Origin of the sequence: Pseudomonas sp. S12(2018), from assembly GCF_024355235.1 — a bacterium.
Taxonomy (GTDB): Bacteria; Pseudomonadota; Gammaproteobacteria; order Pseudomonadales; family Pseudomonadaceae; genus Aquipseudomonas; species Aquipseudomonas palmensis.
This window is the reverse complement of record NZ_QLAD01000003.1, coordinates 228,587-343,929: the sequence shown is the minus strand read 5'-3', so window position 1 is coordinate 343,929 and position 115,343 is coordinate 228,587. Positions and strand designations below refer to the sequence as shown.

99 protein-coding genes, 1 tRNA gene and 1 riboswitch (1 of these 101 cut by a window edge) are annotated in these 115,343 nt (G+C 65.8%); of the genes, 55 read left to right on the top strand and 45 right to left on the bottom strand.

What is annotated here, in order from left to right:
* Window positions 1-159: 159 nt before the first annotated feature.
* Both DN388_RS08735 and DN388_RS08730 read right to left on the bottom strand, forming a co-directional pair.
* The gene (locus DN388_RS08735) at window positions 160-348 is read right to left on the bottom strand and encodes a hypothetical protein (RefSeq protein WP_043859776.1); all 189 of its coding nucleotides are present in this window, start codon (window positions 346-348) and stop codon (window positions 160-162) included.
* 138 nt (window positions 349-486) lie between these two features.
* A complete protein-coding gene (locus tag DN388_RS08730; protein ID WP_043859777.1) occupies window positions 487-807 on the bottom strand; it encodes a YbjQ family protein in 321 nt (106 codons plus the stop codon).
* A 159-nt stretch (window positions 808-966) separates the two neighbouring features.
* Between DN388_RS08730 and DN388_RS08725 the strand changes: the two genes are divergently transcribed.
* The 21 genes from DN388_RS08725 to DN388_RS08625 all read left to right on the top strand — a co-directional run bounded on the left by DN388_RS08725 (window position 967) and on the right by DN388_RS08625 (window position 24,277).
* Window positions 967-1,368 carry a hypothetical protein gene (locus DN388_RS08725; protein ID WP_043859778.1) on the top strand — a complete coding sequence of 134 codons (402 nt, stop codon included), beginning with the start codon at window positions 967-969 and terminating at the stop codon, window positions 1,366-1,368.
* A gap of 120 nt (window positions 1,369-1,488) precedes the next feature.
* Complete coding sequence (locus DN388_RS08720; RefSeq protein WP_058541250.1) at window positions 1,489-2,277, top strand: hypothetical protein; 789 nt, start codon at window positions 1,489-1,491, stop codon at window positions 2,275-2,277.
* Window positions 2,278-2,340: 63 nt separating this feature from the next.
* Window positions 2,341-3,246 (top strand): transporter, encoded by a 906-nt coding sequence (locus DN388_RS08715; RefSeq protein WP_043859780.1) that lies wholly within the window; start codon window positions 2,341-2,343, stop codon window positions 3,244-3,246.
* A gap of 14 nt (window positions 3,247-3,260) precedes the next feature.
* Window positions 3,261-4,007 (top strand): DUF2092 domain-containing protein, encoded by a 747-nt coding sequence (locus tag DN388_RS08710; protein WP_043859781.1) that lies wholly within the window; start codon window positions 3,261-3,263, stop codon window positions 4,005-4,007.
* Entirely contained in the window at window positions 4,004-4,567 is a 564-nt protein-coding gene (locus tag DN388_RS08705; RefSeq protein ID WP_254998803.1) for a hypothetical protein, read from the top strand. Before DN388_RS08710 ends, DN388_RS08705 begins: the two co-directional genes overlap by 4 nt.
* Window positions 4,568-4,592: 25 nt before the next feature.
* A complete protein-coding gene (locus DN388_RS08700; protein WP_104572646.1) occupies window positions 4,593-5,570 on the top strand; it encodes a MoxR family ATPase in 978 nt (325 codons plus the stop codon).
* Between the two features lie 9 nt (window positions 5,571-5,579).
* Window positions 5,580-6,530 (top strand): DUF58 domain-containing protein, encoded by a 951-nt coding sequence (locus tag DN388_RS08695; protein WP_254998800.1) that lies wholly within the window; start codon window positions 5,580-5,582, stop codon window positions 6,528-6,530.
* On the top strand, window positions 6,527-7,018 hold the full coding sequence (locus DN388_RS08690; RefSeq protein ID WP_043859763.1) for a DUF4381 domain-containing protein: 492 nt from the start codon (window positions 6,527-6,529) through the stop codon (window positions 7,016-7,018). The genes DN388_RS08695 and DN388_RS08690 overlap by 4 nt, the downstream gene beginning before the upstream one ends.
* Window positions 7,005-8,009 carry a VWA domain-containing protein gene (locus DN388_RS08685; RefSeq protein ID WP_058541253.1) on the top strand — a complete coding sequence of 335 codons (1,005 nt, stop codon included), beginning with the start codon at window positions 7,005-7,007 and terminating at the stop codon, window positions 8,007-8,009. The genes DN388_RS08690 and DN388_RS08685 overlap by 14 nt, the downstream gene beginning before the upstream one ends.
* Window positions 7,999-9,570, top strand: coding sequence for a VWA domain-containing protein (locus tag DN388_RS08680; RefSeq protein WP_254998796.1), 1,572 nt, complete (start codon window positions 7,999-8,001; stop codon window positions 9,568-9,570). Before DN388_RS08685 ends, DN388_RS08680 begins: the two co-directional genes overlap by 11 nt.
* Complete coding sequence (locus DN388_RS08675) at window positions 9,567-10,892, top strand: BatD family protein (RefSeq protein ID WP_078481932.1); 1,326 nt, start codon at window positions 9,567-9,569, stop codon at window positions 10,890-10,892. Before DN388_RS08680 ends, DN388_RS08675 begins: the two co-directional genes overlap by 4 nt.
* A complete protein-coding gene (locus DN388_RS08670; RefSeq protein WP_043859767.1) occupies window positions 10,889-11,905 on the top strand; it encodes an HAD family phosphatase in 1,017 nt (338 codons plus the stop codon). The genes DN388_RS08675 and DN388_RS08670 overlap by 4 nt, the downstream gene beginning before the upstream one ends.
* Before the next feature lie 78 nt (window positions 11,906-11,983).
* Entirely contained in the window at window positions 11,984-13,573 is a 1,590-nt protein-coding gene (locus tag DN388_RS08665; protein ID WP_043859768.1) for an arylsulfatase, read from the top strand.
* 153 nt (window positions 13,574-13,726) lie between these two features.
* A complete protein-coding gene (locus tag DN388_RS08660; RefSeq protein WP_254998792.1) occupies window positions 13,727-16,345 on the top strand; it encodes a fused MFS/spermidine synthase in 2,619 nt (872 codons plus the stop codon).
* A gap of 51 nt (window positions 16,346-16,396) precedes the next feature.
* Entirely contained in the window at window positions 16,397-18,754 is a 2,358-nt protein-coding gene (locus DN388_RS08655; RefSeq protein WP_254998791.1) for a cytochrome c3 family protein, read from the top strand.
* A gap of 101 nt (window positions 18,755-18,855) precedes the next feature.
* Window positions 18,856-19,707, top strand: coding sequence for an STAS domain-containing protein (locus tag DN388_RS08650; RefSeq protein ID WP_054915144.1), 852 nt, complete (start codon window positions 18,856-18,858; stop codon window positions 19,705-19,707).
* Window positions 19,708-19,711: 4 nt separating this feature from the next.
* Window positions 19,712-20,074, top strand: a complete 363-nt coding sequence (locus tag DN388_RS08645; protein ID WP_043861203.1) for an STAS domain-containing protein — start codon at window positions 19,712-19,714, stop codon at window positions 20,072-20,074.
* Window positions 20,071-20,475 (top strand): anti-sigma regulatory factor, encoded by a 405-nt coding sequence (locus tag DN388_RS08640; protein ID WP_043861202.1) that lies wholly within the window; start codon window positions 20,071-20,073, stop codon window positions 20,473-20,475. The genes DN388_RS08645 and DN388_RS08640 overlap by 4 nt, the downstream gene beginning before the upstream one ends.
* A complete protein-coding gene (locus DN388_RS08635) occupies window positions 20,466-21,476 on the top strand; it encodes an ATP-binding protein (protein ID WP_254998786.1) in 1,011 nt (336 codons plus the stop codon). Before DN388_RS08640 ends, DN388_RS08635 begins: the two co-directional genes overlap by 10 nt.
* On the top strand, window positions 21,469-22,344 hold the full coding sequence (locus tag DN388_RS08630) for a sensor histidine kinase KdpD (protein WP_043861201.1): 876 nt from the start codon (window positions 21,469-21,471) through the stop codon (window positions 22,342-22,344). Before DN388_RS08635 ends, DN388_RS08630 begins: the two co-directional genes overlap by 8 nt.
* Window positions 22,334-24,277, top strand: coding sequence for a response regulator (locus DN388_RS08625; protein ID WP_254998782.1), 1,944 nt, complete (start codon window positions 22,334-22,336; stop codon window positions 24,275-24,277). The genes DN388_RS08630 and DN388_RS08625 overlap by 11 nt, the downstream gene beginning before the upstream one ends.
* A gap of 6 nt (window positions 24,278-24,283) precedes the next feature.
* On the opposite strand, the gene DN388_RS08620 is transcribed toward DN388_RS08625, so the two are convergent.
* A complete protein-coding gene (locus DN388_RS08620) occupies window positions 24,284-26,923 on the bottom strand; it encodes an excinuclease ABC subunit UvrA (protein ID WP_254998775.1) in 2,640 nt (879 codons plus the stop codon).
* A gap of 76 nt (window positions 26,924-26,999) precedes the next feature.
* Window positions 27,000-27,884, bottom strand: coding sequence for an EamA family transporter (locus DN388_RS08615; protein ID WP_054915147.1), 885 nt, complete (start codon window positions 27,882-27,884; stop codon window positions 27,000-27,002).
* A 198-nt stretch (window positions 27,885-28,082) separates the two neighbouring features.
* On the opposite strand from DN388_RS08615, the gene DN388_RS08610 reads away from it, so the two are divergent.
* Window positions 28,083-28,505 carry an NUDIX hydrolase gene (locus tag DN388_RS08610; protein WP_043861197.1) on the top strand — a complete coding sequence of 141 codons (423 nt, stop codon included), beginning with the start codon at window positions 28,083-28,085 and terminating at the stop codon, window positions 28,503-28,505.
* A 68-nt stretch (window positions 28,506-28,573) separates the two neighbouring features.
* Here DN388_RS08610 and DN388_RS08605 read toward each other — a convergent pair whose 3' ends face one another.
* Both DN388_RS08605 and DN388_RS08600 read right to left on the bottom strand, forming a co-directional pair.
* The gene (locus DN388_RS08605; RefSeq protein ID WP_043861196.1) at window positions 28,574-29,068 is read right to left on the bottom strand and encodes a copper chaperone PCu(A)C; all 495 of its coding nucleotides are present in this window, start codon (window positions 29,066-29,068) and stop codon (window positions 28,574-28,576) included.
* Entirely contained in the window at window positions 29,068-29,673 is a 606-nt protein-coding gene (locus tag DN388_RS08600; protein ID WP_054915148.1) for an SCO family protein, read from the bottom strand. Before DN388_RS08600 ends, DN388_RS08605 begins: the two co-directional genes overlap by 1 nt.
* A gap of 228 nt (window positions 29,674-29,901) precedes the next feature.
* Between DN388_RS08600 and DN388_RS08595 the strand changes: the two genes are divergently transcribed.
* From DN388_RS08595 to DN388_RS08570, 6 genes are all read left to right on the top strand, one after another.
* Window positions 29,902-31,074 carry a DUF1624 domain-containing protein gene (locus DN388_RS08595; RefSeq protein ID WP_254998762.1) on the top strand — a complete coding sequence of 391 codons (1,173 nt, stop codon included), beginning with the start codon at window positions 29,902-29,904 and terminating at the stop codon, window positions 31,072-31,074.
* Window positions 31,075-31,113: 39 nt separating this feature from the next.
* Window positions 31,114-31,310: riboswitch (cobalamin riboswitch) on the top strand.
* A gap of 145 nt (window positions 31,311-31,455) precedes the next feature.
* Window positions 31,456-32,469: an ABC transporter substrate-binding protein gene (locus tag DN388_RS08590; protein ID WP_058541263.1), complete on the top strand. Its 1,014-nt coding sequence runs from the start codon at window positions 31,456-31,458 to the stop codon at window positions 32,467-32,469.
* A complete protein-coding gene (locus DN388_RS08585) occupies window positions 32,466-33,482 on the top strand; it encodes an iron ABC transporter permease (protein WP_254998759.1) in 1,017 nt (338 codons plus the stop codon). The genes DN388_RS08590 and DN388_RS08585 overlap by 4 nt, the downstream gene beginning before the upstream one ends.
* Window positions 33,479-34,270, top strand: a complete 792-nt coding sequence (locus DN388_RS08580) for an ABC transporter ATP-binding protein (protein ID WP_254998757.1) — start codon at window positions 33,479-33,481, stop codon at window positions 34,268-34,270. The genes DN388_RS08585 and DN388_RS08580 overlap by 4 nt, the downstream gene beginning before the upstream one ends.
* A gap of 21 nt (window positions 34,271-34,291) precedes the next feature.
* Complete coding sequence (locus tag DN388_RS08575; protein WP_058541265.1) at window positions 34,292-34,729, top strand: pseudoazurin; 438 nt, start codon at window positions 34,292-34,294, stop codon at window positions 34,727-34,729.
* Window positions 34,726-36,075: an OprD family porin gene (locus DN388_RS08570; RefSeq protein ID WP_104572659.1), complete on the top strand. Its 1,350-nt coding sequence runs from the start codon at window positions 34,726-34,728 to the stop codon at window positions 36,073-36,075. The genes DN388_RS08575 and DN388_RS08570 overlap by 4 nt, the downstream gene beginning before the upstream one ends.
* A 3-nt stretch (window positions 36,076-36,078) precedes the next feature.
* Here DN388_RS08570 and DN388_RS08565 read toward each other — a convergent pair whose 3' ends face one another.
* The 4 genes from DN388_RS08565 to glcC all read right to left on the bottom strand — a co-directional run bounded on the left by DN388_RS08565 (window position 36,079) and on the right by glcC (window position 40,199).
* The gene (locus DN388_RS08565) at window positions 36,079-36,588 is read right to left on the bottom strand and encodes a GNAT family N-acetyltransferase (RefSeq protein ID WP_043861188.1); all 510 of its coding nucleotides are present in this window, start codon (window positions 36,586-36,588) and stop codon (window positions 36,079-36,081) included.
* Window positions 36,578-37,039 carry an Lrp/AsnC family transcriptional regulator gene (locus DN388_RS08560; RefSeq protein ID WP_043861187.1) on the bottom strand — a complete coding sequence of 154 codons (462 nt, stop codon included), beginning with the start codon at window positions 37,037-37,039 and terminating at the stop codon, window positions 36,578-36,580. The genes DN388_RS08565 and DN388_RS08560 overlap by 11 nt, the downstream gene beginning before the upstream one ends.
* A gap of 187 nt (window positions 37,040-37,226) precedes the next feature.
* Window positions 37,227-39,293: a maltose alpha-D-glucosyltransferase gene (gene treS / locus DN388_RS08555; RefSeq protein WP_043861177.1), complete on the bottom strand. Its 2,067-nt coding sequence runs from the start codon at window positions 39,291-39,293 to the stop codon at window positions 37,227-37,229.
* A 147-nt stretch (window positions 39,294-39,440) separates the two neighbouring features.
* Window positions 39,441-40,199: a transcriptional regulator GlcC gene (gene glcC / locus DN388_RS08550; protein WP_043861171.1), complete on the bottom strand. Its 759-nt coding sequence runs from the start codon at window positions 40,197-40,199 to the stop codon at window positions 39,441-39,443.
* Between the two features lie 233 nt (window positions 40,200-40,432).
* On the opposite strand from glcC, the gene glcD reads away from it, so the two are divergent.
* Genes glcD through DN388_RS08525 form a run of 5 tightly spaced genes read left to right on the top strand, consistent with a single transcriptional unit; the run spans window position 40,433 to window position 46,857 of the window.
* Window positions 40,433-41,932, top strand: coding sequence for a glycolate oxidase subunit GlcD (gene glcD, locus DN388_RS08545; RefSeq protein WP_043861170.1), 1,500 nt, complete (start codon window positions 40,433-40,435; stop codon window positions 41,930-41,932).
* Complete coding sequence (gene glcE, locus DN388_RS08540) at window positions 41,932-43,011, top strand: glycolate oxidase subunit GlcE (RefSeq protein WP_054915154.1); 1,080 nt, start codon at window positions 41,932-41,934, stop codon at window positions 43,009-43,011. The genes glcD and glcE overlap by 1 nt, the downstream gene beginning before the upstream one ends.
* Window positions 43,012-43,024: 13 nt before the next feature.
* The gene (gene glcF, locus DN388_RS08535; protein ID WP_043861168.1) at window positions 43,025-44,251 is read left to right on the top strand and encodes a glycolate oxidase subunit GlcF; all 1,227 of its coding nucleotides are present in this window, start codon (window positions 43,025-43,027) and stop codon (window positions 44,249-44,251) included.
* 4 nt (window positions 44,252-44,255) lie between these two features.
* Complete coding sequence (locus tag DN388_RS08530) at window positions 44,256-44,663, top strand: heme-binding protein (protein ID WP_043861167.1); 408 nt, start codon at window positions 44,256-44,258, stop codon at window positions 44,661-44,663.
* A gap of 16 nt (window positions 44,664-44,679) precedes the next feature.
* Window positions 44,680-46,857, top strand: coding sequence for a malate synthase G (locus DN388_RS08525; RefSeq protein ID WP_254998738.1), 2,178 nt, complete (start codon window positions 44,680-44,682; stop codon window positions 46,855-46,857).
* A 65-nt stretch (window positions 46,858-46,922) separates the two neighbouring features.
* Here the strand turns inward: DN388_RS08525 and DN388_RS08520 are convergent, their stop codons facing one another.
* Together DN388_RS08520 and DN388_RS08515 are read right to left on the bottom strand one after the other, a co-directional pair.
* Complete coding sequence (locus tag DN388_RS08520) at window positions 46,923-47,609, bottom strand: 1-acyl-sn-glycerol-3-phosphate acyltransferase (RefSeq protein ID WP_210015277.1); 687 nt, start codon at window positions 47,607-47,609, stop codon at window positions 46,923-46,925.
* Window positions 47,610-47,654: 45 nt separating this feature from the next.
* Entirely contained in the window at window positions 47,655-48,239 is a 585-nt protein-coding gene (locus tag DN388_RS08515) for an acyl-homoserine-lactone synthase (RefSeq protein ID WP_043861164.1), read from the bottom strand.
* Between the two features lie 222 nt (window positions 48,240-48,461).
* Between DN388_RS08515 and DN388_RS08510 the strand changes: the two genes are divergently transcribed.
* A complete protein-coding gene (locus DN388_RS08510; protein ID WP_254998712.1) occupies window positions 48,462-49,175 on the top strand; it encodes a LuxR family transcriptional regulator in 714 nt (237 codons plus the stop codon).
* Between the two features lie 136 nt (window positions 49,176-49,311).
* Window positions 49,312-51,207 (top strand): sigma-54-dependent Fis family transcriptional regulator, encoded by a 1,896-nt coding sequence (locus DN388_RS08505; protein ID WP_054915157.1) that lies wholly within the window; start codon window positions 49,312-49,314, stop codon window positions 51,205-51,207.
* A 101-nt stretch (window positions 51,208-51,308) separates the two neighbouring features.
* Here DN388_RS08505 and aldA read toward each other — a convergent pair whose 3' ends face one another.
* Window positions 51,309-52,742, bottom strand: coding sequence for an aldehyde dehydrogenase (aldA, locus tag DN388_RS08500; protein WP_043861161.1), 1,434 nt, complete (start codon window positions 52,740-52,742; stop codon window positions 51,309-51,311).
* Window positions 52,743-52,759: 17 nt separating this feature from the next.
* On the bottom strand, window positions 52,760-54,916 hold the full coding sequence (locus DN388_RS08495; protein ID WP_054915158.1) for a PQQ-dependent dehydrogenase, methanol/ethanol family: 2,157 nt from the start codon (window positions 54,914-54,916) through the stop codon (window positions 52,760-52,762).
* A gap of 364 nt (window positions 54,917-55,280) precedes the next feature.
* Here DN388_RS08495 and DN388_RS08490 point away from each other — a divergent pair, with 364 nt between their 5' ends.
* A complete protein-coding gene (locus DN388_RS08490) occupies window positions 55,281-56,117 on the top strand; it encodes a bifunctional allantoicase/(S)-ureidoglycine aminohydrolase (protein WP_043861160.1) in 837 nt (278 codons plus the stop codon).
* A 66-nt stretch (window positions 56,118-56,183) separates the two neighbouring features.
* Here the strand turns inward: DN388_RS08490 and DN388_RS08485 are convergent, their stop codons facing one another.
* The 8 genes from DN388_RS08485 to DN388_RS08450 all read right to left on the bottom strand — a co-directional run bounded on the left by DN388_RS08485 (window position 56,184) and on the right by DN388_RS08450 (window position 64,537).
* Window positions 56,184-57,065: a LysR substrate-binding domain-containing protein gene (locus tag DN388_RS08485; RefSeq protein WP_254998704.1), complete on the bottom strand. Its 882-nt coding sequence runs from the start codon at window positions 57,063-57,065 to the stop codon at window positions 56,184-56,186.
* A 106-nt stretch (window positions 57,066-57,171) separates the two neighbouring features.
* Window positions 57,172-57,990, bottom strand: a complete 819-nt coding sequence (locus DN388_RS08480; protein ID WP_231390634.1) for a sulfite exporter TauE/SafE family protein — start codon at window positions 57,988-57,990, stop codon at window positions 57,172-57,174.
* 22 nt (window positions 57,991-58,012) lie between these two features.
* Window positions 58,013-58,336 (bottom strand): DUF3325 domain-containing protein, encoded by a 324-nt coding sequence (locus DN388_RS08475; protein WP_254998694.1) that lies wholly within the window; start codon window positions 58,334-58,336, stop codon window positions 58,013-58,015.
* A gap of 1 nt (window position 58,337) precedes the next feature.
* Window positions 58,338-59,861, bottom strand: coding sequence for a PepSY domain-containing protein (locus DN388_RS08470; RefSeq protein WP_104572666.1), 1,524 nt, complete (start codon window positions 59,859-59,861; stop codon window positions 58,338-58,340).
* A gap of 1 nt (window position 59,862) precedes the next feature.
* Window positions 59,863-60,147 carry a hypothetical protein gene (locus tag DN388_RS08465; RefSeq protein ID WP_043861156.1) on the bottom strand — a complete coding sequence of 95 codons (285 nt, stop codon included), beginning with the start codon at window positions 60,145-60,147 and terminating at the stop codon, window positions 59,863-59,865.
* The gene (locus tag DN388_RS08460) at window positions 60,147-61,508 is read right to left on the bottom strand and encodes a sensor histidine kinase (RefSeq protein WP_054915162.1); all 1,362 of its coding nucleotides are present in this window, start codon (window positions 61,506-61,508) and stop codon (window positions 60,147-60,149) included. Before DN388_RS08460 ends, DN388_RS08465 begins: the two co-directional genes overlap by 1 nt.
* Complete coding sequence (locus DN388_RS08455; RefSeq protein ID WP_054915163.1) at window positions 61,505-62,215, bottom strand: response regulator transcription factor; 711 nt, start codon at window positions 62,213-62,215, stop codon at window positions 61,505-61,507. Before DN388_RS08455 ends, DN388_RS08460 begins: the two co-directional genes overlap by 4 nt.
* A 105-nt stretch (window positions 62,216-62,320) precedes the next feature.
* The gene (locus tag DN388_RS08450) at window positions 62,321-64,537 is read right to left on the bottom strand and encodes a TonB-dependent siderophore receptor (RefSeq protein WP_254998687.1); all 2,217 of its coding nucleotides are present in this window, start codon (window positions 64,535-64,537) and stop codon (window positions 62,321-62,323) included.
* A 396-nt stretch (window positions 64,538-64,933) separates the two neighbouring features.
* Between DN388_RS08450 and DN388_RS08445 the strand changes: the two genes are divergently transcribed.
* Together DN388_RS08445 and DN388_RS08440 are read left to right on the top strand one after the other, a co-directional pair.
* Window positions 64,934-67,060, top strand: coding sequence for a methyl-accepting chemotaxis protein (locus DN388_RS08445; protein WP_088515201.1), 2,127 nt, complete (start codon window positions 64,934-64,936; stop codon window positions 67,058-67,060).
* A gap of 198 nt (window positions 67,061-67,258) precedes the next feature.
* On the top strand, window positions 67,259-68,410 hold the full coding sequence (locus DN388_RS08440; protein ID WP_100633310.1) for a cysteine desulfurase family protein: 1,152 nt from the start codon (window positions 67,259-67,261) through the stop codon (window positions 68,408-68,410).
* Window positions 68,411-68,516: 106 nt separating this feature from the next.
* On the opposite strand, the gene DN388_RS08435 is transcribed toward DN388_RS08440, so the two are convergent.
* On the bottom strand, window positions 68,517-69,896 hold the full coding sequence (locus tag DN388_RS08435; RefSeq protein WP_043861150.1) for an amino acid permease: 1,380 nt from the start codon (window positions 69,894-69,896) through the stop codon (window positions 68,517-68,519).
* Between the two features lie 531 nt (window positions 69,897-70,427).
* Here DN388_RS08435 and DN388_RS08430 point away from each other — a divergent pair.
* The 10 genes from DN388_RS08430 (at window position 70,428) to DN388_RS08385 (ending at window position 91,133) form a co-directional block, all read left to right on the top strand.
* Window positions 70,428-70,832, top strand: coding sequence for a hypothetical protein (locus DN388_RS08430; protein WP_043861149.1), 405 nt, complete (start codon window positions 70,428-70,430; stop codon window positions 70,830-70,832).
* Between the two features lie 93 nt (window positions 70,833-70,925).
* Window positions 70,926-77,507 (top strand): SDR family NAD(P)-dependent oxidoreductase, encoded by a 6,582-nt coding sequence (locus DN388_RS08425; RefSeq protein WP_254998662.1) that lies wholly within the window; start codon window positions 70,926-70,928, stop codon window positions 77,505-77,507.
* Window positions 77,508-77,541: 34 nt separating this feature from the next.
* Window positions 77,542-78,858, top strand: coding sequence for an NAD(P)/FAD-dependent oxidoreductase (locus tag DN388_RS08420; RefSeq protein WP_043860791.1), 1,317 nt, complete (start codon window positions 77,542-77,544; stop codon window positions 78,856-78,858).
* Between the two features lie 28 nt (window positions 78,859-78,886).
* A complete protein-coding gene (locus DN388_RS08415) occupies window positions 78,887-82,423 on the top strand; it encodes an alpha/beta fold hydrolase (protein WP_254998659.1) in 3,537 nt (1,178 codons plus the stop codon).
* On the top strand, window positions 82,420-83,910 hold the full coding sequence (locus DN388_RS08410; RefSeq protein ID WP_078481915.1) for an NAD(P)/FAD-dependent oxidoreductase: 1,491 nt from the start codon (window positions 82,420-82,422) through the stop codon (window positions 83,908-83,910). Before DN388_RS08415 ends, DN388_RS08410 begins: the two co-directional genes overlap by 4 nt.
* The gene (locus DN388_RS08405) at window positions 83,898-86,552 is read left to right on the top strand and encodes a beta-ketoacyl synthase N-terminal-like domain-containing protein (protein WP_254998655.1); all 2,655 of its coding nucleotides are present in this window, start codon (window positions 83,898-83,900) and stop codon (window positions 86,550-86,552) included. The genes DN388_RS08410 and DN388_RS08405 overlap by 13 nt, the downstream gene beginning before the upstream one ends.
* Window positions 86,549-88,366: an ACP S-malonyltransferase gene (gene fabD / locus DN388_RS08400; protein WP_254998653.1), complete on the top strand. Its 1,818-nt coding sequence runs from the start codon at window positions 86,549-86,551 to the stop codon at window positions 88,364-88,366. The genes DN388_RS08405 and fabD overlap by 4 nt, the downstream gene beginning before the upstream one ends.
* Complete coding sequence (locus DN388_RS08395) at window positions 88,363-88,626, top strand: acyl carrier protein (RefSeq protein WP_043860793.1); 264 nt, start codon at window positions 88,363-88,365, stop codon at window positions 88,624-88,626. Before fabD ends, DN388_RS08395 begins: the two co-directional genes overlap by 4 nt.
* On the top strand, window positions 88,619-90,349 hold the full coding sequence (locus DN388_RS08390; RefSeq protein WP_254998650.1) for a fatty acyl-AMP ligase: 1,731 nt from the start codon (window positions 88,619-88,621) through the stop codon (window positions 90,347-90,349). The genes DN388_RS08395 and DN388_RS08390 overlap by 8 nt, the downstream gene beginning before the upstream one ends.
* Window positions 90,336-91,133, top strand: coding sequence for a thioesterase II family protein (locus tag DN388_RS08385; protein WP_254998648.1), 798 nt, complete (start codon window positions 90,336-90,338; stop codon window positions 91,131-91,133). The genes DN388_RS08390 and DN388_RS08385 overlap by 14 nt, the downstream gene beginning before the upstream one ends.
* On the opposite strand, the gene DN388_RS08380 is transcribed toward DN388_RS08385, so the two are convergent.
* The 3 genes from DN388_RS08380 to DN388_RS25405 form a co-directional block, all read right to left on the bottom strand.
* Complete coding sequence (locus DN388_RS08380) at window positions 91,130-91,420, bottom strand: DUF3077 domain-containing protein (RefSeq protein ID WP_052504224.1); 291 nt, start codon at window positions 91,418-91,420, stop codon at window positions 91,130-91,132. The genes DN388_RS08385 and DN388_RS08380 overlap by 4 nt on opposite strands.
* Window positions 91,421-91,619: 199 nt before the next feature.
* Window positions 91,620-91,847, bottom strand: coding sequence for a hypothetical protein (locus tag DN388_RS08375; protein ID WP_058541294.1), 228 nt, complete (start codon window positions 91,845-91,847; stop codon window positions 91,620-91,622).
* A 646-nt stretch (window positions 91,848-92,493) separates the two neighbouring features.
* Complete coding sequence (locus DN388_RS25405) at window positions 92,494-92,859, bottom strand: DUF2388 domain-containing protein (protein WP_254998643.1); 366 nt, start codon at window positions 92,857-92,859, stop codon at window positions 92,494-92,496.
* 483 nt (window positions 92,860-93,342) lie between these two features.
* Here DN388_RS25405 and DN388_RS08365 point away from each other — a divergent pair, with 483 nt between their 5' ends.
* A complete protein-coding gene (locus DN388_RS08365; RefSeq protein WP_254998641.1) occupies window positions 93,343-94,455 on the top strand; it encodes an HNH endonuclease in 1,113 nt (370 codons plus the stop codon).
* A gap of 364 nt (window positions 94,456-94,819) precedes the next feature.
* On the opposite strand, the gene DN388_RS08360 is transcribed toward DN388_RS08365, so the two are convergent.
* From DN388_RS08360 to thrS, 9 genes are all read right to left on the bottom strand, one after another.
* A tRNA-Pro gene (locus tag DN388_RS08360) sits at window positions 94,820-94,896 on the bottom strand.
* A 106-nt stretch (window positions 94,897-95,002) separates the two neighbouring features.
* On the bottom strand, window positions 95,003-95,359 hold the full coding sequence (locus DN388_RS08355) for a MerR family transcriptional regulator (protein ID WP_043860798.1): 357 nt from the start codon (window positions 95,357-95,359) through the stop codon (window positions 95,003-95,005).
* The gene (gene ihfA, locus DN388_RS08350) at window positions 95,340-95,642 is read right to left on the bottom strand and encodes an integration host factor subunit alpha (protein WP_002553164.1); all 303 of its coding nucleotides are present in this window, start codon (window positions 95,640-95,642) and stop codon (window positions 95,340-95,342) included. The genes DN388_RS08355 and ihfA overlap by 20 nt, the downstream gene beginning before the upstream one ends.
* Window positions 95,643-95,645: 3 nt before the next feature.
* Complete coding sequence (pheT, locus tag DN388_RS08345; protein WP_254998638.1) at window positions 95,646-98,021, bottom strand: phenylalanine--tRNA ligase subunit beta; 2,376 nt, start codon at window positions 98,019-98,021, stop codon at window positions 95,646-95,648.
* 35 nt (window positions 98,022-98,056) lie between these two features.
* Window positions 98,057-99,073: a phenylalanine--tRNA ligase subunit alpha gene (pheS, locus tag DN388_RS08340; protein ID WP_054915262.1), complete on the bottom strand. Its 1,017-nt coding sequence runs from the start codon at window positions 99,071-99,073 to the stop codon at window positions 98,057-98,059.
* Window positions 99,074-99,180: 107 nt separating this feature from the next.
* Complete coding sequence (gene rplT / locus DN388_RS08335; protein WP_043860801.1) at window positions 99,181-99,537, bottom strand: 50S ribosomal protein L20; 357 nt, start codon at window positions 99,535-99,537, stop codon at window positions 99,181-99,183.
* A gap of 29 nt (window positions 99,538-99,566) precedes the next feature.
* Window positions 99,567-99,761 (bottom strand): 50S ribosomal protein L35, encoded by a 195-nt coding sequence (gene rpmI, locus DN388_RS08330; RefSeq protein WP_027620572.1) that lies wholly within the window; start codon window positions 99,759-99,761, stop codon window positions 99,567-99,569.
* Between the two features lie 60 nt (window positions 99,762-99,821).
* Window positions 99,822-100,373, bottom strand: a complete 552-nt coding sequence (gene infC, locus DN388_RS08325; protein ID WP_173925091.1) for a translation initiation factor IF-3 — start codon at window positions 100,371-100,373, stop codon at window positions 99,822-99,824.
* Entirely contained in the window at window positions 100,373-102,295 is a 1,923-nt protein-coding gene (gene thrS / locus DN388_RS08320; protein WP_043860803.1) for a threonine--tRNA ligase, read from the bottom strand. The genes infC and thrS overlap by 1 nt, the downstream gene beginning before the upstream one ends.
* A 370-nt stretch (window positions 102,296-102,665) precedes the next feature.
* On the opposite strand from thrS, the gene DN388_RS08315 reads away from it, so the two are divergent.
* Window positions 102,666-102,962: a hypothetical protein gene (locus DN388_RS08315; protein ID WP_054915263.1), complete on the top strand. Its 297-nt coding sequence runs from the start codon at window positions 102,666-102,668 to the stop codon at window positions 102,960-102,962.
* Window positions 102,963-103,125: 163 nt separating this feature from the next.
* Window positions 103,126-103,338, top strand: coding sequence for a cold-shock protein (locus DN388_RS08310; protein WP_003179963.1), 213 nt, complete (start codon window positions 103,126-103,128; stop codon window positions 103,336-103,338).
* Between the two features lie 81 nt (window positions 103,339-103,419).
* Here the strand turns inward: DN388_RS08310 and DN388_RS08305 are convergent, their stop codons facing one another.
* Together DN388_RS08305 and DN388_RS08300 are read right to left on the bottom strand one after the other, a co-directional pair.
* Complete coding sequence (locus DN388_RS08305; protein ID WP_043860805.1) at window positions 103,420-103,740, bottom strand: I78 family peptidase inhibitor; 321 nt, start codon at window positions 103,738-103,740, stop codon at window positions 103,420-103,422.
* Window positions 103,741-103,880: 140 nt separating this feature from the next.
* Entirely contained in the window at window positions 103,881-104,183 is a 303-nt protein-coding gene (locus DN388_RS08300) for a hypothetical protein (protein WP_054915264.1), read from the bottom strand.
* A gap of 324 nt (window positions 104,184-104,507) precedes the next feature.
* Here DN388_RS08300 and DN388_RS08295 point away from each other — a divergent pair, with 324 nt between their 5' ends.
* Complete coding sequence (locus DN388_RS08295) at window positions 104,508-104,738, top strand: hypothetical protein (RefSeq protein WP_043860807.1); 231 nt, start codon at window positions 104,508-104,510, stop codon at window positions 104,736-104,738.
* Here DN388_RS08295 and DN388_RS08290 read toward each other — a convergent pair.
* The 7 genes from DN388_RS08290 to DN388_RS08260 are packed head-to-tail and all read right to left on the bottom strand — an operon-like array spanning window position 104,710 to window position 111,668.
* A complete protein-coding gene (locus tag DN388_RS08290) occupies window positions 104,710-105,735 on the bottom strand; it encodes a nucleoside hydrolase (protein ID WP_254998625.1) in 1,026 nt (341 codons plus the stop codon). The genes DN388_RS08295 and DN388_RS08290 overlap by 29 nt on opposite strands.
* 30 nt (window positions 105,736-105,765) lie before the next feature.
* Window positions 105,766-106,170: a D-ribose pyranase gene (gene rbsD / locus DN388_RS08285; RefSeq protein ID WP_043860809.1), complete on the bottom strand. Its 405-nt coding sequence runs from the start codon at window positions 106,168-106,170 to the stop codon at window positions 105,766-105,768.
* Entirely contained in the window at window positions 106,167-107,084 is a 918-nt protein-coding gene (gene rbsK, locus DN388_RS08280) for a ribokinase (RefSeq protein ID WP_043860810.1), read from the bottom strand. Before rbsK ends, rbsD begins: the two co-directional genes overlap by 4 nt.
* Before the next feature lie 12 nt (window positions 107,085-107,096).
* A complete protein-coding gene (locus tag DN388_RS08275; protein ID WP_043860811.1) occupies window positions 107,097-108,119 on the bottom strand; it encodes a LacI family DNA-binding transcriptional regulator in 1,023 nt (340 codons plus the stop codon).
* Window positions 108,120-108,122: 3 nt separating this feature from the next.
* Window positions 108,123-109,118, bottom strand: coding sequence for an ABC transporter permease (locus DN388_RS08270; protein ID WP_054915267.1), 996 nt, complete (start codon window positions 109,116-109,118; stop codon window positions 108,123-108,125).
* Entirely contained in the window at window positions 109,115-110,665 is a 1,551-nt protein-coding gene (locus tag DN388_RS08265; protein ID WP_058541298.1) for a sugar ABC transporter ATP-binding protein, read from the bottom strand. Before DN388_RS08265 ends, DN388_RS08270 begins: the two co-directional genes overlap by 4 nt.
* Window positions 110,666-110,711: 46 nt before the next feature.
* Entirely contained in the window at window positions 110,712-111,668 is a 957-nt protein-coding gene (locus DN388_RS08260; RefSeq protein ID WP_210015103.1) for a sugar ABC transporter substrate-binding protein, read from the bottom strand.
* A gap of 335 nt (window positions 111,669-112,003) precedes the next feature.
* Between DN388_RS08260 and DN388_RS08255 the strand changes: the two genes are divergently transcribed.
* From DN388_RS08255 to DN388_RS08245, 3 genes are all read left to right on the top strand, one after another.
* Entirely contained in the window at window positions 112,004-113,092 is a 1,089-nt protein-coding gene (locus DN388_RS08255; RefSeq protein WP_043860815.1) for an asparaginase, read from the top strand.
* Between the two features lie 197 nt (window positions 113,093-113,289).
* Complete coding sequence (locus tag DN388_RS08250) at window positions 113,290-113,535, top strand: DUF1654 domain-containing protein (RefSeq protein ID WP_043860816.1); 246 nt, start codon at window positions 113,290-113,292, stop codon at window positions 113,533-113,535.
* A gap of 87 nt (window positions 113,536-113,622) precedes the next feature.
* Window positions 113,623-114,690: an endonuclease/exonuclease/phosphatase family protein gene (locus tag DN388_RS08245; RefSeq protein ID WP_054915269.1), complete on the top strand. Its 1,068-nt coding sequence runs from the start codon at window positions 113,623-113,625 to the stop codon at window positions 114,688-114,690.
* 43 nt (window positions 114,691-114,733) lie between these two features.
* Here the strand turns inward: DN388_RS08245 and DN388_RS08240 are convergent, their stop codons facing one another.
* Window positions 114,734-115,343, bottom strand: the 3' portion of a protein-coding gene (locus DN388_RS08240; RefSeq protein ID WP_078479643.1) for a DUF559 domain-containing protein. 356 nt of this gene lie beyond the right edge of the window; 610 of the gene's 966 nt are visible here — the last part of the coding sequence; its start codon lies beyond the right edge, outside the window; its stop codon occupies window positions 114,734-114,736.

Sequence of the window (115,343 nt, the reverse complement as noted above, 5' to 3'; positions counted from 1 at the left end):
AGCGACAGCCGTCGCCCCATTGAGCGAGGTCAAGAAAGCCGCATAAAACGGCAGATTCAGCGTACCGGTCGTCTGTTTGCGAAATAGCCTACAACCTACATGAAAAAGCCCCACACACCGCAGCACAGGCTGGATGGCGGGGCCTCTTCGGCGTCGTGGCTACTTCTTGCGCAGGCCCGGCAGAAACCGGCGGCGCTCGCTGCGCGGTGGCACCGTGGAGCGCACACGTACCGGCGCGTCTTCCAGGGTCATGTTGGCAAACCCCAGCTGGAACGCTGCTTGCCCGCAACGCACCTGGCTGTTGATGGGAAACTCGTCACCATCGTCTTCGAAATACGATTCCTTCATACCCGGCTCCCCTGCTGTGGATCACTACCGGCACGCAGATGAATGCCTAGGAAATAGTGACCTGTTGCTTTCAGAGACTAGCCGGACATTTGAAGACTGCCTGGTCACTTATTGTCGCACCCGACCAGTGGCCTATGGCTACCTGAGTTTGACCGCGGTGCCGGTGACGAACACCACCACCATGCCGCCACGAGCCGACGGCATGCTGATTTCGTAATCCAGGCCGATCACTGCATCGGCCTGCAGGCTGCGGGCGCGCTGGCGGATTTCGTCGGTGGCCTGGATGCGCGCTTCTTTCAGGGCGCTTTCCAGGGTTTGCGAACGGCCGCCGAAAAAGTCGCGAAAGCTGGTGAAGATGTCGCGTACCACGTTGATGCCCTGCACCGATTCGGCGCTGACTACATCTAGGTAGGCCGCGACTTCGCGCCCTTCGACAGTGCCAGTGGTGGTGAGGATCATTGCGTACTCCTGAGCGTTGTCGGGGCATGCCCCGACCCAAAAGAACACGATGGTAACAAACCCGCACTTTCGCCGCCCGTCACTTGCGGCCCGCCCAAGTGCGGCTATTTTCATTGGAACGTTGTTACAGCGTATTAATACTTCGGACGGAGTCGAAGCATGTCGATACCACGTTGCATGAGCGTTCTTGCATTGGGCCTGGTGCTGGCCGGGCTGGCGGGCTGCAGCAGCATCGATGCCCGCACCACACAATACGTCGGGGCGCCCCATCCTTCGCCCACCGCTGCGGCTACGGTCGAGGTACTGCGCAGCGAACCGACCCGCCCCCATGTCCGCCTGGGCGAGATCGTGGTCGATGCCAGCGTGTCGCCGCCGCCACCGATCACCGACGTGGAGCAGAAGCTGCGCGAACAGGCCGCCAGTATCGGCGGTGACGCCGTCGTGGTGGTCTACGACCGCATCCAGCCGGTTTCGGCCTATGTCAGTGGCCCGCTCTGGGACCGCGATATCCGCTCCATCGACGGACGCAAGCTCAAGGGCATCGTCATCAAGTATCAGTGACCCTGTGGTCGCCGGTGGTGCCGGCGCCAGCCTACGCGCCCATTCGCCCCCTGGGGCCCCTGCCTCGCTGGCAAGGCCGGCCCCTGCCCAGAAGCGCAACATTGAACAGGCACCACCGTCATGCAAAGGACCACCGCCACTTGTCTCGTACTGCCCTGCGCCCTGCTGTTCCTGCAGCACGCCCTGGCGGACAACGCCGAAACCGCCAACAAGAGCAACAACCCGCTCAACCTGGCACCGGGCCTGAACCTGCAGGACTACTACACCCCCTCGGTGTACGACAGCAACGTGCACACCAATGATTTTCTGGTGCGCGGCACCCTGCCGGTCGCCCCTGGCGAACTGCTGCCGGTACCGCAACTGCTGCGCGCCACCCTGCCCATCAGCACTCGACCCGACCCCCACGGCGGCTACAGCACCGGCATCGGCGACCTCAACCTGTTCGACATCTTCCTGCTCAAGACCGAAGGCGTGCAGCTGGGCATCGGCCCGCAGCTCACCGCCCCCACTGCCGAGCACGACGAGCTGGGCACCGGCAAGTGGCAGGCGGGGCTGGCGGCGGTGGCCATCGACGCCTCGCCACGCGGGCTGCTCGGGGCGCTGGTGCAGTACCAGAGCTCGTTTGCCGGCGACCATGACCGCGCCCACGTCGAAACCGCCACCCTGCAGCCATTCATCATCCACAACCTGCCCAAGGGCTGGTACCTGCGCTCCACCGGCACCTGGACCTTCGACCTGAAGAACGACACCCACTACATCCCGCTGGGCCTGGGCGTGGGCAAGGCCTGGAAGGCCGGCAGCAACATCCTCAACGCCTTCATCGAGCCGCAGTGGACAGTGGAAAAAAAAGGTGACGGCCTGCCGCAGTTCACCGTGTTCGCCGGCCTCAACGTGACCTTCGGCAAGTAGCCAGCCCATGACCGGACCCTCCGGCAGCCAGCACCCTGTGCGTTCAATTGAAGGAGCACCACCATGCATACCCGACCTGTCCTGCGTTACCTGCCGGTGCTCGTGCTCAGTGGCGCGCCGCTGCTGGTGCAGGCCGACAACGCGCGTGACTGGCAGAACATCCCGATCGACCTGAACATGGTGTTCGGCTACTACAACCGTATCGACACCAACACCCCGATCGACACCGCCCTGCCCATCGACGGCCTGTCCCTGGATGCCGACCTCTACATCCTGCGCCTGGCGCGCTCGTTCAGCATCGACGGACGCAACAGCGCGATCCAGCTGGTGCAGCCATACGCCGACGTGTCGGCCTCGTTCGACGATGCACGTTTCTTCAATGGCACCAAGCACAACGGCGGCATGGGCGACACCCAGATCGTGTTCGCCCACAACTTCTTCGGCGGCCCGGCGCTGACCGCCGAGGAGTTCGCCAGCTGGACCCCGGAAACCTTCATGACCGGCGCCGTATGGCTCACCGTGCCCAATGGCGACTACGCCAAGAACCGCGTCATCAACATCGGCGCCAACCGCTGGGTGGTCAAACCCGAAATCGGCTTCGGCCACCCCATCGGCCCCACCTGGCTGGAGGTCAACACCTGGGTTTCGCTGTTCGGCGACAACGACGACTACCTGGGCGACAACAAGCTGGAGCAGAAACCGCTGTATGCCGTCGAAGGCCACTACAGCTACACCATCAACCGCGGCCTGTGGGCTTCCCTCGACGCCACCTACAGCTTCGGCGGCGAAACCCGCATCAACGGCGAAAACCAGGACAACAAGCAGGCCAACACCCTGGTCGGTGCCAGCCTGGGCTTCATGCTCTCGCCGCAGTTCGGTGGCCTGATCGCCTACACCGACACCGTGTCCGAACGTACCGGCTCACCCGATGTGAACACCTGGACCTTGCGCCTGAACTACGCCTGGTAGCCATGGGAGGCCTGATGAAGCGTTCGCACCGACTCACCTGCCTGGCCCTGCTGGCCCTGTTGCCGGCCCTGGCAAAGGCTGCCGACCCGCTCGACCCCAGGGCCCTGGCCGCGCTGTCGAACATGGGCAGTTACCTGCACCGCCTGCAGGCCTTCAGCCTGAGCACCCGCAGCGAAACCGACCAGCAACTCGACAGCGGCCCCACGGTGACCTTCGCCCACCACACCCAGGTGCTCGCCCGCCAGCCCGACAAGCTGTTCGTCAGCGTCGACCAGGGCTCGGCGGCGCGCCAGTTCTTCTACGACGGCAAGCAGTTCACCCTGTATGACGGTCGTCACGGCTACTACAGCAAAGGCGCGGCGCCGGCGACCATCGAGCAACTGCTCGGACAACTGAGCGAGCGCTACGCCATCACCCTGCCGCTGGCCGACCTGTTCCGCTGGAACGCCCAGACCGCGAAACAGGTCGGCATCACCCAGGCCACGCTGATCGGCAGCGAATCCCTCGACGGCCAGGCCTGTACCCACTACGTGTTCCGCCAGCCCGACATCGACTGGCAACTGTGGCTACGCGAAGGCGCGCAGCCGTTGCCGTGCAAGCTGATGATCACCCGCCGCGACGACCCCGAGCGCCCGCGCCATAGCGTGACCTTCGACTGGGACCTGAGCACGCCCATCAACCCGGCAGCCTTCGACTTCACCCCGCCGGCCAAGGCCGTGGCGGTGCCGCTGCGCGAACCGAACGAGGGCCGCCAGCCATGACGCCACTGCGTACCTGCCTGCACCTGGGCCTGAGCGCCTGCCTGCTGACACCGCTGATGGCCGACGCCTGGCAACTGCGCGGCGGCGGTGGCGGTGGCGGGCGTACCTTCGTGGTGCCCTATCACGCCGGGGGCGGCCACTTCGCCCCCCCGCCGCCGCATTACCAGCCGATGCCGCACCCGATGCCCCCGCATCCGCAGCCGATGCCGCCCCACCCGGCGCCGCCTCCGCATCCGCAGCCCGGCCCTGGGCCGCACCCACCGGGCCCGCCACCGCATCCACCGGGCCCTCACCCGCCCGGCCCCGGCCCGATGCCGCCACCACCGCCACCGCCACCGCCGCACCCGGACGACTGGTATCACCCCTGGGCCGCCGCTGCCGTGGTCGGTGCCACCACTGCCACGGCCATCGCCATCGGCACCCAGGTGGCCGAGGTACCGCCGGACTGCGTGTCGGTGGTCGCCAACGGCGTGGCCTACCAGCACTGCGGCGCCACCTGGTACCAGCCGCAATACGTCGGCAGCAACGTGCAGTTCATCGTGGTGCCTGCGCCATGGTGAACCCACCCGACCCAAAGGAATGCCCATGAGCGCCCTCACCGACATCAATGCCCTGCACGCCGCTATCGCCGCCTCGGTGCTGGGCCAGGACCAGGTGATCCGCCAGATCCTGGTGGGCCTGCTGGCCAACGGGCACGTGCTGCTCGAGAGCCTGCCGGGCCTGGCCAAGACCCGCACGGTCAAGGCCCTGGCCCGGCACCTGGATGCACGCATGAGCCGCATCCAGTTCACCCCCGACCTGCTGCCCTCCGACATCACCGGCGCCGAGGTGCTGCAACAGGTCGAGGGCCAGCACCAGGTGCGCTTCCAGCCCGGCCCGCTGTTCGGCAACCTGATCCTGGCCGACGAGATCAACCGCGCCCCGGCCAAGGTGCAGGCGGCGCTGCTCGAAGCCATGGAGGAGCGCCAGATCACCGTAGCCGGCACCAGTCACAGGCTGCCCGACCTGTTCATGGTGATCGCCACCCAGAACCCCATCGAGCAGGAAGGCACCTACCCGCTGCCCGAGGCGCAGATGGACCGCTTCCTGATGAAGGTGCTGCTGGATTACCCCGCGCCGGCCGATGAAGGCCAGGTGTTGCAACTGCTGCGCCAGGAGGAACAGCGGGCGGCGGCCAAGGCGGCCAGCGACAGCTTCAGCCTCGGCCAGGAGGTGATCTTCCAGGCCCGCCGGGAAGTGGCAGCCATTCACGTGGCCCCGGCCATCGACAGCTACCTGATCGCACTGGTCAACGCCACCCGCCACCCCGCCGACTACGACGCCGACCTGGCGCGCTGGCTGCAGCTGGGCGCCAGCCCACGCGGCGGCATCGGCCTGGACCGCTGCGCGCGCGCCGATGCCTGGTTGCAGGGCCAGGACTTCGTCTCGCCCGACAACGTGCGCGCCATGCTCCACCCGGTGCTGCGCCATCGCCTGCAACTGAGCTACGACGCGGTGGCCGACGGCGTGACCAGCAGCGAGGTACTCGACCGCCTGCTCGACAAGGTGGCCATCCCGGCCTGAGGACCGCATATGCCAGCACCGGCGCAGCAACCCGACGGGCACGTCTACGTATCGCTGGCGCAGCTGATGGCGCTGGCGTTCGATGCCCGCGGCCTGAGCTTTCTGGCGCGCCAGCCCAGGGCCAGCGTGCTGGCCGGCAGCCACGCCTCGCGCCTGCGCGGGCGCGGCCTGAACTTCGACGAGCTGCGCCGCTACCAGCCCGGCGACGACCTGCGCCATCTCGACTGCAGGGCCAGCCTGCGCACCGGCACGCCGGTGGTACGCACCTTCACCGAAGAACGCGACCGCCCGGTGCTGGTGGTGCTCGACCAGCGTATGTCGATGTTCTTCGGCTCGCAGGTCAGCTTCAAGTCGGCGCTGGCCGCGCAACTGGCCGCGCTGTGCGCGTGGATCGCGCTGGCGGCAGGCGACCGGGTCGGCGCCCTGCTGTTCGACGATACCCGCATCGAGTACCTGGCGCCGCTGCGCAGCCGCAGCCGGGTCCAGGCGATCTGCGCCAAGGCCGCACAGTTCAACCAGGCGCTGTCGGCGGATGTACCCGATGGCGATGCTGCGCACGGCCTCGACACAGTCCTGCAGCGCTGCCTGGCGCTGGCCGCGCACGACTGCCTGATCTGCTTCATCAGCGACTTCGCCGGTGCCGGCGAACGCACCCTGCATCAGTTGCGCCAGTTGCGTACCCACAACGACGTGATCGCGTTGCAGGTCTACGACCCGCTGGCCCTCGACCTGCCACGCCAGGGGCGCCTGCTGGTGACCCAGGGCCAGTTGCAGGTGGAGCTGGCGGTGGAGCGGCGTCAGGTGCACAAACCCTTGAGCGAGTTTCTCAGTGGCCGCCTGCACGACGTGGCGCAGATGCTGCGCCGCAGCCAGGTGCCGCTGCTGATGTTCAGCACCGCCCTGCCTGCCGCCCAACAGCTGCGCATGGAACTGGGCAAGCTGCGCAGGCCACCGGCATGACCGCGCCAGTGCCCAGCGTCGACCAGCTCAAGGAGCTGGCGCTGCCGCCCGCCGTCAGCTACTGGCCACAAACCTGGGGCTGGGCGCTGCTGGCGGCATTGCTGCTGGCCGGGCTGGTGCTGTGGGCGGCGCTGCGCCTGCGCCGCTGGCAGCGCGACCGCTACCGCCGCCAAGCCCTGGCACGCCTGCGCCAGCTGGAACAGGCAATGGCAGATCAGACCCGGCGCGTGCAGGCCCTGCGCGAAGTGCCCGAGCTGCTCAAGCGCGTGGCCCTGTCGATGCCCGAGGCTCCGGCCGTTGCCCCGCTGCATGCCGCCGACTGGCAGGCGTTTCTGGTGAGCCATTCACGCACCCCGCTGCCCGCCGACTTCGCCTGGCAACTGGCGCAGCTGGCCTATGCCCCCGACAGCCGCCTGCACGAAATCGATGCGTCAGCGCTGTTGGGCTACAGCCGCGCCTGGGTAGAGCATCATCATGTGGCAGCTTGATTACCCCTGGCTGTTGCTGATGCTGGCGCTGCCCTTGCTCGGCTACCGCTACCTGCCGCCCTATCAGGAAGCCCGCAGCGCCTTGCGCGTACCGTTCTTCGAGGCCATCAGCCAGGCCACCGGGCAGCGTCCGCGCCTGCCCGGCACCCGGGCCAATCGCTGGCAGCTGCTGTTGCACTGGCTGGTGTGGGCACTGCTGTGCCTGGCCGTGGCACGCCCGGTGCTGGTCGAGCCCCCCATCGAGCGCCAGGCACCGGTACGCGACCTGATGCTGGCCATCGACATCTCCCAGTCGATGCAGACCGTCGACCTCGAGAACGCCGACGGCAAACCGGTTTCGCGCATCAGCGCGGTCAAGGCGGTGGTCGCCGACTTCATCGCCAGGCGCCAGCAGGACCGTCTCGGCCTGGTGGTGTTCGGCAGCGGCGCCTACGCCCAGGCACCGCTGACCCTGGACCACGCCAGCCTGTCGATCCTGCTGCAGCAGACCGACGTCGGCATGGCCGGGCCCAACACCGCCATCGGCGATGCCATCGGCCTGAGCCTCAAGCTGCTGGAGCAGGCTCACGAGCCGCAGAAGGTGCTGATCCTGCTGACCGACGGCAACGACACCAGCAGCGCCATCACCCCCGCCCACGCCGCCCAGATCGCCGCGGCCCGCGGAGTGGTGATCCATACCATCGGTATCGGCGACCCGCAGGCCGAAGCCGAGGCCAAGGTCGACCTGCCGACCTTGCAGCAGATCGCCACCGTCACCGGCGGGCAGTTCTTCCGGGCCCAGGACCGCGATGCCCTGCAACAGGTGTACGCCACCCTCGACACGCTCACCCCGCACGCGGTGAAGACCTACAGCCACCAACCCAAGCGCGACCTGTTCTGGCTGCCGCTGGGCGCGGCCCTGTTGCTGCTGACGCTGTACCACCTGCTCGCCCTGGCGGCAGCGTGGTGGCGCAGGCGCCTGCCAGCGGAGGCGCCCGCGCATGGACATTGACCTGAGCAACCTGCATTTTCTGCGCCCGCTGTGGCTGTGGCTCTGGCTGCCCGCCGTGCTGCTGGTGCTGGCCTGGCGCCGCCAGCGCGGCCAGGCGCTGAACGTGAGTATCGCCCCGCAACTGCTGGCGCACCTGCGCATAGACGGCCACGACCGGCACCGCATTCGCCCCATACACCTGCTGGCGGCCCTGCTCGCACTCGGCGCACTGGCCGCTGCCGGCCCCACCTGGGAGCAGGACCGCCCGCAGTTTCTCGACAACCGCGCGCCGTTGATCCTGGCCCTGGACCTGTCCGGCTCGATGGACGCCAGCGACCTCTCGCCCACCCGCCTGGAGGCCGCCAAGCACAAGCTGCACAGCCTGGTGCAACGCCGCCAGGGCGCAGCCACCGGGCTGATCGCCTATGCCGGCAGCGCACACCTGGTGCTGCCCCCCACCCGCGACCCGGCGCTGCTCGACAGCTTCATCCAGGCGCTGGGCAGCGACCTGATCGAACAGCCTGGCAAGAACGTTTTGGCCGTGGTGGCGCTGGCCCGTCAACTGATCGCCGCCGAGCCCGGCCCCGCCACCCTGGTGCTGCTCACCGACGGTGCCGACACCACGCAACTGGCCCCGCTGGGCAAGGCCCTGGACGCCAGCCTGCTGCAGGTACTGGTGCTGGCGGTGGGCAGCAGCGATAGCGGCCTGGTCAGGGGCGCCGACGGTCAGCCGCGCACCGACAGCAACGGCCGGCCGCAACTGGGCCGCTTCGACAAGGCCGGCCTCGAACAGCTGGCCAGGGCGCTGGATGCACCACTGGGCAGCCTGACCCTCGACGATGACGACCTGGACTGGATCGAGGCCCATGCCCAGCAGCACTTCGCCGACGCCGACCCGGCCAGCCAGCAACTGCGCTGGAAAGACGCCGGCTACTGGCTGTGCTGGCCGCTGCTGCTGATCGCCCTGTTGTGCATCCGCCGCGGCTGGAGCCTGAACTGGAGCGCGTGCCTGCTGCTGGGCCTGGTGCTGGCCCCGGACGGGGCGCGCGCCAATGCCCTGGTGGATGCATTCATGACCCCCGACCAGCAGGGTCGCTGGGCCTTCGAACACCACCACCTGCCCGCCGCGGCGGCGCACTTTCAGGACCCTTACTGGAAGGGCATTGCCGCTTACCAAGGGGCCGACTACGACCTGGCGCTGGCCAGTTTCGCGCGCCTGCACACCGCACCGGCCTATTTCTACCTGGGCAATATCTACACCCGCCGCTTCAAGTTCGACCAGGCCATCGCCGCCTATCGCCAGGCACTGGCCCTGCAACCTGGGTTTGCCGAGGCCCAGGCCAACCTCGCCCTGGCCATCGCCCTGCAGAAGGACACCGAGTCGGCGCAGCAGAACGCCCCAGAGGTGCAGGCCGACCAGGTGGCCTTCGACAAGCCGGCCGGCAAGGGCCCGAGCAAGCAGGTGCAGACCCCGCAGGCGGCCTCGGACGCCCTGTGGCTGCAGAACCTCACCACCTCGCCCGCGCAGTTTCTCAAGCGCAAGTTCAGCCTGCAGGACCAGGCTGCCAGGGGGGCGCCATGAGGCTTGTCGGCCTGCTCCTGGCCTGGCTGCTGTGCAGCTGTGCGCTTGCCGCCGACCCGCAGTTGCGGGTGCAGGCGCAACTGCTGGGGGGCGACAGCGTGGTGGTGGGTGAAACCGTGCAGTTGCAGCTGGACGTGCTCACCGACACCTGGTTCACCGGCGCCCCGCAGTTGCCGACGCTGAGCGTGCCCGGCGCACTGGTCACCCCGCCCGGCGACCAGGCCCAGCACCTGACCCTGAACCTGGACGGCAGCACCTGGTTCGGCATGCGCTACCTGTACCCGATCACCGTGCAGCAGGCCGGCACCCTGGACATTCCCGCACTGACCGTGACGGCCCGGCCGGGCAATGCCGCGGCCGCCCTGAGCGCCACCACGGCGGCACTGCACCTGCGCGTACAACTGCCGGCCGGGGTCGAGCCGGGCCAGGCGGTGCTGGTGGCCAGCGCCCTGAGCCTGACCCAGCAGGTGAACCCGGCAAGCAGAACACTCAAGGTGGGTGACAGCCTTACCCGCAGCGTGACCCTGCAGGCCCAGGGCGCGCCGAGCCTGATGCTGCCGGTGACGGCGCTGCAGGCTGTGCCGGGCCTGAGCCTCTACCTCAAGACGCCCCAGGTGCAGGCCCTCGACGATGGCCGTGGCCACGTCGTGGGCGGCCAGCGCATCGACACCGCCAGCTACCGCATCGAGCAGCCCGGCAGCTACCAGCTGCCCGCCGTGCAGGTGCACTGGTGGAGCACCACCGACCAGGCCCTGCGTATCACAACGCTGCCCGCCGTGCCCTTCACCGCCAGCGCCGGCCCTGCCTACACCCCGGTGTTCTCGGTGGCCGACGATCTGCAGCGTCTTGGCCAGCAGGGCCGCCTGCACCTGTCGCGGCACTGGCTCGGCGCCGCTTTGGTGCTCGCGGCACTGGGCCTGGCGTGGCGGGTGTGGCGTAGCCGCGGGCCGACCTGGCTGGCCCGCTGGCGGCACTGGCAGGCCCGACGCCAGGCCCGTCGCCTCGCCTCTGCCGAGCATGCATGGCAACAGGTGCCCGTTGATCTGGCCAGGCATCCGCCGCAGCTCACTGCGCTATACCTGTGGTTCAGGCGCAGCCAGGGCAGCGTGCGCCTGGCCACGGCCGACGACACCACCCTGCTGGCGCTGCTGCGACGCTGCTACGGCGCAGACGGCGCAGACGGCGCGCCCGATACGCTGCTCGCTGCGCTCAAGGCCGAACTTGCACAGCTTCATGCACGGCATTCACCGCGCCAGCCTGCCGCGCCCGCGCGCCACGGCCTGCGCCCGCTCAATCCAATGCAGAACAGGGAGTCGCGATGAAATCCAGTCCGAGTGTTCGTGGGTGGCTGCTGCTGGTATTGCTGCTGCACTGGCCATTGTCGGCCCAGGCCGATGCGCCGCTGCCCTCATGGCATCAGGGCGCCGCCAGGGCCGCCCTTGTGCAGTTCGTCGAAAGCGTCACCCGCGAGGGCGACCCGCAGTTCGTGGCCCCCGCGCAACGCATCGCGGTGTTCGACAACGACGGCACCCTGTGGAGCGAACAGCCCGCCTACTTCCAGGTGCTGTTCGCCTTCGACGAGATCCGCCGCATGGCCCCCGAGCACCCCGAGTGGAAGACCACCCAGCCGTTCAAGGCGGTGCTGGAAAACGACCAGAAGGCCCTGGCCGCCGCCGGCATGGACGGCCTGCTGAAAATCATCGGCGTGACCCACACCGGGGTCAGCACCGAAGCCTTCATCGGCCATGCCAGGGCCTGGCTGGCCAAGGCCCGTCACCCCACCCACCAGCGCCCCTACACCGAGATGATCTACCAGCCCATGCACGAGCTGCTCGACTACCTGCGCAGCCAGGGCTTCAAGGTGTACATCGTCTCCGGGGGCGACACCGCGTTCATGCGCGCCTTCGCCGACGAGGTGTACGGCGTGCCGCCCGAGCAGGTGATCGGCTCCAGCTTCGTCACCGAATACCAGCTGGTCGACGGCGTGCCGGCCCTGCTGCGTACCGCCAGGATCGCGCACAACGACGACGGCCCGGGCAAGCCCGAAAGCATCGACGCGATCATCGGGCGTCGGCCGATCCTGGCCTTCGGCAACTCCGACGGCGACCTGCAGATGCTGCAATGGACCGCCGCCGGCAAGGGCCCGCGCTTCATGGGCCTGGTGCACCACACCGACGCGAAACGTGAGTGGGCCTACGACCGCCAGTCGCAGGTCGGACGGCTGGACAAGGCGCTGGACGAAGCGCGCCGCCAGCAATGGACAATCGTGGACATGGCGGCCGACTGGGCCCGGGTATTCCCGTTCGAGCCTGCCTCCACACCGCAATCGCAGTGACGCGGTAACGAGCAAAGCAGTGATGCAACCGACATGTCGCCTGCGGGCGGCTCGAATGGCGAAAGGGAGGCAAGTCAGATGACTCGCATACGCAGATGGGCACCGCAGCTCGCGCTGGTCGCGGCCACGGTGATGGGGCTCGCGACAGGGGCGGCAAGTGCCGCCGACAAGCCGAATATCCTGGTGATATTCGGCGACGACATCGGCCAGACCAATATCAGTGCCTACTCGATGGGGGTGGTCGGCTACCAGACCCCCAACATCGACCGCATTGCCAAGGAAGGCATGCTGTTCACCGACTACTACGCGGAAAACAGCTGCACCGCCGGCCGCTCCAGCTTCATCACCGGGCAGACGCCACTGCGCACCGGCCTGTCCAAGGTCGGCGCACCGGGGGCGCCGGTGGGCCTGCAGGACCGCGACATCACCATCGCCCAGGCACTCAAGTCGCTGGGCTACGCCACCGGGCAGTTCGGCAAGAACCACCTGGGCGACAAGGACGAGTACCTGCCGACCAAGCACGGCTTCGACGAGTTCTTCGGCAACCTCTACCACCTCAACGCCGAAGAGGAGCCCGAGCGCCCCTACTGGCCCAAGGACCCGAACGACCCCTACGTGAAGAACTTCAGCCCGCGCGGGGTGATCCACGCCTTCGCCGACGGCAAGATCGAGGACACCGGTTCGCTCAACAAGAAGCGCATGGAAACCATCGACGATGAAACCACCGGCGCGGCCGAGGAGTTCATCAAGAAGCAGGTGGCCGCCGACAAGCCGTTCTTCGTGTGGATGAACACCACGCGCATGCACGTGTACACCCATGTGCGCGACTCGATGAAGGGCCAGAGCGGCATGCCCGGCAACGAGTACGCCGACGGCATGCTCGAGCACGATGGCGACGTGGGCAAGCTGCTCAAGACCCTCGACGACCTGAAGATCGCCGACAACACCATCGTGATCTACACCACCGACAACGGGCCCAACCAGTTCTCCTGGCCGGACGCGGCGACCACGCCGTTTCGCAGCGAGAAGGACTCCAACTGGGAAGGCGCCTTCCGCGTGCCGGCGATCATCCGCTGGCCGGGCAAGATCAAGGAAGGCACGGTGTCCAACGAGATGTTCTCGGGCCTGGACTGGTTCCCCACCCTGCTGGCGGCTGCCGGTGACACCGGCGTGAAGGACAAGCTGCTCAAGGGCTGGGCACCGACTGCCGGTGGCAAGAATTTCAAGGTGCACCTGGACGGCTACAACCAGCTGCCCTACCTCACCGGCCAGCAACCCAAGGGCGCACGTGACGAGTTCTACTACTTCAACGACGACGGCGACCTGGTGGCGATGCGCTTCGGCGACTGGAAGGCGGTGTTCTGCGAACAGCGTCGCCCCGGCGGCTTCGAAGTGTGGCAGGACCCGTTCGTGTGCCTGCGCGTGCCGAAGATCTTCAACCTGCGCATGGACCCGTATGAGCGCGCCGACGTGGTCTCTGACCAGTACAACGACTGGCTGGCGAAGAACGTCTACCTGACCGGCATCGCCACCATGAAGGCCTCGGTGTTTCTCGAAACCTTCATCGACTACCCACCCAGCCAGCACCCGGCCAGCTTCAGCGTCGACCAGGTGCGCAAGCAGGTGGACGCGAAGATCGAGGAGAAGATGAAGCAAGGCAAGCAATAGGCGGCAAGCTGCACACGGATGCCTCGTCCCTGACGGGGCATTTTGCCGACTGCGATACCCGCCCAACCCGCCAATCTGCTGCTAGGCTCAAGCACTGGTTGTCCCTCCCGCGAGGGCGTGTTCCCAGCACTCACCACAAGGCCCCTTGCCCTGATGCCGGTCGCCAGCCGCTCCTCCCGACACGCCAAAGCCCCCGCCGCCTGCGCTCCACCCCGCACACTGCACCTGGCAGCGACCCTGCTGCTGGTCTCCGGCAGCGCGGCGCTGATCTATCAGGTGCTGTGGATCAAGCAGCTGTCACTGGTGGTGGGGGTGGAAGTGCATGCGATCACCACCGGCATCAGCGCATTCTTCGCCGGGCTGGCGCTGGGCGGCTGGTGGCTGGGGCGTCACGCCGATCGGCTGCGCCAGCCGCTGCGCCTGTATGCGCTGCTCGAACTGGCCGTGGCCGTGGTCGGCATCGCGGCCACCCTGGCCCTGGGCAGCAGCGCCGGGTTGTTCGCCCGCCTGCAGGGCAGCATCGGGCTGCTGGCCTGGGCGCTGCCGTTCAGCCTGGTTGCCCTGCCGGCGCTGCTGATGGGCGGCACCCTGCCGGTGCTGGTGCGTGCCGTGACCGCGCAAGGGGCAACGGCCGGACGCGCCGGCGGGCAACTGTACGCGGCCAACACGGCCGGGGCGATTGTCGGCACCCTGCTCGCAGCCTTTGTGCTGATCCCGCTGCTGGGGGTACGCGGCAGTGCCTGTGCCGCCGCCGTGCTCAACCTGCTGGCCGGGGCCGGTGCACTGTGGCTGCTGCGCCTGACACCGGACGTCGAAGCCGACACCGTGGTAACCGCCAGCGCCCCGCGCAGCCCGGCGGCGCGCCTGGCCCTGGCCCTGTACGCGGTGGCCGGGGGCATTGCGCTGGGCTATGAGGTGATCTGGTCACAGGCCCTGGTGCAGTTCATGAGCACCCGCACCTTCGCCTTTGCGGTGATGCTGGCCACCTACCTGGCCGGGCTGATGCTGGGCAGCGCACTGATTGCCCGGCGCGTGGAGCGGCTGCGCGACCCGTGGGCCACCTTTGCCGTGCTGATCGGTGCGGCGGGGCTGCTGGCGCTGCTGGAAATCGCCGGGCTGGGGCGCTGGCTGATCAGTGCGCAGACCCAGGCCGAAGCGCTGGTACTGGGCCTGGGCGGCAGCGCACTGGCGGGCATGAGTGCCCGCTTTGCGGTGGTGGCGGTGAGCGTCGTGCTGCTGCCCACCACGCTGCTGGGGGCGGCGTTTCCGGTGGCGCTGCGCCTGGCCTGCGCGCCGGGCCATGCGGGGCGCGACGTGGGCGCGGTGGTGGCGCTCAACACCCTGGGCGGGATTGCCGGGGTGATGCTGTGCGGGTTCGTGCTGGTGCCCGCGCTGGGGCTGGTGCGCAGCCTGGGGGTGCTGGCGGTGCTGGCGGCAGGGGTCGGGGTAATCGCGGTCGTGGCAGGTGCGGGCCTGGCCGCTTCGCCGGCAAGGCCAGCGCCTGCAGGTACAGGCTCAGGATCTGCTCGAACCCTGTGGGAGCGGGCTTGCCAGCGAACAGGCGCGCTCAGTCAACCCAGATTCATCGCCCTCTACGCCATTGCCCTGGCCAGCCTCCTGACCGCCCTGCTCACCCCACCCCAGCGCCTGGCCAACCTGCTGCCCGGCGCGCGCAGCGGCGAGCTGGTGTTCTATCAGGAAGGCCGTGGCGCCACGGTCGCCGTGGTCGAACAGCACAAGCCCCAGGGCAGCTTTCGTCGCCTGTACATCCAGGGCGTGTCCAACACCGGCGATGCCATGCCGTCGCTGCGCTACATGCGCCTGCAGGCCCTGCTGCCGCTGTTGATCCACAACGGCGAGCCGCGCTCGGCGCTGGTGATCGGGCTGGGCACCGGCATCACCGCCGGCGCCCTGCTGCGCTACCCGGGCCTGGAACAACGCGTGGTGGCCGAACTGCTGCCGGCGGTGGTGCACGCCTCGACGCTGTTCCAGGGCAACTACCACGCCGCCGACGATGCGCGCCTGGACATCCGCCTGCGCGACGGGCGCCGTGAACTGCTGGCCAGCCCGCAGCCCTACGACCTGATCACCCTGGAGCCACCGCCCCCCTCGGCAGCCGGCGTGGTCAACCTGTACTCGCGTGACTTCTACCAGCTGGCCGCCAGCCGCCTCAACCCCCAGGGCCTGGTCGCCCAGTGGCTGCCGCTGCCCACCCAGAACATCGACGACAGCCGTGCCCTGGTGCGCAGCTTCATCGACGTGTTCCCGCATGCCTCGCTGTGGACCACCGAGTTCCATGAAATGCTGCTGGTCGGCTCGCTGCAGCCGGTGCGCCTGGACCTACCGCGCATCAGCGCGCGCCTGGCGCAACCCCCCGTGCAACGCACCCTGGCCGAGGTGGGCGTGGACTCGCCGGCCGCACTGCTGGCCACCTGGGTCACCGACCGCGCCGGCCTGGAGCGCTTTGCCGCACAGGCCCCGGCCGTCACCGACGACCAGCCACGCATCGAGTACGCCCCCTGGGTGCGCAGCGACGAGATCACCCGGGTGTTGCCGGCCCTGCTGGCGCTGGGCAGCCCGGTGCCGCTGGAAGGCGCCGATACCCTGGCGAGCCTGCGCCTGAACGACCAGCGCCAGCGCCTGCAGCGCTTCTATCAGGTGGGCCTGAGCGCCTACCGCGGCCAGCGCGACACCTGGGCGCGACAGGTTCAGGGCGTGATGCGAGAAGATGGCAGCAACCCGTACTACCGTTGGTTCCTGGGCATGCCGTGAAGCGCGCCGCCTGATTGAAGCGCCCCTTACCCCAACAGCATGGACGTCTGCATGTCGAAAAAGCGCGCCGTTACGCCGCCCCAACAGCCCCCCGTGCGCGGCTCCAGCCTGCTCTGGCCGGTGCTGGCCGGGGCGGTCCTGCTGGCCCTGCTGGGCACCTGGTTCGCCCTCGACCGTGCCCCGGCACGCCTGCCGGTGGCCGCGCAGAGCACGCCACCAGCCCCGCCAGCGCCAAGCAGCCCCGCCCCGGTGCTGGTCGACGAAGCCACCTGCCAGGGTTGCCATGGCGAACAGGTTCGCCAGTGGCAAGGTTCCCATCACCAGCTGGCGATGCAGCCGGCCACCGCCCAGACCGTGCTGGGCAATTTCGCCGACGTGCAGTTCAAGAGCGACCGCGAGACCACGCGCTTCTTTCGCCAGGGCGACCGCTTCTGGGTCAACACCCCAGGCGCCGACGGCCGGCCCCAGGATTTCGAGGTGGCCTATGCCTTCGGCATCGAGCCTTTGCAGCAGTACCTGATCGATACCGGCGGCGGGCACCTGCAGGCGCTCGGGGTGGCCTGGGATACGCGCCAGCAGCAGTGGTTTCACCTGTACCCCGGCCAGGGCGTGGACTTCAAGAACCCGCTGCACTGGAGCAAGCCGCAGCAGAATGCCAACTTCATGTGCGTGGAGTGCCATACCACCGGCTTCAAGCGCAATTTCAACGCTGCCAGCGCCACCTTCGACAGCCACTGGAACAGCCTGGGCGTGGGGTGCCAGGCGTGCCACGGCCCGGCCTCCGGGCACCTGGCGTGGGCGGCGCAAAAGCCGGCCAGGCAGGTTGCCCATGCCGGCTTCCAGCAGAGCCTGGTGGAGGGTGGCAACCTGGCCGAAGTCGAAACCTGTGCCCGCTGCCATGCGCGCCGCGCGCCGCTGGGCGATGGCTTTCACAACGAGCGCCGCCTGATGGACGACTACCTGCCCAGCCGCCTGACCCGCGAGCTGTATGAGCTGGACGGCAAGATCAAGGACGAGGTGTTCGAGTACGGCGCCTTCACCCAGAGCAAGATGTTCGCCAAGGGCGTGCGCTGCAGCAATTGCCACGAGCCCCACAGCACCCAGCTCAAGGCACCGGGCGACGGGGTGTGCCTGCAGTGCCACAACCCTGCGGGCAAGACCGGCGTGGCCGGGGTCGACGGCGCCGGGCTCAAGGCCCGCGACTATACCGCCACCGAACACCATCACCATGCCCCTGGCAGCCCTGCGGCGCAGTGCGTCAGCTGCCACATGCCCGGCAAGTTCTACATGGTCAACGACTATCGCCACGACCACGGCTTCAGCATTCCGGCACCGGCCCAGGCACTGGCGCTGGGCACGCCGGATGCCTGCCTGGGGTGTCACAAGGGCAGTGCCGGGCAGCGCGTCAGCGAGCAGTTCGCGCTGTGGTACGCCGACCGGCCCTCCGACACACTGGCCTATGCTGCCAGCCTGGACCTGCTGCGCAGCGGCAAACCCGGTGCCGCCCAGGCGCTGCTGACGCAACTGGCCAACCGCGAACTGCCGGCAATCCGCCGCGCCACCCTGCTCGCCGAACTGCCCAACTACCCGAGCGAACGTACCCTGCAGGCGGCGCGCAGCGCCCTGGGCGACAGCGCACCGCAGCTACGCGCCGCGGCGGTGGAAGCCCTGGCCGCGCTGCTGCCCCCGCAACAGCGCAGCATGCCGCTGGCCCCCTTGCTGCGTGACCCGGTGCTGGCCGTGCGCATCGCGGCCGCCTACGCCCTGCTGCCGGCACGGGCAGCCGGGCTGGGCGCGGCGCAGGCGGCGTTCGAGCAGGCGCTGGGCGAATACGAAAGCGTGCAGCTGAGCCTGCTCGAACGCGCCGAAGCCAACCTCAACCTGGCCCTGCTGTACCAGGCCAACGGACGCACCGATGCGGTCGAGCCGTACCTGCGCAGCGCGGTGCTGCGCGACGCCGACTTCCTGCCGGCCCGTGTGGCCCTGGTGCAGTGGCTGGACAGCCATGGCCGCCAGGACGAAGCACGCACGCTGCTGGAAGACAGCCTGCGCCAGCACCCCGACTCGGCGCTGCTGCAGCAGGCCCACGGCCTGGCCCTGATTCGCCAGGGCCGTCGCGACCAAGCGCTGGTGGCGCTGCGCAAGGCCGTGCAGCTGGCCCCGCAGAACGCCGGCTACGGGTATGTGCTGGCGGTGGCCCTGCACGATCAGGGGCAGCGCGAGCCGGCAATGCAACAACTGTGGAGCAGCCTGCAACAACAACCGTTTAACCGTGATGTTCGGCTGGCCTTGATGCATTATCTGCAACAGGCCCGGCAGGTGGACACAGCCAATGCCCTGCTCGAGTCGCTGCGCCAGCTCAACCCCTACGACCCGATGCTGCAACCGCGCCCCGCCAGCGGGAGCTGAGGGCCTGCAAAAAATTTGATGAAGGCAATATCGAACTAGAATCAGGCCTGCACACTCAGATGCGCATGTGCCTTACCTACCCTGCTCAGGAGCTTGTCCAAATGGCTGCACTGCAACCTGTCACCCTCACCGCCATCCGCACCCACCAGGCCTCCCTGGTAGCCGAATGGCTGGCCGGGCTGGACGCATCGGGTGCCACGCGCAACCTCAAGGCCGACGACCTCAAGCGCCAGACCGAAGAGTTTCTCGACCTGCTGCACGCCGGCCTGCAGAACGGCGATGCCAGCAACCTCAACGCCGGTGCCTGGGACGAGGTGCGCCTGTTCCTGGAAAAGCTCTCCCATAGCCGCGCCCTGCTCGGCCAGGACTCGCAGCAGACCGCCACCTTCATCTTCTCCCTCAAGGGCCCGCTGTTCGCCCTGCTGCAGCGCGAATACAGCGAGCAGCCGGCGCAACTGGCCAACCAGCTGCTGCAGGTGTCCGAACTGCTCGATGCCCTGGGCCTGCACACCATCCGCACCTTCCAGAAATCCCGCGAGGCGGTGATCAAGCGCCAGCAGGAAGAACTGCTGGAGCTGTCCACCCCGGTGGTCAAGCTGTGGGACGGCGTACTGGCACTGCCGATGATCGGCACCCTGGACTCGCAACGCACCCAGGTGGTGATGGAATCGCTGCTGCAGCGCATCGTCGACACCGGCTCTGAAATCGCCATCATCGACATCACCGGTGTGCCCACCGTCGATACCCTGGTGGCCCAGCACCTGCTCAAGACCGTGACCGCCATCCGCCTGATGGGCGCCGACTGCATCATCAGCGGTGTACGCCCGCAGATCGCCCAGACCATCGTGCACCTGGGCCTGGACCTGCAGGGCGTGGTGACCAAGGCCAACCTGGCCGACGCCCTGAAGCTGGCCCTGCATCGCCTGGGCCTGTCCGTCGCCAAGGCGGGCTGAAGCCATGGAGCGCATCCCGATTCTGCAAATCGGCGAATTCCTGCTGGTGACCATCCAGGTCGACATGCATGACCAGCTGGCCATGACCCTGCAGGACGACCTGTCCGAGCGCATCAGCGCGACCTCGGCCAAAGGCGTGCTGATCGACATCTCGGCGCTGGACATGGTCGACTCCTTCATCGGCCGCATGATCGGCACCATCTCCGGGGTGTCGCGCATCATGGACACGCAGACCGTGCTGGTGGGCATGCAGCCGGCCGTGGCGATCACCCTGGTCGAACTGGGCCTGACCCTGCCCGGCGTGCGTACCGCGCTCAACGCCGAGCGCGGCATGCGCCTGCTCAACAACTCGGCTGCACCGCAATGAGCGCCGAGCAAAGCGGCACCCAGCCCATCCTGCTGGAGCAGGATGTGGTACGTGCACGGCAACTGGCGCGCACCCTGGCCCAGGGCTGCGGCATGAGCCTGATCAACCTGACCAAGCTGGTCACGGCGGTCAGCGAGCTGGCCCGCAACGCCGTGGTGTATGGCGGCGGTGGCCACATGGACTGGCAGGTGGTCGAGAAGGACCATCGCAAGGGCCTGCGCCTGACCTTTCGCGACGAAGGGCCGGGCATCCCCGACATCAAGCTGGCCATGACCGATGGCTGGACCAGCGGCGGCGGCCTGGGCCTGGGCCTGACCGGGGCCAAGCGCCTGGTGGACGAGTTCGAACTGGATACCGCCCCCGGGGCCGGCACGCGCGTGACGATTCTGCGATGGGCCTGAGTATCCTGGGCAGCCTGACCCAGGTGCTGCCGATAGAAGACGAGAGCCAGGTCGGTCATGCACGGCGCAGCGTGCAACGCCTGGCCGAACAGCAGGGTTTCGATGCCACCGACGCCGGGCGCGCCGCGCTGCTGGCCACCGAGCTTGCAAGCAACCTGCTCAAGCATGCCGGGCGCGGTGAACTGCACCTGCGGGTGCTGCCCAACAGCGGCTACAGCGGGCTGGAACTGATCGCCATCGACCGTGGTGCAGGCTTCGACCTGCACCACTGCCTGGCCGACGGGTTCTCCACCGGCGGTACCCAGGGCATCGGCCTGGGCGCGATCAAGCGCCTGGCCGATGTGTTCGATGTGTACGCCGACAGCCGTGGCGCCGCCGTGCTGGCGCGCCTGTACCCGCGCAGCAGCGCGGCCTGCGACCTGCGTTGGGGCGCCAGCCAGCACAGCCTGCATCACGACCCGGCCTGTGGCGATGCCTGGTACCTGGCCTACGACGGCCAGCGCATCAGTGCCCTGGTGGTCGACGGGCTGGGCCACGGCGAGCTCGCCGAACGGGCCGCCCACGCCGGCACCCAGGCCTTTGCCCAGGCCCCGTTCGCCGACCCCGCGCAGGTGCTCGAGGCAATGCACGTCAACATGCAGGGCACCCGTGGCGGCGCCGCGGCCTTCGCCCAGTACGACAACGGCGCGCTGCGTTTCAGCGGCGTCGGCAACATCGGCGCGCACCTGCTCGCACCCGGTAGCAGTCGTGGCCTGGCCTCGCACCCGGGTATCGTCGGCGGGCAATTCCGTCGCGTGCGCCCCTTTGACTATGCTGATGTGCATGCCAACCTGCTGGTGCTCTACAGCGACGGGCTGCAATCGCGCTGGGACCTGCAGCAGTATCCTGGCCTCATGCATCAGCACCCGGCACTGATCGCCGCCGTGCTGCATCGCGACTTCTGCCGAGGCCGCGATGATGTCACCGTACTGGTTGTTGCCCTGGAGACCCTAAGTGGCTGATTCCCCTACCCTTGCCGACACCGAGGCGCAGGCGCTGATCGCGCGGCTGCGTGAAGAGGGCGACGCCCTGCGCGCCGAACTCGAAGAAACCAACCAGGGCGTGCTGGCCCTGTATGCCGAGCTGGATATCCAGGCCGAGCAACTGCGCCAGGCCTCGGACCTCAAGAGCCGCTTCCTGTCGTACATGAGCCACGAGTTTCGCACGCCGCTGGGTTCGATCCTGAGCATCGCCCGCCTGCTCAGCGACGAGCTGGACGGCCCGCTGAGCCCCGAGCAGCACAAGCAGGTGACCTTCGTCAGCAATTCGGCGCGCGAACTGAGCGACATGGTCGACGACCTGCTCGACCTGGCCAAGATCGAGGCCGGGCGCATCACCATCTCGCCGGCCTGGTTCGACATGCTCGACCTGTTCGCGGCCCTGCGCGGCATGTTCCGGCCGATCGTCGATGCCTCGGCGGTCGACCTGATCTTCGAAGAGCCCCAGGGCCTGCCGCGCCTGTACAGCGACGACAAGAAGCTGGCGCAGATCCTGCGCAACTTCATTTCCAACGCGCTGAAATTCACCGCCCGCGGCGAAGTGCGGGTGTCGTCGCAACTGGAAGACGACGGCCAGATCCGCTTTGCGGTGCACGACACCGGCATCGGCATCCCGGGCGAGTTGCACGACACGCTGTTCGAGGACTTCGCACAGATCGACTCGCCGCTGCAGAAGCGCCTGCGTGGCACCGGCCTGGGCCTGTCGCTGTGCAAGCGCTTCGCGGCGCTGCTGGGTGGCCGGGTCGGGGTCGAGAGTACACCCGGGGTCGGTTCGACCTTCTACGTAGTGATCCCCTTGGCGCTGGCCCAGGAGCCTGGTGATGAAGCCTGACATCCGCCTGCTGATCGTCGACGACAACATCGTCACCCGCTATGCCCTGCGCCGGCGCCTGGAATGCCATGGCTACCGCATCGACGAGGCCGGCACCGGTGGCGAGGGCCTGGAGCTGATTGCCAGCCAGACCTACGACGCGCTGATCCTGGATGTACACCTGCCGGACATGAGCGGCTTCGATATCGTGCGCATCCTGCGCGCCACCCCGGCCACCGCGTTGCTGCCGGTGATCCACGTATCGGCGGCCGCCATCGGTACCGGCGACATCATCACCGGGCTGGACGCCGGGGCCGACGCCTACCTGATCCACCCGGTCGACCCCGAGGTGTTGCTGGCCACCCTGCGCACGCTGCTGCGGGTACGCGATACCGAGCAGGCACTGCGCGAGAGCGAGGCGCGCTTTCGCGAGATCTTCGTCAGCACTGCCGCGCCCATCGCGCTGCTGGGCACCGGGCTCAAGGTGCACGAATGCAACCAGGCGTTCGCCCAGCTGATCCAGGACAACCTGAGCCCCGACACCCTGGTCGAGTGCTTTGCCGACGACCAGCAGCCGGTGATCGACGAACTGCTGCGCAGGCTCGGCACCCGGGACCGCTGGAAGGGCCTGCTGCACATGCGCGTCAACGGCCAGCTGCGCGAGACCCAGTGGCAGGTGTCGCCCTACCGCAGCGGCGAGTCGAGCCTGATCTTCGTCGAGGACGTGACCGAACAGCGCCACCGCGAACGCACCCAGCGCGCCGAACTGGACAGCGCGACCACCCTGCTGGCCCAGGAAGTGGCCGAGCGCGCCCGTACCGAGGCGCAGTTGCTGCAAGTGCAGAAGATGGACGCACTGGGCAAGCTTACCGGCGGCATCGCCCATGACTTCAACAACATGCTCACCGGCATCATCACCAGCCTGGAGCTGATCAAGAAACGCATCGAGCAGGGCCGCGTCGACAAGGTGCAGCCCTACGCCGACGCTGCACTGGGCGCCGCCATGGGGGCCGCCACCCTGACCCACCGCCTGCTCGCCTTTGCACGCCAGCAACCGCTGGACCCCCGCCCGGCCGACATCAACCAGCACATCCGCTCGTTGGAGGAACTGCTGCGACGCACCATCGGCGAACACATCAGCCTGCACCTGAACCTGAGCGAGCACCTCAGCGTGGCCCTGGTAGACCCGATCCAGCTGGAGAACGCCGTGCTCAACCTGGTGATCAACGCGCGCGACGCGCTGCCCCAGGGTGGCAACATCTGGATCAGCACCTACGCGGCGCACACCCAGGACGACCTCAAGCTGGCCGATGGCGCCTACGTGGCATTGTCGGTGCGCGACGACGGCAGCGGCATCGCCCCCGAGGTGATCGGCAAGGTCTTCGACCCGTTCTTCACCACCAAGCCCATCGGCCAGGGCACCGGGCTGGGGCTGTCGACCATCTACGGCTTCGCCCGCCAGTCGGCCGGCGACGTGCAGATCCGCAGCACCGGCGGGCGCGGTACCGAAGTGACGCTGCTGCTGCCGGCCAGCCAGAGCCCGCTGTTGAGCATCACCGAACCCACACCCGACACCGTGATCAGTACCGCCGGCGAGCATGTGCTGGTGGTCGAGGACATGTCGGTGGTGCGCAGTTTCGTCTGCGAGGTGCTGACCGATGCCGGTTACCGCTGCACCCCGGCGCCGGACGTCGAAAGCGCCCTGCAGAAACTGCATGCCGACCCGAGCATCGCCCTGCTGCTCAGCGACGTGGGCCTGCCGCACATGAACGGGCGCGAGCTGGCCAATGTCGCGCGCATGCTGCGCCCGAGCCTGCCGGTGCTGTTCATGACCGGCTACGCCGAGAACGCCATCGACCGGCAGCATTTTCTCGGTGAGCGCATGGACATCGTCACCAAGCCGTTCCAGATCCACGAACTGCTGGACAAGGTTCGGCGCAGCCTCGACGCCTGAGCCGACTCAGCCCAGGGCCCGGGCCAGAAACGGCGCGGTACGGCTGTGGGCACTGGCCGCCACCTGCTGCGGCGTGCCACAGGCCACCAGCGTGCCGCCCTGATCTCCCGCCCCCGGGCCGATGTCGATCACCCAGTCGCTCTGGGCCACCACGCGCATGTCGTGCTCCACCACGATCACCGTATGCCCGGCATCCACCAGGCGCCCCAGTTGCAGCATCAGCCGGTCGATATCCTGCGGATGCAGGCCGTTGGTGGGTTCGTCGAGCACATACAGGGTGGCCCCGCGGGCCATGCGCTGCAGTTCGGTGGCCAGCTTGATGCGCTGCGCCTCACCGCCCGACAGCTCGGTGGCCGGCTGGCCCAGGCGCAGGTAGCCCAGCCCGATTTCGTGCAGCACCGCCAGGGCACGCTGCACCGCCGGCTGCTGCTCGAACACCGCCAGGGCCTGGGTCACCGTCAGTTGCAGCACCTGGGCGATGTTCAGGCCCTGCCAGGTGACCGCCAGGGTCTGCGGGTTGTAGCGGGCGCCATGGCAGGTGGGGCACGGTGCGTAGACGCTGGGCATGAACAGCAGCTCGACGCTGACAAAGCCTTCGCCTTCGCAGGTGTCGCAACGGCCCTTGGCCACGTTGAACGAGAAGCGCCCGGCGTCGAAGCCCTGCTCGCGGGCCGCATCGGTGGCGGCGAACAGTTTGCGCACGTGGTCGAACAGGCCGGTGTAGGTCGCAAGGTTCGAGCGCGGGGTACGGCCGATGGGCTTCTGGTCCACCTGCACCAGCCGGCGGATGTGCTCCAGGCCCGCCGTGACCTGGCCGCCGCTGGCCTGCGCCACGTCATCCTCCAGGCTCTGCTCCTGGGGCTCGCTGGGCGCAGTGGCCTGGCCCAGGTGCGCGCCCACCAGCTCCAGCAGCGCCTGGCTGACCAGGCTGGATTTGCCCGAGCCGGAAATCCCGGTGACGGCCGTGAAGCACCCAAGGGGGAAGGCCGCATCGAGGTTGTTCAGGTTGTTGCGCGTCACGCCCTCCAGGCGCAGCCAGCCGCCGGGTTCACGCGGGATGCGCGGCACGGCGGCCTGGGCGCCGAACAGGTAGTTGCGGGTCTGCGAGGCCTCGACCTCGGCCAACCCGGCCGGGGGCCCGCTGTACAGCACCTGGCCGCCCTGCTCGCCCGCCGCCGGGCCCACGTCCACCAGCCAGTCGGCGCGGCGCATGGTGTCCAGGTCGTGCTCGACCACGAACACCGAATTGCCCGCGGCCTTGAGGCGCAGCAGGGCCTCGTACAGCGCCTCGCCATCGGCCGGGTGCAGGCCGGCCGAGGGTTCGTCCAGTACATAGATCACGCCGAACAGCTGCGAGTTGAGCTGGGTGGCCAGGCGCAGGCGCTGCAGCTCGCCCGAGGACAGGGTCGGCGTGCTGCGCTCCAGGGCCAGGTAACCCAGGCCCAGGTCGATCAGGGTGGCCACCCGTTCGAGCAGGTCCTGGGCGATGCGCTGCGCGGCCAGGCGTTTTTCCAGCGAGAGGTTGGGCGTGTGGCGCACGTCCGGGCCGCCGGCATGGGCGTTGTCGCCCCTGGCCGCGCGCTGCTGGCGGGCGTCACGGGTTTGCGCGTGGGTCAGCACCGCACCCTGCTCGTCGCCATGCTCGACATAGGTGGCGCTGGCCACCGGCTTGAGCACCTCGGCCAGCTGCAGCAAGGGCAACTGCGCCAGCTCGGCAATGTCCAGCCCGGCGAAGGTCACGGTCAGGGCTTCGCGCTTGAGCCGCTTGCCCGCGCACAACGGGCAGGCGCTGGCCCGCATGAACTGGCTGACGCGCTTGCGCATCAGCGCGCTCTGCGAATGGGTGAAGGTGTGCAGCACATAGCGCCGCGCGCCGCTGAAGGTGCCCTGATAGCTGGGTTCGAGCTTGCGCTTGAGGGCGTCGCGGGTCTGGGCCGGGGTCATGCCGGCATACACCGGCACGGTGGGGGTCTCTTCGGTGAACAGGATCCAGTCGCGCTGCTCCTGGGGCAGGTCGCGCCACGGAATGTCGACGTCATAGCCCAGGGTCACGAGGATGTCGCGCTGGTTCTGGCCCTGCCACGCCAGCGGCCACGAGGCCACCGCACGCTCGCGGATGGTCAGCGACGGGTCGGGCACCATCGAGGCCTCGTCCACCTCGTAGACCCGGCCCAGGCCGTGGCACTCGGGGCATGCGCCCTGGGGCGTATTGGGCGAGAAGTCCTCGGCATACAGCATCGGCTGGCCGTCCGGGTAACTACCGGCGCGCGAATAGAGCATGCGAATCAGGCTCGACAGCGTGGTCACGCTGCCCACGGAGGAACGCGCGCTGGGGGTGCCGCGCTGCTGTTGCAGGGCCACCGCCGGCGGCAGGCCTTCGATGGCGTCCACATCCGGCACCCCGACCTGGTCGATCAGGCGTCGCGCATAGGGCGCCACCGACTCGAAATAGCGGCGCTGGGCCTCGGCATACAGGGTCGAGAACGCCAGCGACGACTTGCCCGAGCCGGACACGCCGGTGAACACCACCAGCGCATCGCGGGGGATGTCCACATCCACGTTCTTCAGGTTGTGTTCGCGCGCGCCGCGCACCTTGACCATGCCGGCCGGGCCGGCATGGGGCGTGGTGGATCGAGGTGAATTCATGGTCGGACCTTGGTCGGCGAGGGTCTGGAATTGGAGCGGCGTGCGCGGCGGAACGTTCCACCGCCGCCCAGGGGCCTCAGCTCAGCGCGGCCCGCAGGCGTTGACGCAGGCGCGAGCCGAACACGTTGATCAGCAACCCCACCATCACCAGCACCCCACCCCAGCATTGCAGGGTACTCAGGCGCTCACCCAGCAGCAACGCCGAGGAGCTCAGCCCCACCACTGGCACCAGCAGCGAAAACGGTGCGACCTTGCCCGCCGGGTAGCGCGACAGCAGGCCGCTCCACAGGCTGTAGCCGAGCATGGTGGCGATGAAGGCCAGGTACGCCAGGGCCAGGATCGAGTTCAGGCCGATGCCGCGCAGCGAGCTTTCGATCAGCGCCGGCCCTTCGAGCCACCACGACAGGGCGAAGAATGGCAACGGCGGGATCAGCGCGCCCCAGATCACCAGCGCCACCAGGTCGATGTTGCCGAAGCGGCGCGTGATGATGTTGCCCATGGCCCAGCATGCGGCGGCGCACAGGGTCAGCACCAGGGCCAAAAATGGCACGTGGCTGCCGTTCTCGCTGCCGATCAGCGCCAGGCCCCCGGCGGCCACCAGCAGCCCCAGCAGGCTGGCGGCGCGCAGCCGCTCACCGAGAAACATCGCGGCAAAGAACAGCGTGAAGAAGGCCTGCGACTGCAGCACCAGCGACGCCAGGCCCGGCGGCATGCCGTTGCCCATGGCCTCGAACAGAAAGGCGAACTGGCCCAGCGAGATGGTGGTGCCGTAGGCCAGCAACCAGCGCCACGGCAGTTGCGGGCGCTTGATGAAGAAGATCGCCGGAAACAGCACCAGCACGAAGCGCAGGCCACCCAGCAGCATGGGCGGCAGGCCGTCGAGGCCGACCTTGATCACCACGAAATTCAGGCCCCAGGCGACGATCACCACCAGCGCCAGCAACAGGTCCTTTAACGGCATTCTGCCCTCACCAATTTGTAATATTTCGAAACAGCATATCCTTATTCCCGGGTTCAGTTATACCCGTCGGCGGCGCATGCCTGTGTGACCAGCAGCTGCCCGGCAGCCCACACCACAAAAAACGCCGCGCAACCTGCAGAACCATCGTATAAATACCGGCCCGGTGCCTAGCGCCCGTCCTGCCAGAGGCCAGTCTCCATGCCCCTCAAACCCTTCTGCGGTGCCAAACTCGCCCTGCTGTTCCACGACCACCTGCTGACCTACAAGCGCGACGTGAAAAGCACCATCCCCTTCCCCGGCTGCTGGGACTTTGCCGGCGGGGGGCGCGAAGGTGATGAGACCCCGGTGGAATGCGCGCTGCGCGAGCTGGACGAAGAGTTCGCCCTGCGCCTGCCCCCCGAACGCATCGAATGGCGCCGCAACTACCCCAGCCTGGCCAGACCCGGCTGGGAGTCCTGGTTTCTGGTGGGGCACATCACGCAGGGGGAAATCGATGCCATCGAATTTGGCGACGAAGGCCAGTACTGGCAGATGATGCCGATCAGCGATTACCTGAAACACGCTGAAGGTGTGTGGTATCTGCAGGATCGGCTGCGGGACTATCTGGCGCAGGCCAGTTGAAACCGTTGGGTGGCGATCCACCCGGCAGGAACGGATTGCGCCGGCGCAAGGGCCGGCGCGGCGGGTACTTACATGTGGCTGTGGTCGTGCATCGAGTGCTCGCCGTGACCGTCGGTGGCGGTCAGCGAACGCACCGGGGCGTCGACCTTGATCGACTCCTTCTGGCCCTTGGCGTCTTCGACGATCAGGGTCAGCGGCACCGTGTCGCCTTCCTTCACCTGCTTGACCAGGCCCATCAGCATCACGTGGTAGCCATTGGTGTCGAGCACCACCGGCTTGCCGGCGGGCAGGTCCAGCGCCTTGACTTCACTCATGCTCATCACATCGTTGTGCATCTGCATCTGGTGCACTTGCACGGTCTTGGCCACCGGCGACTCGACGCCCACCAGCTTGCTGTCGGTGCTGGCAGTGAGGGTCATGAACGCACCGGTCGACTGCTGCTGCGGCACGCTGGCGCGCACCCAGGGCTCGCCCACGGTGGTCTGGGCAACGGCGGGCAGCGCCGCACCGAACAGGGACAGCAACGCCATCGCGCCAAGCGCGTGTTTCACGGGAGAACGCATTAACAAACCTCCATTACGGTAAGCAGGTCTTCGGTGCATTCCCTGGCATTGAGGGAGTGCGAGAGGCCAAGGCGCAGCACGCCACGCGAGTCGAACACGTAGCTGGTCGAGCTGTGGGAAATGGTATAGGTGTCGCCGGCCGGCACCTTCTCGTAGAACACGCCGAATTCCTTGGCCACTGCGGCCGTCTCTTCCAGGGTACCGGACAGCGCCACGAACGAGGGATCGAAGGCCTTGACGTAGGCGTCCAGCACTTCGGGGGTGTCGCGTTCGGGGTCCAGGCTGATGAACACCACCTGCAGGAAGTCGGCGTCGCGGCCCATCAGCTTCTTGATCTGCACCGCGCGGGCCAGGGTGGTGGGGCACACCGCCGGGCATTGGGTGAAGCCGAAGAACACCATCGGCATCGAGCCCTGGAAGCTCGACAGGGTCATCACGTTGCCTTGCGGGTCCTTGAGCTTGAAGGTGCGGCCGAGGATCTTGTTGCTCAGGTCCTTGCCGTATTTGAAGTCCAGCGCGCCGGAGTTGTTGCAACCTGCCAGGGCACCGAGGCCGAGCAGGCCGAGCCCGGCGATCACCGTGCGCCGGGTCAGTAAATCGTTCATGTAACCATCCTTTTGGGAAGGTGCCGGCCCCGAGAGCGGGAGCCTTGTGCAAGGGTTTTGCGAGGCGGCATTTTGTCACGCAGGGTCGACGGGTTCCAGCGCGCAGCGCCAGATGGGTGCGGTCTGATGTCGCAGCATGGCAGTCAAGATTGTAAGGAAGATTTACCGAGCAAATAGAAATGTTATACAGTAACCATTCAATTCGCCCCCTCTGCCTGCGACCTTTCCATGACTAGCGCTACTGCCCTCCCCGCCGCCAGCAAACCAAGCCAACGCCTGCTGTCCATCGATGCCCTCAGGGGCCTGGTGATCCTGTTCATGCTGCTGGACCACGTGCGCGAAACCTTCTTCCTGCACCGCCAGGTCAGCGATCCGATGGCCATCGACAGCACCGAACCTGCGCTGTTCGTCAGCCGTACGCTGGCCCACCTGTGCGCCCCGGTGTTCGTGCTGCTGACCGGTCTGTCGGCCTGGCTGTATGGCCAGAAGCACCAGGGCCGGGGCGATGTGTCGGCCTTTCTGTTCAAGCGCGGGCTGTTTCTGGTGGTGCTGGAGTTCACCTTGGTGAACATCGCCTGGACCTTCCAGCTGCCACCCAGCGTGATCTACCTGCAGGTGATCTGGGCCATCGGCATCAGCATGATCGCCCTGGCGGCCCTGGTGTGGTTGCCGCGCCCGCTGTTGCTGGTGCTGGGCGCCGCGATCGTGGCCGGTCACAACCTGCTCGACGGCCTGCACTTTGCGCAGGGCTCTGCGCTGCACGTGCCGTGGGCGATCCTGCATGACCGCGGCTGGCTCGAGTTCTCCGACAGCCTGCGCCTGCGTACCTCGTACCCGGTGCTGCCGTGGGTCGGCGTGATCGCGCTGGGCTACGGCCTGGGCCCCTGGTTCGCCCACTCGATGCCGGCCGCCACGCGCCAGCGCCGTCTGCTGCTGGCAGGCCTGGCAACCCTGATCGGCTTTGTCGCCCTGCGCCTGCTCAACGGCTACGGCGAGGCGCCATGGACGGTTCAGGCCGATACCGCGCACACCCTGATGAGCTTCTTCAACATCACCAAGTACCCGCCCTCGCTGCTGTTCCTGGCCCTGACCCTGGGGGCTGGCCTGCTGTTGCTGCTGGGCCTGGAGCGCGCCGGGCAGCGCCGGTGGATCAGCACCCTGGCGGTGTTCGGCGCCGCACCGATGTTCTTCTACCTGCTGCACCTGTATGTGCTGAAAGTGGCGTACCTGGCCTGCGTTGCACTGCTGGGCCTGAACCAGGGCAATTACTTCGGCTTCGATGGTATCTGGGCGGTGTGGCTGACCGCCGTGCTGCTGGCCGTGTCGCTGTTCCCGCCGGTGCGCTGGTTTGCCGCGTTCAAGGCCCGCCGTCGCGACATTGCCTGGCTCAAGTACCTCTGAGGCTGGCGGGGTTTTGTTTCCCTGCGGGCGGCGTGATCGACTACCATGCCGCCCGCCGGTTTCCACACGGAATCAATAGGGAATCCGAGACGCCACTGCATGGCGTCAAACGGAACTGCCCCCGCAACTGTAAGTGCCGAGCCTGCTCCTGAAATGCCACTGGGTGACCCCCGGGAAGGCCGGAGCCAGGTGACGACGCACCAGTCAGGAGACCTGCCGGCACAGCAACAATCACTAACCGGCGGGGTGTCCGGGGAGTACATCTGTGCCGCGAGCGCCCCGCGCGCCGAACGGCCTTGCCCTGCCCGCGCGGCAGCGCCTGTCGATGTGTTTCCAGGTTGTACACCCCTGCCCGTGTACGGTTCGAATGGAGATCGCATCATGCAGTTGCCCCGCCTTGTCACCCTGCTCGCGGGCCTGGGTCTGTCGACCCTGGCCCAGGCCGCCCCGACCCACTACCCGCTCACGCTGCAGAACTGCGGCATGCCGCTGACCTTCCAGCACGCGCCCGACAGCGCCGTGACCATCGGCCAGGCCGGCACCGAGATGTTCTACGCACTGGGCCTGGGCGACAGGCTGGTCGGCACCTCGCTGTGGTTCAACGATGTGCTGGCGCAGTACAAGGTGCAGAACGACAAGGTCGAGCGCCTGGCCGACAACGACCCCAGCTTCGAGGCGGTGATCGGCAAGCGCCCGCAACTGGTGGCGGTGCAGCTGGAGTGGATGGTCGGCCCGCAGGGCGTGGTCGGCACCCGCGAGCAGTTCCATGAGCTGAACATCCCCACCTACCTGATGCCGTCCGACTGCGAGGGCAAGGACAACCTGGTCGGCGCCGACGGCACCCGCCTGGAGCCGTTTCGCATCGACAGCATCTACAACAGCATCAGCCAGCTGGCCGAGATCTTCGACGTGCAGGCGCGTGGCGAGCGGTTGAACAGCGAGCTCAAGGCACGCCTGGCCAAGGCTGCCGCCACCGTGAAGGGCAAGGATCTGAAGGACACCAGCGCCCTGTTCTGGTTCTCCAGCGCAGACCTGGACATCGACCCGTACGTGGCCGGGCGCAAGGGTATCCCCGACTACATGCTGCAGACCCTGGGCGTGCGCAACGTGGTGCAGTCCGATGAGGAATGGCCGACCGTGGGCTGGGAAACCATCGCCAAGGCCAACCCCACCTTCCTGGTGATCGCGCGCATGGACCGTCGTCGCTTCCCGGCAGATGACTACCAGAAGAAACTCGAATTCCTGCGCAGCGACCCGGTCACGCGCAACATGGACGCGGTCAGACACAACCGCATCGTGATTCTCGATGCGCACGCCATGCAGGCCAGCACGCGCCTGTTCAGCGGCATGGAGACCCTGGCCTCGGCCATCAACGGCTTCGACCTGGCGCCATGACAGGCAGCGTTGTGCGCGGCCTGCTCGCGTGCCTGGCCCTGCTGCTGGCGATACTGGCAGGGGTGGCGATTGGCGAAACGCCGATCGCCCCCTCGGTGGTGCTGCAGGTGCTGGCCAACAAGCTATGGGCCGCCGGGCACCTGCTGGACCCGGTCGATGAAGGCATCGTGTGGAACTACCGCCTGACCCGTGCGCTGGTGGCCGCCGCCTGCGGCGCGGGGCTGGCCACCTGCGGGGTGGTACTGCAGTCGCTGCTGCGCAACCCGCTGGCCGACCCGTACCTGCTCGGCATCTCGGCCGGCGCCTCCACCGGCGCGGTGCTGGTGGCGCTGCTGGGGCTGGGCGCGGGGGCGATCACGCTGTCGCTGGGCGCCTTCGTCGGGGCCATCGCGGCCTTCGCGCTGGTGGCGCTGCTGGCCCGTGCCAGCGGGCCGTCCAACAGCACGGGGCAGATCATCCTCGCCGGGATCGCCGGCTCGCAGCTGTTCAACGCGCTCACCGCCTTTCTGATCACCCGGTCGGCCAGTGCCGAGCAGGCGCGCGGCATCCTGTTCTGGCTGCTGGGCAACCTCAGTGGCGTACGCTGGCCGTCGGTGTGGCTGGCGCTGCCGGTGGCGCTGGCCGGCCTTGCGGTGTGCGTATGGCATCGGCGGGCGCTGGACGCCTTCACCTTCGGCAGCGACTCGGCCGCCTCGCTGGGCATCCCGGTACGCCGCGTGCAGGTGCTGCTGATCAGCTGCGCGGCGCTGGTGACGGCAGTGATGGTGTCGATCGTGGGCGCCATCGGCTTTGTCGGGCTGGTGATTCCGCATGCGATGCGGCTGCTGTTCGGTACCCCCCATGCGCGCCTGCTGCCGGCCAGCGCGCTGGGTGGCGCGCTGTTCCTGATTGCCGCCGACGTGCTCTCGCGCACCCTGATCAAGGGCCAGGTGATTCCGGTGGGGGTGATCACGGCGCTGGTCGGCGCACCGGTGTTCGCATTGATACTGATTGGCCGCAGGAGCGCCCGATGAACGCTGTCACCCACCCGCTGGATGAAGCTGCACTGCGCTGCACCGGGCTGGGTTTGAAGGTGCGCGATGCCGTGCTGCTGGACGCGGTCGACCTTGAGGTGCGCCGTGGCGAGACCCTGGGTATCGTCGGCCCCAACGGCTCGGGCAAGTCCACCCTGCTCAAGCTGCTGGCCGGGCTGCGCACGCCCACCTGCGGCGAGGTGCAGCTGGGCAGCAACGCGCTCAGGCAGCTGCTACGCCGCGAGGTGGCGCGGCGGTTGGCAGTGGTCGAGCAACAGGCCGACACCAGCGATGCGATCAACGTGTTCGATGCCGTGGCCCTGGGCCGCACGCCGTGGTTGTCGGCGTTGCGCCCGTGGTCGGCAGACGATCACGCCATCGTGCAGCAGGCCCTGGCCGACGTGGATGCCACCCACCTGGCTACACGCAGCTGGCGCAGCCTCTCCGGTGGCGAGCGCCAGCGCGTGCACATCGCCCGGGCCCTGGCGCAACGCCCGCAACTGCTGTTGCTCGACGAGCCGACCAACCACCTCGACATCCAGCACCAGCTGGGCATTCTGCGCCTGGTTCAGGCGCTGCCGGTGACCACCCTGATCGCCCTGCACGACCTCAACCAGGCCCTCACCTGCGATCGCCTGGCCGTGCTCGAGCGCGGGCGCCTGGTGGATGTCGGCCCGCCGTTGCAGGTGCTGACCCCGCAACGCCTGCAGGCCACCTTCGGGGTGCAGGCGCACTACCTGACCGACCCCTTCGACGGCGCGCAGATCCTGCGCGTTCGTTCCCCTTGACCTGAAATGGATAGCCCGCCCATGCGCCTTGCCGCCTTGCCCCTGCTGCTCGCCAGCGCCCTGCTCGCCCCTTCGGTATCGGCCGAGGTGCACGAAGTGAAAATGCTCAACCGTGGTGCGACCGGCAGCATGGTGTACGAGCCGGACTACCTGCGCATCGCCCCCGGCGATTCGGTGAAGTTCATCGCCACCCAGAGCGGGCACAATGCCGCCTCGCTGCCCGGCCTGCTGCCCGAAGGCGCCGAGGCGTTCAAGGGCAGGATCAACCAGCAAATCGAGCAGACCTTCAACGTGCCGGGCCTGTACGGCATCCAGTGCATCCCGCACCTGTCGATGGGCATGGTGATGCTGATCCAGGTCGGTGAGCCCGCCGCCACGCCACCAAGCCTGCCGAGCACCTTGCCCAGGCGTGCAGCAGATCGTCTTGCCGCCCTGCTGCAACGCGAGGCCGCACAATGATCGCACTGCGCACCCGTTCGGCCCTGCTGCTGGCATTGGCCGGGCCGGCGCCCCTGGTGCTGGCCGAATCGGCTCAGGAGCAGGCCAACGGCCTTATCGAAGACAGCACCTGGAGCCTGCTCAACCGCAGCGTGTACGACAACCGCGAATACCGCCACGGCGCGCGCAACAGCGGCGCACGCAATGCCTACAAGCCCCGTGCCGAGCGCAACGGTTATGCCGAGGAATGGGCCTATGGCCTGATGGGCACGTTGCAGTCGGGCTTCACCCAGGGCCTGATCGGCGTGGGCGTGGATGCCCATGCCTACCTTGGCGTGCAACTGGACAGCGGCGGCGGACGCGCCGGCAAGGCGCGCCTGCTGGGGCTGGACAACCACGGTCACCCCAAGAACGAGTTCAGCCGCGGCGGCGCGGCGGTCAAGCTTCGGGCCTCCTCCACCGTGCTGTCGTATGGCGAACAGCGGGTCAAGACCCCGGTGTTCAGCTCGTCCGACAGCCGCCTGCTGCCCGAAACTGCCACCGGGGTATTTGTCACCAGCACCGAATTCGATGGGGTGAAACTGATAGGCGGGCACTTCACCGAGAGCACCGACCGCAACGCCAGCAGCCATGACCAGGGGTTCGTGGTGAACTACTCCAACGCAGCAAAGGGCGATGCCTTCGACCTGGCCGGGGTGGTCTACAGTGCAAGCCCGAGCCTCAGCGCCAGCCTGTACACCTCGCGCTACGAAGACACCTGGAACCAGCACTACCTGGGCGGCACCTTCAGCCATGCACTGGACGCCAACCGCTCGCTCACCTTCAACCTCAACCTGTACCGCACCACCGACACCGGCAAGGCGTTGTCCGGGCAGATCGACAACACCACCTGGAGCCTGCTCTCGACCTACGCCCAGGGCCCGCACAGCTTCAGCCTGGGCTACCAGAAGGTCGATGGCGACACACCGTTCGACTATGTGACCCGTGGCGCGATCTTCATCAGCAACGCCGTGCAATTGTCGGACTTCAACGCCCCCAACGAGCAGTCGTGGCAGGCCCGCTACGACCTGGCGATGACCCCGTGGGGCCTGCCCGGGCTGGTGCTGAGTGCGGCGTATGTGCGCGGCAGCCGCATCGATGGCAGCCACGTCGACCCGCGTGGCGGCTATGCGTACCTGGGCTACGGCGAAGGCGGCAAGCACTGGGAGCGCGACCTGGAGGCGCGCTACGTGGTGCAGGGCGGCGTGGCCAAGGGCACCACCGTGTCGCTGCGGCACAACGTGCACCGGGGCAACACTGCCCAGGCCGAGCTGGATGCCGACCAGATCCGCCTGGCGGTGGAATACCCGCTCAACGGGCGCTTCTGAGGTTCAGCCGGCGGGCAGGCGACATTGCATGTGGGTGGTCTGCCACACCGGGTCGGCTTCCACATCGATGATCTCGAAGCCATGTTTTTGCCAGAAACCAATGGCGCCTGGCAGAAACGGATGGGTGTGCAGGTACAGCACCTGCACCTGGTCCTGCAGCGCCAGCTCACGCAACGCGCGGTACAACTCACCGGCCAGCCCGCTGCGGCGATAGGCCGGCAACACGAACAGGCGCACCACTTCCACCACCTTCTGCCCACGGTAGTCGAGCTGGCGGAAGCGGTGGTCGTAAGGCAGGTAGCCGATGGCCGCGACGATCTGGCCATTGCAGCGGGCCAGCAGGAAACGCCCCGCGCCGTGCAGGTAGACCTGTTCGAACTGCTGCAGGTCTGCCGGCATCCCGGTGGCGGCGAGCTTGGGGAACAGCGCGGCGCGGGCCTGCATCACGAATGCTACGGCAGCCTGCCTGTCGTCGGCGCCGGCCTGGTGCAGCGTGATCGGCTCAGGGCGCATAGCGCAGCGGCAGGCGGGTGGAGTACTTGATCTGCTCCATGGAGAAGCTGGAACTGATGTCGGACAGCCCCGGAATGCGGATCAACTGCTTGTACACCGCGTCGTAGGCGGCCACGTCCGGCACCACCACGCGCAGCAGGTAGTCGGTGTCGCCGGCCATGCGGTACACCTCCAGCACTTCGTCGATACCGGCCACGGCGGCATGAAAGCCGGCCAGCCAGTCGGCGTTGTGCTGGGTGGTCTTGATCGAGACGAACACCACCACGCCGACATTGAGCTTCTTGCCGTCGAGCAGGGCCACGCGGCCGCGGATGATGCCGGCCTCTTCGAGCTTCTGGATGCGCCGCCAGCAGGCGGTGGTGCCCAGGCCGATCTGCTCGGCGATATCGCCCACCGCGCGGGTGCAGTCGGTTTGCAGAAGGTCGAGTATTGCCCGGTCCAGCTTGTCCATGCAGAAGCCTTTTGGTGGGGAGAGGCGTCGGGCATTTTCCATCAGGTGGGTGGGGTGTGTCACGGGGCAGGCAGCAGTGCGGTGACGGTGGCGGCCCCTTGCAGGAGCTGGCCTTGCCAGCGAAGGGGCCGGGGAACCGTCAGACACGAAGCCCCGGGCCTGTAAAAACGTTACCGCATGCAAACGCCTACAGCGTCGCCACACTGCTCACGATGCGCAGCGAAAGGCCCTCATAGCCATCCAGATTGATGGTCATCTCCCCCGCTTCGCTCAGCTCGCCCTCCAGCCGTTCGTTGATCATGTCCACCACCGCGCCGGGGCTTACATCCGGCAGATGCAGGGTTTCGCTCAGCGGCTCGGCACCGAAGTTGAGTGCGGTGATCTGGATGCCCTTGCCTGCCGGCAGCTCGTGCACCATCAGCAGCAAGGCCGGGTTGGCCACCTCGGGGATCAGGATCTGCCGGCTCGCCGCAATCGCATAGGCCTGGCGCACAGCGAGCATGCGTTTCAGGCTGCTGGCAAAACTGTCGGGCTGCTGCAACTGGCTGGCCAGGCTGCCATACAGCGAACGCGCACGCGGCAGGCCTTCGGCCGAGAGCTGCGCCTCCACGTCCAGGTCGGCCAGGTCATAGGCGCCGCGATGAATCCAGCGGGTGTCGCCGTCACCCATCAGCCCCTCCACCTGCTCGGGCTCCAGCGGCAAGGCGCCGACCAGGTCCCAGCCCGACAGCGCAAACACCCCCGGCTGCATGGCGTTGTACATGGCCAGCAGCAGGTGCACCTTCTGGATCAGCGCCAGCTGCTCGGCGTCGATGCTGCCCAGGTCGCGAATGCCCAGCGCGGCGGTGATGATGCTGACCGTGGTGCACGACACGCCATTGGTCACGAACTTGAGGTTGTACGGCGCGTGCTCGCCCGCCAGGCCCTCGTACATCTCGCTGCGGATATGCTCGCGCAGGATGTTGCCGGGGAAGGTCTGGCCCTTGTACAGGTAGCTGTCGTTGGCGTGCAGGGTCCAGAAATGCACCAGCTCCAGGGTCAGTTCATCGTGGTTCTGCAGGGCATGGATCAACGAGGCCGGGTCGATCTTGAACGCATGCATCTGGTGCAGCATCAGGCGCAGGAACTCGGTGTCACCGGTCAGCAGCGCGTGCTGGTAGGCCGGGCGCGTGACGAAGTCGTAGGACAGGTCGGCGCCGCCGTGGGACATGTTGGCGATGTCGTCCAGGGTCAGGTTCAGTTCCTGGAAGCTGAAACCACCGGCCTTGCGGATCATGCCGCCCAGCAACTGGTTGCCGGTGACCGACAGCGGGTGGCTCTCCGACCAGGCCGGCCCTTCGGCGCGCCGCTCCACGCCGAGAAAGCCATTGGCATCCAGACGCAGGCCACGGGCGCCGAGCACGTCGATGGCGTGCAGGGCGTCGCCGATGATCAGCTGCTGCGCGGCAAAGCTTGGGTCCAGCCAGTTCAGCGATGGCTGGCCCTCCTTGAAGTAGTGCAGGTACACCCAGCGTCGCAGCTTGCCGTCGACCCCGAGTACCGGCGGCGTGGCGCTCCAGTCGGTTTCCTTGATGCCGGGCTCGAAGAAGATCACCCGCTGCAACTGGCCAACGATGTAGTGGCGAGCCTTGAGCTCGTCGCACATGGCCGGCGTGAGGTTGGCCGCATCGCGCCCGGCCGGCACCTCGGGCAGCAGGCCCCAGTCGGCTTCGCGGATCTCGATCATGTGGTACAGCCCGGGATAGTCGCCGTAGGCCATCTCGGCCAGGCGAAAATCGGCGCCCTTGCCGGTGTGCGCCGGGATCGAGTCGTCGATGGTCACCGCGTTGTGCGCCGAGGCCACCTTGCTCAGGTGCACCAGCTCGGCCTCGCTGCCGTAGCGCGGGTCGATGTCGAAGCTGATGCGGTCGAAGTTGCCGTCCACGCTGGGGGTGAACTCGCGCTGGGTGATGCCGCCCGAGCGCTTCAACGGCCCGGTGTGCACGCCCTGGATGCCCAGCTCCGACAGCGCCTGCCACAGCTGCTCATGGGCCAGCGCCTGCAACACCGAACCGCCCTCCTCGACGATGATCGAGGCCGGGTACACCGTCAGCCACACCGAGGCGATGGCACTGGCGTCGCGGGCGCGGGCCTCGGCGTAAGGGTGCAGCCACATGCGCGCCTGCCCTGCATACAGCCGGGCGCGGTCGCGGGCGGCTTGCAGCATGGACTGGCCTTGCAGCCATTCGATGGTGTCCTGGCCTCGCTGGGTCATACGCTTGCTCCTTCGACGGGGGGCGTGGGGTCGTGCCCTCAAGGTGTGAGTGGGTTTGACTGCAATCGTTCGCATTTTTTGCTGCGACCAGCGGGCAGATGTGGCAGAGCTCCGCCGCACGGCGCGCCTACCCCGGCCCACACGCCCTCAAACCCACCCCTCCAGCCGCAACGTCGCGCGTACCAGCCGCTGCTCCTCCTCTTCGATCTCCTTGAGGTTCGCGCAGATGCCCTGGATATGCGCAATCGCCGCCTTGCGCGCCTGCTCCGGCATTCGCCCGGTCACGGCGTTGTACAGCCGCGCATGCTGGCGGTCGATCTGGCGCTTCTGCACGTCGCGGTGGTACAGGTTGTTCACCGAGGCGAACACCGAGTTCAACAGCAGGTCGGTCAGCGAGCGCAGCGTCTGCACCAGCACCGGGTTGTGCGAGGCCTCGCAGATCGCCAGGTGAAACGCATGGTCCAGGTGCGCATGCTCAGAGGCCGTCAGTGGCTGCTCATGGGCCGCCAGCAACGCCTCGTAGCTGCGCCGTATGAGCACGAAGTCCGCCTCGGTGCCGCGCAGCGCCGCCAGGCGTGCCGACTCCCCTTCCAGCAGGCTGCGCACCTCGAACAGGTCGTACAGGGTGCGCGGCTGCGAACTGAACAGGTGCATCAATGCCGAGGTGCTGCCCTGCCCCGACAACTGCGCGACATATGAACCCTTGCCATGCGCAGTCTCGATGATGCCTTTGGCGCGCAGCAGCTTGAGCCCTTCGCGCAGGGCCGTGCGCGACACGCCGAGCTTTTCGGTCAGGCGCCGCTCCGACGGCAGCGCCTGGCCGACCTTGAGCACTCCATCGACGATCAGCCGCTCGATGCGCTCGCACACCACGTCTGCCACCTGCATTGAAAGCGCTTCGCCCATCGTCCCTCCAACTGGTATGACCAGACACCATGGGCTTTATTACCCTTGCCAGATCAATACATAACTAACTGTATTTATTGAATATTCATGAAAAAGCCGGAAAAACCACAGAAACAAACTGGTTCGACCAGTGATTTGAGCGATAGACACTAAGCCGCCGCCGGCCAATGATGCAAGTGAGCCGTGGTCCATCGAGCTTCCATAACAACAAGACAAGGGTCGTTAGCCTGCCCATGAACATTCTCTACGACGAACGCGTCGATGGTGCGCTGCACAGCGTCGACCGGGCCGAGTTCCTGCACACCCTGCAGAGCCGCCTGCCCGACCTGGATATCCTGCACGCCGCCGAAGACCTCAAGCCCTACGAGTGCGACGGCCTCTCGGCCTACCGCACCACGCCGATGCTGGTGGTGCTGCCGCGCCATCTGGAAGAGGTGCAGAGCGTGTTGCGCCTGTGCCACGAGCGCAAGGTGCCGGTGGTGGCACGTGGCGCCGGCACCGGCTTGTCCGGCGGCGCGCTGCCGCTGGAAAAGGGCGTGCTGCTGGTAATGGCGCGCTTCAACAAGATTCTTGAAATCGACCCGGCCGGGCGCTTTGCCCGCGTGCAGCCCGGCGTACGCAACCTGGCGATTTCCCAGGCTGCCGCGCCGCATGGGCTGTACTACGCACCCGACCCCTCCTCGCAGATCGCCTGCTCGATCGGCGGCAACGTCGCCGAGAACGCCGGTGGCGTGCACTGCCTCAAGTACGGCCTGACCGTGCACAACGTGCTCAAGGTCGAGATGCTCAGCGTCGAGGGCGAACGCATGACCCTGGGCAGCGATGCCCTGGACGCCCCCGGCTTTGACCTGCTGGCGCTGTTCACAGGTTCCGAGGGCATGCTCGGCATCATCACCGAAGTCACCGTCAAGCTGCTGCCCAAGCCGCAGGTGGCCAAGGTGCTGCTGGCCGCCTTCGACTCGGTGGAAAAGGCCGGCCGCGCCGTGGGCGACATCATCGCCGCCGGTATCATCCCCGGCGGCCTGGAGATGATGGACAACCTGGCGATTCGCGCCGCCGAAGACTTCATCCACGCCGGTTACCCGGTAGAGGCCGAGGCCATCCTGCTGTGTGAACTGGACGGCGTCGAGGCCGACGTGCACGACGACTGCGAGCGCGTGCGCGTGCTGCTCGAACAGGCCGGTGCCACCGAAGTGCGCCTGGCCCGCGACGAAGCCGAGCGCGTGCGCTTCTGGGCCGGGCGCAAGAACGCCTTCCCCGCCGTGGGTAGGCTGTCGCCCGACTACTACTGCATGGACGGCACCATACCCCGGCGCGAACTGCCCCACGTGCTGGGGGCCATCGCCGACCTCTCGGCCGAGTACAACCTGCGCGTGGCCAACGTGTTCCATGCCGGCGACGGCAACATGCACCCGCTGATCCTGTTCGATGCCAACACCCCCGGCGAGCTGGAACGCGCCGAGGCGTTCGGCGGCAAGATCCTCGAGCTGTGCGTGAAGGTCGGCGGCAGCATCACCGGCGAGCACGGCGTAGGCCGCGAGAAGATCAACCAGATGTGCGCCCAGTTCAACAGCGACGAGCTGAGCCTGTTCCATGCGGTAAAGGCTGCGTTCGACCCGCTGGGCCTGCTCAACCCGGGCAAGAACATCCCCACCCTGCACCGCTGCGCCGAATTCGGCGCCATGCACGTGCACCACGGCCAACTGCCCTTCCCGGACCTGGAGCGCTTCTGATGAGCACCGTACTGTTCGACCCGGCCCACGGCAGCGACCGCAGCGCCGACCTGCTGGCCCGCGTGCAGCAGGCCATCGCCGAGCGCACCCCGCTGTTCATCCGCGGCGGTGCCAGCAAGACCTTCTACGGGCGCCCCGTCGACGCCCAGCCACTGGACCTCGCCGGGCACACCGGCATCGTCTCCTACGACCCCACCGAACTGGTGATCACCGCCCGCGCCGGCACGCCCCTGCGCGAGCTGCAGGCCGCGCTGGAGCGTGGCGGGCAGATGCTTGCCTGCGAAGTGCCGTGCTTTGGCGACAACGCCACGGTCGGCGGCATGCTCGCTGCCGGCCTGTCGGGCCCGCGTCGCCCATGGGCGGGTTCGGTACGCGACTTCGTACTGGGCACGCGCATGATCAGCGGCCTGGGCACGCACCTGCGCTTTGGCGGCGAGGTGATGAAGAACGTCGCCGGCTACGACCTGTCGCGCCTGCTGGCCGGCAGCCTGGGCTGCCTGGGGGTGATCACCGAAGCCTCGTTCAAGGTGCTGCCCAAGTACCGCTGCCGGGTCAGCCTGCGCCAGGCCATGCCGCTGCAGATGGCCCTGGACAAGCTCGGCGAATGGGGCCAGCAGCCGATCCCGCTGACCGCCGCCAGCCATGACGGCAGCACCCTGTACCTGCGCCTGGAAGGCAACGAGGGTTCGGTACGCGCCGCCGCCGAACGCCTGGGCGGCGATGCGCTGGATGACAGCTACTGGGACGACCTGCGCGAACAGCGCCTGGCGTTCTTCGACGACCCGCGCCCGCTGTGGCGCCTGTCGGTGCCGGCACTGACGGCGCCGCTGGCGATCGAGGGCGAGCAGTTGATCGACTGGGGCGGCGCGCAACGCTGGCTCAAGAGCAGCGCCGATGCCGACAGCATCCGTCAACTCGCCGCCGCCGCCAACGGGCACGCCACCTGCTTCACCCCGGGCGTGGTGGACAGCCCGTTCCAGCCGCTGGCCGCACCGATCCTGCGGTTTCACCAGACGCTCAAGCGCAACCTGGACCCTCAGGGCATCTTCAACCCCGGCCGCCAGTACGCCGACGTCTGACCCAGGAGCCACCATGCAGACCAACCTGAGCGAAGCGGCCAAGCGCCTGCCCCACGCCGACGAAGCCGAACGCATCCTGCGCAGTTGCGTGCACTGCGGCTTCTGCAATGCCACCTGCCCCACCTACCAGGAACTGGGCGACGAGCTGGACGGCCCGCGCGGACGCATCTACCTGATCAAGCAATTCCTCGAGCAGGACACCGTCAGCGAGAAGACCCAGCAGCACCTGGACCGCTGCCTGACCTGCCGCAACTGCGAAACCACCTGCCCGTCGGGGGTGGAGTACCACAAGCTGCTGGACATCGGTCGCGACGCCATCGAGGCCCGTGTACCCCGCCCGCTGGGCCAGCGCCTGCTGCGCAGCGGCCTGCGCGCCGTGGTGCCGCGCCCGGCCCTGTTCCAGGCGCTGGTGAGTACCGGCGAGCTGCTGCGCCCAGTGCTGCCCGAGGCATTCAGGACCCACCTGCCACGCAGCGTGGCACCGGCCCGGCAACGCCCCCAGGCCACCCATGCACGGCGCGTGCTGATGCTCGAAGGCTGCGTGCAGCGCAGCCTGTCGCCCAACACCAACGCCGCCACCGCGCGCGTGCTCGACCGCCTGGGCATCAGCATCACGCCGATTGCCCAGGCCGGCTGCTGCGGCGCGGTGGACTATCACCTCAACGCGCAGGACACCGGGCTTGAACGTGCGCGGCGCAATATCGACGCCTGGTGGCCAGCCGTGGAAGCCGGCGCCGAAGCCATCGTGCAGACCGCCAGCGGCTGCGGCGCCTTCGTCAAGGAATACGCCTACCTGCTGCGCGACGACCCGGCCTACGCGGCCAAGGCCGAGCGCATCAGCGCCCTGGCGCGGGACATCGTCGAAGTGATCCGCGCCGAACCGCTGGAGCGCTTCGAGGCCTGCTGCGACCAGACCCTGGCCTTCCACTGCCCGTGTACCCTGCAGCACGCACAAAAACTTGGCGGCGCAGTTGAAGCCGTACTCAAACGCCTGGGCTTCAACCTTACCGAGGTACCCGACAGCCACCTGTGCTGCGGTTCGGCCGGCACCTATTCGCTGACCCAGCCGGTGCTGTCCAGGCAACTGCGCGACAACAAGCTCGATGCGCTGGAAAGTGGCCACCCCGACGTGATCGCCACGGCCAACATCGGCTGCCAGACCCACCTCGACGGTGCCGGGCGAACCCCCGTGCGGCACTGGATCGAACTCGTTGACCAAGCCCTCAACCCAGGAGCCTGATTTCATGCAAAGCAAACCCGTAATGACCCTGAGCGACGTGCAGCAGATTCTCGCCGCCGCCCGTGCCGAGGCCCAGGCCAACCAGTGGGCCGTGAGCATTGCCGTGGTCGACGACGGCGGCCACCCGCTGGGCTTCGAGCGCCTGGACGGCTGCGCGCCGGTGAGTGCCTACATCGCCACCGAAAAGGCCCGCAGCGCGGCGCTGGGCCGACGTGAAACCAAGCTGTACGAAGACATGATCAATGGCGGGCGCACGGCGTTCCTGTCGGTGCCGGTGATCAGCGGCACGCTCGAAGGCGGCGTGCCGGTGATCGTCGACGGCCAGGTGGTCGGCGCGGTGGGTGTGTCGGGGGTCAAGTCCGAACAGGACGCCCAGGTGGCCAAGGCCGGCGTTGCCGCCGTTAAAGACTGATCAGGAGCAACCGAACATGAACGACCGTATTCAGCGTCAACGCCTGCAGGTCGCGAGCGCCCTGCAGCACTTCATCGAAACCGAGGCCCTGCCCGGCACCGGTGTGCCGGAGGCCAACTTCTGGCAAGGCTTCGACGCCCTGGTGCACGACCTGGCGCCGAAGAACCGCGCCCTGCTCGCCGAACGCGACCGCCTGCAGGCCGCGCTGGACAGCTGGCACCGCGCCCACCCGGGCCCGGTGGCCGACATGCCGGCCTACCGCGCCTTCCTGAGCGAGATCGGCTACCTGGTGCCGGTGCCTGAACAGGTGGCGGTGAGCACCTCCAACGTCGACAGCGAGCTGTGCGAACAGGCCGGCCCGCAGCTGGTGGTGCCGGTGATGAACGCGCGCTATGCGCTCAACGCCGCAAACGCACGCTGGGGCTCGCTGTATGACGCGCTGTATGGCACCGATGCGATCAGCGACGCCGACGGCGCCGAGGCTGGCGAGGGCTACAACCCGCGCCGTGGCCAGAAGGTCATCGCCTTTGCACGCAAGGCCCTGGACCAGGCTGCACCGCTGGCCGGCGGCTCGCACGCCGAGGCCAAGGCCTACCGCATCGAGGACGGGCAACTGCGCGTCGAGCTCATCAGCGGCATGACCACCACACTCAAAGACCCCGCCAAGTTCGTCGGTTTCCAGGGCGATGCCGCCCAGCCGAACGCGGTGCTGCTGAAGAACAACGGCCTGCACCTGGAAATCCAGATCGACCCCACCAGCGCCATCGGCCAGACCGATGCGGCCGGGGTCAAGGACGTGCTGGTCGAAGCCGCCCTGAGCACCATCCTCGACTGCGAGGACTCGGTGGCCGCGGTGGATGCCGAAGACAAGACCCTGATCTACCGCAACCTGCTGGGCCTGATGAAAGGCGACCTGAGCGAAGCGATCAGCAAGGGCGGCAAGACCCGCGTGCGCCGCCTCAACCCGGACCGCGTCTACACCGCAGCCGATGGCGCAACACTGACCCTGCATGGCCGTTCGCTGCTGTTCGTGCGCAACGTCGGCCACCTGATGACCAACCCGGCGATTCTCGATGGCGATGGCGCCGAGATTCCCGAGGGCATCATGGACGCGGTGCTCACCGGCCTGATCGCCATCCACGACCTGCAGCGGCGCGGCAACTCGCGCAGCGGCAGCGTGTACATCGTCAAGCCGAAGATGCACGGCCCTGCCGAAGTGGCGTTTGCCGCCGAACTGTTCGGGCGTGTCGAAGACCTGCTGGCGCTGCCGCGCAACACCCTGAAGATGGGCATCATGGACGAGGAGCGGCGCACCTCGGTGAACCTCAAGGCGTGCATCGGCGCAGCGCACGAGCGGGTGGTGTTCATCAACACGGGCTTTCTCGACCGTACCGGCGACGAGATGCACAGCGCCATGGAAGCCGGCCCGATGCTGCGCAAGGGCGACATGAAGTCCACGCCGTGGATCACCGCCTACGAGCGCAACAACGTGCTGGTGGGGCTGGCCTGCGGGCTCAAGGGGCGCGCGCAGATCGGCAAGGGCATGTGGGCCATGCCCGACCTGATGGCCGACATGCTGGTGCAGAAGATCGGCCACCCCAAGGCCGGTGCCACCACCGCATGGGTGCCCTCGCCCACGGCCGCCACGCTGCATGCGCTGCACTATCACCAGGTGGACGTGCAGGGGGTGCAGAGCGAATTGCAGCGCATCGACCTGGCCGGCGAGCGTGACAGCCTGCTCAACGACCTGCTGACCATTCCGGTATCGCCGCGTCCGAACTGGAGCGATGCGGAAAAACTGCAGGAGCTGGAGAACAACTGCCAGGGCATTCTCGGTTACGTGGTGCGCTGGGTGGAGCAAGGAGTCGGGTGCTCCAAGGTGCCGGACATCCACAACGTCGGCCTGATGGAAGACCGTGCGACCTTGCGTATATCCAGCCAGCACATTGCCAACTGGCTGCTGCATGGCACGGTGAGCGAGGCCAAGGTACGCGAGGTGCTCGAACGCATGGCGGTGGTGGTCGACCGGCAGAATGCCGGGGATGCGGCATACCGCCCGATGGCGCCGGACTTCGCCACCTCGATGGCGTTCCAGGCCGCCAGCGACCTGGTGTTCAAGGGGCGTGAGCAGCCGAGCGGGTATACCGAGCCGCTGCTGCATGCGTGGCGCTTGAGGTTCAAGGCGGCGAACTGACGGGCCTCTTCGCCCGCAAGGCTGGCTCCTGCAGGAACCAGCCTTGCGGGCGAAGGCCCCGGCAACTACACGATGGGCAACCCATTGTTGACCACTTCCCGCGTATACGACGCCAGCTGCTTGGCATCCATGCTGGCCACCAGGTCGGCCTCGATGGGCCGGTGCGCCACGATACTCACATCGGTGCAGCCCAGGGCGTTGTGGCGGATCCGGCGCACTGCCGGGCTGATGGTCACGGGGATGATGCCGATGCCCATTTCCTTGGCGATGCGAAATGCACCGGTCTTGAACGGCAGCACGCCCTGCCCTGTGTTGCGCGTGCCCTCGGGGAAGATCCAGAGCGATGTCTTGCTGTCGGCCACGCGGGTGGCGATGCGCCGCAAGCTGGTGATCGACGCGCGCGGGTTGCTGCGGTCGATGAACAGGCTGCCGGTCAGCCAGTACAGCTGCCCGGCCAACGGCAGCCAGCGCAACGACTGCTTGCCCACGATCACCGTGCCTGGGCGCAGCGCCTGGGCCACGACAAATGCATCGTGGTTGCTCTGGTGGTTGGCCACATAGATGTAGGAGCGGTCGGGCGCGATGGCGTCGAAACCACCGACCTCGACGCGCACGCCAAAGATCCAGTTGATGGCCCTGTAGACCTTGCAGGCCAGGTAGAGGTTGTCCTGCTTGCGCGGGTTGAGCAACAGCACCAGGCACAGGAACGGAAACGTCACCACCACGAACAGCACGACCAACAGCCAACGCACACACGCAATCATTGCTTTACCACCTTCCCTCGACATGTTCACCCGTCACGCTGCCAGTTGCAGTGCGCGGGTCGTCTGGTCATCGATTTCGATCCAGAAGGCCAGCACCGGCTTGTCGTCAATCATCTGCGGACGCGCGATTCTTCGCGTGGTCACGCCCATGCGCTTGAGCAACCGCTCGTTACCCATTGCAGTAAAGGCAATCAGCCTGCGCGCCCCCTGGGCACGGGCCACATCGATCACCTTGCCGACCATCGCCACGGTATTCTGCCAAGCCTGTTCAGCCGACAGGTATTGGCCTTTGGGCGAACTCATGGCGAAGCGCGAGAGCTCCCATATGTCCTGCTGATAGGGGAGCGGCGCATCGCCAACCAGGTGCGGAAACACTTCTGCCAGCAGGTACGGGCGATGGGTGGGGATCAGGCGGGCACAACCGAAAATATTCTGTTGCTTGTCGCATGCCAGCACATACAGCGTATCGGGGCGGTCGAACTCATCCCACTCCTGACCCTCGGGACACTGCAATGGCCAGCCCAGCTCCCTTACAAACACCTGGTAGCGGTACTCGGCCAGTGCGCTCGCCATGGTGCGCGGAAAGTCTTTGATGGTCCCGGTTACAGCAGTGAACATGAAAACGCCCCAACTCAAAGAGCTGGGAGTACAACAAACCCTCCGGAGCCTATATAGCTGCCCGAAAGGGCAGGTTTATTCGTAGGAAAAACCTGAAATGCCAGCGCACTGATGGCCATTTGCTACAGAAGTTTTCCGCGAAAACTGTACCGTACGGTATAATTCGGGCCTGTTTGCACTCTCCATTGGCCGAGCACATTCCACCCATGAAAGGCACATTGCGTGAATGACTGGCGCGAGCACTTCATTGCCGTGGTGACGGGGTGCCGCAACGAAGGCGAGCTGTTCAGCGAGCTGACCCGGCTTACCCGCGAGCTGGACTTCGAGTTCTGTTCCTATGGGCTGAAGAATCCGCTGCCGATCGCCGCCCCGCAGTTCATCCTGCGCTCCAACTACCCCAGTGCCTGGGAAGCCAGGTACGTGGCCGAGGACTATTTTTCCTGCGACCCGACGGTGGCCCACGGGCTGACCCGCACCACGCCCCTGCAGTGGGCCGCCGCGCAACAGCAGCACCAGCAGGCATTCTGGGAAGAGGCGCGGCACTACAGCCTGGACCACGGCTGGTGCCTGTCGGTGCAGGGCGACTACGGCACCATCGGCCTGCTGTCCCTGTCCCGGCCGGATGACCCGATCTCCACACTGGAACTGGACGCCAAGGAAGCCAAGCTCATCTGGCTGTCGCAACTGGCGCACAGTGCCATGACCGGCTTCTTTGCCCAGACCCACCTGCCCGAGGCCCAGAAGGCCCTGACCGCACGGGAGAAAGAAGTGCTCAAATGGACCGCCGTGGGCAAGACCTACAGCGAGATCAGCATCATCCTCACCATCGACAGCCGCACGGTGAAGTTCCACCTGGTCAACGCCATGCGCAAGCTGCAGGCCAGCAACAAGGCCGAGGCGTCGGTGAAGGCGATTCTGCTGGGGATGCTTTTCTAGGCCAGGGCTGCATCAATAGCTGAAAATTCCCGACACAGCGACTAAGGTAGGCACAGATCGGTGCCCGCCCCTGGCCCGAGACAACAAGATGACGGTGAGCCGCCCCTGCGCGCGCCACGGTCGACGGGAGCCCAGCATGCAGCATACCCAGACCAGCCCGAGCGATCTCGCGGCCTTCGTCGACGATCACTTCCCCGAGCGCGGCATCCGCCCCGACCCTGTCATTGCGCAGTCCTGGTACCGCAGCGTGGTCGAGCATCGCCTCGACCCCGGCGCCGCCGGGCGTACCCATGTGCTGGGCGCCGACGCCATCCGCCAGCATCAACAGCAGCACCAGCAATACCTGGCCATCGCCAGCCAGGGCGTCAGCGGCCTGGCCAGGCGCGTGGTGCCGGCCGGGTTCGCGGTGCTGCTCAGCGACGAACACGGCATCACCCTCGACACCCGCCTGCCCGAAGCCAGCCACATCTATACCCAGGCCGGGCTGGTGGTGGGCGCGCGCTGGGACGAGTCGATTGCCGGCACCAACGGCATCGGCACCACCCTGGCCGCCGCGCAGCCGCTGATCATCCACCGCGAAGAGCACTTTCTGGCCTCCAACTTTCGCCTGAGCTGCTCGGTGGCGCCGATCTTCGACGCCCAGGGCCTGCTGCGTGGCTGCCTGAACGCCACTTGCCTGAACAGCAACGGGCCCAAGGAGGCGCAGTACCTGACCCTGCAACTGGTGATCCTGTATGCGCGGCTGATCGAGAACGCGCACTTTCGCGAGTGCTACCGCGACCGCCTCACCCTGTCGCTCAAGCCCATCGACGACATAGCCGACCTGGCCAACGAGCAGTTGCTGGCGCTGGACGACAACGGCCGCATCATCGGCGCCAACCGCGCCACCTTCGTTGCCCACCAGCGCGATGCAGCGCCGCTGCTGGGTGCGCGCATCGACAGCCTGCTGCCAACCTCGGTGGATGAACTGCTGCACCTGACCCAGGGCGGTGCACGCGGCGTGCGCCTGCGCGGGCAGCAGGACGACGCCTTGCTGGATGTGGGCCTGCGCATACCGTCGCAACGCCACCGCCCTGCCCCGGCCAGACCGCCGGTGCGCAGCAGCCACCCCGACCTGCAGCAGCTGGCCGGCGGCGATGCGCGCCTGCAACAGGCGGTGCAGCGGGTGCGCAAGGTGCTCGACAAGGACCTGCCGATACTGATCACCGGCGAGACCGGCACCGGCAAGGAGGCATTCGCCCGCGCCATCCACCAGGCCAGTGCGCGGCGCGCCGGGCCGTTCATCGCGCTCAATTGCGCGGCGATTCCCGAGACGCTGATCGAGAGCGAGCTGTTCGGCTACCGCGGCGGCAGCTTCACCGGGGCCGACAAGAAGGGCATGAAGGGCAAGCTGGAACTGGCCGCCGGCGGCACGCTGTTTCTGGACGAGATCGGCGACATGCCGGCGCACCTGCAAACCCGTTTGCTGCGGGTGCTGGCCGAGCGCGAGATCTTCCCGATTGGCGCCCAGGCGCCGGTGGCGCTGGACGTGCAGGTGGTGTCGGCGACCCACCAGGACCTGCACGGGATGATTGGCGACAAGCGCTTTCGCGAGGACCTCTACTACCGCCTGGGCGGCATGAGCCTGGCGTTGCCGGCCTTGCGCGAACGCAGTGACCGGGGCGCGTTGATCGAGCAGTTACTGGCGGCGCAGAGCAGCGGCGTGCGGTTGACCGAACAGGCCCGCCAGTGCCTGCATGCCCATGCGTGGCCGGGCAACATTCGTCAGTTGCTCAATGCGTTGCGCTACGCGGTGGCGTTGGCCGAGGACGGGGTGATCGACGTGGATTGCCTGCCGGCGGAAGTGGTGCAGGTGGTGCGCGGCGAGCCGCTGCGCATCGACAGCCAGGACCCGGCCAGCGAGTTGCTGCAAAGGTTGCGGCGCCATCGCTGGAACATCAGTGCGGTGGCGGCTGAACTGGGGGTGGCGCGCTCGACGCTGTATCGGCAGATGAAGAAGTACGGGGTGGTGCAGCCCAATGATCGGTTGTGATGGCAGGGGTTGCTGTGCAACCCATCGCGGGTCGAGCCCGCTCCCACAGGCTGTGGGAGCGGGCTTGACCCGCGATGAGGCCCTAACAGGCTACCTGGGCCTCAGATCTGGATGTAGACCACATGGGTATGCGTGTACTCATACAACCCATGCTTGCCATCGGCCCCACCGATCCCCGACTTGCGCGTGCCGGCATGGAAGCCCTGCATGGCCTCGAAGTTCTCGCGGTTGATGTAGGTCTCGCCGAAATCCAGCGCGTTGCTGGCATGCATCGCTGCACTCAGGCTGCGCGTGTACAGCGATGAGGTCAGCCCGTATTCACTGTCGTTGGCCAGCGCAATCGCCTCGTCCAGGCTCTCCACGATCTGGATCGGCAACACCGGCCCGAAGATCTCCTTGCGCATGATCTCCATGTCGGCCGAGCAGCCGGCCAGCACCGTCGGCTGGTAGTGGAAGCCCTGCCCGCGATCGGCCACCGCGCCCCCGGTCACCAGCTGCGCGCCCTGCCCGGTGGCGGTGCGCACCATCTGTCCGACCTTGTCCAGGGCGGCCTGGTTGATCAGCGGGCCCATGTCCAGGTCCGCCTCGGCCAGCGGGTCACCATAACGGGTGGCGGCCATGGCGCTGGCCAGTTTGTCGGTGAACTCATCCGCCACCTCGCGCTGCACGTAAACCCGCTCGGCGCAGTTGCACACCTGCCCGGTGTTGATCACCCGCGACGCGGTGATCGACTTGACCGCCAGCTCCAGGTCCGCATCAGCCAGCACGATAGCCGGCGCCTTGCCGCCCAGCTCCAGGTTGAGCTTGGTGATGTTCGGCGCCGCCGCGGCCATGATCCGCGAGCCGGTGCCCACGCTGCCGGTGAAGCTGATCAGGTCGATGCCAGCGTGGCTGGTCAGGCGCTGGCCCACGGTCGCCCCGGTACCGCACACCACGTTGAACACGCCGCTGGGCAGGTCGGTCTCGGCCACCAGGCGGGCGAACTCGAAGCAGTTGATCGGTGTTTCTTCGCTGGGCTTGATCACGATGGTGTTGCCCGTGAGCAGGGCCGGCGCCATCTTGCGGGCGATCAGAAAGAACGGGAAGTTCCACGGCAGAATCCCGGCCACCACACCCAGCGGCTTGCGCAGCAGAAAGATGCTTTCACCGGCGCGGTCGCTGGTGAGCACCTCGCCTTCCAGGCGTCGCGCCCACTCGGCCATGTAGTCCAGGTAGTCGGCGGTGAAGTTGACTTCGACCAGGGCCAGGCCGAGCACCTTGCCCTGCTCGGCGGTGATGATGCGCGCCAGGCGCTCGGCGTTGTCGCGCACCTTGCTGGCGATCTTGCGCAGGTAGCCGGCGCGCTCGATGGCCGGGCGCGTGGCCCAGCTCTTCTGGGCCTTGCGCGCGGCGGCAATGGCCTGCTCCACCTGCGCGTCACTGGCCTGGGGCACGCGCCCCAGCAGTTGTCCATTGGCCGGGTTGTGCACCTCGATCTGCGCGTCGCTGTCGACGAACGCATTGGCGATGTAGTTCTGGTAGATGACGTCACTCATGGGTCAATGGCTCCTTTTCAATGGGATGACTTGGCGCTGAACTGCTTCCAGGTATCGCCTTCCTGATGAAGGTCGTGGGCGCGCTTGATCAGGTACTGGTGGATCTGGTCGACCTGCTCGGGGGTGAAGGCGTCGGCGAACGACGGCATGCCATCCGGCACGCGGCCACCGAAGAGGATGCCCAGGAACATCTGGTGCTTTTCCGGGGTGAGCTTGCGCAGGTCGGGCAGCACGCCGCCGCTGACCGCGTGGATACCGTGGCACTGCGAGCAGTAACCGTCGTACAGCTTGGCGCCCGCCTCGATCGAAGCGGTGTCGTTGCTCAACGCGGGTGGTTTGGGGGTGTCCGGGCGTGGCGCCGGCTCTTGCAGCTTGGCGGTGCCGCCCAGCTTGTAGGTCAGCACCTGGGCGTACGGCTGCACGCCGGCCCGCAGCGACAGGGCCCCGGCAAAGGTGGAGAACGCGCCGCCCCAGCCGGCCATGAAGGTCACGTACTGCTCGCCATCCACGCTGTAGGTGACGGGCGCGGCCATCACGCCGCTGGCAGCCGGTTGCTCCCAGAGTTTTTCGCCGGTGTCGGCGGCATAGGCGATCACCCGCCCGTCGGCGCTGCCCTCGAACACCAGGTTGCCCGCGGTACTCAAGGTGCCGCCGTTGAAGATGGTCACGTAGGGCACTTCCCAGGCGGCCTGCTGCTTGACCGGGTCCCAGGCGATCAGCTTGCCCGACCAGCTCTTGGCCATCTCCAGCAGGCCTTCGGCGCCTTCGGGCATCATCCCGGTGCGCAGGCCCAGCTGGTACATGCTCTTGAACGGGTTGCGCTTGGGCGCCTCGGGGATGTGCTCGTAGTAGGCCGACATGATGTGCGCCGGGATGTACACCAGCCCGGTGTCGGGGTTGTACGACATCGGCTGCCAGTCATGCGCACCCCAGAACGCCGGGGTCACCAGGTTGCGCTTGCCGTTCTTCCAGTAGGCGGCGTTCTCTTCGTCCAGGATCGGCCGCCCGGTCTTCATGTCCATGCCCTTGGTCCAGCTCTGCGGCACGATGCCCTTGGCCGACAGCAGCTCGCCGGTGGCGCGGTCGATCACATAGAAGAAGCCGTTTTTCGGCGCCTGCATCAGCACCTTGCGCGGCTTGCCGTCGATGGGCAGCTCGGCCAGGATCATGTGCTGGGTGGCGGTGTAGTCCCAGGCATCGCCCGGGGTGGTCTGGTAGTGCCACACGTATTCGCCGGTGTCGGCATTGACCGCCACGATGGACGACAGGAACAGGTTGTCGCCCTTGGCCTGGCTACGCCATTTGGGGTCCCACAGCGAGCCGTTGCCCACGCCGATGTACAGCAGGTTCAGCTCCGGGTCGTAGGCGAACGAGTCCCAGGCGGTGCCGCCACCGCCCTGCTCCACATAGGCATCGCCGAACCAGGTCTTGGCGGCGATCTCCATGCCCTTGCCCTCGGGCGGCAGCTTGGGGTCGCCCGGCACGGTGTAGAAGCGCCACGCCTCCTTGCCGGTTTCGGCGTCGTAGGCGGTGACATAGCCCCGCACGCCGAACTCGGCGCCGCCGTTGCCGATCACCACCTTGCCGTTGACCACCCGAGGGGCGCCGGTGATGGTGTAGCTGCGCTTGTGGTCGGCGCGGGTGTCGACCGACCAGGCGCGCTGGCCGGTCTTGGCGTCGATGGCCTCCAGGCGCCCGTCGAGCACGCCCACGTAGACCTTGCCCTTCCACACCGCCACGCCACGGTTGACCGCGTCGCAACAGGCTTCGCCGGCGCGGTGGCGGTCCGATTGCGGGTCGTACTTCCAGATCAGCCTGCCGTCGCGCGCATCCAGCGCGTACACCACCGAGAACGGCCCGGTGGTGTACATCACCCCGTCGACCACGATGGGTGTGGCTTCCACGCCACGGTCCAGGTCCAGCTTGTAGCTCCAGGCCAGGCCCAGCTGGCCGACGTTCTGGTCGCTGATCTGCTTGAGCGGGCTGTAGCGCTGTTCGTCGTAGGTGCGCCCGGTGCTCATCCAGTTACCGGGCTCCTTGTCGGCGGCGATGATGCGCGCGCCATCGACGTTGGCCGGGATGTCCGCAGCCAGCGCCGGTGTACCCGCCAGGCTCAGCAGCACGGCAACGGCAAGGGATTTGAGGGGAAGCGAGGCGAGGCCAGTCTGTCTCATGGGAGTGTCCTGTTCTTATTAGTGGCGCAGTCTTCGCGCTGCGCCATCAGCTCATCGCAACCGCCATGCCAGCTGTGACATGAACCGCCACAACCGCTCTGGCACGCGGCCTTGCGCGCGCCGCACCGATGCCGCCCACGCTGCAATCAACGCTACAGGTGTTGCATCACCCGCTACACAGGGCGCACACCTGTAGCGCAGTGCTGGCCCGGCGCACGCCACATTCACAAATCGAATGGCAGGGATTTCAACATTTAATTTGTGGATAGCTAAAGATGGTCATAACGTAGCGGTGCAATCCCTGAACGGGGCCGCCCGCCGCAGGCTGGCCCGGGGGACACAACAACAAACATCGAGACTGTCCATGTCCAGAACCACTTACTTCGCCCCCCACGGCGGGCACCCGGCTCAGACCGAGCTGCTGACAGACCGTGCCATGTTCACCGAAGCCTACGCGGTGATCCCCAAGGGCGTGATGCGTGACATCGTCACCAGCCACCTGCCCTTCTGGGACAAGATGCGCATGTGGGTCATCGCCCGCCCGCTGTCGGGTTTCGCCGAGACCTTCTCGCAGTACATCGTCGAAGTTGCCCCTGAAGGCGGCAGCGAGCGCCCGGAGCAGGACAAGAACGCCGAGGCGGTTCTATTCGTGGTCGAGGGTGAAGTCGACATCACCCTGCAAGGCAAGCCGTACACCCTCAAGCCAGGCGGCTACGCGTTCATTCCGCCGGGCGCCGACTGGAGCCTGCGCAACAACAGCGCGGCCAACGTGACCTTCCACTGGATCCGCAAGCACTACCAGGAAGTCGAAGGCCTGGCGCACCCGGAAGCGTTCGTCACCAACGAACAGGACGTTACCCCGATCCCGATGCCGGGCACCGATGGCGCCTGGGTCACCACCCGCTTCGTCGACATGGCCGACATGCGCCACGACATGCACGTCAACATCGTGACCTTCCAGCCGGGCGGCACCATCCCGTTCGCGGAAACCCACGTGATGGAGCACGGCCTGTACGTGCTGGAAGGCAAGGCGGTGTACCGCCTGAACCAGGACTGGGTCGAAGTGGAAGCCGGCGACTTCATGTGGCTGCGCGCCTTCTGCCCGCAGGCCTGCTACTCGGGTGGCCCTGGCCCGTTCCGCTACCTGCTGTACAAGGATGTGAACCGCAACGTGAACCTGACGCTGAACCCAAAGCGTTAAGCAGGTAGCGATGCAGAAAGCCCGCCGTGACTGGCGGGCTTTTTTGTGGGGAAGTAACCCGCAGGCTCACACCGCCTGTGCTTCGAGCAGGCCGGTCAACACGCCCGCCAGCGCTCGTACCATCGGGTCGGCCGTCTGGCGATGCAGAATCAGAATCTCGTAGCTGTCGATCACCGGCAGGCCATCCGCCTCGCCGAGCACCCGGTGCTCGGCGGTGACGGCGCGTGGCGGCAGCAGGCTGATACCCATGCCGTCGGCCACGGCGGCCTGAATGCCGCTGAGGCTGGAGCTGGTGAACGCGATGCGCCAGCGCCGGCCCAGGCTCTCTACTGCGCTGATGATTTCGTCGCGGTACAGCCCGCGTGGCGGAAAGGTCACCAGCGGGATCGGGGCCAGCGCCAGGGCCGGGTTGTGCGCGCTGTCGATCCAGCGCAATTGCTCCGGCCAGCTGGCCACCCCTTCGCGACCGTTGCGCCGCTGCTTGAGCAGCACCAGGTCGAGCTCGCCGTTGTCGTAGCTCTGGCTGAGGTCGCGGCACAGGCCGCTGGTGACTTCGAGCTTGACCTGCGGGTGCCTGCGGTTGAACGCCGACAGCGCGTTGGTGGTGCGCCCGCCAACGAAGTCTTCCGGGACGCCCAGGCGCAGGGTCACGCCGACCGTGGCGCCGGCCAGGGCTTCGAGCATCTGGTCGTTGAGGGCGAGCATGTGGCGGGCATAGCCGAGCAGGGTCTGGCCGGCGTCGGTGGGCAGCACCTCGCGATTGCCGCGCTCGAGCAGGCGGTGACCGACCATCTCCTCGAGGCGCCGGACCTTCTGGCTGATGGTCGACTGGGTGGAATGCAGGCGCGTGGCCGCTGTGGTGAAACTGCCGCAGTCGGCCACCACCACGATGGCGCGCAGCAGGTCGAGGTCGAACAGAGACCTGTTGGGTTTGAGGCTGAGGCTCATGGCGGGATTCAGGTTTTGAATGGGTAGGCGGTTTTCTAGCATGTGCCGGGGGGTTGGGCAAATGCGCGAACCTGCAGGAGCCGGCCTAGCCGGCCAAAGGGTTGGGTTACCCCAGCAGGTTCGGCACAGACGAAATCAGCAGCGAGACACCCGAGGCAGTCAGCAAGCCCAGCACGATGCGGCGAAACTGCAGGTCGCTGATGCCGATGTACAGGCGCGTACCAAGGAAGGTCGGAATCAGCATGGCCGGCGCGACGATGGCGAAGAACGGCAGCATGTCCACCGTAACGATGCCGGTGCCCAGGTAGGTGAGCATGGTCACGAACAGCATCGACAGGTTGAAGTTCTGGATGATCGAGCGCTGCAGGTCGCGCTCGTAGCCCTTGAGGGTGCACCACAGCGTCGGGACCGTGCCGGTGAAACCGCCAAGCCCACCCATAACGCCACCGATCACACCGATGACGCCATCGACCAGCCGGCCGGCCAGCGGGATTCTCGGCAATCTGCCGGCCAGCAGCATGACCGGGCACCAAGTCACCAGCAGGGCCCCGAGCAAGGTCTTGAACCAGTGCATGTCCAGGTTGGGCAACAGCGCAACACCCAGAGGAATGCCGGCCAGGCCACCGAGGATGAAAGGCAGCAGGCGTTGCAGGCTCAAGCCCCGGCGCACCGAGAACGCGGCCACCACCTGCCCGGTGAGGCCGCCGAACACCGCCAGGGTGGCGGCCAGCTTCGGGTCGAGCACCCAGGCCCAGAACGACATCGCGACCATGCTGAAGGCGAAGCCCGAAAGCCCCTGGACGAACCCCGCAACAACGGCCCCGAGAGCGACCACCAGGTAGATCGTGAGCATCTGCAAGACATCCGGGGTGACTGTGAACGAGTTAGCGATGATGCCATCGCGCAGGGGGGGCCTGTCCAGCATGTCAGCCCCCACTGCAACATCGTCACACCGCCAGCAGCACGCCCCACAACGGCAACGCTGCGGCCAGCCAAACCATTGCACGCGGCCAGTACGGCAACAGCATCGCCACCCCGAACCCCGCCAGTGAAATACCGCCAAACCAGGCTACCGGCCCCATCGCCCAGCCCCAGGCCACGCCACTGACCCACAGGCTGATGGCCAGCGCCGACCAGCCCGCCGACCGCAGGGCCACCCTCAACCAGGGTGCAGGTGCCCTGTCCCACACCTGCTTGTAGTGCCGCTCCAGCCCCAGGCACAACGCCAACATACCCACATAGGCAAACACCACCGCGCCGATCATCAGCATATCATTGCCCCTCCACCGCTACCGTCGCACGCTTGCGCGCAGGTTTTTCTTCACGCGGCGCCACGCAGCGCCATGCCGCATACGCCAGCAACCCACCCAGCACCACGCTGGTGGCCTCCAGCACGCGGTGCGCCGGGTCGTGCTGCGCGGTCAACGCGCCCAGCACCGGCAGGCCGATGCACAGTACCGCGGCCAGCCCCAGCTGCTCGGCCCAGGCGCGCTGCGCCGGGCGCAAACCGGCATGCAGCAGCGACAGCAACCACACCGCGAAGAACGCCTTGACCTCCCAGTTGGCCCGCTGCGCCAGCTCCACCGGCAGCAGGCGGTTGGCCCACAGCAAGCCTGCGCAGGCCAGCATCAGGCCGGCGACGAACGCCACGTTGAAGCTCTCGGCCACCTTGTACCAACGCTGCGCCGACACCGAGGCACTGGCGTACTTGCGCCGGCGCTTGACGCAGAACAGCACCAGCCCGGTGCCGATCATCGCGGTGCTGACCAACGCACACACGAAGTACAGCCAGCGCATCGGATAGCCGCCGAACTGCGCGAAGTGCAGCCCCGCCATCACCCGCTGGGTGAGCACGGCAGGCCGCATGTCGGGCACATCGCGCAGCAGCTCGCCGCTGACGCCGTCGAACACCATGGCCTGCCCCTTGCTCAGGGCGATGCGATACCCCAGGGTCGGGCGCACCTCGATCCGCGCGGCGGCCGTACCGGGGTTGGAGATACCGATGCTGCTGATTGCGCCCAGCCGCTCTTGCGCGCTGGCCAGTACCGGGGCCAGGTCGACCAGCGCGGCTGGCTGCTTGAGCGCCGCGCGCGGCGTGGGCAGACGCTGCTCGCCCTGGGCCTTGTAGTACGCCTGGTTGTCACCCTCGAACAGCGCATCCACCGCCGCCGGCATGTAGATCAGCAAAAAGATCACCAGCCCGGTGTAGGTGATCATCAGGTGAAACGGCAACAGCAGCACCGCGCTGGCGTTGTGAAAATCCAGCCACGAGCGCTGGCCCTTGCCAGGGCGGAAGGTGAAGAACTCCTTGAAGATCTTCTTGTGGATCACGATGCCGCTGACCAGCCCCACCAGCATCACGATTGCCAGGGCACCGACCACGAAGATGCCCCAGTTGCGCGGCAGGTTCAGGGTGAAGTGAAAGCGGAAGAAGAAGCTGCCGCCGGCCGTTTCGCGCACCTCGATCGGCTCGCCGGTATGCGGGTCGAGCGCGGTGCCGCCACCGCGTCGACGCTCGCCGGACGCTACCTGCAAACCGGGCGAACGCGCATCCGGCAGGCTGATGTTCCAGTTGCTGGCGCCCGGTGCATGCTGGGTCAGGTAGGCCAGCCCACGTTGCGCGGCCTGCAACTGGGTGAGGTCGTGGCTGCGCACCTCGGGGCGCATCCAGTTGTCGATTTCGCTGTCGAACACCGCCAGCGTACCGGTGGCGAATATCGCGAACAGCAGCCAGCCGAAGATCAGGCCGGCCCAGGTGTGCAGCCACGCCATGGATTGGGTGAAGGTATTTTTCATCTCACAGGCTCCACAACTGCGGCCAGAAGCCGACCGCCGCCAACGGCACCGCCAGCGCCGCCGGCCACCACGCACGCAGGGCATCGCGACTGGCGAAGGCCCACAGGAACGCGCAGGTGTAGAACGCAAAGGACGGCAGGCTGGCCACGATCACCGCATCCACCGCAGGCATTGGCAGCACACGGGCCAGAAAAGCCGTGGCCGCATAGCTGAATGCATAGCCGCCCAGCAAGGCGGCTGCCGCGCGCGACACAATCAACAACCAGACCGGTCGGGTGTTGCTCATCAGGTTTCTCCTTGTGCTGCCGCTGGCAGGCGCAGGTTCACGCGCAGGCCCGGCTTGAGGTTCTGTGCCCATACCTGGCCACCCTGCAACTGCACCCGGCAACGGGCGATCGTCAGGCCCAGGCCGAAGCCGTCGCCGCCCGGGCGTGCGGCGTCGAGTCGGGTGAAGGGTTGGAAGATGGTCTCCAGCGCAGCCTCGGCCACGCCGGGGCCCTGGTCGTCGATCCACAGGTGCCAGCAATCGCCATCGCGCCGGCCGCCCAGGCGCACCTGCCCGTTGGCAGGCGAATGGCGGATGGCATTGCGCACGATGTTTTCCATCGCCTGGGCCAGGCCGTTGAGGTGGCCGCGCACCAGGCAGTCTTCGGTGAGCGCCATGGGCAGTTGCCCCTCGCGCCAGCCGGACTCGAAACAGGCGTTCTCGCGTACCACCTCCCACAGTGTCTGCACCTCGACCGTGTCCAGCGCCAGTTGCGGGCGCTCGGTGCCGAGCCACACCAGCTCCAGGGTGTCGTCGACCAGCTGGCGCATGCACTGCACCTCGCGGGTCAGGCGCTCGCGCAACACGTCATCGTCGGGCTCGTTTTCGGCGGCCATGTGCAGGCGCGTCAACGGCGTGCGCAACTCGTGGGACAGGTCGGCGAGCAGGCGCTGCTGCAGCGACACGGTCTTTTCGAGGCGCTCGGCCATGTGGTCGAAGGCCCGCCCCAGATCGCCCAGTTCGTCGCTACGCCGGGAAATCGCCGGGTCGACCCGGGTGTCCAGGCGGTCGGCACGCAGGGCATTGGCCTGGGCGCGCAGGTGCGCCAGCGGGCCGATCAGCACGCGATACAGCAGAAAACCCGCCAGCAGTGCCAACAGCGCCGGCAGCAGCCCGTGGATCAGCAGTTGCACCAGCAGCGGACGCATCGACGGCATGAAGCGCTCGGGCAACTGGATCACCAGCCTGCCGGCCTGGGGCGCCTCGGGGAACGGCACGCTGATCGCCGGCAGCTCGGGGGAGCGCTTGCTCATGGGCCAGTCGAGCTCGCGCATGAACGTCACGTACTTCTGCTGCTCATCGGTCAGCGTCTGGCTGCTCAACGAGCGCAGGTCGCTGCCCAGCACCAGCGCCCAGCCCGGCTCGCGGATCTTCAGGTCGGCCAGCCACCGGTCGACGCCTGGCGTACCGCCGCTGCGCCACGCCGCGTGGGCCTCCACGGCGTAGCCCTTGAGCACCTGGCGCGCCTCCTCGCTCAGGTGATAGCTCCTGCGCTCCAGGTGCGCACCGCCCGAGCGGCTGAACCAGATGATCGACAGGCACAGCACCACCAGAAGCGCGCACAGTTTCCACAGCAGCGAGTGACGTCCGGGCAAGCTCATGCCGGCACCTGTGTCAGCACGTAGCCCTTGCCCCATACCGTGGCCAGGCGGCCGGCATAGCCGATGGCGGCCAGCTTGCGACGCACATGGCTGACGTGCATGTCCAGCACGCGGTCCTGCTGGGAGAACGGCCTGTGCAGCACCTGCTGGTAGAGGAACGGCTTGCTCAGCACTTCCTCGGGGTGCGCCAGCAGCACTTGCATCAGGCGGTACTCGATGGGGGTGAAGCTGGCCACCGCGGTGCCCAGCTGCATGTCCTGGCGCATGTCCTTGCGCAGCGCCGCCGGCTCGCCCTGCGCGCCTTCCGGCGCGGCCCGCTCATAGGCGACCCGGCGCAGTACCGCATCGATGCGCACGTCCATCTCGTTCATGCTGAACGGCTTGGGCAGGTAGTCGTCGGCGCCCTGGCTGAAGCCGACGATGCGGTCCTGCTCGGCACCCAGTGCCGACATCAGGATCACCGGCACCATGAACCGCTCGCGCAATTCACCCAGCAGTTGCAGGCCGTCGCGACCGGGCAGGAGGATGTCCATGAGGATCAGGTCGAAGGCCGTCCAGGCCTGCAGGTCGGTGCTGTCGTCCACGCCATGACAGACGCTCACATCGAAACCGCGGCGACGCAGGTGCTGTTCCAGATGGGCCGCCAGCAGCGGATCGTCCTCGACGGCCAGAATCTTCGTGGCAGGTTGTGCTGATAGATAACTCACGCTTCACCTTGGGTAGTACGGGTGTAGAGGGCCTGAAAACACAAAAAGCCGCCCCGGGCCGATCGATGCGCGATCGACCCGGGGCAGCCTGTAGGCAATGGCGGCTCAGAACGAGATGTTCAGTGCCGCGAACAGCGCCCGGCCCGGCTGGTTGTAGGTGTTGGCGCCCGAACTGCTGGCGTTGCCACCCCGGTAGATCTGCTTGTCGAACACGTTGTTCACGCCAAAGCGCACGTCGTAGTTCTTGGTGATCTTGTAGCCGGTGCTCACATCGACCAGGCCGTAGGCTTCGACGTCCTGCTGGGCATCCAGGTCGTAGTTCTGCTGGGTGCGGTAGTTGTAGGTCGGCGACTTCTGCTTGCCGAAGTAGGTACCGGCGACCTGGAACGACAGCTTGTCGGTGGCACGCCAGTCCAGGGTGCTGTTGACCGTGTACTTGGGAATCACGCTCAGCGGCTCGCCGGTGTCGCGGTTGTCGTTGTTGAGCATCAGGGTGAGGTTGGTGTTCCAGTCCAGCGACGGGGTCAGCTCGACGAAGAAGTTGCCTTCCACCCCTTCCACCAGTGCCTTGCCGGCGTTTTCCCACTGGGTCACGCGGCGACCGCTGTTGATGTCGTAGATCACGTCGGTGCCACCGATGATCTTGTTCTTGTAGTCGTTGCGAAAGTACGTCGCGCTGGTGCGCCAGGTGCCACGGTCGTAGAGCAGGCCGATTTCCTTGTTGACGCTGGTTTCGGGGTCGAGGTTGGGGTTGCCCTGCAGGTAGCAGCCGCCGTTGTTGGTCTGCTGGGTGCTGCAACCGTTGCCCCGGCTGTAGAGCAGGTAGTTGGGGTTGGCCTGGTACAGGTTCGGGGTCTTGTAGGCCCGTGCGATACCGCCCTTGACGGTGAGGTCGTCGGTGAGCTTGTGCGCCACGTTCAGGCTCGGGCTGTAGTTGTCGCCGAACTCTTCGTGGTGATCCAGGCGCAGGCCCGGGGTGATGGTGGTGTCGCCGATCACGATGTTGTCTTCGGCGAACAGGGCGAAGCTCTTGGCCGACATCTTCGAGTCGCTGCGATCGAAGCCTGCGATTTCATTGCCGGCACCACCGCTGGGGTCGAAGCTTTGCGGGCGCAGCGAGCCCTTGTCGTTGAGCACTTCGTACAGGTACTCGCCACCCAGGGTCAGCACATGTTCGCTGCTGTCGAGGCTGAACGGCAGGTTCACTTCGCTGGACAGGCGCGTGTTGCGCAGGCGCGACATGTCGGCACCGGTGTCGTTGATCGAGCCTTCCGGGCCACCGGCCAGACCTTCGTTGAGGCGCCAGTTGCGCACGTATTCATACGACAGCGACGACTTGGTCGAGCCCCACTGGAAGTCGCCCAGGTGCGTGAGGTCGTAGGTGCTGCGTTGCATCACGTTGGTTTCGTGGCCGTACAGGCTGGAGATGCGCTCCACGTCACCGCCGCCGTTGCTGTTCATGGTGTCGCCGGCGTAGATATTGCCCTGGCGGCTGTAGCCGCTGCCCAGCTCCAGGCGGTGTTCATCGTTCAGGCGCCAGCTGAGCAGGCCGTTGATGTCCTTGTTGCGCACGCCTTCGCGGCCGGCCACCAGCGCGCTGTTGGCGCTCTTGGCGTTGATGTCCAGGTCATCGGCGTCGGTCTTGGCCAGGCCGCCATACACACGGAACGCCAGGTCGTCGGTGAGGCCGCCGCTGAGGCTGAAGTTGGTGCGCTTGCTGGCGCCTTCGGCGTGGTCTTCGGGCAGCGTGGTGAACAGGCTGACGTTGCCCTGCAGCTCCTGGGTGGGGCGCTTGGTGATGATGTTGACCACCCCGCCCATGGCGCCGGAGCCATAGCGTGCAGCAGCCGGGCCGCGCAGGATCTCGATGCGCTCCACCGCCTCGGCCGGTACCCAGTTGGTTTCGCCACGGGTGTCGCGGTCGCCGTTCCAGCCGTAGCGCACTGCGTTGCGGGCGCTGGAGGGCTTGCCGTCGATCAGGATCAGGGTGTTTTCCGGGCCCATGCCGCGCAGGTCGATCTGGCGGTTGTTGCCGCGCGCGCCGCTGGCGCTGTTGCCGGTGAGGTTGACCCCCGGTTCGCGACGGATGATGTCGGACAGGTCGTTGGCGGGCGGGTGACGCTTGATGTCCTCGGCGGTGATGATCGAAGAGCCCAGTGCCTGCTTGGCTTCCTGCTCGGCGGTGACCATGGTGTTCTGGATCACCAGGGTGTTCTCGCCGTTCTGCTCGTCATCGGCCTGGGCCGAGGTGGCAATCAGGGCCGGCGATGACAGCGCGACAAAGGCCCAGGCCAGGCTGTTGGGGGTACTTCTGGACTGCATTTCACGTCTCCGTCACATCAAGCACAAGGGCAGCCTGCACGGCAGGGCTGCCACAAAGAGACGCCAAATATAATGATTCTCAAATGGGTTTAAATCTTATTTACGAAATTTACATATGGTTCCGCCTGGGCTGATAACCAATCTGTCTAATTTAATAAACAAACCATCAGTCATCACCCGCGAAAAAACGGAAAAATCGGCAATTTTGCGTTTTATCTGCGAGCACCCCGCCTCAAAGTGGAAATATTAATTGACACTTGTCTGTCAATTTTCTTATGGTCCTTGCCTCCTGTATGCCATCACTGCGCCACCCCTGCCGAGCACCGCCCAACGATGCCCACCCGCGATCCAGAGCGGGCCGTTGCTGCTCGACACCGTGAAATCAAGGACCTGATCATGTTGCTGCGTCGCCTGCGAATTCAATGGAAGATCACCTTGCTGGCGGGCCTGTGCCTGCTGGCCGTCGTGGTGGTGCTGATGGTGGCGACACGGGTGCAGTCCTCGCGCAGCGCCACGCTGGTGAGCAGCGCCAGCACCCAGATGCTCGACCAGAACGCGCGCCTGCGCCTGCACACCTACGCGCAGCTGCAGGCGGCGCAGATCCAGCGCTACTTTCAGAGCGCCTACCTGTACGGCAACGGTTTTGCAGACCTGGTGATGTACCTTCGCGCCCAGGGCAATGGCGACCTGCGCCAGGCCCTGACCCGCGAAACCGAACGGGCGCTGGGCAACAACCCCGAACTGCTCGGGCTGTACCTGGTGTTCCTGCCCGATGCGCTGGACGGCAAGGACGCGGCCTTCGTCAACCAGGCCGGCGCGGGCAGCAACGAGGCCGGACGGTTCTCGTTGTACTGGTCGCAGCCCAGCCCCGGCACCCTGGAGCGCGAGGCGATGCCTGAATCGATGCTCGCCGACACCAGCGTCTCGGCCAATGGCTCGGTCTCCAACCGCTGGCTGACCTGCACCCTGGAGAGCGGTGACACCTGCATGGTAGAGCCCTACTTCGACACCGTGGGCGACCGCACCCCGCTGACCACCAGCATCTCCATCCCGCTCAAGCACAACGGCAAGCTGATCGGCGTGCTGGGTGTGGACATCAGCCTGGACAACCTGCAGCTGCTGAGCCTGGAGGGACGCAAGGACCTGTTCGACGGCAACGGGCAGGTGAGCATCGTCAGCGCGACCGGCCTGCTGGCCGGCCACAGCGAGGACAGCGGCCAGTTGAGCAAGCACTTCGAGCAGGTGTTCGGCACCGACTCCAGGGCCCTGGCCGAACAGATGCGCGCCGGCAAGGCGGCCGAATTCAACGACAACGGCCTGCTGCAGGTGAGCCAGTCGTTCGCCCCGGTGCCCGGTGCCCAGCCGTGGAGCGTGCTGCTGGAGGTGCCCGAGCAGGTGCTGCGTGCGCCGGCCGTGGCACTCAACAATCGCCTGGACACCTACAATGCCAGCGCCAACCTCAGCAGCCTGTTGATGGCACTGGTGGCCGCGGTGGTGGGGTTGCTGGTGATCTGGCTGACCGCGCGCGGCGTGACCCGCCCGATACTGGACGTGGCGGCGATGCTCAAGGACATCGCCAGTGGCGAGGGCGACCTGACCCGGCGCCTGGAGTATGCGGGCAAGGACGAGCTGGGTGAGCTGGCGGGCTGGTTCAACCGGTTTCTCGACAAGCTGCAGCCGGTGATTGCCGACGTGAAGGCCTCGGTGCACGACGCACGCGGCACCGCCGACCAGTCGGCGGCACTGGCCAGCCAGACCAGCGCCGGCATGCATCAGCAGTACCGCGAGGTGGACCAGGTGGCGACGGCGTCGCACGAGATGAGCGCGACTGCGCAGGATGTGGCGCGCAACGCCGCGCAGGCCGCCGAGGCTGCGCGCGGCGCCGACCATGCCAGCCGCGAAGGCCTGGAGCTTATTGGCGACACCACCCGCGCCATCGAACAACTGGCCGGCGAGATGACCACCAGCATGCAGGAGGTGGAGCACCTGGCCACGCGCAGCGAGCAGATCGGCTCGGTGCTGGACGTGATCCGTTCGATTGCCGGGCAGACCAACCTGCTGGCGTTGAATGCCGCCATCGAGGCAGCGCGGGCGGGGGAAGCCGGGCGTGGCTTTGCGGTGGTGGCCGATGAAGTGCGCAACCTGGCCAAGCGCACCCAGGACTCGGTGGACGAGATTCGCGTCGATATAGAAGGGTTGCAGCAAGGCACCCGCGAGGTGGTGGAGGCCATGCACAACAGCCACCGCCAGGCGCAGGACAGCGCGGCGCGTGTGGAGCAGGCATTGCCGGCCCTGCAGCGCATTGGCGATGCGGTGGCGGTGATCACCGACATGAACCTGCAGATCGCTTCGGCGGCGGAGGAGCAGAGTGCCGTGGCCGAAGAAGTGAACCGCAACGTGGCGAGCATTCGCGACGTGACCGAATCGTTGTCCGGGCAAGCCGAGGAATCGGCGCAGATCAGCCAGACACTCAACCGGCTGGCCAATCATCAGCAGGGGCTGATGGCGATGTTCAGGGTGTGATGGGGTTGGCGAGGCGCAACGGTTTAGGCGTGAATACGGTCGGCGGCGTGCGATGACGAAAAATATACTAATCCCTGAGACACAAAGAGAATATTTTTTCTATAAGCACCAAACAAACCGAACAACAGTCAAAAATTTTCTCCGTCATCGTCGGTAGGCTACCTACCTGCCCTTCACGTGCACAAAAAGACGATGACCATGCCAGAACTACCGCTGTACCTCGACTACGCCGCCACTACTCCGGTCGATGACCGGGTGATCGAAGCCATGCTGGCCTGCCTCGGCCGCCAGGGCAATTTCGGCAACCCCGCCTCCACTGGCCACGGCTATGGCCAGGCCGCCCGACAGGCCGTGGACCACGCGCGCCAGCAAGTGGCCGACCGGGTTGGCGCTACCGCACACGCCCTTGTATGGACCTCGGGCGCCACCGAGTCCAACAACCTGGCCCTCAAAGGCATTGCCCAGGGCCAGCCTGGGCGCCGTCACCTGATCACCAGTTGCCTGGAGCACAAGGCGGTGATCGACACCGCCCATGAACTGGAGCGCCAGGGCCACACGGTCACCTGGCTCAAGCCCGATGCACAGGGGCTGATCCAGCCAGAGGCCGTGCAGGCGGCCTTGCGCGAGGACACCGCACTGGTGTCGTTGATGTGGGTGAACAACGAACTCGGCACCCTCACCGACATTGCCCGCATCGGCGACATCGTGCGCGAACACGGCGCACTGCTGCACGTGGACGCGGCGCAGGCGGTGGGCAAGGTGGCCATCGACCTGGGCACGCTGGCGGTCGACCTGATGTCGTTTTCGGCGCACAAGGTCTATGGGCCCAAAGGCATCGGTGCGCTCTACGTCGGCCCGCGTGCGCGCCCCGTGCTGCAGGCGCAGATGCATGGCGGCGGGCACGAGGGCGGTATGCGCTCGGGTACGCTGGCCACGCATCAGATTGTGGGCATGGGCGCGGCGTTCGAGCTGGCGGGCGTGCAAGGTGATGCGCAAAGCATGCGCATCGAGCAACTGAGCCAGCGCCTGCGTGAAGGCTTGCTGGCCCTGCCGGGCGTGACCCTGAATGGGTGCGCGCAGCAGCGCATCCCGCACACCTTGAACCTGTGCATCAGCCGCAGCGGGTTCAACAGCGCGCAGGTGGCCGGCAGCCTGGCGCTGTCGTCGACCTCCGCGTGCAGCTCGGCCACCCAGGCCCCTTCGCATGTGCTGCTGGCACTGGGGCTGGATGCCGGCCAGGCGCTGAGCAGTGTGCGGGTGAGCGTGGGGCGGTATACCGAGATGGCAGATGTGGAGCGGGCAATCGAGGTGTTCAGGGCTGCGCTGCAGGCGCCGGCAGGGTTCTGGTAAAGCGGCCTGCAGGAGCCGGCCTTGCCGGCGATGGTGCGTACAGCACCCCTGGCCCGGCATGGCCGGGCATCGCCAGCAAGGCTGGTTCCTACACCCTTGCCACGGCTTACTCGGCTTGCACGTAAGCCGCCGGTTTGTCGGCCACCCGGTTGCGCTTCACGAAATAGGCCACCACCACCAGCACCGTGGTGGCCGCGATGAACCACAGTTGCAGGCGCGATGCCGGGTCGATGGCCTGGCTGCCGATCACGGCGAGCAGCGCAAGCAGTGCCACGACGTTGGCATAAGGGAAGAACCAGGCGCGGAAGGCCTTGGGGTCGACCGGTTCGTGACGGGTTTTCAGGCGCATGGCCAGGTGGGCAATGATGATGAAGATCCACACGATCATCACGAAGGTGCCGCTGCTCTTGGCCAGGGTCATGAACAGGTCGCCGCCGCTGAGAAAGTGCACGGTCAGAATCGTCAGGCAGATGCACAGGCTGAGCAGCAAGGCATTGAGCGGCACGCCCTTGGCCGTGGTGTGCGAGAACAGCTTGGGCGCATGCCCACGCTGGCTCAGGGAGAACAGCATGCGCGAGTTGGAGAACATGAACGAGTTCATCACCGACATGAACGAGACGAACAGCACGATCTTCATCGCCACCGCCGCGCCGCCGAACCCGGCCAGGGTGAACAGCGACACATAGGGCGACGCCAGGTTGGCCTTGTCGGTCCACGGCAGGCACAGGATCAGGATCGACACCGAGCCCACGTAGAACAGCATCACGCGCAGGATCACGCTCTTGATCGCGCGGATCACGTTGCGGCGCGGGTTCTCGGACTCGCCAGCCGCCACGGCGGCGATTTCACTGCCGCCCAGCGAGAAGATCACCACGATCACCCCCGCCATCACCGGCGACAGGCCATTGGGCATGAAGCCGTCGTGCGCGGTCAGGTTCACCAGGCCAGGGGACGGGATGTCGCTGTGCAGGCCGAGCAGTATCGACACGCCCAGCAGCATGAAGATGAGGATGGTGGCGACCTTCAGCGCGGCCAGCCAGTACTCCACTTCGGCGAACGACTTCACCGAGTAGGCGTTGCTCGCCATCAGGGTCACCAGCATGATGAACGCGCCCGCCCAGATCGGCAGCCAGGGCAGAAAATCATGCAGGATGGCGCCCAGCAGCACGGCCTCCAGGGTGATCGTCATCATCGACTTGAACCAGTACAGCCAGCCGACGGTAAAGCCGGCCCACTCGCCCAGGTACATGTTGGCGTAGGTGGAGAACGACCCCGCATCGGGGGTGCGGCAGGCCATCTCGCCAAGCATGAACATCACCAGGGTGACCACGATGCCGCCGATGAAATACGACAGGATCGCGGCGGGGCCGGCCGACGCGATCAGCGAGCCGGAGCCCATGAAAAGCCCGGCCCCGATCACGCCCCCCAGCGCGATCATGGTGATGTGACGTTGCTTCAGGCTCTGCTTGAGACTGTTGGATTGCATTTCCTTTACCTCTCTTATTATTGGGAGAAGACGGCAACGTTCTGCAGCGAGATGACGCGTCACGCTTGCAGAAGGCCGCTCCTCACGCAGGCATCGTCATGTGCCTGCGCCGCACGCTTCAGCCTTTTTCAGGCAATGGCTATCAGGGTGGCACCTTGGACGGCAAGGCCGGCCACCTCAAGCGATTTCTGCGCACAACATCCTGCATTTTTTTCCTGAGGGGCTGCAGCGGGTTTGTGGTAGGCGGCGAGCGAGTGGGCCCTGACGGTCATGTGCCGGCAGGGCTCGCAACTATCGGATAAATAAAACTTTATTCACCCGGTTATTACTTGATAACTTCACCTGCCGTGAAGCGGTTGATAACGTTTTAAGTCTCGCGCCCTAAGTAGTACGACTCTCGACCCGGCTCCCCTTCTTTGGTATTCCCCCACCGCGGCTTGCTTGACACACAAGTACCGCCCTCGCAATGCTTGCCCCCAGCAAAACCCCACGATGAATAACAACAATAACAATTGAACAAGGAGTTCGCCGATGCTTGGCTACTATGCGCAATACAGTAGTGTGTACATCACCACCCTGATGATCGTGACCACGCTGTTCTTCGCCCTGCCGATCTTCATTGCGCCACTCACCTGGGCGCGCCTGATGCAATGGACCATCCCGGAACATACCCACCTGGCCATCTATTTCGGCCGCTGCCTGGGCGCGTTCATTCTGGTGGTTGAAGTGGCCATGTTGCGCTCGGCCACCACCGGCACCAGTTTCAGTTATGCCTTCGACATACTCTTCGTGGTATTCACCCTGATGTTTGTGGTGCATGTCTATGGCGCGATAAAACGTATTCAGCCTATTACCGAAACACTGGAAATCGGCTTCTGGATGATTCTGTTCGTATTGAACATGCTGTTCTACCCCACCACCAGCATTACCCTTTAATACCTGACCCAGCCACTTGAAGGCTGACGCCACCGCGGCGTCGGCCTCTGTGTGCCTGCCCGTCGTCTGTCAACTTTTATTCAGGAATTGAAGATGCTCGATACCGAGGAAGCCCGTTCGCACGCCGCCTTGATGGATCTGGTGCGTCAACTGCTGGAGCAGGCGACCGGTGTCGAGGCCCACACCCTGTACAACGATGCGCCCTTCCACGAGATCGGCCTCACGTCGCTGGCCATCCTGAATTTCAACGAGCTGATCCAGCCCCTCTTCGCCGACCTGAACAAGACCCTGCTGTTCGACTGCCGCTGCATCCGCGACGTTGCCACGCACCTGCTGCGCGAGCATCCGCAGGCCAGCGCCAGCTACCTGCAGGGCCGCCCGCCCAGCCCGCCCCCACCAGCCGCAGGCGTCGAGGCCTGGCCCTCGATTGCCCCCCTGGCGCCGTGCAACGAGGAGCCCGCTGGCGATATCGCCATTGTCGGCCTGCATGGCCGCTTCCCCGGTGCCGACGACCTGGATGCGCTGTGGCGCAACCTGCTGGCGGGTGTCGACTCGGTGAGCGAGATACCCGCCGAGCGCTGGCCGCTGGACGGTTTTTTCGCCGCGGGCAGCGACGCCCGCAGCAGCGGCCTGAGCTATGCCAAATGGGGCGGTTTTCTACCCGATATCGATCGGTTCGATGCGCAGTTCTTCGCCATCGCCCCGCGTGAAGCCGCCTGCCTCGACCCGCAGGAGCGGCTGTTTCTCGAATGCGCCTGGCATGCCCTGGAAGACAGCGGCCACCTGGGCGAGCGCGGCCAGTTGCTGCGCGGCGCCCAGGGTGCGCTGGATGTCGGCGTGTTCGTCGGGATCACCAGCAACACCTACCCCCTGCTCGGTCCTGCCCTGTGGCAGGCCGGGCAACCGGCGATCCCCAGTGGCCTGCCGTGGTCGGTGGCCAACCGGGTGTCGTTCGCCCTGGACTTGTGCGGGCCGAGCCTGGCCATCGACACCGCCTGCTCGTCATCGCTCACGGCATTGCACAGCGCCATCGACAGCCTGCGCAAGGGCGAGTGCCGGGCAGCGCTGGTAGGTGCGGTCAACCTCTACACCCACCCCGCCAAGTACGTGCAGTTGTGCCAGCAGCACATGCTCTCGCCCACCGGACGTTGCCATGCGTTCGGCAGCGAGGCGGACGGCTTCGTGCCCGGTGAAGGGGTTGCGGCCGTGGTGCTCAAGCCGCTCGAGGTGGCCCGGCGCGACGGCGACCGGATACTGGCAGTGATCAAGGGCAGTGCGATCAACCACAGCGGGCGCACCAACGGCTACACCGTGCCCAGCGCCGGTGCCCAGGCCGCGCTGATCGAGCGGGCGCTGGCCGATGCCAGGGTACCGGCCGCCAGCATCAGCTACATCGAAGCCCACGGCACCGGCACGCGCCTGGGCGACCCCATCGAGTTGCAAGGGCTCAGGCAGGCACTGGGCGGGCAACACTCGGCGACCTGCCATGTCGGCTCGATCAAGGCCAATTTCGGCCACCTGGAAGCGGCCGCCGGCATGGCCGGGCTGAGCAAGGTGGTGCTCCAGTTGCAGCACCGGCGCCTGGCGCCGTCGCTGCATGCCAGGGTGCTGAACCCCGACGCCGGGCTCGAGCACAGCCACCTGCAGATCGTGCGTGACACGCGCGATTGGACCAGCGACAACGGCCCGCGCCGCGCCGGCATCAGCTCGTTCGGCGCTGGCGGCGCCAATGCCCATGTGATTGTCGAACAGGCCCCCGAACCCACACCGTCGAGCGCCAGCACGGGCCCGGCGGTGTACCCGCTGTCGGCGCGCAGCCAAGCGCAAGTGCGCGAACAGGCCACCGCCCTGCTGGCCTGGTTGCAACGCCACCCCGTCGCATCGGCCAACCAGCTCGCCTACACCCTGCAATGCTGCCGCCCGGCGTTCGACCATCGCTTCGCGCTGGTAGCTGCCGACTTGACGCAGTTGCAGGCTGGCCTGGAGCGCTTCGTGCAATCGATGCCGGGGGGCTATCAGGGCCGGCTGCTGCCCGGCACACCAACGCGCGAGCTGAGCGCCAGCGCCCCCGATGAACTGGCAGCGGCCTGGGTAGAAGGCACGCTCGCCCGCTGGGGCCGCTTCTGGCCGCAGCCGCCCAGCCCACTGGCCGCGCCGCTCTACCCCTTTGCCAGGGACCGCTACTGGGTGCCGCGTGTGGCGTCGGCCGCGCCCCACGCCAGCACCCAGCTGCACCTGGATGCCGGCCAGTTCTTTCTGCGCGACCATGTGGTGCAGGGCCAGTCGGTGCTGCCCGCCGCCGCCTACATCGACTTGTGCTGCAACCAGGCGCGCCGCCACGGCCTGGACCTGCCGCTGACCCTGCACAAGCTGACCTGGGCCAGCCCGATCCGCGTCGAGCCCGGCCAGCAGCGCAGCATCGAATGCCGCAGCGAGCGCACCCACGACGGTGTGCGCCTGGCGTTCCAGCCGCTGCCGGCCAGTGACCCCACCCCCAGTTTTCGTGGCGAGTGCCGCGCCGTGCAGGTGCCCGCCGACAGCCTGCCAAGCCTGGCGCAGGTGCGCAGCGAGTGCACCCGGCCGCTGGCCCTCGACGCGCTGTACCCCACCCTCGAGCGCCTGGGCATCGCCTACGGCCCCACCCTGCGCTGCATTGCCGGCGCGTGGCTGGGCGAGCAACAGGCGCTTACCGAACTGCACTGGCGCCCCGAGCAGCGCCCGGGCGAACCGCTGAGCACGCTGGACCCGGCGTTGCTCGATGCAGTGCTGCAAAGCGCCTTCGTCACCGCCGCCCAGGGCAATGCACAGATCGACACCACCTTCGTGCCCTACGCCTGCCAGGCCCTGCACGGCTACCGGCCCTTGACCGAGCGCTGCTTCGTGCACGTGCGCCCGCGTGCTGCCCAGGGCAGCCAGATGCGCCTGTACGACTTCCGGGTGTTCGATGCAGACGGCCAGGTGCTGATGGACATCGAGGCCTTTGCCTTTCGCGAGTACCGCGTCGACCCCGAGCATGCCGTGCACCTGCTCGAACCCTACTGGCAGCACCAGCCCGCCGCCCCGGCCGTGCCCGGGCCGATGCCCACCACACTGCTGCTGTGCGACGACCCGCAAGCCTTCGCCCAGTTACCCGCGCAACTGCGTGACGCCGCCTGGCGACTGGTACCCGCGCAGCAGTTCCACTACACCTCACCACGCACCGTCGAGGCCGACCTGGGCGATGCGCGCCACATCGACCTGTTGCTGCGCCTGCTGACCAGCCAGCAGCAGGTACCCGCACGCCTGCTGATCGACCTGCGCAGCACCGGCAGCCAGGACGCCGGCCTGGGCGAAGGGCTGGACGCCGCCCTGGCCACCGCAGACCTGCTGCGCCACCTGTGCCAGGGCCAGAGCACCCCCGCGCTGCATACCCGGATCGTGCTGCACCCCGGCCCTGTCAGTGCCCTTGAAGGGCTGCTGCGCTCGGTGGTGCAGGAGATCCCCAGCCTGAGCGCCAACCTGATCGAAACCAGCCACCAGCCCGGCAGCGCAGAGCGTGAAGCGCTGGCGCACGAACTGCTTGCGGCTGCGCAGCCCGGTGTCAACCGGGTATCGCTGTGCGAAGGGCAACGCCGCGTGGCGAGCCTGCGCTTTGTCACCCCGGGTGCCGGCACAGCGCCGACGCAACTGAGCGCCGGCGATGTGCTGGTGATCAGCGGCGGGCTGGGGGCCGTCGGCCGTGCACTGGGTGAAGCGCTGGCGAGCCTCGGCGGCCTGCGCCTGGCCGTGCTGGGCCGTCGCGCCCTCGATGCAGGCGCTGCCCGATGGCTGCAGCGCCTCACGCACCTGGGCGCCGACGATGCCGCCTACTGGCAGGCCGACTGCGCCGATGCCGACTCGTTGCACACTGCCCTGGCCAGCATTCGCCAGCGCTATGGCGCCTGCCACGGGGTGATTCACTGCGCCGGGGTTCTGCAGGACGGGTTCTTCCTGCGGCAACCTGCCCAGGAGCGCGCCAGCGTACTCCAGGGCAAGACCCTGGCCGCCCGCCATCTGGATGCAGCCACCGCCGATGACCCGCTGAAACTGTTCATGGTGTGCTCGTCGCTGGCCGGGGTGTACGGCAATGTCGGGCAGAGCGCCTACGCGCTGGCCAACGCCTGGCTCGACCGCTTCGTGCAGGCCCGCCAGCAGCGCTGTGCCAGCGGCCAGCGCCAGGGCCGCTCGCTGTCGATTGCCTGGCCACTGTGGCAGACCGACAACGGCATGCAGGCTCCGGCGCCGGTGCGCCAATGGCTGGCTCGCCATGGCCTGGCCCTGTTGCCGAGCGATCAGGGGGTGGCCACGTTCCTGCGCTGCCTCGCCTTGGCGCAAGCGGTGTTGATCCCGGTGTGCGGCAAGCGCGACGCGGTTGCACGGTTGTTCGGCATCGAGGCGCCGCCTGCCCCGCCCGTGCAGGTCGCGCCGCAGGCGGCCAGCGACGCGCCCTGCCTGCTCGACTACCTCACCCGTCAACTGGCCGAGGTGACGGCCACGCCGCTGGACAAGGTCGACCCCGACACCTCGCTGGAGGTATTCGGCCTGGACTCGATCCTGGTGATGGAACTCAACGGCCGGCTGGAACAGCACTTCCCCACCCTGTCGAAGACCGTGCTGTTCGAAGTGCGCAGCCTGCGCGAGCTGGCCGCCCTGCTCGGCAGCGAGCACCCGGCCGAAGTCGCCCGGCTGGCACCGGCCCCCGTGGTGGTCGAGCCGCCAGCACCCGCGCTGTCGGTGGTCACGCAGGGCACTGCCGACACCCAACGCCAGGACATCGCGATCATCGGCCTGGCCGGGCGCTACCCCGGCGCACGCGATGCCCAGGCGCTGTGGCAGCACCTGGCGGCCGGCGATGACCTGATCAGCGAAGTGACCTCGCGCTGGGAGCAACCGGGCGGCGACGACCAACTGTATGCGCGCTGGGGCGGCCTGGTGGATGATTTCGACTGTTTCGACCCGCTGTTCTTCGGCATCTCGCCGCGCGACGCCGAGCGCATGGACCCGCAGGAGCGCCTGTTTCTGCAAACCGCCTGGCATGCCGTGGAAGACGCCGGCTACACCCCGCAGAGCCTGTGCGGGCCGCGCCAGCCGGGCGTGGAGCGACGCCGCGTGGGGGTGGTCGCGGGGGTGATGTACGGCGAGTACCAGTTCTATGGTGCGTCGAGCTGGCCCGCGCGGCCGGCGACCCTGACCAACTCTTCGTATGCCTCGATCGCCAACCGCGTGTCGTTCTGCCTGGACCTTGAAGGCCCCTCGTTCGCCGTCGACAGCATGTGTTCGTCGTCGCTCACCAGCCTGCACCTGGCCTGCGACCTGATTCGCAGCGGCAGTTGCGAGCTGGCCCTGGCCGGCGGGGTGAACCTGTCGCTGCACCCGTACAAGTACCGCATGCTGTGCGAGCTGAACTTCGCCTCCACCCAGGGCCAGTGCCGCAGCTTCGGCGCCGGCGGCGACGGCTACGTGCCGGGTGAAGGCGTGGGCGTGGTGCTGCTCAAGCCGCTGGCCCAGGCCCTGCGCGACGGCGACCACGTGTACGGGGTGATCCGTGGCAGCGAGCTCAACCATGGCGGGCGCACCTCGGGCTATACCGTGCCCAACGCCGAATCGCAGGCCCAGGTGATCGGCCGCGCCCTGCAGCGCTCGGGCCTGCCCGCCGCCAGGCTGGGCTATATCGAGGCCCACGGCACCGGCACCAGCCTGGGCGACCCGATCGAGATCCGTGGCCTGGGCAAGGCCCTGGCCGCCCAGGTACCCAGCGAGTGGCGCTGCCCCATCGGCTCGATCAAGGCCAATATCGGCCACCTGGAATCGGCCGCCGGCATGGCCGCGTTGACCAAGGTGCTGCTGCAGTTCAAGCACCGGCAACTGGCGCCGTCCATCCATGCCCAGCCGCTGAACCCGAACATCGATTTCAGCAACACGCCCTTCGTGGTGCAGCAGCGCCTGGCCGACTGGCCGGACCCTGCAGATGGCCTGCCACGGGTGGCCGCCATCAGTTCGTTCGGGGCCGGCGGCGCCAATGCCCATGTGCTGATCGAGGACGCCCCGCTGCAAGCGCCACCCGCGCCCACCGGCCCCCAGGCCTTTGTATTCAGCGCGCACAGCGCCGGGCAACTGCGCAGCTACCTGCAGCGCTTTGTCGACTGCCTGGAGCATGAACACGCCCTGGCACCGCAGCACCCCGAGCACTACCTGGGCCTGCGCTGCTTCACCACGCGGGATGTCGCCAGCACCCTGCTGCACGGGCGCCAGGCGTTCGAGCAAGCACGGTTGGCCGTGGTGGCCGACGACTTCGACGCGCTGCGCCGGCAGTTGAGCGAATGGTTGATGAGCCCGCCGGGCGACGAAGCACGGGTGCTGCTCAGTGGCCCGGCCCCTGCGCCCGAGTGTGCGGCGCTGGCCCGCACCTGGCTCGATGCGCACCTGCCCGCGACGCCGCCAGCGGCGACCCAGGCGTGGCGAAAGGTGCCGCTGCCCGGCTATGAATTCTTGCGTCGTCGCTACTGGATCAGTACGCCGCCCACGGTGAGCAGCCCACCGCTGCCGGCGCCACCGCACGCTGCGCCCGCGGTGACGCCACAAGACATTCTCGACCGCCTGGCCCGCCGGGAAATCAGCCAGCAACAGGCCCGCGACCTGCTGCGCTCGATGCTCTGAATTCGCCTGTTTCCAACTTCAAGGGAGTGATGCAATGCAGCAGCCGACTATCGCCATCATCGGCGCCGGGGCCAGTGGCCTGGGCGTGGCAAAGGCCCTCGGCGAAGTGGGCCTGGCCTTCGAGATCATCGAGGCCACCGCGCGTTTCGGCGGCAACTGGCAGCCCGACGGCCCGGCCTCGAAAATGTATGAAGCGGTGCACCTGATCAGCTCCAAGCGCAACACCCAGTTCGCCGACTTCCCGATGCCCGAGCACTACCCGGACTACCCGCGGCACACCCAGGTGTTCGACTACCTGACGCAACTGGCCGAGCATTGCCAGCTGCAGCAGCACACCCGCTTCAACACCCGCGTCACCCACATGGACAAGACCGCCGACGGCTGGCTGCTGAGCTTCGACGACGGGCGCCAGGCCCGCTACGAGGCGGTGGTGGTATGCAACGGCCTGCTCGGCACGCCCAAGGTTCCGCAGTACCCCGGCACCTTCAGCGGGCAGGCCCTGCATGCCGGCGCGTACCGCAGCTCGGCACAGTTTCGCGGCAAGCGCGTGCTGGTGGTGGGTGGCGGCAACTCCGGTTGCGACATTGCCGTGGACGCCGCGCAAACCGCCAGCCTGGCGCTGCACTCGACCCGGCGCGGCTACCACTACATGCCCAAGTTCATCGATGGCCAGCCGACCCAGGAATGGCTGATGGACCAGGCGCCGAAATTTGCCGACGAGGACGAATACTGGGCGCACGTGGAGCGCAGCTTCAAGTTCGCCGGCTACGACGGGCGCGACTATGGCCTGCCCGCACCGGACCACGGCATTCGCGAATGCCACCCCATTCTCAACTCGCAGATTCTCTACTACATCGGCCATGGCGATGTGCAGGCCAAGCCCGACATCAGCCATTTCGACGGCCAGCAGGTGCACTTTTGCGACGCCAGCGTGGCCACCATCGACCTGATCGTATGGGCCACCGGCTACGGCATCGACCTGCCGTTTCTGCCGCTGCAGACCTTCGACTGGCAGCGCGATTTCGACTCGCTGTTTTTGCGCATGCTGCCGGCCGAGCACGACGACCTGGTGTTCGTCGGCTACCTCAACACGCCGTCGGGCATCGGCAACCTGGCCAACATGACCGGGCGCTTCGTGGCCGCCTACCTGCAGGCCCGTGCCTTGCGCAGCCCGGCCTGGCACACCGTGCAGCAGATCAAGCGTCAGCCGCAGCTGCTCGACCTGGGCCAGCAGCGCTTCATGCAGACCCAGCGCCACGCCCACGAAGTGGACCTGTGGAAGTTCATCCGGGCCGTGAACTTTCTGACCGCGCGGCTGCAGCCCTCGCCACCCTTGGCGCGTAGCGCCTGACCATCGACGACACGCCGGGGAACCGACCATGAACCAACCGACCCACCTGCCCCTGACGGGCGACCCGGATGCCGGCGCGCTGAGTGCGCGCCAGGCGCTGCTGCTGCTCGACAGCCTGGATGCCGGCGCCGCGCCGCCGCTGGAGCAGCGCCTGCTGGAGGACCTGCGCGATCTGCTGCTGGGCGTGCTGAAGATCGACCCGGCGGACTTTTCGCCCACGCGTGCATTGATGGACTATGGCCTGGACTCCATCGCCTCCACCGAAATCGGCACGCTGTTCACCCAGCGCTTCGGCATCAGCGTGCCACCGACGGTGTTCTTCGAATTCCAGAACCTGCAGAGCTTCTGCGGCTACCTGCTGGCCAACCATCACGGGCAGTTGCTCGAGCATTACGGCGACAGTGCGCCCTTGCCCGCCCCCGCACCGGTTGTGGCTACGGCGCCACCGATGGCGCAGGTGGTTGCGCCCGTGGCTGCCGGCGCAGTGGCCACACCCGCTACGCAAGGCCCCTTGAGCATCGAAGCGCTGTGGCAACGCTATGAGCACCTCGCCCCCGCTGCCCCGGCGGTGGTCCAGGGCACGCGAGTGAGCAACGAGTACGAGCCCAGCCAGGCCCTGCTCGACGAACAGTTCAGCCTGTGCCAGCAGGCCACGCGGGTGCAGATCCACCGACCCGGCGCGCCGCGCCTGGAATGCGCGACCTATGGCAGCGGCACGCCGGTGTTGATGCTGGGCGGGCTGGTGATGCAGTACGACGTGATGTGGCGCCTGCAACTGCAGGCGCTGGGGCGCGGGCACCGGTTAGTCATGCTGCACCTGCCCGGCTGCGGCGAGGCCGAGCTGCCGCCTGCGTTCGACATTGCGCACCTGGTGGCCGATATCGTGGTGGTGCTGGATCAGCTGGGTATCGACCAGCCGCTGCCGGTGATCGGCTATTCGTTCGGCGGCGTGCTGGCCCAGGCCTTTGCCCTGGCCCACCCGCACCGCTGCGCAGGGCTGTGCATCAGCGTCAGTTCGCCGTTCAGCGAAGGCGCGTCGAACTTCCCGGTACTGATGGGCGAGCTGCAGAAAAGCCCGCGCTTCATGACCCTCAACCGCGGCTGGAACATGGCAGCGCTGCCGGCCTACCAGCAGGTGATCGGCGACTTCGACCTGCGCCCGCAGTTGGGCAACCTGCACTGCCCGTGCAGGATCATCTGCGCCAGCGACGATGCCTATCAGCCGCCGGCCTACTCGGCGCTGATCGCCAACGCCGTGCCGCATGCCGAACTGATCGAGGTGCAGGGCGCCGGGCACCTGCTGGGCTTTACCCATCACCAACGCTACAACCAGTTGCTGCTGGAGTTCCTGCACAACCTGCCAACCCCCGAAGGCCCGGCCCGGCACCCCGTGCCCCCGGTGTTTCAGCCGGCCACCGCGCACACCCTGCAGACGCTGGAAGACTACGTGCGCCAGGGCGAACAGGGCCACTGCGCGATCCTGTCGGCGCCCGCCGCGCAGACCGCCCTGCTGCTCAATCACCTGGCCAAGCGCGGCAAGCGCGAGCCTGCCGATTACCGCAGCTACTTCATGACTTCGCTGGAGGAAGCCCTGGATGCGGCCCTGCGCCTGGCCCGCCACCATGCACGCAACCGCACCCCCGACGGCCAGGGCGAACTGCTGCTGATCGACGACAGCGGCTACTGGGCGCGCTACTTCAACCCGCTGCAGCGCGCCGATGCCAGTGCGCTGGTACCCGGCATCCGGGTGGTGGCGAGCCTTGCCCAGGCGCTGGCCTACCAGCGCCAGCATGGGCCCGAGCAACTGGCGGCGGTGGCCTGCATCCAGGCCGCCGACGCCAACGCCGAGGCCTGCGATGCCTGGCTGCGCGAGCTGGCCGGCAGCGGCATTCTCAGCCTGGTGGTGGAGCCTGCCCGGCAGGCCGGGCACTGGCCGTTGCTGGCGCTGTGCGAAAGCCCCGACCTGATCGTGCTGGGCGAGGGGCTGAGCGGGTTCCAGGCGCCGCTGGGCGCCTGCCTGGTACATGAACGGGTGAAGAACCCGTGGCTGATGACGCCCAACGAAAGCTATGTGCGCCATGTGATGAGCAACTTCGGCCTGCCGTTCAAGCTGGCCTTCGAACACCTGATGGCGCAGTTCGCCGCCGGGCTGAGCGTGGATGAACAACGCGAACTGCGCCGCATCGCCAGCAGCAGCGAAGCGACCTACCAGGCGCACCTGTGCTACGGCAACCGCGGGTACGCGAAGATCGCCCGCATGCACGGCTTCGATGGGCGCTTCCACGAAGCTCGCGGGGTGCGCTCACGGCTGATGCACGATGGCGAACCCTCGCGGGAAATCATCGACTGCTTTGTCAACGTGGGCACCTGCCCGCGCGGCCTCAACCCGCTGGATGTGATCGAGCAGGTCGCGCGCCAGCACGACACCCGGCGCGACTACTGGGGCGAGCTGCAAGGCCTGCTGCAGCACAACACCGGCCTGCCGATGGCGCTGCCGGCCTCCAGCAACGTCACCGCCGTGGAGGCCGCGCTGACCCTCGGCCTGCTGGCGGCCAGGGGCGAACGTCACAAACTGCTGTGCTTGAGCGGCGGGCTGGGGTTCTCGATGCTCAGCGCCGCGGCCTCGCACACGCCGGGCTTCGATATCTTCCGCGCGCCGTTCGAGCCACTGCATGCGCATACAGTGTTCATCGACCCGCTGGCCGAAGACGCCGAGGCGCAGTTGCAGGGCCACCTGCTGAGCGGCGAAATCGCCCTGGTGTGGTTCGAGACGATCCAGGTCGATGCCAATGCCTCGCGCCCGGTGCCGCCCCACCTGATCGCGATGATCGAGCGCCATCGCGACGCCGGCGGCTACCTGGTGGGCATCGACGAAACCCAGACCAACCTGATGACCGGGCGCTTTCTGCACAGCCAGGCACAGGTGCCGCAGCCGGATATCGTGGCACTGGGCAGCGCGCTGTGCGACAGCCTGCTGCCGATGGGCGTGGTGCTGTGCAGCGAGGCCGTAACCCACGCGGGCGCCCAGCGACAACCGCAGCGCGTGGCCGACCTGCAGGGGCGCGGCATCAGCCAGCTGAGCGCGCACCTGGCGCTGAACTGCCTGCAGGCACTGGAGCGCGAGGGTGCGCTGGCCCATGCGCGAACGCAGGGGGAGTACTTCCACCAGCGCCTGCTGGAGCTGCAACGGGCGTTCCCGCTGATTCGCGCAGTGCGCGCCGAGGGCCTGCTGCTGACGGTGGAGCTGGAGCTGGCCGGCACCCCGGCGTTTGTCGAGCGCAGCTTCGGCTACCTGCTGTGGGGCAGCCTGCTGCGCGACCCCGAAGGCGGGGTGGCGGCAGCCGTGTGCCCGATCCACAACCACTGCCTGCGCTACCTGCCGCCGCTGAACATCGACCGCGACAGCATCGACCTGATGGTCGCCAACCTGCGCCGGGCCCTGGCCCGGGGCGTGGACGGCGTGCTGCAGGACTGCGCCGAACACAACCGGCACCTGGGCGATACGCGCACTGCGCAGTTTCTGTCGAGCCTCACCCACCCTAAAAAAAAAGGACCCAACCTGTGACTGAGCACACTCGCGTCAACTCGCCAAGCCACGCCGCACCGGGTGTGGCCGCCATTCGCCCGCTGACCGGGCCAGGCCCCAGGGTGTGCATCGTCGGCGCCGGGGTCGGCGGCCTGTCGATGGCCCGCGCGCTCAAGCGCAAGCACATTGCCTTCGACTGCTTCGACAAGCGCGACCGCATCGGCGGTATCTGGGCCTTCGACCACACGGGCGAGCACACTTCGGTGTGGCACAGCATGAACATGAACACGCCCAAGGGCCTGTACCAGTTCAGCGACTTCCCCATGCCGTCGCATTACCCGGACTTCCCCTCGCACCGCCAGGTGCATGCGTACCTGGACAGCTTCGTCGAGCACTTCGCGCTGCGCGACAGCATTCACCTGGAGTGCCCGGTGCAGCACACCGAGCGCCTGGCCGACGGCACCTGGCGGGTGACCCTGGGCTCGGGCGAAGTACGCCACTACGACGCGCTGGTGGTCGCCAACGGGCACCACAACACGCCCAACCTGCCGGACTACGCAGCCACTGCCCGGATCGACAGCATCCACTCCAAACACTATCGCTATCGCCACCCCTACCAGGACAAGACCGTGATGGTGGTGGGCGTGGGCAACAGCGGCGCGCAGATTGCAGTGGACGTGAGCCACGATGCACGCATGACCTACCTGTCGCTGCGCCGTGGGGTGTACGTGCTGCCGCACTACCTGTTCGGCATTCGCGTGGACAAGGTGATGGGCCCACTCAACGACTGGTGGGTGAAGAAGCTTCTGCCCTACCCGCTGACCGGGCTGATGTTCACCGGCCTGTACAAGCTGCTGATCGCCAAGCGCAAGCAACTGGGCATGCCCAAGCCCGACCACCTGATGATGTCGAGCCTGCCGACGCTGTCGGAGAACTTCGCCAACCGCGTGGGCGACGGCAAGCTCAAGGTGGTGCCGCAGGTGCAGCGCATCGACGGCAACACCGTGCACTTCGTGGATGGCAGCAGCCTGGAAGTGGACGCGGTGATCTACGCCACGGGCTATCACACCGACTTCCCGTTCTTGCCCCAGAGCCTGTTGCAGATCGAGGAAAACCGCATTCCGCTGTACCAGCGGATCTTTTTGCCCGAGGTGCCGAACCTTGCCTTCATCGGCGTGTTCCAGGCCGTGACCTGGGGCTTTCTGGACATGATGGAGCGCCAGGCCGAGGTGGCCGCCGACTACTTTGCCGGTGCGTACCAGCGCCCCGGTGCCGAGGCCGAGCGCGCGCACATTGCCGCCGAGCGCAAGGTGATCGAGCGCGAGTTTCTGGCCACCCCACGCAACAACTACGAGATGCACGGCCCCACCTACCTGCACTACCTGGCCAAGGAGCTGCGCCAGGGCCGCGAGCGGGCCCAGGCCGGCAATCGCCAGAGCCCGTTGCTGAGCATCGCCCACACCTATGACGCCAGCAGCGCCGCACACCACGTCCAAGAGCGGGAGCCGGTCTCATGCCCGTCGTGACGCCGGTCGCCGTGGTCGGCATGAGCGCGCGCCTGCCGGGGGCGCCAGACCTGCGCGCGTTCTGGCAGCTGTTGCGCGAAGGCCGCGATGCGGTCGGCCAGGTGCCGGCCGAGCGCTGGAACTGGCGCGACCACGACAGCACGCTGAACCCCGGGGAAGAGACCACATACTGCCAGCGCGGCGGCTTCATGCCCTGGGTCGACCGCTTCGACGGGCGCTTCTTCGGCATTCTGCCCCGCGAAGCGCAAGGCATGGACCCGCAGCAACGGCTGTTCTTGCAGGCGGCCTGGGCGGCGCTGGAAGATGCCGGCTACGCGCCGGGCCAGCTGGCCAAACGGCGGGTGTTCGTGGGCGTGGGCCATGCCGACTACCCCACGCTGATGCGCCGCGACGGCGTGCCCAGTGATGCCTGGCGCGGCACCGGCATTGCGCTGACAGCCATCGCCAACCGGGTGTCGTACTGCCTGGACCTGCACGGCCCCAGCGAGGCCATCGACACCGCCTGCTCCAGCTCGCTGGTGGCACTGCACCGTGCCCGGCAGGCACTGCAGGACGGTGAATGCGAGCTGGCGATCGTGGGCGGGGTCAACCTGCTGCTGGGGCCGGAGCTGTTCATCGCCTTCGGCAAGGCCGGCATGCTCAGCCATGCCGGACATTGCCAGACCTTCGCCGCCAGTGCCGACGGCTATGTGCGCGGCGAAGGGGTGGCCGCGCTGGTGCTTGCGCCGCTGGCGGCAGCCCAGGCCAATGGCGACTTCATCTACGGCCAGGTGTGCGCCAGCGCGCAGAACCACGGCGGCCGTGCCCACAGTTTTACCGCGCCCAACCCCAAGGCGCAGACCGAGGTGATTACCCGGGCCTGGCAGCAGAGCGGCCATTGCCCCAGCCAGGCGCGGATGATCGAGACCCACGGCACCGGCACGCCGCTGGGTGACCCGATTGAAATCAACGCGCTGAAGAACGCCCTGCCCATGACCGAGGCCGGCACGCCCATCGCACTGGGCGCGCTCAAGAGCCAGATCGGCCACCTGGAAGCCGCGGCCGGCATTGCCTCGGTGATCAAGAGCCTGCTGTGCCTGCAGCATCGCCAGGTGGTGGGCAACCTGCACCATGACGCGCTCAACCCGCAGATCGAGCTGGCGGGCAGCCCGTTCTATCTGCCCGATGCCACGCATTCCATGGGCGAACAGGATGCACCGCTGCTGGCCGGGGTGAGTGCGTTCGGGTTTGGCGGGGTGAATGCGCATGTGGTGCTCAAGGCTGCCGACAGGGGGAGCGAGAGCCCTGGCGTGCCCGACAGCCAGCCGTATCTGGTGCTGCTGTCGGCCAAGGATGAAGACGGCCTGCGCGCCCGTGCGCGGCAGTTGCTGGCGGCCTTTGGCGAGCCCTTGCCCGATGCCGGCGGCGCGCTGCGCCAGGCGCTGGACGAACGTCTGCGCGACCTGCTGGGGCTGATGCCAGGCAACGGTGTGGCCACCCGGCTTGCCGAGCTGAAGATGGACGCCGAGGATTTTGTAGGTTGCCTGGAGCAGGCGCTGGACGCCCTGCAACTGGACGTACCCATCGATGCATGGCGCGGTGCGGTAAGCCTTGAAGAGGTGGTGGAGCGGCTGGTGGGCGAAGCGGCGGTGCAGCCTGAAGAGGCGGCACGGCTGGAGAGCTTGAATGCGTTGCCGGGCGACCTGTCGGCCAGCCTTGCAGCCATCGCCCGCAGCCTGCAGGAGGGGCGCGATGCGATGGTGCGGCGGCTGGCGGTGGTAGTCGATAGTCGCGAGGCGTTGTTCGAACAGCTGCGGGCGTATCTGGGGTCGTCTGATTGCCCCTCGGATACCCGGTGGCACAGCGCTGATGGGCTGACCGCCAAACCGGCGCCGGAGGCAGGCAGTGGCCGGGCCGACCGTGCACTGCTCGAGCAATGGGCTGCGCATTGGGTGGCCGGCAAAGTGCCGAGCCCGGGCTGGGCCACGCTGTATGGCGACGAGCCGCGACCACACAAGTATCCCTTGCCGGCCTACCCTTGGCGGCTGGAGCGGGTGTGGTACAGCGCAGCCGTCGCAGCACCTGCGCCGGCCACGCCGGCACAGGCGTGGCTCGACTGCTGGGCGCCTGGCGCGGCGCTGCCGGGTTCATGCATGGCGCTGGCCGCCCTGGTGGACCATGTGGCCCAGCCAAGCAGCGTGCTGCACTGGCACGATGTGTGTTTTGGCCCGCCGGTTGCCCTTGCGGCAAGCGACACGCTGCACTTTACCCGCGCCCCACGGCATTGGCAGGTGAGTGTGAACGGGCAGGTGCTGCTGCAGGTCGAGACCGTGGCTGCGGTTGCTGCCCCACCCGTGTTGCAGGCGTTGCCCGTCACGGCAGAGGGTGTGCAGGCGACACTGCCCCAAGGGCTGGACGGCTACCGGCTGTGGGCTGCGCTGTTGACCCACCTGAGCACGGCGGCGGGCACCAGCCTGCCCTATCGCATTCGCACGCTGACGCTTGATCCCCAGGCGTTGCGAGACGCGCGGCAGCTGATTGTCGAGCGCCAGGGCATGACCTTCGATGTGGCCCTGTGCACGGCCGATGGCCGCTGCGCACTGCGCCTGGCGGGCATGCAGATGCGCGCCTTCGACCTTGTGCGCCAGCAGGTGAGCGCATGAAGGCGTGGTTGTTCCAGGGCCAGGGCAGCCAGCGCAAGGGCATGGGCGCGGCGTTGTTCGCGCGTTTTCCCGCGCTGGTGGCCGAAGCCGATGCGGTGCTGGGTTACTCGATCGAGCGTCTGTGCCTGGAAGACCCCGAGCAGCAGTTGAACCTCACCACCTTCACCCAGCCGGCCATCTATGTGGTGTCGTGGCTTGGCTACCTGGCGGCACGTGAGGATGGCGCCATTGCCAGCGTTGCGGCCGGGCACAGCGTGGGTGAGTACGCGGCGCTGACCGCTGCCGGCGCGCTGGACTTCAGCCTGGGCCTGCGCATCGTCATCGAGCGGGCGCGGTTGATGGCCCAGGTGCAGGGCGGCGGGCTGGTGGCGGTGCTAGGCCAGGATCGGCAGCGGGTGCAGGCGCTACTGGACGAACGGCCGGATGCAGGCCTGGCCATCGCCAATATCAACAGCCCCACACAGATCATCGTAGGGGGCACGCTGGCAGCCCTTGAACAGTTGCTGGAGCACTGTACAGCGCAGGGGATTCGGGCCATTGCGCTGAAGGTGAGCGGGCCCTTTCATACCGCGCACATGGCCGCTGTGGAGCAACCGTTTCGGGACTTTCTGCAACGCATGAGCGGAGCGTTTCGCGAACCGGCATTCCCGGTGATCGCCAACGTGCACGCGCGCCCGCATACCCGCGACGGGCTGGTGGAGGCACTGTCCACACACCTGACCCACCCGGTGCAATGGCAGCAGGTGGTCGAGCGGATGCTGGCCGAGGGCGTCGAGGATTTTATCGAGATCGGCCAGCCTGCGATTCTGGGTGGGATGCTCAAGGCTATTCGTGAGCAGCCTGCCGTTGAGCACCCTAATGCCCCTGCGCGCCCTGTGCTGGTGATTGCGCCTGAGGCCCCCGCGCTGCTGAGCGAACTGGCACGCCACGGGGCCATGGGGCTGATCGACAATCACGGCCTGGACAATAAACAGTTGAAGGCCCGTGTGCTGCGCCTGAATGCCGAGCCGCAGGTGGGCGGCCGTTTCGGTATCCGCCTGCATGGCCGCGCTGATCCGGCACTGATTGATTGGCTGGCGGACCAGCCACTGGCCTGCATCGAGGTGCCGGCCCACTGGCAGCCCCTGCGTGAGCGCTGCCCTGGGGTGCGTTGGCAGGTGCGGGTCGAGTGCATCGATGAGCTGGAGGCTGACGCCGATGCGCTGGTGATTGCTGCCGATACACACCTGCCCCTGCTGCTGGCAGCGCTGGCCCGGCGCAAGCCTTGCGGGCCGAAGATCGGCGCCAGCGGCCTGATCGGCAGCCCTGCCAGCGCCCAGGCGATGTTCGATATGGGGGTGGATTTCGTGGTGTGCGGCAGCGTGTTTCTGCTGGGCAGCGAGGCCGGCCTGCCCGTCGAGCGTCAGCAGCAGCTTGCCGGCATGACACAGGCCGAGCATCGCCCGTTGACGGACTGGCGCTACCCCGAGTTCGCCAGCCGCACGCCCGGCTACGTGCTCGACAGCTTGCGCAACGAACAGGCCGAGGCGTTGCAGGCCTTCTACCTCAGCGACAGCGGCGGCGATCAGGCCGCGCTGCGCGACCGCCTTGGCGACGCTGCCAACCCCGCGACCCAAGCCACCTGCGCACGCCGCGCACTGCAGGCCCACATGCTCGCCGGCCTCAACCAATGGCAACAGCCGGGCGATGCCTCGCTGTGGCTGTTCAATCGCTGGCGCCAGCGCTGCCGGCCCGAGCTGCCCATTCCCATGCCCACGGAGCAATTGCTCAACTTGCTCTGCCCTCCCCTCTGCCCTTCAAGGACAACGCCATGACCCTGGTCGAGACGCTGCAAACGCGCATCAGCGAATTCATCTGCTGTGAAATGGACCTGCCGCCCGAGGACATCGACCTGGATACGCCCCTGGGTGCGTTCGGGCTCGGCTCGCTGGCGGGCATGAAACTGATCGGCAGCCTGGAGCAGCAGTTTGGCTTGCGCCTGTCGCCGACCCTGGTGTTCGAGCACCCGACCATCGCCGAATTGGCCCTCGCCATCGCGGCGATTGCCGCCCGTGGGGAGGCCGCGCATGTTTGACAAGAGCTGCCTGAGCCCACAGGAACTGGCCAGTGCCACCGGCCTGCTGGCGATACACGATAGCCTGGCGCTGCGCGCCTGGGTGCACCCGCACAAGGTGCTGTTCACCCTGCTCGACGACCAGGGGGAAGAACAGCAGCAGGTCAGCTACCAGCAGTTGCTGGGGCGGGCCAACGCCATCGCCCGCCAGTTGCAGGCCGTGAGTGAGCCGGGTGATCGCGTGGCGCTGTTCTTCCCGCAGGGCCTGGACTTCATCGCAAGCTTTCTGGCCTGCCTGATCGCCGACCGCATCGCCGTCCCCGTCAACCTGCCGAACCGGCGCCGGGTGGAGCGTTGCCTGAGCATTCTGCATGACAGCGGCAGCCGCCTGCTGCTGGTGGCCGCAAGCGAACAGGCAATGCTGCAGCAGGCATTTGCCGGCACCCCGGCGGCGGCGCTGGCGATGCTGAGCCCTACCGACGATTGCGACGCACCGTTGGCGTTCGCCCGGCCTGCGGAGCGTGACCCACAGCGCGTCGCCTTCTTGCAGTACACCTCCGGCTCCACCTCGGCGCCCAAGGGCGTGAGGGTGAGCCACGCCAACATCACCGCCAACCTGCGCATGATGCGCGACAGCTGGGCGCTGGACCACACCAGCGACTTCGTCACCTGGCAGCCGCACCACCATGATATGGGCCTGATACTCGGGCAGCTGCTGCCCATCGTGCTGGGCAACCACACGGTGATCATGGCGCCGGCGACCTTCGTGCGTCAGCCGCTGATCTGGCTGCAGGCCATTGCGCGGTACAAGGTGCGGTTGGCCGGGGGGCCGAACTTTGCCTACAACCTGGCGGTGGAGCGTTACGACGCCGAACGCCTGCAGGGCCTGGACCTGTCCCACTGGACCCACGCCCTCAACGGCGCCGACGTGGTACGCCCGGCAAGCCTTGCGCGCTTTGCGCAGCAGTATGCGGAGCATGGCTTCAGGGCCAGCGCGTTTGTGCCGTGCTATGGGCTGGCGGAGGCAACGCTGTTCGTGAGCGGTGGGCCGCAGGGGCGCCCGGTATGCTCGGTGGTGGTGCCCGTGGATGCGGGGGCACCGCAGGAGCTGGTGGGGTGTGGCGAGCCTTCGTGGGAGGTGGAAATCGCAATCGTCGACCCGGCCAGCCGACAGCGCTGCACGCCTGGGCGCATCGGCGAAATCTGGCTACGCGGGCCGAGCATTGCACAGGGCTATTGGCAGAACCCGGCGGCGACCGAGGCGGGTTTCAAAGCGCGGATCGACGATGGCAGCCCCCTGGATTACCTGCGCACCGGCGACCTGGGTTTTGTCGGCCCCGACGACCGCCAGCTGTACGTGTGTGGCCGGCTCAAGGACCTGATCATCTGCGAGGGCCGCAACCTGCACCCCGAAGACATCGAGTACACCGTGATCGAAGCCCTGGACGAGGTGCGCCCGCAGAGTTGCGCGGTGTTCAGCCACGACAACGAGCAGCAGCGCCAGACCCTGGTGGCGGCCATCGAACTGAACCGCGAGATCAAGCGCTGGCTGCAGGACAACCCGCGTCAGCTCAAGGCGGTGGTACGCAGCGCAGTGGTGGACCAGCACGGCATCACCCTCAACCGCATCGTGTTCGTGCAGCCCACCAGCATGCACAAGACCACCAGCGGCAAGATCCAGCGCGCGAAGATGCGCCAGCTGTACCTGGCGAGCGAGCTGGACCTGTTCGATGAAACCCGCTGAGCCGCTGGTGCAGTGGCTGGCAGACGCCGAAGCGCCGGTCAGCCTGGTCTGCTTTCACTGCGCGGGCGGCAGCGCGCAGAGCTTCTTTGCGTGGAAGCAGGCGGCGGCTGGGGTATGCGAGTTGTACGCCGTGGAACTGCCGGGGCGCAGCCGGCGCTTGCGCGAGCCGTTCGCCCGCTCGGTAGCGGAGGTGGCCGCGGCGTTTGCCGAGCAGTGCCAGGCGTTGCCCGACAAGCCGCTGGTGCTGTTCGGGCACAGCCTGGGCGCCCTGCTCGCCTACGAGACTGCGCGGGTGTTGCTGGCGCAGGGGGTGCGCAAGCCCGTGCACCTGCTGGTGTCTTCTCGCCAGAGCCCGGACTGGCTGCCCGTGTGCGCTGGCCTGCCAGCACTCAATGACCAGGCCTTGCGCGATTACCTGGCGAACCTTGCCGGCACGCCACGGGAGGTGCTGGCGAACCAGGCGATGATGGACCTGGCGGTGCCGATACTGCAGGCCGACCTGGAGTTGATTCTGGGGTATCGCCACACGCATGTGCGCGGCCTGGACATCCCGGTGGATGCGTTTGGCGGTATGGGTGACGAGCAGGTGCGCTTCGAATCGCTGGCTTGTTGGCAGCGCGTGACCGAGGGTGGCTTCAGCTTGCGCATGATCGAGGGCGGGCACTTTGCGGTGATGCAGCAGCCGCAGGTGGTGATGGCCCGGGTGCGGGTGATCGGTGACGGTCTTGCAGCGGTCGAGGGGCAGCATTGGCGCCCTTCGCCCGCTGCTGTGCGGGGTGACTAGTCGGTAAGCATGGCGTGAGCCACGTCCTCGACCAGGGCTTTTGACATGCCGCTGAGGCAGTGCGCGGCCCAGATCAGCGAGGCGTCCTGCTGGGTGCCGGCTTGCAGGGTGAGCTTGTACACGCAGCTCATCAGCGCGGCGGCTTGTTCCAGCGCGAACTGCGCATTGTGACCGGGTTGCACGCGGAACAGCCGGTCGGCGTTGGAGGCTGCTTCGCCTTCGCCGAAGGTGCCGACGCCGATGGTTTTGACCGCGTTTGTGGCGGGTGCAATCGAATCCTTGTCCATCCAAAATGCTCCTGCAGCGTTGCCAATTTCAGGAGGTGTGGGGGCTCTACAGGCGCCGCATAACCCTGTAGGAGCTGGCCTTGCCAGCGAATGCAGACACCGCCGTAGCCGAATGCACACCACAAAACCCTGTAGGAGCGGGCTTGACCCGCGAACGACCGCAACGCGGTCGCATAGCACCCAAGCCCCTACTACTCCATCAGTGAACAGCCTGAACCCGGCTCAACGCCACCTCCACCAACCCCCGCGCGTGTTCTATCTCATGCACGGCCGCCAGGCTGAGCATCTGCTGGGGGGCTTGGGAATGAAGTAGCACCGCGTGCTGCGACACGGTCTGTGCGCAGAGCAGATATTCGGAGAGTTGGATGAGGATGTCTTCGAGGGATTGGGGGGTGTGGTGGGGTGGGTCTGGGACGATTTTGAGCATGACGATCTCCTTGCTTTATGGAGCCGCCAAACACCCTGCTGTCAAACAAGAAGGTGGCAGCTATACGCGGGTTGACAGACCGAGAAAGCAAGGAACCCGGCGCACACGAGTGTGCCCCACGTACAGCCGCCATAAAGCGAGCACATGCGGATTGCTTGATATCGATCTGTCAAAACCGGTCGTTGGATTGACAACGACGTGGGGAGACTAGAGCGGTATGAAGGCGCCCGCAATGGCTGGAAAGCGGCGGAAGTATGAATGGGAAATGGACTACACGGAATAAGGAATGTCTGAAATTTTCGGAGAAACTGCACGTTTAGTCTTGTATCAGAAGGCTACTCAGACAGTAAGGTGGCAGCTGTACTTGGGTTGACAGACCGAGAGCATTGAAACTCGGCGCACGTTGATGTGCCCCACGTACAGCCACCATAAAGATGCACCTACGCTAGGCGTCGGAGACGATTTGGCAAAAACGGGCGCTTAATTGGCTGCGACGAAGGGAGCGTAGTAGAGCGACGGACGCGACGCCATGACGAGCGTGCAGCCAAACTGCGATTCGGAAAGTGACTACAGGAAAGTTGGAAAATTTGAGATTCGGATGTGACGGATTGTAAATTTGCGTGAGAACAGCGATTCAGCCAGAGCTCTAGTTCGCTGGCTGATAAGCCAAGATCGCCTTCGCCAGCCGCATCTCGTCCTCAATGGTAATCGTGCGCGTGGGCTGCAGCGCTATGAAGGCGGCTTGTAGCTCTGCGCCCAGAATGGTGCCGTCGCTAGCCACGTAGGCAGCAGCATCATTGCGGGCGTCCACGATTTTTTTATCCTGGTTTTTGCTGCTATTTCGGGTGCTGGCTTCCGCGTCCTCGGTCAGGGTCACGGGAAACAGCGTCACGGCCAGAGAAGACGTAACGATTACTCCAAGGAACGTGGGTTCTACGGCGCGGCCATCCCCGGCTTGTGCGGATGGGATGGCGGAAAAACTGAGCACAATTGCCGCTATAAGTTTGCGCACCTACTCGCTTCCTGCGTTAGACCGATCGGGCAAAAACGCAATGTACGCGCATTCGGGCGAGGTATCGACTGAAGGAACATCAAACGGACAACATTGGACCAATCGGGGAGTTAACACATACCAGCAGTCGATCAAGTAGGTGGTGGCGGTACGCGGGTTGATAGACCGAGGACTCTAGAACTCGGCGCACAGAGTGTGCCCCACGTACAGCCGCCATAAACGCTTCACGCGCTCTAGGAGCAAGGGCTCGGCTGAGACTAGAGCTCTCACAGGAATTGCGCAATGGCTGGTGTTCAGCCAAAAGATGATTGGGAAAGGGGCTACGAGGACTAAGGAACACATGAAAAATCCCCCAAAATCAATATAGTCACGAAGCTGAAAATGGACCCGTAAGTTGATAAACATTTCATGATGGACACTTGAAATTAATCAAGATATTGCAGCACCATGCTTTTCCTACATTTTCGCAGGAAAGGTCTGACAGTGACGAAAGCAACGCCGAAGGAACGGGTCCAGTGGGCAATCAATGAATTCGATCAAAATCTGAGGCATCAGTCCAACTGGATAGGCTGGGAAACCAATCGTCGCTATTACTCCGCCATAGCGGTTGCGGGCAAGCGCTATCCTGCAAAAAAAATTGTGGCCTTGGCCTCAGCAAAGGATGAGCAGTCTTTCTCAGGCGCATTTGAAACGACACGCTATTTACGTAAAGCTGGATTTCAGACGGAAGCCATCCTCCACCCACCAGCTTCGATCCTGGACCTTCACTTCGAACGAGGTGCGGTGTATGACCGAAAAACCGAAATCCATGGACCATTTGGTGGGAGTCACCAGTCAGGGATTGCTCCGTCTTCAACTCATCCTGCGATTTTTATTTTCACCGGTGAAGCGGGTGAGCAGCATGGTTACCTGGACGACTGGCTGGATGACAATACCTTTCTCTATACCGGTGAAGGCCAGAAAGGGCCTATGACCTTAACAAAAGGAAACCTAGCCATTTCCGAGCATGTTAAGACTGGGAAATCGCTCTATCTATTTCAGTCATTAGCAAAAGGTAAAGGTCATCGCTTTGACGGCGAATTCGTCTGTGAGGGATTTTTCCAAAGCGAACAAGCCGACAAGGACGGCGATTTGCGCAGCACTATTGTTTTCCGGTTGAGCCGAATTGAAGCGATAACTGACGACGCACTGAACCGATTACCATCAGAACATAATGAATTTCCTTTAGAGTCCGATCTGATCGCAGCACGAAATGCCGCCCTCTCAGTGACTCAACGCGCACCGAGAATAAACCCAAGTGTAAGTAAAAGAAACATTTACCAACGAAGCCGCGTGGTGGCCCACTACGTGATTATGCGTTCGAAAGGTGTATGTGAGAGCTGTAGTACTACGGCCCCCTTTCTAAAAGCTGATGGGCAACCTTATCTGGAACCGCATCATATTAATCGAGTTTCAGATGGTGGCTTGGACCATCCTCAGTTTGTCGCAGCGATATGCCCGAATTGCCATCGAGAAATTCACTCAGGCGCAAATGGAGAGAGGAAGAATCTAGAGTTAGCAGCGAAAATTAAAAAAGCCGAATTGCTTTACTCCTGAAATTACTATGGCACTTTAGGGCATCATTTGATGCCCTAACTCATACCCCTCCGCACTTCATCCCGATCAAGTCGGCTCGCCTTCACGCCCTTACTTGTAACGGTGCTATTTTCGATAACGCTTGCCGATTTATCGAAGCTTGCCCTTACGAAAAGACCTATGCGGCTAAAATAATTCGCTGCGCCCTAGCCACACTCAAAAAGCAACTAATTGCAAAGTCGGCAATTTCCAAAAGGGAGTGATTGACTGCGGCGCAGAGGTAGGTTGGCTATTTCAGAAAACGTAGAAACCTAAGAATCTACATAAAAATCACGCACATGAAAAAGGCCATCCCTTTCGGAAATGGCCTTATTCACTGAATATATGGTCGGGACGGAGTGATTCGAACACTCGACCCCTTGCACCCCATGCAAGTGCGCTACCGGGCTGCGCTACGCCCCGACTGGGCTTGAAGCATGTTCCCCTTGTTGCTGAGAACGATGAAGAATTTACCTTAACCTTTTGAATTATGGAAGCTTTTTTTCCAAAATTCCTGAAACGGCTTCGGTCACTTCTTCAACACCACCAGCACATCCTCCAATTCGACAATCATCTGCCGAATCATCTGTTTGTACTGGGTCGTGTCATCCTTGGCTTCATCCCCCGACAGGCGCAACCGCGCACCGCCGATGGTGAAGCCCTGGTCGTATAACAGCGCCCGGATCTGCCGGATCATCAGCACGTCCTGGCGCTGATAATACCGGCGGTTACCGCGGCGCTTCACCGGGTTAAGCTGGGGAAACTCCTGCTCCCAGTAACGGAGCACGTGCGGTTTTACCGCACAAAGCTCGCTCACTTCACCAATGGTGAAGTAGCGTTTGCCTGGAATCGGCGGAAGCTCGTCGTTATGACTTGGTTCCAGCATAGGCCTCAACTCGGGCTTTCAACTTCTGCCCTGGACGAAAGGTGACGACTCGACGCGCCGTGATCGGGATCTCTTCACCCGTTTTCGGGTTGCGGCCCGGCCGCTGGCGCTTGTCACGCAAGTCAAAGTTGCCGAAACCCGACAATTTGACCTGCTCGTTGTCTTCAAGAGCGTGCCTGATCTCTTCAAAAAACAGCTCGACCAATTCCTTGGCCTCGCGCTTGTTCAGGCCCAGCTCCTCGTACAGCCGTTCGGCCATCTCAGCTTTCGTCAGAGCACCCATACGCTATTTCCTTAACGTGGTGTTCAACCTTTGTTCAAGCGAGGTGAGAATGTTTTGCGTGGTGGCGTTCACCTCATCGTCGTTAAGAGTGCGCGATGGATGCTGCCAGGTCAAGCCGACGGCCAGGCTTTTTCTATCAGGATCAATACCTTTACCCTGATACACATCAAACAGCCTGAGGTCGGTGAGCCACTCGCCCGCGTTTTCACGGATTACATCCAGCACCGCGCTGGCCGCCACATCACGCCCTGCGATCAACGCCAGGTCACGGCGTACTTCGGGGAAGCGCGACAGTTCGTGGAACTTCGGCAGGCGCCCTTCCACTACATCCGCCAGCACCAGCTCGAACACATACACGGTGCGGTCCAGGCCGAGGGTCTTGACCAGCTCGGGGTGCAAGGCGCCCAGGTAGCCGACTTCGACGCCGTCACGCTCGATGCGCGCGGTCTGGCCTGGGTGCAGCGCCGGATGTTTGCCGGGCACAAAGGTGAAGTCGTCGAGCGAACCGGAGAAGCCCAGTACCGCTTCAACGTCGGCCTTCACATCGAAGAAGTCGATGGTGTCGCGGCCGTTGGCCCAGCCTTCCGGCAGACGGCTACCGCAGACCACACCAGCCAGCATCGGCTGTTGCTTGAGGTCGCCCAGCTGGCCGACGAAGCGCTGGCCGCTCTCGAACAGGCGCACACGGTCTTGCTGGCGGTTGAGGTTGTGCTGCAGTGCCTTGACCAGGCCCGGCCACAGGCTGACACGCATGGCCGCCATGTCGCTGGAAATCGGGTTGGCCAACAGCAGCGGCTCTACGCCAGGGTTGAACAGCTCGAACTGCTTGGGGTCGATGAAGCTGTAGGTGATCGCTTCCTGGTAGCCACGGGCAACCAGCAGGCGACGCAGCGCAGGCAGTTCGCCACGCACTTCAGACCTGGCCTGCGGGGCCAGGCGCGCTTGCGGGTAACGGACCGGCAGGCGGTTGTAGCCGTACAGACGGGCCAGCTCCTCGATCAGGTCCACTTCCAGGCTGATGTCGAAGCGATGGCTGGGCACTTCGACCTGCCACTGCCCGGCCTCACCGCTGGTTTTCAGGCCCAGGCCGTTGAGCAGTTGCTCGACTTCGGCGCTGTCCATCTCCATGCCCAGCATCTGGGTGATGCGCTCGGCACGCAGGGTGACCGGGGCGATGTTGGGCAGGTGCTCTGGGCTGACGGTCTCGATGATCGGGCCGGCTTCGCCACCTACGATATCCAGTAGCAGGCCAGTGGCGCGCTCCATGGCTTCGCGGGCCAGTTGCGAGTCGACGCCACGCTCGTAGCGGTGCGAGGCATCGGTGTGCAGGCCGTAGGAGCGGGCCTTGCCAGCCACCGAGATCGGCTCGAAGAAGGCGCTTTCAAGGAAGATATCCTTGGTGGTGGCCGCAACGCCGCTGTGCTCGCCACCCATCACGCCGGCAATGGCCAGGGCGCGATCGTGGTCGGCGATGACCAGCGTGTCGGCACGCAGGGCAACTTCCTGGCCATCGAGCAGGACGAGCTTCTCGCCCTCCTCGGCCATGCGCACTCGGATGCCACCGTTGATTTCAGAGAGGTCGAAGGCGTGCAGCGGCTGGCCCAGCTCGATCATCACGTAGTTGGTGATGTCGACGGCAGCATCGATGCTGCGCACGTCACTGCGGCGCAGACGCTCGACCATCCACAGCGGGGTCGGGCGTGACAGGTCGACGTTGCGGATAACGCGGCCCAGGTAACGCGGGCACGCGGCCGGCGCCAGCACGTCTACCGGGCGCACGTCGTCGATGCCTGGCGCAATGGCCGGCACGGTCGGGCGGGTGACAGGGGCGCCGTACAGGGCGCCGACTTCACGGGCAAGGCCGGCCAGGGACAGGCAGTCGCCGCGGTTCGGGGTCAGGTCGACCTCGATGCTGGCATCGTCCAGGTCCAGATACACGCGGATGTCCTGGCCAACCGGGGCGTCTGCCGCCAGTTCCAGCAGGCCGTCGTTCTCTTCGCTGATCTGCAGCTCGGCGGCCGAGCACAGCATGCCGTTGGACTCGACGCCACGCAGCTTGGCCTTCTTGATCTTGAAGTCGCCTGGCAGTTCGGCGCCGATCATGGCGAACGGGATCTTCAGGCCAGGGCGCACATTCGGCGCGCCGCACACTACCTGGAAGGTCTCGCTGCCATTGCTGACCTGGCACACACGCAGCTTGTCGGCGTCGGGGTGCTGCTCGGTGCTCAGCACCTCGCCCACCACGATGCCGCTGAATTGACCGGCGGCCGGGGTTACGCTGTCGACCTCAAGACCGGCCATGGACAGACGTGCCACCAGCTCGTCACGGGATACCTGCGGGTTGACCCAACCGCGCAGCCACTTTTCACTGAATTTCATCCTGCTCTCCTAAAGATTCGTTACGGGTGCGCGACCTAGCGAAATTGCGCAAGGAACCGCAAGTCGTTGTCGAAGAACAGGCGCAAATCGTTGACGCCGTAACGCAGCATGGCCAGGCGCTCGGCCCCCATGCCAAATGCGAAGCCCGAGAACTCTTCGGGGTCGATACCAGACATGCGCAGCACGTTCGGGTGCACCATGCCGCAGCCCATGACTTCGAGCCAACCGGTCTGCTTGCACACACGGCAGCCCTTGCCGCTGCACATCACGCACTGGATATCGACTTCAGCCGAAGGCTCGGTGAAGGGGAAGAACGACGGACGGAAACGTACCGCCAGCTCTTTTTCGAAGAACACGCGCAGGAATTCTTCGATGGTGCCTTTGAGGTCGGCAAAATTGATGTCGCGATCGATCAGCAGGCCTTCGACCTGGTGAAACATCGGCGAGTGGGTAATGTCCGAGTCGTTGCGGTACACGCGACCCGGGCAGACAATGCGAATCGGCGGCTGGGTGGACTCCATGGTCCGCACTTGCACCGGCGAGGTGTGGGTGCGCAGCAGCATGTTGGCATTGAAGTAGAAGGTGTCATGCATTGCCCGGGCCGGGTGGTGGCCGGGAATGTTGAGCGCTTCGAAGTTGTGGTAGTCGTCTTCGACTTCCGGGCCTTCGGCGATGCCGTAGCCGATATGGGTGAAGAACTGCTCGATGCGTTCGAGGGTACGGGTGACAGGGTGCAAACCACCGGAGGTCTGGCCACGGCCAGGCAAGGTGACGTCAATGCACTCGGCAGCCAGGCGAGCGCTGAGCTCGGCTTCTTCATAGGCGGCTTTGCGGGCGTTGAGCACCTCGGTCACGCGTTCCTTGGCTTCGTTGATCAGCGCGCCGACTTTGGGCCGCTCTTCAGCCGGCAGGTTGCCCAGGGTCTTCATCACCTGAGTCAGTTCGCCTTTCTTGCCAAGGAATTGAACCCGGATCTGCTCCAGGGCATTGATGTCTTCAGCGCGCTCCACAGCCTCGAGGGCTTGGGAGACCAACGCATCCAGGTTTTCCATGTACAGACTCCAGATACAAAATAGGGGAAGAGCTTACAGGCTCTTCCCCTATCTATGACGTTTAACATCCGCCGCCGACATCGACGGCGAATGATTGTCGTGGGTACTTAAGCCAGAACGGCTTTAGCCTTTTCGACAATCGCAGCAAACGCCGCTTTTTCGTTCACTGCCAGATCAGCCAGAACTTTGCGGTCGATTTCGATCGACGCTTTTTTCAGGCCAGCGATCAGGCGGCTGTAGGACAGACCGTTGACGCGAGCACCAGCGTTGATACGAGCGATCCACAGAGCGCGGAACTGACGTTTTTTCTGGCGACGGTCGCGGTAGGCGTATTGGCCTGCCTTGATGACCGCTTGCTTGGCAACACGGAATACGCGCGAGCGAGCGCCGTAGTAACCTTTAGCCAGTTTCAGAATTTTCTTGTGACGCTTACGAGCGATGACGCCACGCTTTACACGAGCCATGAGTAATTTCCTCTATCTATAACCAAAAATTAACGAAGGCGCAGCATGCGCTCGACTTTTGCAACGTCCGACGCGTGCAGCAGGCTGCTACCGCGAAGTTGACGCTTACGCTTGGTCGACATTTTGGTCAGGATGTGGCTCTTGAAAGCGTGTTTGTGCTTGATGCCGTTAGCCGTTTTCAAGAAACGCTTGGCTGCACCGCTTTTGGTTTTCATTTTTGGCATGTTCGGATACTCCGCATTCAGTTGATAAACATAACCGCAAGGCCTGCCGTGCCCTGGTGGTTATTTCTTTTTCTTGGGGGCGATGACCATCAAAAGCTGGCGTCCTTCCATCTTAGGATGCTGTTCGACGGTCCCGTATTCGGCAAGATCAGCTTCGATCCGCTTCAACAGTTCCATACCCAGCTCCTGGTGGGCCATCTCACGACCACGGAATCTCAGAGAGATTTTGGTCTTGTCCCCATCAGTAAGGAAACGTACCAGGTTGCGTAGTTTTACCTGGTAATCCCCTTCCTCCGTCCCTGGACGAAACTTGATTTCTTTGATCTGGATGATCTTCTGGTTCTTCTTCGCCGCAGCCTGCTGCTTTTTCTTCTCGAACAGGCTTTTGCCGTAGTCGAGGACTTTGCAGACAGGCGGAACGGCGTCAGCAGAAATTTCTACCAGGTCCAGTTTCGCTTCTTCAGCGATACGAAGCGCTTCTTCAATCGAGACGATGCCCAACTGCTCGCCGTCAGCGCCAATTAACCGAACCTCACGTGCCGAGATATTCTCGTTGATCGGGGCTTTCGGTGCAGCTCGTTTATCTTGTCTCATATCACGCTTAATAGTAATTACTCCGAATCTTGGCGACCACGCCGGGAAACCGCTTGCGCGAGCAGGTCCGCAAATTGGGCGACGGGCATGGAGCCCAGGTCAGCACCTTCGCGGGTACGCACAGCGACAGTTTGCGTTTCGACTTCCCGATCCCCGATAACCAGGAGATAGGGAACCTTGAGCAAGGTATGCTCGCGGATTTTAAAGCCGATTTTCTCATTTCTCAAGTCGGACTTGGCACGGAAGCCGCTTTCGGCCAGAGTTTTTTCCACTTTCTGGGCGAAATCCGCTTGTTTGTCGGTGATATTCATGATCACCGCCTGCGTAGGCGCCAGCCAGGCTGGGAATGCACCTTCGTAGTGCTCGATGAGAATTCCGACGAAACGCTCGAACGAACCGAGGATGGCACGGTGCAGCATCACCGGATGCTTGCGGCCGTTGTCTTCGGAGACGTATTCGGCGCCCAGACGGATCGGCAGGTTGAAGTCGAGCTGCAGGGTACCACACTGCCACACACGGCCAAGGCAATCCTTCAGCGAGAATTCGATTTTCGGGCCGTAGAACGCCCCTTCACCCGGCTGCAGGTCGTACGGCAGGCCGGCGCTGTCGAGCGCGGCGGCCAGTGCGCCTTCGGCACGGTCCCACAGGTCGTCGGAACCCACGCGCTTTTCAGGGCGCGTCGAGAGCTTGAGCTCGATGTCCTTGAAGCCGAAGTCCTTGTACACGTCCAGGGTCAGCTTGATGAACGCGGCGGACTCGGACTGCATCTGTTCTTCGGTGCAGAAGATGTGCGCATCGTCCTGCACGAAGCCGCGCACACGCATGATGCCGTGCAGGGCGCCCGAAGGCTCGTTGCGATGGCAAGCGCCGAACTCGGCCAGACGCAGCGGCAGCTCGCGGTAGCTCTTAAGGCCCTGGTTGAACACCTGTACGTGGCACGGGCAGTTCATCGGCTTGATGGCGTAGTCGCGGTTCTCGGACTGGGTGGTGAACATGTTGTCACCGTAGTTGGCCCAGTGCCCGGACTTCTCCCACAGCGTGCGGTCGACCACTTGCGGGGTCTTGATTTCCAGGTAGCCGTTGTCGCGTTGCACCTTGCGCATGTACTGCTCGAGCACCTGGTACAGGGTCCAGCCATTGGGGTGCCAGAACACCATGCCCGGCGCTTCTTCCTGGAGGTGGAACAGGTTCAGGCGCTTGCCGATCTTGCGGTGGTCGCGTTTCTCGGCCTCTTCGATGCGCTGGATGTAGGCGGCCAGCTGCTTCTTGTCAGCCCAGGCCGTGCCGTACACACGTTGCAGTTGCTCGTTCTTGGCGTCGCCGCGCCAGTAGGCACCGGACAGCTTGGTCAGCTTGAACGACTTGAGAAAGCGCGTATTGGGCACGTGCGGGCCGCGGCACATGTCGACGTATTCTTCATGGAAGTACAGGCCCATGGCCTGTTCGTTCGGCATGTCTTCGACCAGGCGCAGCTTGTAGTCTTCGCCACGGGCCTTGAACAGCTCGATCACCTCGGCGCGCGGGGTGACCTTCTTGATGACGTCGTAGTCCTTCTCGATCAGCTGCTGCATGCGCTGCTCGATCGCCGCCAGGTCTTCCGGGGTGAAGGGACGCTCATACGCGATGTCGTAGTAGAAGCCCTCGTCGATGACCGGGCCGATCACCATCTTGGCGGTCGGGTACAGCTGCTTGACGGCATGACCGACCAGGTGAGCGCAGGAGTGACGGATGATCTCCAGCCCCTCTTCGTCCTTGGGCGTGATGATTTGCAGGCTGGCGTCCTGCTCGATCAGGTCGCACGCGTCGACCAGCTTGCCGTCGACCTTGCCGGCCACGGTGGCCTTGGCCAGGCCTGCACCAATGGATGCGGCGACCTCGGCTACGGTTACGGCCTTGTCGAACGAACGTTGACTGCCATCGGGAAGAGTAATAGTGGGCATGGCGCCTCCTCTCCTAGTGGTGACCCCTACCAAAGGTCACGTGGGTTGGGATGAGCCAGTACGCGATTCGACCCTGTCTTTGCAATGCAAAGCCTGCCTCACAGTGGCAGAAGCCCAAGGGCCTGCCAGGGTACGAACCAGAGTGACTGGATACATATATATAGAAAGATTTGAGCGGCAAGACGAATCGGCCAAATCCTGAGCCAGGCATGCTAGCACAAAGCTTTCGGCGCGTAGGGCCATGGGCCGGGGATATGCAGAAATATTCTGAAATTAGACCGATGCGGTGAACTTGAGCGGTTTTTTTCCGCTCAGAGATTAGGAAGCGACCTACTCTAGATACACCCGACCTAATAAAGGAGTGACCGGTATGCGACTTCATTCTCTTCTGGCCTTGGCGGCCACTGGTGCCCTGCTGCTGCCGCTTGGCGCCAACGCAGGCACTGTTCCACCAGGCTACCTGACGTCCTGCGTGGCCACCGCCTCTGCCCAGCCGGGCATGACGAAACAATCCGCCGAAAAGCACTGCAGCTGCAGCGTGAATGTGATCGAAAAAAACTTTTCGGACGCAGAGATCAAAGAGCTCAACAGCACTGACGGCGTAGACCAGAAGCTCATAGACAAGGCAAAACAGCTGGTTACGCAGGCCTGCAAGCCCCAGAAATAAGGGCGCAGGCCATACAAAACTCAGTTAATTTGCGCCAGATCAGCATTCGGCACACGTAAAAGTCACCACAAGCGCAAAATTAGACTATGATGCCTCTGTGCACCTTGTTGGCCTCGGCGACACCGCACTACTGAAAAACATCATGTTTCCTGGAGATACACCCATGTCCAATCGCCAAACCGGCACCGTCAAATGGTTCAACGATGAAAAAGGCTTCGGCTTCATCACTCCACAAGGTGGCGGCGACGACCTGTTCGTACACTTCAAGGCCATCGAGTCTGACGGCTTCAAGAGCCTGAAAGAAGGCCAGACCGTCTCCTTCGTTGCCGAAAAAGGCCAGAAGGGCATGCAGGCTGCACAAGTTCGTCCAGAGTAAGTTCTGACGAATAAAAAAAACCCGTCCTTGGACGGGTTTTTTTGTGCCTGCCGTTTATGCAACGGCAGGCCCGGGGCGGAATCAGCCGCAATTGACCCGGGTGACCACGCCCTTGTCGTCGGCGTTGAGGTTCAAGCGCTCGGAACGGTACTCCAGGGTGATCATGTCGGTCGGCTTGAGCACGCGGGCGATCTGCGCCCCGCTCGCCTTGCGCGCCTGCTCCAGCAGCTCGGGGGTTGCCGGCTTGCCGACGGTGAATGCGGCGTTGCTGGCATCGCAGCGACCATCGAGGTTCGGTGCTGCCGCTACCTCTGGCGCCTTGGACGATGAGCCATCGGTACTGCAACCTGCCAGAACCACGGCTGCCAACAGGCTCGCCAATGTTGCACGCGTGCGGAACATGAATCCTCCTTTCAAATACTGGAATGCTGTCTGATACGACAGTTTTAAGCACTTTTGGTTGCAAAAACGTCCCAGTCTGCCTGAGACGTGCTCGTCAGGGAAACCTCAATCGTGACCGGATTTTGCCTGAGCGCAGCGGTTCAGTAGATATCGATGTAGTCGCTGGCGGGCTTGGGCCAGTTGCTGGCCAGCACGTTGTACACCTGCATGACCCAGCGTTCGTCGTCGGCGGCAACAGGGCCCACGCAGCCCGAGCCGGCAGCCCAGGTCTCGAGGCGAAACAGCAGGCCATCGAGCTCGCGCCCGCCGGTAATCTGCGACAGGTAGGCAATGCCGCCGCGGGTGACGCGCAACTGGTTGTGGATTCGGTCGTTGCCTTCGGCCAGCAGCTGGCGCACCTGCTGGGGGGTGAGCTGCTCGGGGGTGTTCAAGTCGATCTGCACGGGGTGTCCTCGGGCGTGCGCGGTGGCTGTGGGGTGCAGGGTACATCAGGCGGACTCTGTACGCCCTCTTCGCTGGCAAGCCAGCTCCACGGCTACCGCGCCGACCCAAGTGCCAACGAAGAATCGGTACAGACGTCACGAATAGGCGAACCCAACCACCATTTAGTTTGCCTAGCCCCGCTGCTTATGCATAAGTAGCAGTGCTGGCCCTGTTGCAACATGTTTAACTTGTACCTGTTGGCGGAGCGCAATCATGCCCCCGCTGTAGACGCCAGGGCCCGGCATCTGCACCAAACAGCACGCGTATTTTCGATCGAGACCCCCATGAATAGCCCCACCCTGGACACCAACATCAAGGTCACATGGCCTGACGGCCATCGTTCCTACAGCCCCGGCACCACCGAAGAGCTGTTCATCATCGCCGCCGACCTGCTGCTTCAAGACCTCGGCCACGAAGCTGCCCGCACCTTCGTCGACCAGGTGTTCGAACGCCACTGGCCCGCGACCGAACACCAGCCCACACCCATTACTGCAATCGAGCAAGACGCTCGCTGAGCAAATCGAAAAAGCCCTGGGCATCGCCGCTCTCGATCCACATCACATTGGCCGGTAGCTCGAGCGTGCCGTACCAGTCCGCAATGGTCTGACCAAAGGTCGGGCCTTCGCGGCTATCCACGCTCATGTGAATCTGCCGGCCACTGAACAGCTCGGGCTTGAGCAGGTAGGCAATCACGCTGGCATCGTGCACCGGCCCACCCGGCAGGCCGTAGTGCGCCATATCCCCCTTGACGTAAGCATCCAGAATATCGCCCACCAGCTTGCTGGCGTGGTTGTTCAACCCGCGAATCTGCTTCAGGCGCGCCTCGCTGGTGAGTACCTTGTGGGTCACGTCCAGCGGCAGGTAGGTGAGCTTGACCCCGCTGCGCAACACGACCTCTGCCGCCTGTGGGTCGGCGTACAGGTTGAACTCGGCCGCCGGGGTGATATTGCCGCCATTGAAGTGGGCACCGCCCATCACCACCACTTCCTTGATGCCCTTGACGATCTGCGGGGCCTGAATCAGCGCCAGTGCCAGGTTGGTCTGCGGGCCTAGCATGGCAAGGGTGATGCTGTTGGGTTCAGCGCCACCGAGGGTGTCGATCAGGTACTGCACCGCGCTGCCCTGGGCCAGGCCCTTTTTCGGCTCGTGCACCGCCACGCCAGGCAAGCCCTCCTCGCCATGGATGTTCTCGGCATAGATCGGCGTGCGCACCAGCGGCGTGGGCGCGCCGGCGTACACCGGCACCTCTTCGCGCCCCGCCCACTCCCGGGCCAGCCGTGCGTTGCGCGAGGTCTTGTCGAGTCGCACATTACCGGCCACGGTGGTAATGGCGCGCACCTTCAGTTCCTCTGGCGACGCCAGGGCGAACAACAACGCCACCACGTCATCCGCGCCGGGGTCGGTATCGATGATCAGGTCGCGGGGCGCGGCCAGCACGGCAGTACTCGACAGGGCAGACATAAGCAATACACCTCGCAGCAAACGTTTGGCTTTATGGACACGTTCAGGCATCGGGCACTCCTTGTGCTCAGGGGACAACAGTCAAAAGGTCACGCCCGCCACCAGCGCGATGTTGGTATAGGGCTGGCATTCGCCGGTGCGCACGATGGCCCTGGCCTGCGCACCGAGCTGCTTGAACGCCGCATGGCTCATCAAATGGCGCGCGCCCAGCTCGCCGCGGGCATGCAGCAGCTCGATGCCTGCCAGGGCCGGCGGCCTGTGTTGCAGGGTCTCGTCGGCCAGCACGTGGCTTTCGACCTGCATTTCGGCCAGCACCGTGTGCAAGGTACTGATGAAATCCGGTATGCCGGGCGTCAGTGCAAGGTCGATCAGCTCGACACCGGCAGGCACGGGCAGGCCAGCGTCGCCGATCAGCACCACATCGCCATGCCCCAGCGACGCGATCAGGCGCGACAGAGCGATATTGAGCAACGGAGTCTTCTTCATGGCGTGCTCCCCTGCAGTTCGCTCAGATACGGAATGGAGGGCTGGGCACCGGCGCGGGTGACCGAAATGGCGGCGGCCTGCTGGCCAAAGGCAATGGCCTCGCGCTCCGACCTGCCAGCGGCCAACGCAGCGGCAAAGCCACCGACGAAGGTATCCCCGGCCGCCGTGGTGTCCAGTGGCTGCACCCGCGTCGCCGGAAAATGCGCAAAACCCTGGCCATCGGCGAACAGAGCGCCTTGCGCGCCCAGGGTGACGATCACCTTGCCCACCCCCAGCGCCAGCAGTCGGCTGGCGGCTGCCTGCGCCTCCTGCAGCGAAGCCACCGGCAGCCCGGTCAGGGCGCTGGCCTCGCTCTCGTTGGGGATCAGGTAGTCGATGTTGACAAACCAGTCAGCCGGCAGCGGCCCAGTGGCCGGTGCCGGGTTGAGGATCACGGTCTTGCCCAGCGCCCGGCCACGGGCCAGGGTGTGTGCCACGGTGGCCTGCGGTACTTCGAGCTGACAGATGATCACATCGGCAGCCTGCAGCAGGCGGTCCAGGCGCTGTACCGATGCCGGCAGCAAGTGCCCATTGCCACCGGCCACGATGACGATGGCGTTCTGGCTGCTGGCATCCACCACAATCAGTGCCACACCACTGGAAACACCCGCCGCCGTGTCCACGCCCTGGCAATCGATGCCCTCGTCGAGCAGCGCCTGACGCAACTGCGCACCGTAGGCGTCCTCCCCCACACAGCCGATCATCGCCACCGCCGCCCCCAACCGCGCAGCTGCTACCGCCTGGTTGGCGCCCTTGCCGCCCGGCACGGTGCCGAACCACTCGCCGGCCAGGGTTTCCCCCGCCTGCGGCAGGCGCTCGGCGCGGGTCACCAGGTCCATGTTCAGGCTGCCTACCACCACTACATTCGCTTGCATGGCATGTCGGTCCTAGCGGTAATCATTGAAGAGGTCGGGACGCGGCCCGGTGGACTCGCGCAGCACGATGCTCGGCGCGACGATGCGCTGCTCTACCCCACTGCGCTGCGGCTCACCGATACGCCGCAGCAACAGTTCGGACGCCATCTCGCCCAGCTCGCGGATCGACTGCCCTACCGTGGTCAGCGCAGGGTAGACGTACTGGCTCATCTGGATATCGTCGAAACCGATCACCGACAGTTCGCTCGGCACGCAGATGTTGCGCTCGGCCGCGGCACGCAGCACGCCCATGCCGATCATGTCGTTGGCCGCGAAGATCGCGGTCGGGCGGTCGTGGCCCAGCAGTTGCGCTGCGGCGCCATAGCCGCCCAGGCTGGTGAAGTCGCTGTCCACCACGCGGCCCTCGCGCAGGGGCACCCCGGCCTGGGCCAGTGCCCGGTGAAAGCCGGCCAGGCGCATCTTGGCCACGCTGGTGTGTGCCGGGCCGTTGATGCAGGCGATGTCCTGGTGCCCCAGCTCCAGCAGGTGCCGGGTGGCCAGGTAGGCCCCCTGCTCGTGGTCGATGCGCACCAGGTCGGCGTCGACGCCCGCCAGCGCGCGGTCGACGATCACCATGGGCGTGCGCACGCTGGCCAGGCTGTCGAGCAGGTCGGCCTCCTCGCCCACCGAGGCCACGATCAGACCGTCGATGCGTTTCTCCAGCAGCACGCGCAGGTAGCTGCGCTGCTTGCGCGGGTCGTCGTCGGAGTTGCACAGGATCACGCAGTAGCCATTGCGCTCGCAGCCATCCTCGATGCCCCGCGCCAGTTCGGCGAAATACGGGTTGACGCTGTTGGGCACCAGCAGGCCGATGGTGGCCGTGCAGCGCGCCTTGAGCGAGCGCGCTACCGCACTGGGCACGTAGTCCAGCTCGGCAATCGCCGCTTCTACCTTGCGCCGCACCGGTTCGCTCACCGGGCGGGTCTTGTTCAGCACGTGGGAAACGGTGGTATAGGAAATACCCGCCAGCGCCGCTACATCTTTGATGGTTGCCATTGTTCAGGTCCGCCGGCGCGCGCGCCGGCTGCGGTAAGTGTCGAGAACCACGGCGATCACGATGACCGCCCCGGTGATGATGCGTTTGGTCGGCTCGCTGGCGCCGATCTGCGCCAGCCCTGCGGCCAGCACCGAAATGATCAGCACACCGAAGAAGGTGCTGATGACCGAACCTCGACCGCCCATCAGGCTGGTGCCGCCGATCACCACGGCGGCAATCACCTGCAGCTCCAGCCCGGAGCCGGCATTGGGGTCGGCGGCCTCCAGCCGCGAGATCTGGAACAGCGCCGCCAGGCCGGCCAGCAGGCCCATCAGCGAGAACACCAGAATCTTGTACGGGCGCGGATCGATGCCGGCCAGGCGCACGGCCTCTTCGTTGGTGCCGATGCCGATCAGGTAACGGCCGAACACGGTGCGGGTCAGTACCAGTTGCGCCACCACGATCACCAGCAAGGCGATGATGAAGGCCGGCGAAATGCCGAAGGCCACCGGCTCCGACAGCCAGGCAAAGGCATCACCGATGTACGCGGTGCGCGAGTCGGTGAGCTGGTAGGCCACGCCACGCGCCATTTCCAGCACACCCAGCGAGACGATGAACGAAGGGATGCGCCAGGCCACGGTGATCGAGCCGGTAAGGGTCCCGGCCAGTGCCGCGCACCCCATGCCGAGCAGTGCCGCCGGCAGCACGCTCCAGCCCCAGCCCAGAATCGCCACGCTGACCGCCGACGCGGCCAGGGCCAGTACCGAGCCCACCGACAGGTCGATGCCGCCGATGATCAGCACGAAGGTCATGCCCACCGCCAGCACCATCAGGTCGGGGATCTGGTTGGCCAGGGTGCTAAAGGTGCCGTACGACAGAAAGTGGCTGCTCAGCAACGAGAACAGCACCACCATCGCCAGCAACGCACCGGCCAGGCCCAGGTAGGTCCCCAGGCCGAGGTAGGTACCGCTGCGCCGGGCCGGTGGGCCAGGCGGTGTGTCTATCGGGGAAGTGTTCATGCGGGGTTCCTGGGCACTGCGTCTTGCAGCAGCGCGTCACGTTTCTGATAGCCGGCAAAGGCGGCGGCCAGTAGCTGGTCCTGGCTCCAGTGCTCACGCTCGAAGGTTTCAATCAGGCGCCCTGCCGAAAGCACGCCGATGCGATCGCAGATCAGCATCAGTTCGCGCAGGTCGCTGGACACCACCACCAGCGCCTTGCCCTGGCGGGTCAGCTCGGCGAGCAGCCCATAGATGTCGAACTTGGCGCCCACATCGATACCGCGCGTGGGCTCGTCGAACAGCAGCACGGCGCAGTCGCGCTCCAGCCAGCGGCCGATCACCACCTTCTGCTGGTTGCCACCCGACAGCTCGCCCACCGTTTGTGCGGGCCCGGCGCTGCGGATGCGCATGGCCTGGATCTGGCGCTCGGCCAGGGCACGCTCGGCAGCACCATCCACCAGGCCCGCGCGTGAGATCGCCGGCATGTTGCCCAACGCCAGGTTGGCACTGACCGACTGCGACAACAGCAGGCCTTCGCCCTTGCGGTCTTCGGTAATCAGGGCCACGCCGTGGCGCACTGCAGCCATGGGCGAATCGATGCGCACCGGGCGCAACGGGCTGCCCAGCTCGATGCTGCCGCTGTCGGCCGTGTCGGCACCGAAGATCAGGCGCAGCAGCTCGGTACGCCCGGCACCGATAAGCCCGGAGATGCCGAAGATTTCGCCGCTGCGCACCTCGAACGAGACGTCCTGCACCTTGTCGCCCCGGCCCAGGCCGCTGACACGCAGTACCGGCTCGCCGATCGTGCGGCGCCCCAGGTCGATATGCTCGCCCAGCTCGCGCCCCACCATCAGGTTGACCAGTTGCTCGCTGCTGTAGCGCTGCATCGGTTCCACGCACACCAGCTTGCCGTCGCGCAGCACGGCAATGCGCTGGGCGATGCGCTTGAGCTCTTCGAGGCGGTGGGAAATGTAGATGATCGACACACCCCGTTGCTGCAGGCGCTCGATCTGGCTGAACAGCAGCTCCACCTCGCGTGCGGTGAGCATCGCGGTGGGCTCGTCGAGAATCAGCACATGGCAGTCGCCGATCAGGTTGCGGGCGATCTCCACCATCTGCTGATGGCCGATGCCCAGCTCGCCGACCAGCGTATCGGGGTCGATCGCTTCGAGCCCCACCTGCGCCATTGCTGCGATCGCCAGTTGGCGCAGGCGCGTGCGATTGACCCAGCCGGCGCGGCTGGGCAGGTTGTGCAGAAACAGGTTCTCGGCCACGCTCAGGGTCGGCAGCAGGTTGAGCTCCTGCATCACCATGCGCACGCCCTGGCGCTCGGCCGCGGAGCGGCTGGCGGGCTGATACACCTGGCCCTGGTAGAACATCTGCCCGGTGGTGGGGGTTTCGAGCCCGCCGATGATCTTCGACAGGGTGCTCTTGCCCGCACCGTTCTCGCCAGTCAGGGCCAGCACTTCGCCGCGCAGCAGGGACAGTTCGATATCGCCCAGCACGGGCTGGGCGTAGGTCTTGCCGATTGCACTGACCGACAACACGACATCCGCAGTCGCCGACATAAGGTGTTCTCCTGGCGCCCGCACCACGGCAGGCACCGTCAGCGGGCTAGGGCTGCTTGACCAGCTCGACCGGGGTCTGGATGACGTTGTCGGCATCCACGTCCGGCTTCTCGCCGCGCAGCATCTTCAGGGCCGCCTCGATACCGAACACCGCCTGCTTGGCGGCGTATTGATCGGCCGTGGCCAGCACGCGACCGTCGCGCAGCATCGGCTGGATCGCCTTGATGTTGTCGTAGCCCACCACCTGCACCGCACCGACCTTGCCTGCCGCGCGCACCGCCGACACCGCGCCGAGCGCCATGCTGTCGTTGCCGGCCAGCAGCGCCTTGAGGTCGGGGTATTCGTTGAGCATGGCCGAGGCCACGGCATTGCCCTTGTCGATCTCCCAGTTGCCCGATTGCACCGAGACGATCTTGATCTTGGCTGCCTCCATGGCGTCCTTGAAACCGGCGGTACGCTGCTGGGCGTTGGTGGTGGTCGGCACGCCCTCGATGATGCCGACCTGATCGCCCACGCTCAGGCGGGTGGCCAGGTACTCGCCCACCAGGCGCGCGCCCTTGCGGTTGTCGGGGCCCACGAAGGGCACGCTGAGGTTCTTGCTCTTGAGTACACCCGGGTCGAGGCGGTTGTCGATGTTGACCACGGTGATCCCCGCGTCCATGGCCTTCTTGACCACTGGCACCAGGGCCTTGGAATCGGCCGGGGCAATCACCAGCGCGTTGACGCCGGAGACGATCATCTGCTCGACGATGCGGATCTGGTTGCTGGTATCGGACTCGTCCTTTATGCCATTGGATACCAGGTCGAACTCGCCTGCGTGGTCTCTCTGGTAGGCCTTGGCGCCGTCTTCCATGGTGAGGAAGAACTCGTTGGCCAGCGACTTCATCACCAGGGCCACCTTGGGCTTGGCGGTGTCGGCATGGGCGTGGCTGAAGGGTACGGCGGTGGCGAGGGTGGCCAGCATGGCAACGGCCAGCAGGCGTCCAGCGAAGGGCAGCGTCATGGGTTCACTCCGAATCTTATGATTTTTGTCGGGTCGCAAACGTTTGCGGTTAACAACTATGGAAACGCTACCGGGTTTTGTCAAATCTGCCGACCGCCCTTCATGGCCCCGATAGTGCCGGGAATTATCCTTAAAATCTTCGGAAAACCGAACATCTGGCACCGCAATAATTCGGGTTTCCGAAAGCAGTGCCGGGCAGCACGGGGCATAAGCCCAAATAAATTTCTTATAAATCAATGAATTGACGTCAACGCTCAGTTAATTGGGCAACTGGTACGCTTTCTGCTGAACTTGTGTGGGCAACACAGCAATTTCACTCATAAGGAACAATAACGATGAAAGCTGCGCTTCACTCCTTCGCTCCGGCCGCCCTGGCCCTGTTCATGTTCTTCCCTGCTGGCGCCTACGCCAAGGAAGCCGAAACCCAACAGAAACTCGCCAACGTGGTTATCCTCGCCACCGGCGGCACCATTGCCGGTGCTGGTGCCAGCGCCGCCAACAGCGCTACCTATCAAGCCGCCAAGGTGGGCGTCGACAAGCTGATTGCCGGTGTTCCGGAGCTGGCCAACCTGGCCAACGTACGCGGCGAGCAGGTGATGCAGATCGCCTCCGAAAGCATCACCAACGAAAACCTGCTGCAACTGGGCAAGCGCGTTGCCGAGCTGGCCGACAGCAAGGACGTGGACGGCATCGTGATCACCCACGGTACCGACACCCTCGAAGAGACCGCCTACTTCCTCAACCTGGTGGAAAAGACCGACAAGCCGATCGTGGTCGTGGGCTCCATGCGCCCCGGTACCGCAATGTCGGCTGACGGCATGCTCAACCTGTACAACGCCGTGGCCGTGGCCAGCGACAAGCAATCGCGCGGCAAGGGCGTGCTGGTGACCATGAACGACGAGATCCAGTCCGGTCGCGACGTGAGCAAGTCGATCAACATCAAGACCGAAGCGTTCAAGAGCGCCTGGGGCCCGATGGGCATGGTCGTGGAAGGCAAGTCGTACTGGTTCCGCCTGCCGGCCAAGCGCCACACGATGGATTCGGAATTCGACATCAAGACCATCAGCAGCCTGCCTGCCGTGGACATCGCCTACAGCTACGGCAACGTCAGCGACACCGCCTACAAGGCCCTGGCGCAAAATGGCGCCAAGGCCATCATCCATGCCGGTACCGGCAACGGTTCGGTGTCCTCGCGCGTAGTGCCGGCCCTGCAGGAACTGCGCAAGAACGGCGTGCAGATCATCCGTTCGTCCCACGTCAACCAGGGCGGGTTCGTGCTGCGCAACGCCGAGCAGCCTGACGACAAGAACGACTGGGTAGTGGCGCACGACCTGAACCCGCAAAAAGCGCGCATCCTGGCCATGGTCGCCCTGACCAAGACCCAGGACAGCAAAGAGCTGCAGCGCATCTTCTGGGAATACTGAGTGCAGTAGCCCGGCAGGCCGCCCTTCCTACAGCGGGGCGGCCTAACCTCTTGTAACCTCGCCACTTTTATTTTGCCCACGGTGCAGCAAAGCCTGCGCCGTGTGGTCACATGGGTTCTTTGAGCGACACGCAGTTGCGAAAAGCCTTACAGTAAAATACTGTATGCGCATACAGCAAAAATAAGGAACCTGTACCTGTGGCCACCTCCTCTGCCGCCAAGCCCGTCAGCAGCTACGAGCAACTGGGCATCCGCATTCAGAAAATCATCAACTCGCCAACCGCGCAGAAGTCCCGCGCGGCGCTGATCTTTCGCCTGGAGCACGAGTCGCCTGCCGACTGGGAGACCCTGCTCGAAGAAATCGCCGAAAACGACAACGTCACCCTGGCCTACCGGGATGACGGCGGCGTGCAGATTTTCTGGGTTGTGCCCAAGGAAGACTGAAGCCGTCGCCAGGCGCTGCCCGCCCACCCTGCTCCGACTTGTCGCCCTTCTGGGCGATGGTGTTATCCGTAGAATCTGGAAGTAATGATGTTCAAGAATCTTGCAGCTGCAGTGATGCTGCTGATGTTGTTGTGTGGCCAGGTGTTTGCTGAAACGCGTATCGGCACCTGGAACCTGGAACACCTGAGCGACCGCCCCAACAAGGACTTCAAGGCCATTGCCAAGGTCGCCAAAAATGTGGATTTTCTGGCTGTGCAGGAGCTGATGAGCGAAGCGGCCCTGGACAAGCTGGCCAGGGAACTCAGCCGCCAGAGCGGCGAGCCCTGGAGCCACATGGCCTCCGATGCGGTAGGCAGGTCTTCGTACAAGGAAATGTATGGTTTCGTGTGGAAGGACAGCAAGGTCGCCTATGAAGACGGTGCGGTGTCCTACCTGGACCGCAAGAAGATCTTCGAGCGCGAGCCCTACTCCGCGCGCTTCAAGTCACTCACCGACAATGCCTATTTCGTGGTGGCCACGGTGCATATCGTGTACGGGAAAAAGCCGTCTGACCGGGTCGCGGAAATCGATGCGCTGTCGAGCTACTGGACCTGGCTGAAGGAAGTCTACCCCGGCAACAATCACATCCTGCTGATGGGCGACTTCAACATGCCGCCCACTTCGCCTGCCTGGAAGTCGCTCAATGCCGCCGCCAGACCACTGGTGGTCGCAGGCGCCAGCACGCTGTCCACAACCGACGGCAAATTCGCCAACCTTTACGACAATATCTTCGTCAGCCATTCCTCGCCGCTGAAGGTCAACAGCGTGGGCGTGTACGACTACCCGAAACACCTGGGCATGACTCACCAGCAAGGCCGGGCGAACATCTCCGATCACGCACCGATATTCCTGCGTGCAGAGCTGGGGCAAGGCAAGGGCACGGCCACGACCGCCGCTTCACCGGCAAGACCCGCCGCACCCGCCAAAACCAAGGCTGCAACCGTGGCCGACGCCACCGGGCAAGTGCGCGGCAACCGGGCCAAGAAGCGCTACCACCGCCCGGACTGCCCGTCGTACAACAGCATTGCCGAAAAGAATCGGGTCGAGTTCAGCAGCGAATCTGCCGCCCAGGCAGAGGGTTACAGCATCGCCGGCAACTGCCAGAAGGCCGGCTGAGGGGATAACGGTGCAGCCTTGACGCCAAGGCTGCACCTGAAGGTCACTTGACCAGCTGGAACTGACTGGCGCCCTGCAACTCCAGACGCGGCACGCCCTTGTACTGCTCGATACGCCCTATCACGCACACCGTGCGCCCCTCCAGCGGCTGCGCCAGCAACGAGGCGAACGCCGGGCGATGCTCGCCCCATACCACCAGCCCCAACCGTCGCTTGCTGGGGAAGCTGGCACCCAGGTCGATCCAGGTCGGCTGGCCCCTGGACGACGGTTTGTAGGTCACCTTCATGATCGGGCCCAGCACCGCAGCGCTCTGCCCGATATGGTCGGCGGCCTGACGCCAGTCCAGCGGGTTGTCGCAGGTGGCGCCCTGCAAGGTAGCGGGTGACGCCGGCGCCGCCACTGCCTGGCTGACCACGGCCGAGCCTGCAACCGACTCGGTGCCCTTGAACGCAAACACCACGATCAGAACCCCGATCAGCGCAGTGAATGACATGATCGTGTACTTCATGACCGAAACCTCCTTGTTGAGCCCTTTGATCCGGCTGCCCTGCGCCTGCGCCAACTGCTGCACGCTGGCACTCTGGCGCGTGCTCGACAGCAGGTCGTGGGCTTTTTTTCGCTCGGCATCGAGCAGTACGCTGATATCCCGAGCA

What these genes read in the sequence shown, in the direction of transcription:
- DN388_RS08735 (WP_043859776.1), bottom strand. Translation starts at nt 348, where the DNA reads ATGAAGGAATCGTATTTCGAAGACGATGGTGACGAGTTTCCCATCAAC.
- DN388_RS08730 (WP_043859777.1), bottom strand. Translation starts at nt 807, where the DNA reads ATGATCCTCACCACCACTGGCACTGTCGAAGGGCGCGAAGTCGCGGCC.
- DN388_RS08725 (WP_043859778.1), top strand. Translation starts at nt 967, where the DNA reads ATGTCGATACCACGTTGCATGAGCGTTCTTGCATTGGGCCTGGTGCTG.
- DN388_RS08720 (WP_058541250.1), top strand. Translation starts at nt 1,489, where the DNA reads ATGCAAAGGACCACCGCCACTTGTCTCGTACTGCCCTGCGCCCTGCTG.
- DN388_RS08715 (WP_043859780.1), top strand. Translation starts at nt 2,341, where the DNA reads ATGCATACCCGACCTGTCCTGCGTTACCTGCCGGTGCTCGTGCTCAGT.
- DN388_RS08710 (WP_043859781.1), top strand. Translation starts at nt 3,261, where the DNA reads ATGAAGCGTTCGCACCGACTCACCTGCCTGGCCCTGCTGGCCCTGTTG.
- DN388_RS08705 (WP_254998803.1), top strand. Translation starts at nt 4,004, where the DNA reads ATGACGCCACTGCGTACCTGCCTGCACCTGGGCCTGAGCGCCTGCCTG.
- DN388_RS08700 (WP_104572646.1), top strand. Translation starts at nt 4,593, where the DNA reads ATGAGCGCCCTCACCGACATCAATGCCCTGCACGCCGCTATCGCCGCC.
- DN388_RS08695 (WP_254998800.1), top strand. Translation starts at nt 5,580, where the DNA reads ATGCCAGCACCGGCGCAGCAACCCGACGGGCACGTCTACGTATCGCTG.
- DN388_RS08690 (WP_043859763.1), top strand. Translation starts at nt 6,527, where the DNA reads ATGACCGCGCCAGTGCCCAGCGTCGACCAGCTCAAGGAGCTGGCGCTG.
- DN388_RS08685 (WP_058541253.1), top strand. Translation starts at nt 7,005, where the DNA reads ATGTGGCAGCTTGATTACCCCTGGCTGTTGCTGATGCTGGCGCTGCCC.
- DN388_RS08680 (WP_254998796.1), top strand. Translation starts at nt 7,999, where the DNA reads ATGGACATTGACCTGAGCAACCTGCATTTTCTGCGCCCGCTGTGGCTG.
- DN388_RS08675 (WP_078481932.1), top strand. Translation starts at nt 9,567, where the DNA reads ATGAGGCTTGTCGGCCTGCTCCTGGCCTGGCTGCTGTGCAGCTGTGCG.
- DN388_RS08670 (WP_043859767.1), top strand. Translation starts at nt 10,889, where the DNA reads ATGAAATCCAGTCCGAGTGTTCGTGGGTGGCTGCTGCTGGTATTGCTG.
- DN388_RS08665 (WP_043859768.1), top strand. Translation starts at nt 11,984, where the DNA reads ATGACTCGCATACGCAGATGGGCACCGCAGCTCGCGCTGGTCGCGGCC.
- DN388_RS08660 (WP_254998792.1), top strand. Translation starts at nt 13,727, where the DNA reads ATGCCGGTCGCCAGCCGCTCCTCCCGACACGCCAAAGCCCCCGCCGCC.
- DN388_RS08655 (WP_254998791.1), top strand. Translation starts at nt 16,397, where the DNA reads ATGTCGAAAAAGCGCGCCGTTACGCCGCCCCAACAGCCCCCCGTGCGC.
- DN388_RS08650 (WP_054915144.1), top strand. Translation starts at nt 18,856, where the DNA reads ATGGCTGCACTGCAACCTGTCACCCTCACCGCCATCCGCACCCACCAG.
- DN388_RS08645 (WP_043861203.1), top strand. Translation starts at nt 19,712, where the DNA reads ATGGAGCGCATCCCGATTCTGCAAATCGGCGAATTCCTGCTGGTGACC.
- DN388_RS08640 (WP_043861202.1), top strand. Translation starts at nt 20,071, where the DNA reads ATGAGCGCCGAGCAAAGCGGCACCCAGCCCATCCTGCTGGAGCAGGAT.
- DN388_RS08635 (WP_254998786.1), top strand. Translation starts at nt 20,466, where the DNA reads ATGGGCCTGAGTATCCTGGGCAGCCTGACCCAGGTGCTGCCGATAGAA.
- DN388_RS08625 (WP_254998782.1), top strand. Translation starts at nt 22,334, where the DNA reads ATGAAGCCTGACATCCGCCTGCTGATCGTCGACGACAACATCGTCACC.
- DN388_RS08620 (WP_254998775.1), bottom strand. Translation starts at nt 26,923, where the DNA reads ATGAATTCACCTCGATCCACCACGCCCCATGCCGGCCCGGCCGGCATG.
- DN388_RS08615 (WP_054915147.1), bottom strand. Translation starts at nt 27,884, where the DNA reads ATGCCGTTAAAGGACCTGTTGCTGGCGCTGGTGGTGATCGTCGCCTGG.
- DN388_RS08610 (WP_043861197.1), top strand. Translation starts at nt 28,083, where the DNA reads ATGCCCCTCAAACCCTTCTGCGGTGCCAAACTCGCCCTGCTGTTCCAC.
- DN388_RS08605 (WP_043861196.1), bottom strand. Translation starts at nt 29,068, where the DNA reads ATGCGTTCTCCCGTGAAACACGCGCTTGGCGCGATGGCGTTGCTGTCC.
- DN388_RS08600 (WP_054915148.1), bottom strand. Translation starts at nt 29,673, where the DNA reads ATGAACGATTTACTGACCCGGCGCACGGTGATCGCCGGGCTCGGCCTG.
- DN388_RS08595 (WP_254998762.1), top strand. Translation starts at nt 29,902, where the DNA reads ATGACTAGCGCTACTGCCCTCCCCGCCGCCAGCAAACCAAGCCAACGC.
- DN388_RS08590 (WP_058541263.1), top strand. Translation starts at nt 31,456, where the DNA reads ATGCAGTTGCCCCGCCTTGTCACCCTGCTCGCGGGCCTGGGTCTGTCG.
- DN388_RS08585 (WP_254998759.1), top strand. Translation starts at nt 32,466, where the DNA reads ATGACAGGCAGCGTTGTGCGCGGCCTGCTCGCGTGCCTGGCCCTGCTG.
- DN388_RS08580 (WP_254998757.1), top strand. Translation starts at nt 33,479, where the DNA reads ATGAACGCTGTCACCCACCCGCTGGATGAAGCTGCACTGCGCTGCACC.
- DN388_RS08575 (WP_058541265.1), top strand. Translation starts at nt 34,292, where the DNA reads ATGCGCCTTGCCGCCTTGCCCCTGCTGCTCGCCAGCGCCCTGCTCGCC.
- DN388_RS08570 (WP_104572659.1), top strand. Translation starts at nt 34,726, where the DNA reads ATGATCGCACTGCGCACCCGTTCGGCCCTGCTGCTGGCATTGGCCGGG.
- DN388_RS08565 (WP_043861188.1), bottom strand. Translation starts at nt 36,588, where the DNA reads ATGCGCCCTGAGCCGATCACGCTGCACCAGGCCGGCGCCGACGACAGG.
- DN388_RS08560 (WP_043861187.1), bottom strand. Translation starts at nt 37,039, where the DNA reads ATGGACAAGCTGGACCGGGCAATACTCGACCTTCTGCAAACCGACTGC.
- treS (WP_043861177.1), bottom strand. Translation starts at nt 39,293, where the DNA reads ATGACCCAGCGAGGCCAGGACACCATCGAATGGCTGCAAGGCCAGTCC.
- glcC (WP_043861171.1), bottom strand. Translation starts at nt 40,199, where the DNA reads ATGGGCGAAGCGCTTTCAATGCAGGTGGCAGACGTGGTGTGCGAGCGC.
- glcD (WP_043861170.1), top strand. Translation starts at nt 40,433, where the DNA reads ATGAACATTCTCTACGACGAACGCGTCGATGGTGCGCTGCACAGCGTC.
- glcE (WP_054915154.1), top strand. Translation starts at nt 41,932, where the DNA reads ATGAGCACCGTACTGTTCGACCCGGCCCACGGCAGCGACCGCAGCGCC.
- glcF (WP_043861168.1), top strand. Translation starts at nt 43,025, where the DNA reads ATGCAGACCAACCTGAGCGAAGCGGCCAAGCGCCTGCCCCACGCCGAC.
- DN388_RS08530 (WP_043861167.1), top strand. Translation starts at nt 44,256, where the DNA reads ATGCAAAGCAAACCCGTAATGACCCTGAGCGACGTGCAGCAGATTCTC.
- DN388_RS08525 (WP_254998738.1), top strand. Translation starts at nt 44,680, where the DNA reads ATGAACGACCGTATTCAGCGTCAACGCCTGCAGGTCGCGAGCGCCCTG.
- DN388_RS08515 (WP_043861164.1), bottom strand. Translation starts at nt 48,239, where the DNA reads ATGTTCACTGCTGTAACCGGGACCATCAAAGACTTTCCGCGCACCATG.
- DN388_RS08505 (WP_054915157.1), top strand. Translation starts at nt 49,312, where the DNA reads ATGCAGCATACCCAGACCAGCCCGAGCGATCTCGCGGCCTTCGTCGAC.
- aldA (WP_043861161.1), bottom strand. Translation starts at nt 52,742, where the DNA reads ATGAGTGACGTCATCTACCAGAACTACATCGCCAATGCGTTCGTCGAC.
- DN388_RS08495 (WP_054915158.1), bottom strand. Translation starts at nt 54,916, where the DNA reads ATGAGACAGACTGGCCTCGCCTCGCTTCCCCTCAAATCCCTTGCCGTT.
- DN388_RS08490 (WP_043861160.1), top strand. Translation starts at nt 55,281, where the DNA reads ATGTCCAGAACCACTTACTTCGCCCCCCACGGCGGGCACCCGGCTCAG.
- DN388_RS08485 (WP_254998704.1), bottom strand. Translation starts at nt 57,065, where the DNA reads ATGAGCCTCAGCCTCAAACCCAACAGGTCTCTGTTCGACCTCGACCTG.
- DN388_RS08480 (WP_231390634.1), bottom strand. Translation starts at nt 57,990, where the DNA reads ATGCTGGACAGGCCCCCCCTGCGCGATGGCATCATCGCTAACTCGTTC.
- DN388_RS08475 (WP_254998694.1), bottom strand. Translation starts at nt 58,336, where the DNA reads ATGCTGATGATCGGCGCGGTGGTGTTTGCCTATGTGGGTATGTTGGCG.
- DN388_RS08470 (WP_104572666.1), bottom strand. Translation starts at nt 59,861, where the DNA reads ATGAAAAATACCTTCACCCAATCCATGGCGTGGCTGCACACCTGGGCC.
- DN388_RS08465 (WP_043861156.1), bottom strand. Translation starts at nt 60,147, where the DNA reads ATGAGCAACACCCGACCGGTCTGGTTGTTGATTGTGTCGCGCGCGGCA.
- DN388_RS08460 (WP_054915162.1), bottom strand. Translation starts at nt 61,508, where the DNA reads ATGAGCTTGCCCGGACGTCACTCGCTGCTGTGGAAACTGTGCGCGCTT.
- DN388_RS08450 (WP_254998687.1), bottom strand. Translation starts at nt 64,537, where the DNA reads ATGCAGTCCAGAAGTACCCCCAACAGCCTGGCCTGGGCCTTTGTCGCG.
- DN388_RS08445 (WP_088515201.1), top strand. Translation starts at nt 64,934, where the DNA reads ATGTTGCTGCGTCGCCTGCGAATTCAATGGAAGATCACCTTGCTGGCG.
- DN388_RS08440 (WP_100633310.1), top strand. Translation starts at nt 67,259, where the DNA reads ATGCCAGAACTACCGCTGTACCTCGACTACGCCGCCACTACTCCGGTC.
- DN388_RS08435 (WP_043861150.1), bottom strand. Translation starts at nt 69,896, where the DNA reads ATGCAATCCAACAGTCTCAAGCAGAGCCTGAAGCAACGTCACATCACC.
- DN388_RS08430 (WP_043861149.1), top strand. Translation starts at nt 70,428, where the DNA reads ATGCTTGGCTACTATGCGCAATACAGTAGTGTGTACATCACCACCCTG.
- DN388_RS08425 (WP_254998662.1), top strand. Translation starts at nt 70,926, where the DNA reads ATGCTCGATACCGAGGAAGCCCGTTCGCACGCCGCCTTGATGGATCTG.
- DN388_RS08420 (WP_043860791.1), top strand. Translation starts at nt 77,542, where the DNA reads ATGCAGCAGCCGACTATCGCCATCATCGGCGCCGGGGCCAGTGGCCTG.
- DN388_RS08415 (WP_254998659.1), top strand. Translation starts at nt 78,887, where the DNA reads ATGAACCAACCGACCCACCTGCCCCTGACGGGCGACCCGGATGCCGGC.
- DN388_RS08405 (WP_254998655.1), top strand. Translation starts at nt 83,898, where the DNA reads ATGCCCGTCGTGACGCCGGTCGCCGTGGTCGGCATGAGCGCGCGCCTG.
- fabD (WP_254998653.1), top strand. Translation starts at nt 86,549, where the DNA reads ATGAAGGCGTGGTTGTTCCAGGGCCAGGGCAGCCAGCGCAAGGGCATG.
- DN388_RS08395 (WP_043860793.1), top strand. Translation starts at nt 88,363, where the DNA reads ATGACCCTGGTCGAGACGCTGCAAACGCGCATCAGCGAATTCATCTGC.
- DN388_RS08390 (WP_254998650.1), top strand. Translation starts at nt 88,619, where the DNA reads ATGTTTGACAAGAGCTGCCTGAGCCCACAGGAACTGGCCAGTGCCACC.
- DN388_RS08385 (WP_254998648.1), top strand. Translation starts at nt 90,336, where the DNA reads ATGAAACCCGCTGAGCCGCTGGTGCAGTGGCTGGCAGACGCCGAAGCG.
- DN388_RS08380 (WP_052504224.1), bottom strand. Translation starts at nt 91,420, where the DNA reads ATGGACAAGGATTCGATTGCACCCGCCACAAACGCGGTCAAAACCATC.
- DN388_RS08375 (WP_058541294.1), bottom strand. Translation starts at nt 91,847, where the DNA reads ATGCTCAAAATCGTCCCAGACCCACCCCACCACACCCCCCAATCCCTC.
- DN388_RS08355 (WP_043860798.1), bottom strand. Translation starts at nt 95,359, where the DNA reads ATGCTGGAACCAAGTCATAACGACGAGCTTCCGCCGATTCCAGGCAAA.
- ihfA (WP_002553164.1), bottom strand. Translation starts at nt 95,642, where the DNA reads ATGGGTGCTCTGACGAAAGCTGAGATGGCCGAACGGCTGTACGAGGAG.
- pheT (WP_254998638.1), bottom strand. Translation starts at nt 98,021, where the DNA reads ATGAAATTCAGTGAAAAGTGGCTGCGCGGTTGGGTCAACCCGCAGGTA.
- pheS (WP_054915262.1), bottom strand. Translation starts at nt 99,073, where the DNA reads ATGGAAAACCTGGATGCGTTGGTCTCCCAAGCCCTCGAGGCTGTGGAG.
- rplT (WP_043860801.1), bottom strand. Translation starts at nt 99,537, where the DNA reads ATGGCTCGTGTAAAGCGTGGCGTCATCGCTCGTAAGCGTCACAAGAAA.
- rpmI (WP_027620572.1), bottom strand. Translation starts at nt 99,761, where the DNA reads ATGCCAAAAATGAAAACCAAAAGCGGTGCAGCCAAGCGTTTCTTGAAA.
- thrS (WP_043860803.1), bottom strand. Translation starts at nt 102,295, where the DNA reads ATGCCCACTATTACTCTTCCCGATGGCAGTCAACGTTCGTTCGACAAG.
- DN388_RS08315 (WP_054915263.1), top strand. Translation starts at nt 102,666, where the DNA reads ATGCGACTTCATTCTCTTCTGGCCTTGGCGGCCACTGGTGCCCTGCTG.
- DN388_RS08310 (WP_003179963.1), top strand. Translation starts at nt 103,126, where the DNA reads ATGTCCAATCGCCAAACCGGCACCGTCAAATGGTTCAACGATGAAAAA.
- DN388_RS08305 (WP_043860805.1), bottom strand. Translation starts at nt 103,740, where the DNA reads ATGTTCCGCACGCGTGCAACATTGGCGAGCCTGTTGGCAGCCGTGGTT.
- DN388_RS08295 (WP_043860807.1), top strand. Translation starts at nt 104,508, where the DNA reads ATGAATAGCCCCACCCTGGACACCAACATCAAGGTCACATGGCCTGAC.
- DN388_RS08290 (WP_254998625.1), bottom strand. Translation starts at nt 105,735, where the DNA reads ATGCCTGAACGTGTCCATAAAGCCAAACGTTTGCTGCGAGGTGTATTG.
- rbsD (WP_043860809.1), bottom strand. Translation starts at nt 106,170, where the DNA reads ATGAAGAAGACTCCGTTGCTCAATATCGCTCTGTCGCGCCTGATCGCG.
- rbsK (WP_043860810.1), bottom strand. Translation starts at nt 107,084, where the DNA reads ATGCAAGCGAATGTAGTGGTGGTAGGCAGCCTGAACATGGACCTGGTG.
- DN388_RS08275 (WP_043860811.1), bottom strand. Translation starts at nt 108,119, where the DNA reads ATGGCAACCATCAAAGATGTAGCGGCGCTGGCGGGTATTTCCTATACC.
- DN388_RS08270 (WP_054915267.1), bottom strand. Translation starts at nt 109,118, where the DNA reads ATGAACACTTCCCCGATAGACACACCGCCTGGCCCACCGGCCCGGCGC.
- DN388_RS08265 (WP_058541298.1), bottom strand. Translation starts at nt 110,665, where the DNA reads ATGTCGGCGACTGCGGATGTCGTGTTGTCGGTCAGTGCAATCGGCAAG.
- DN388_RS08260 (WP_210015103.1), bottom strand. Translation starts at nt 111,668, where the DNA reads ATGACGCTGCCCTTCGCTGGACGCCTGCTGGCCGTTGCCATGCTGGCC.
- DN388_RS08255 (WP_043860815.1), top strand. Translation starts at nt 112,004, where the DNA reads ATGAAAGCTGCGCTTCACTCCTTCGCTCCGGCCGCCCTGGCCCTGTTC.
- DN388_RS08245 (WP_054915269.1), top strand. Translation starts at nt 113,623, where the DNA reads ATGTTCAAGAATCTTGCAGCTGCAGTGATGCTGCTGATGTTGTTGTGT.